Genomic DNA, 115,343 nt, shown 5'->3' on the forward strand with positions numbered 1-115,343 from the left:
CCTCCCCCCCCCCCCCCCCCCCCCCGCCCCCGCCCCCGCGCGCCGGCCCCCCCCCCCCCCAACTGCGGGGGCGCCGCCGGGGCCGCGGGCGCGCCCGGGGGGGGGGGGCCCCCGAGACTTTCGGCCAGCGTCTTGCCGGCGGCATGGGCGGCGGCTGCCGCTTCGGCCGCAGGCTGCCAGGCGTCGACCATCGTCTTTTCGCCGATCTCGGCCTTGCCGCGATCCCTGATGCCTTGCGCCATCGCCTGGACCATGGCGACCAAATCCGCATCCGCCAGCACGGCCTTGCTCTTGACGGCGGCAGCACCGCGCATGAACGCCGTGGCATAGAGGGGGCCGGACGATGCGCCAACGGCATTGAGGAAGGATTTCGCCGCCGTGTTGAGCAATGCCGTAGGCTCGATCGTCGAGAGGTCGAGCGCGGCCAGCGCATCGCGCACCGCGCCGAAGCCGAGCGCCATCGCGATGCCATGGTCGGCGTCGCCGATGACGCCGTCGAGCTGGCAGAGCCGGTCCTTGTCGGCCTCAATCGCCGCCGCGATTTCATCGAACATTGTCTTCAGGCCTGATGAATCGATGGATGTCACGGAGATACTCTCTCAGCCGGCGCGGAACATGGCGCAATCGCAGGGGTGGTCGAGCATGGTCTGCAATTCGCCGTCGAGATGCATCAGCGTCACCGAGGCGCCGGCCATCTCCAGCGAGGTGCAGTAATTGCCGACCCAGGTCGCGTGCACCGAGACACCGATGTCGTCGAGCCTCTGCTTGACCCTGCGGTTCATGATGTAGAGTTCCATCAGTGGTGTTGAACCGAGCGAATTGACGAGCACCGCGACCTTGTCGCCGCGTGCCGGCGCCATCTCGTCAAGGATCTTGTCCAGCATCTCGTCGGTGATCTCGTCGGCCGTTTTCAACTTGCCGCGCGCGATGCCGGGTTCGCCATGGATACCCATGCCGATCTCCATCTCATCCGGCCCGATCTCGAAATTCGGCCGCCGGGTCTGCGGCAGCGAGCAAGGCGACAGCGCCACGCCCATGGTGAAAGTGTGGTCGTTGGCCTTGCGGGCGATGCGCTCGCATTCATCGAAGGACAGCATCCGGTCGCAGGCCGCGCCCGCCGCCTTGAAGATGAAGAAATTGCCGGCGACGCCGCGCCGCTTCCGCCGCTGGTCGCGCGGTGCGGAAGCGACATCGTCTGTGCTCAGCACCGTGCGCACCTCGATGTCGTCCATCGCCGCCATCTCGGCCGCCATGTCGAAGTTCATCACGTCGCCGGCATAGTTGCCATACATGAACAGCACGCCGGCGCCGCCACTGACCGCCTTGGCGCATCCGAGGATCGGGTCCGGCGGCGGCGAGGCAAAGACGTTGCCTATTGCCGCCGCATCCGCCAGCCCCTTGCCGACAAAGCCGAGAAAGGTCGGCTCATGGCCCGAGCCGCCGCCGATGACGAGGCCAACCTTGCCGGGGCGCGGCCCGTCGCGGGCGATGATCGAGCGCGGGCTGCCGGCGGCGCTTTTGAGGTGGCGCGGATGCGCGGCGAGTATACCTTCCAGCATCTCGTCGACGGAGCGGTTACCGTCATTGATGATCTTCTTGGTCTGCACCGGCATCCTCCCCAACTCGGCATTTTCGCAAATACTACCGGGTGTTATCGCGATTTCCACCTGGCTGCGAACATTTCACGCCGCAAGTTTTTCACGCGCGGCCAGAATCTCGACGCAGGCCTTGGCCGCCTCTTTTCCCTTCACTTGGAAATGCTCGAAAAAGAAGCGGTGGTGCTCGGCGCTGTCATGATAATTGTGCGGTGTCAGCACGGCCGAAAGCACCGGGACGCCGGTCGCAAGCTGCACATTCATCATGCCGTCGATGACGGCGCTCGCCACGAATTCGTGCCGGTAGATGCCGCCATTGACGACGAAGGCCGTGCCGAGGATCGCGGCATAGCGCCCGGTTCCGGCCAAGGTCTTGGCATGCAGCGGGATCTCGTAGGCGCCCGGCACGTCGAAGACATCGACGGCAAAGCGGTTATCCCCGAGCACGGCGAGCTCCGCTTCGAAGGCTTGCACGCACTGGTCGACGATGTCGGCATGCCAGCGCGCGCGAATGACGCCAACGCGAACAGTTTCGTGGTCTTTTGGAAAATGCTGATTCATGGGTCCATCCTTCCGTTTCGAACCAGAATCAGGACGCACGATACGAAGTCGGACCCGCGAAAGTGGGCCTTTTTCCGTTCGTTCTCTTCCATCCGGACTGTGACCGTCGGCTCCGGAATCGCACCGGATCTGCTGACCTTCCCGTATCAGGGAAGCGCTCGCGGGCTTGGATCCGGCACATGACCCCGAAAACCGGAACGGTTTTCGCAAAGGAAGCATGCGCAACCAAGAACCCTTACCGCCGGTGGGGAGTTTCACCCCGCCCTGAGAACTTTGACGGCGTTTGTATGGAAGGGCAGGGCTCCGGTGTCAATCTCCCATCGAGCGCCCCCTCGAGGGGGTCACCCCCGTTCGGGAAACATCGCCTTCAGGCCCTCGCGCGATGCCTTGGCGACGCCGCGCTCTGTGATCAGGCCTGTGACCAGGCGCGCCGGCGTCACGTCAAAGGCCGGGTTGGCCGCCGGCGTCGCCTCCGGTGACACCCTGACCTGGGCGATCTCGCCGGACGCGGTCTTGCCCCAGACCAGCGAGACCTCGTCGGGCGAGCGTTGTTCGATCGGGATTTCGGTGAGCCCGTCGCCCACCGTCCAGTCGATGGTCGGCGAGGGGAGCGCGACATAGAACGGCACGTCATTGTCGGCGGCGGCCAGCGCCTTCAGATAGGTGCCGATCTTGTTGCAGACGTCGCCGTCGGCGGTGGTGCGGTCGGTGCCGACGATGACCATGTCGATCTCGCCACGCTGCATCAGATGGCCGCCGGCATTGTCGACGATCAGCGTATGCGGCACGCCGTGCCCGGCCATCTCCCATGCGGTCAGCTGGGCGCCCTGGTTGCGCGGCCGCGTCTCGTCGACATAGACGTGGACCGGAATGCCGGCTTCGGTGGCGAGATAAATCGGCGCGGTGGCGGTACCATAGTCGACGGTGGCCAGCCAGCCGGCATTGCAATGGGTCAGGATGTTGACGGTCTCGCCCGGCTTTTTGCGTGCCGCGATCTCCTTGATGATGACGAGGCCGTTGGCGCCGATGGCGCGGTTGAGGCCGACATCCTCATCGGCGATTTCGCCGGCGCGCCGGTAGGCGGCCTCGGCGCGCTGTTCAGGCGGCAGCGGCCTGAGAAAGCGCCGCATCTCATCCAGCGCCCAGCGCAGATTGATCGCGGTCGGCCGCGTTTCGTGCAATGTCTCCCAGACCGCGTCGAGCGCCGCGTCCGAGGGGTCGTCGGCCATCCGCATGGCGACGCCGTAAGCCGCAGTGACGCCGATCAGCGGCGCGCCACGCACCCACATATCACGGATCGCCGTGGCGATGCCGGCGACGGTGCCGATCTTTTCGATGCGGAAATCATGCGGCAGCCAGCGCTGGTCGATGATCTCGACCGAGCGCTTGTCGTCACTCAGCCAGATGGTGCGGTAGTGGCGGTCGCCGACGTTCAAACTCTGCTCTCCTGCTCGATCAGCGCGGCCAGATTGTTGACCTCGTCGATGCTGTGGATCTGGCGCCGGTTGACGGCGAGGTGACGGCCGAATTTCAGCGCCTTGGCCTCACATCTGGCGCGCAAATCCTCGTCGGCAATGGTCTCGAAATCGGCGTTGTGCGCCAAACCGAGAATGCGCCGGTGGATCTCGATACCGGCAAAACCCAGCAAATCATCCCAGATCTGATGCAGCACATGGTCGAGCGCCTGTTCGGCGCCAAGCTGGTCGCCCTGATCCTCGAACAGGCTCTTCTGGTAGAGCATGCCGGTGCGCTCGGTTCGCCACAGATGCGAGAACTCGGTGCGGAACACCACCCAAGTCTCGACGATGACATCGAGCAGATAGGCGCGCATGGCGTCGCGCTCTCCCGCCTGCTCGTGGCCACGCTGCGAGAAGAAGGCCATCCAGAAATTGGCGAGCAGCATGCCGACGTCGAGGGCCATCGGTCCGTAAAAGGCGAATTCCGGATCGATCATCCTGGTTTCGGTGTCGGTGACCATGATCGAACCGGAATGCAAATCGCCATGCAGCAGCGTTTCGGCGTTGGCGGCAAAGAGATGCTTTAGCCGCTGCGCTTCGACCTTGAGGTCGCGGTCGGCGCGCAATTCGGCGACCAGACTGTCGAGCTGAGGTGACGTATGCCGGTTCATCTTGGCGTCGAAATAGGGGTCGGAGAACACCAGGTTCTCCGTGATGTCGCAGAGCTCGACATTGTCGGCGAACAGCGCCAGATCCGCCTTGCGATCCTTGGTCACCATCGAGAGGTCGGAGCCGCGAAACAGCGTGCGGGCCATGAACAAGCCGATGTCTCGCGCGATGTTCGGAAGCTGCCGGCCTTCGATCAGCGCCCGCCGCAGGATGATGTGCGGCGACAGATACTCCATGATGATCAGCGCCTGGCCTTCGTCGAAGTGATGGATGGCCGGCACCGAGCCCGGCGCGCGCGCCTCTTGCCGTGTCAGCGCGTGATATTCGAAGAAGGAGCGCTTCAAAGGCAGCGGCCAGCTGTCGCCGACCAGACGGACGTAGGGCAGGGCCTGCTTGACGATGGCCGCGCCCGTCGTGCCCTCGACAATGAACACTAGGTTCAGATTGCCGTCACCGACTTCACGGACCTTCCAGCTCGCCGTGTCCTTGCCGATCCGCGCACACAGCGCATCGTTTGTGCCAAGGCGCGTCGAAAGCGTCTCGACCGATAGTGCTTCGAACGGCAATTTCCCAGTCATCGTCATCCTCCCGCATATGCGCTCCTGATATAACGGAGGCATGGCGACGGGGCCAAGCTAGGAAGCCCTCTGGCAATTGTCAATCGTGTTGACAATTGACGATGGAGCCCATAGCGTCACGGTCAGGGAGGAACGAATGGGCAATGATGCCGTGTTCCGCGTGGACGGCCTGAGGAAATCCTTCGGCCATATCGAGGTGCTTGGCGGCGTCTCGCTCGAATTGCATGCCGGCGAAGTCACCGTGCTGATGGGCGCCAACGGCGCCGGCAAATCCACCCTCGTCAAGATCATCAGCGGCGTCTATGAGCGCGGCGGCGGCGGCATGAGCCTGGCAGGTCACGAGTTTGCCCCGAATACGCCGGCGGAAGCGATCCGCGCCGGCGTCGTCACCGTTCACCAGAACATCAATGACGGCGTCGTCGCCGATCTCGACGTCGCCACCAATCTGACGCTGGACCGGCTGAGCGGCAGCAGTGCGCCGTTCCTGTTCAATCCGGGCCGGGTGCGCCGCGAGGCGAAGGCCGTTGCCGACCGCATGGGGCTGATCATCGACCTCAAGGCCCGCATCAGCGATCTCTCCCTGGCCGATCGTCAGATGGTGACGATTGCGCGCGCCATGGCGCATCAGCCGAAAGTGCTGATCCTCGACGAGCCGACCTCTTCCCTGTCCAGCGCCGAGGCCGACCGGCTGTTCGCGCTGCTCGACCGGCTGCGCGAGCAAGGCGTGGCGATCCTCTATATCTCGCACCGCATGTCGGACATCAGGCGGCTTGCCGACCGCATCGTCTCGATGCGCGACGGCGTCATCTCGGGCGTCTTCGACAGGAAGCCGCTCGACTATGAAGGCGCGGTCAACGCCATGCTCGGCCGCAAGATCCATCTCGACCGCATCGTCGCCAGGAATTCGGTCAAGCCTGTCCTGACCATCGATGGGCTGCGTATCGCACCGGGCGCCCGGCCGATCTCGCTGACGCTCGGCGACGGCGAGGTCGTTGCCATCACCGGCCTCGTCGGCGTCGGCAAGACCGCGCTCGCCGAGACGCTGTTTGGCGTGCGCAAGCCGCTCGCCGGCACCATGACGATGAACGGCAGGCCTTATGCGCCTGAAACGGCCGGTGAGGCGATTGCGGCCGGCGTGTTCCTGGTCGCCAAGGACCGCGCGACAAGCGGCATCGTCGGTGACTTCAACATCGAGCGGAATGTCAGCCTGCCGTTCCTCAAGCGGACGTCGCGCCTCGGTGTTCTCAGGCGCCGTATCGAACGCGCCACGGCCCGGCGGCAGATCCAGGAACTGGGCATCGTCTGCCGCTCGGAGAAGGATGAGATGTCCGCCCTTTCCGGCGGCAATCAGCAGAAGGTGATGGTGGCGCGCTGGATGTCGCAGGCCGCCAGACTGTTCATCCTCGACGAGCCGTTTCAGGGCGTCGACATCTCCGCCAGGCGCGACATCGCGGCCAAGCTCAGGGCAAGCGCCAACGGCCGGGCGACGCTGCTGTTCGTCACCGAACTCGACGAGGCGCTGGAAACGGCCGACCGCATCCTGGTGATGTCGGAGCAGACGATCGTCGGCGAACACCGCAACGGCGACGTCGACATGGATCGCCTGCTCGCGGAAGTCGCGGGCGGGCCGCTGCACAGCGCGGCATGAGATCGCAAGACGATGATGAGACGTGGAACGGATGAAGGCATGAGTTCAGTTTGGCTAGAAATGGCGGCACCGCGCGGGAGCGCTGAATGACGCTGCGCGACTACGCCATTCGTTACGGCTTCATCCTTTTGCTGTTTGGGCTGATCGCCTATTTCGCCATCGCCGCCGACGGCTTCGTCTCGCCGCAAAGTGCCGTCTTCATCTTCCAGTCGGTCGCCATCACCGGCGTGCTGGCGCTCGGCGTCACCGCCACTTTGGTTGTCGGCGGCTTCGACCTGTCGATCGGCTCCGTCGCTACCAGCGCCATGATGGCGGCGGCCTATGTGATGGTCGTGCTGGAGCAGAATGCCGTCGTCGCGGTCGTCGCCTGCCTGCTGATCGGAGCCGTCGTCGGCCTCATCAATGGCTGGCTGATCGTCTATATGCGCGTGCCCGATCTCCTGGCGACGCTCGGCATGATGTTTCTGCTTGTCGGCCTCCAGCGCATTCCGACCGAGGGCCGCTCGATCGCCACCGGCATGACGATGCCCGACGGTTCGGTCGCCAACGGCAAATTCTCCGACGCCTTCCTGGCGCTCGGGCGCCACCGCTTCGATTTCTTCATCCCGAACCTCATTCCGGTGTCGGTCGTCGTGCTGCTCGTTCTGGCGGCGCTGATCTGGTTCTTTCTCGAATACACGCGTTTCGGGCGCATGATGTATGCGGTCGGCAGCAATGAACGGGCCGCCGAACTCGCCGGCGCGCCTGTCAAGGCATACAAAATCTGGGCCTACATTATTTCAGGCGTTTTTGCCTCGATCGGCGGCATTCTGCTCGCCGCCCGGCTTGGACGCGGCGACATCGCCTCGGGTAATAATCTCTTGCTCGACGCTGTCGCTGCCGCGCTCATCGGCTATGCGGTGCTCGGGGCCGCCAAGCCGAACGCCTTCGGCACCGCCGTCGGCGCGCTGTTCGTCGGCATCTTGCTGCAAGGCCTGACCATGATGAACGCGCCTTACTACACGCAGGATTTCGTCAAGGGCGTGGTTCTGGTCGTCGCCCTTGTCTTCACCTTCGCCCTTTCCGGCAGGGGCAGGAGATAGCTTTCGGCCGGATCAGTTCTTGAGTTCAACAAGTGGAGGAAACAACGTGAAGATCACAAGAAGACTTTTGGGCAAGGCAGCTTTCGGGCTGGCCGGCGCAACAATGCTGATGCAGTTTCCGGCTTTTGCCGCGGACAAGCCGGCGCCGTTCGACAAGCCGGGCGTCAAGATCGCGCTCGTCCGCTATCTCTCGACCGGCGACTTCTTCCAGGCCTATCTCTCCGGCGTCGAGGCGCAGTCGAAGGCGCTCGGCGTCGATCTGCGCGTGCTCGACAGCCGCCAGGACGCGGCGCTCCAGGCCGACATGGTCGACCAGGCCATCGCGCTCGGCGTGCAAGGCATCATCATCCAGCACGGGCTGACGGAATCGATGAAGGAGGCCGCCCAGCGCGCGGTGGATGCCGGCATCAAGGTCGTCGCCTTCGACGTGAATGTCGAAAACCCGAAGATTCCGCAGATCGAGCAGTCCGACCGCGATCTCGCGCGGCTGGCACTCGAACAGGCGGTCAAGGACAATGGCGAGAGCTGGAAAGCCGGTTACGTCTATGTCGCCGGCATCGCTCCGCTCGACCGCCGCAACGAGACCTGGGTCGACGTTAAGAAGAAGCATGCCGGCATCGACGAAGTCGCCATGTTCGGCACGCTTGATAATCCGATCGCCAATTCCGTCGCCAACCAGGCGCGCTCGGTGCTGTCGGCCCATCCAGACATCAAGGTGATGTTCGCCCCCTATGACGAATTCGCCAAGGGTGTGAAGATCGCCGTCGACGAAGCCGGGATGAACAAGGACATCAAGATCTATTCGGCCGACATCTCGACGTCCGACATTGCCGCCATGCGCGAGCCGGACAGCGCCTGGGCGGCGACCGCCGCCACCAACCCGGCCGTCGTCGGCCAGGTCTCCGTGCGCGCTCTGGCGCAGATGCTTGCCGGAGAAGATCCCGGCCACAACGTCATCGTGCCGCCGACGCTGATCACCCAGAAGGACCTGATCGACAAGGACATCAAGAACATGGAGGACCTGTCGGCCAAGCTGCCGCAGTTCGCCCATGCCGATGTCGCCATGCCGGCCTGGATGCCGAACCCGAACGCCAAGTAACGTTCGACCTCGAACGAACAGAAAGGGCCCAGTGGCGGCCCTTTCTGTTTCCTCTGGGATGATCAGAAACCAAGGCCGCAGGCGCGGCGGATCGCGATCTGCACCGGGGATGGTGGCAGGGCCGGATCGAACTCGGCCTTCGGCAGCAATGGTGGCTGCGCGAGGAAACGCGGTTGTGTTCCGCGATGCGGCTGTGCGGTGTGCACGATGAAGGGGTGGCACAGGAAAACCGTTCCGGCATGGCCGGTTGCCAGGACTTCGTCGCAGGCCTCCGTTTCGGCAAAACCGTCCGTCGCCAATTCCTGCAGTGTCATGCCTTCCGGCCCATGAGGCAGCAGCCGACGCGCGATCACCTGGTGCGAGCCAACACGAATCTTCGTTGGCGCATCGTCAGGTCCCACGTCTGAAAACAAGAACAGCATCAGCAGCGCTCGTCCCCTGCTTGTGACATTGGTTCGCCACTGCATGAAGTCCGCATGGTCGGTTCCAAAGCTCATGTCGACATGCCAGCCGGCATCGCCGGGATCCTGCTTCGAAGGGAAGCGAAGGGGAAACGTTCCGAGTCCTGTCGGAGCTATCCACCGCCCCGTTCCAGCGAGAGCGTCATAGGCATTGTGAAGCCGCGGCGTGTTGGCGGCTTCAACGAAGGGGCGTTGCGTCATGAAGCCGAGGCGAACGACAGGCTGTTTCCATTCCTCCGGGCGATCCGGGGCAAGGCCCATCTCCGTCCACAACATGTCGCGGCACACTTGGGCAAGGGCGCCGCTGAATGCATCCTCCAGAGCGACACAGCCATGATCGATGAATTGACCGACCTGAGCCTCGCTCAGGCCGAATTGACGGGGTTTGGTCATTATCCATTATCTCCACTCGGCGACCGATGCTGCGGCGCCTTCAAACCTGCTCGGCGCATCAAGCGCCCCGAAACGTTGCTTCGGTCAGGCGAGGGGGAAGAATGTGGACATGAACATCATGCATCCGGGATAGGCCGTCGCAGCCTGCAATGCAAGCGCTGGACCAAGGTCGTTGGAAACACAGGCAGCTCTTGGCTGCCCGATTGCTATCTCAGCGCCGCGGCAATGTTACCGCCATCCACCGTCGTCACATCGGCGGTGGTCCGCTCGGCCAGCGCTTGATGCAGGAAGGCCAAGGCCACGTCCTCGGCCGTCACTTCCTGCCCGAGCAGATTGCCGGACATGTATTCCTTCTCCGACACGCCGCGCGCGCCTGAACGGCTGGCGATCATGGCGTCGGTCAACAGTCCGGACCGGATGCGGTCGGCGTTGACGGCATTCGAGCGGATGCCATGGGCGCCATAGTCGAGGGCATATTGCCTCGACAGGAACAGCGTCGCCGCCTTCGGTATGCCGTAGGCGCCGAACTTCGGACCCGGATTTATCGCCTGCTTGGAGGTGTTGAACAGAAGCACGCCGCCGGTGCCCTGTTCGAGCATGATGCGCACGGCGTTCTGTGCCGCCGATTGGTGGGCGAAGAAATTGAGCTCGAAGCTCTTGCGCAAAGTGGCGTTGTCGAGTTCGCCGATCCGGCCTTCCCAGGCAGCGCCCGCATTGGAAACCAGGATGTCGACACCGCCGAAGACGGCGACGGCCTTGTCGAACGCAGCGCGCATCTCAGCCGGATCGGTGATGTCGGTGCCGATGCCGATCGAGTTGTTGCCGGCCTTCCTTGCCGCCTCGGCAGCCTTCGTCGCGTCGAGATCGACAATGACGGCGTGCGCCCCATTGTCGGCGAACAGCTTTGCGGTGGCGGCGCCGATCGCGCCGGCGCCGCCGGTAACCAGCACCACCTGGCCGGTCAGCGGCTTCGGCTTGTTGGAGGCGAGCTTGGCCTGTTCCAGCGACCAGTATTCGAGCGGAAACAGGTCGGCTTTCGACAGCGGCCGGAAGTCGCCGACAGCCTCTGCTCCGCGCACCGCCTCGATCCACATCTCGCCGACGTCGGATGCGATCCTGGCATCCTTCAGCGTGCGGCCATGGCCGAACATGCCGAGGCCCGGCACCAGCGTCAGGCGCGGCATCGAGTCGAGCATGGTACGCTTCACATCGTCGAGCCCGTCATTGCTTTCGAAATAGGCGCGATAATCCTTGGCGAATGCCTCGACGTGGCTGCGGATGACGGATTTGTAGTCGCCGATTTTTGCCGCGTCGGGCGCCGGCAGCGCCATCGGTCCGGTCTTGATGCGGATCGAGAGATCAGGCGTCGACACGCCGCGCCCGGCATAGTCGGCAATCCTCGCCGAATTGATGAAGTCGACGATCGCGTCCGAGGTGCGGAAATCGCTGATCATGCGCTCGAAGCGGCCTTCGCCGCGCGCCACGGCCACAGCGCCGCGCAGCATCGGCGCAAGATCCGCCGCCGTCGCCAGTCTCGCCGGCAGGACGGCTTTTTCGGTGCGCGGCTTGCCATGCCTGGCGATGAAATCCTCGGCGACGTTCACGTAATGGATCATGCGGTCATAGGCCTGCCTGGCATCGTCGCCGAAAGTGAAGATGCCATGCTTGTCGAGGATCAGGCCTTCGACCGCCGGGTCGGCTTCGAAGACATCGGCAGCCGCTTTCGCCAGGTCGAAGCCCGGCATGATGTAGGGCACGTAACCCATCTTGCTGCCGAAGACCTTCTCGCTCAGCGCCTCGCTGTCGTCCTGGTCGACGATGGCCAGGATGGCGGTCGAATGCGTGTGGTCGACGAATTTATGCGGCAGGAAGGCATGCAGCAGCGTTTCGACCGAAGGGTTCGGCGAGGTTGGATCGATGAGGTTCGCCCGCTGCAGGGCGACCATGTCCTCGTCGGAGAGCCTTTTGAGCGACCGCGCCTTCAGCAGCGCACCGAGCTTGACCGCAGGCAGGCCCTGGGGCTCGATGACGCCCATGTCCCAGCCGCTGCCCTTGACGCAGAGCACGTCCCATTCGTCGCCAACGAGGTCGGTCGCCTTCGTTTTGCAGGAGGTGTTGCCACCGCCATGCAGGACAAGCCGCGGCTCGCCGCCCAGAAGCCGTGTCGTATAGACGCGCAGCGCGAGATCCCGGCTGACGCCCTTCTTCGCGTAGTCGGCAGCGAGTTTTTCCGCATCACCGTCATTCCACAGGTTCTTCATTTTTGGCTTGGCCCGATTGTTGTGTTTGTCGTTGTGAACAGGAATGCCGCGACGCTTTGATGACAACGCGTTTGCGGCAAGAAATGTGGTCGCTATGAAGCCTTCTCTGCCGCCGGCCCGGCATGGTCCAGCAGCCGCCGAGCCATTCGCGCACCGACCACGAGATGTGTGCAAAGCCCGCCGGTGATTGCCGCGATCAGCGGTTCGAACTTGCTGTCCTCCTGCACGACCATCAGCCGTTTTTCGATCTTGCGCAGCGATGACAGCTCCGCCGAAATGACCCGGCGGTTGTAGCTGCAGTCGAGCGCCTTGCCTTTGGCGTCGATGATCTGCCCGGCGATGACGCCGGCCGCCCCCGCCTTTCGCAATGCCCCCATCTCCGCGGCCGTCAGCGCGCCGCATTTGACGACGTGGCTGTCGGCATCGACGGTGCCGACCGAATAAAGCGCCAGGTCGCAATCGCCAATGCCCGACAATTGCTCGCGGATCACCGGCTCGGCGCGCAGGCCGCGCGCCAGTTCTTCCGTCGTCAGCACCAGCGGCGCATAGAAATTAAGCCCCTTGGCGTTGAGCCGGCGCGCGATCTCCATGGTGCATTGGTCGGGCCGGTACGAATAGGGAGCTCCCAGATTGCCGCAGAGCTGCACCACCGTGACGTCCTGCAGGTCGGCATAGGACATGATATCGGCGATCGTATAGACGGTGCGTCCCCAGGCGACGCCGATGCGGTCGCCCTTCTTGACCAGTTCGAGGAAGACGCTGGCCGCCAGCACCGCGATGTCGGTCGAGGGATCGGCGACATGGCCGTTTTCCGGCGCGATCCAGACCGCGTCGAGCTTCAGCGCGTCTTCCAGCTTGCGCGCCAGCACGTCGTCGGTGAAGAGCTGCGTTGAGGTCGAGATGTTGACGATGCCGGTCTCGCGCGCCTTGCGCAGATACATGGCGACCGAGGCGCGGGAGATCTTGAGCTGGCTGGCCACCTGGTCCTGGCGCAGGCCATGAGCATAATAGAGCCAGGCGGCCTTGTGGATAAGCTGTTCTGCCGGTCGGATCGCCATGCCATCTCCCTCTCTGACATTATTCACGGCTCTCGACAAAAGTCAACGAAGCTAAGGTGTGGTTGGCCTCCGTTATGTCAGCAATTGCGCACTTATTGTTATTGCCGTACCTTTGGGACAAACAGGAGGTACGAGAATGAACGTATCATTGGGAGACCGCTGGGAAACCTTTGTGTCCAACATTGTGAAGCATGGTCGCTATGGCTCTGCCAGCGAAGTCGTGCGCGAGGGCCTGCGTCTGGTCGAGGAACGCGAGGAAAAGCTGAAGGCGCTGCGCGCCATGCTGGACAAATCGTTTGCCGACGAGGGTGAAGCGACCGAACACGATATTGATGCGGCCATGGAAGCCAAGGCTGAGCAACTCGCAAAGGAAGGCTTCTAGGAGTGCCACGGCTGCGCATGTTGCCGTCGGTACAGACAGACCTGGTCGATATCTTTGAATACATAACTCGCGAAAGCGGCAGTCTGGTGATTGGCCGACGTTTTGTGGATGCTCTGCGCCAGAAATGCCGTGATCTGTCGAGTTTGCCGGCGACGATTGGCCGAGCTCGTCCCGATCTACGGCCGGATGTCCGAAGTTTCGCTTTCAGAGGATACGTGATTTTCTTCCGCTATGACGGCGATTGGTTCGAGGTGGCGAACATCGTCGAAGGGCATCGGGACATCGATGGTTTGTGGTCGGAAGGTGAGGGCGGGGAGCGGCGTCAGGAATAGCTGAGTCTCGTGGGTTCGATAAAATGGGGAGGGACGGGGATGGGCAATCGGTATGAACAGGATCTCGACAGGAACGCGGCCAACTACCAGCCGTTGACGCCACTGACCTATCTGGAGCGGGCGGCAAGCACCTACCCCGATCATGTCGCCATCATTCATGGCCGCCAGCAAACCACCTATCGCGATTTCTGGCGGCGGTCGTTGAAGCTCGCCTCGGCGCTTTCGAAACATGGCATCGGCAAGGGCGATACCGTCACCGTCATGCTCTCCAACACGCCGCCGATGCTGGAAGCGCATTTCGGCGTGCCGATGACCAAGGCAGTGCTGCATTCGCTCAACACCCGCCTCGACGCCGCGGTCATCGCCTTCCAGTTCGACCACGCCGAGACCAAAGTGCTGATCGTCGACCGCGAATTCGCCGGCGTCGTCAGGCAAGCGCTGGCCATGGCCAAGGTCAAGCCGCTGGTCATCGACTATGACGATCCGGAGTACGCCGCCGACGCGCCATATCCCAAGGGCGAGCGCATCGGCACGCTGGACTACGAGGAGTTTGTCGCCGGCGGCGACGAGGATTTCGCCTGGTTGATGCCTGACGACGAATGGGATGCGATATCGCTCAACTACACTTCCGGCACCACAGGCAATCCCAAGGGCGTCGTCTACCATCATCGCGGCGCGGCGCTGATGGCCTACACCAACACCATCCATGCTGGCATGGCCAAGCATGCTGTCTATCTCTGGACGCTGCCGATGTTCCATTGCAACGGCTGGTGTTTTCCCTGGACGCTGGCCATCCAGGCCGGCACCCATGTCTGCCTGCGCTGGGTGCGGCCAAAGCCGATCTACGACGCGATCGCCGACCATCGCGTGACCCATCTGTGCGGCGCGCCGATCGTCATGTCGGTGCTGATCAATGCCAGGGATGAGGACAAGCGGGAATTCCCGCAGACCGTCACCTTCAACACGGCCGCGGCGCCCCCGCCGGAAGCCGTTTTGTCGGGCATGGCCGATGCCGGTTTCGCCGTCACCCATCTTTACGGCCTGACCGAGACTTACGGCCCGGCCGTCGTCAACGAATGGCATGGCGAGTGGGATGGGCTGGACAAGGGTCCGAAGGCGGCGAAGAAGGCCAGGCAAGGCGTGCGCTACGCCGCACTCGAAGGCCTGACCGTGATGGATCCCGCGACGATGGAAAAAACCGCGGCCGATGGCGAGACGATCGGCGAGGTCATGTTCCGCGGCAACATCGTCATGAAGGGCTATCTGAAGAACCGCAAAGCCAGCGACGAGGCCTTTGCCGGCGGCTGGTTCCACTCCGGCGACCTCGGCGTCATGCATCCCGATGGCTATATCCAGCTCAAGGACCGCTCCAAGGACATCATCATTTCCGGCGGCGAGAACATCTCCTCGATCGAGGTCGAGGACGCGCTCTACAAGCATCCGGCCATCGCCTCCTGCGGCGTCGTCGCCAGATCCGACGACAAATGGGGCGAGGTGCCGGTCGCCTATGTCGAGCTGAAGCCGGGCAGGACGGCGACCGAGGCCGAGATCATCGAGCATTGCCGCTCGCTTCTTGCTCGCTTCAAGGTGCCGAAGGCGGTGATCTTCGCCGAGATCCCGAAGACCTCGACCGGCAAGATCCAGAAGTTCCGGCTGCGGGAAATGGCGAAGGGCGCCTAGTAGGCGGCTAGGAGCCCCGGACGTCCGCAGCATCAGCCGATTCTGTCACCATCTGTCACCAATTGTACGCGTACGTCGAATCCGCGTTGACAAGTGACGAATTTCGATTTACGAGTGACGAAAGTTGAAATTCGTCACTCGTAAAAGACAGAGAGCCATGTCTGAAGCCGCAGCCCACATCGTGGCCGACCCCACCCGACAGGAGAATGTTACGCGCATTCTCGACTGCGCCGAACGCCTGTTTCGCCACTATGGCTACGGCAAGACCAATGTCGCCGACATCGCGCGCGAACTCGGCATGTCGCCGGCCAACATCTATCGTTTCTTTGCCTCCAAGGTCGAAATCCACCAGGCCGTCTGTGGCCGGATGCTCGGCGCAAGCTACAAAATGGCCTACGAGATTTCCCGCCTGCCGATCAGCGCCGAGGAGCGGCTGCGGCGTTACGTGCACGCGCAATACAAGATGACGATGGAGGTCATGCTCGACGACCAGAAGGTCCATGAGATGGTCATCGTCGCCCTCGAACGTGACTGGGGCGTCATCGACAAGCATGTCGACAGCATCCACGACCTGTTCGCCGAGGTAATCCGCGACGGCATTGAAGCCGGCGAGTTTGCCGACCAGGATCCGGTGATCGCGTCGCGCTGCTTCGGCGCCGCCACAGTCATTTTGTGCCACCCGCAGATGGTGGCGCAGTGTCTTGCCAAGACCAATCGGGCAATGCCCGACGACCTCATCGACTATGCGATCAAAGCCTTGAAGAAATAGCCGCCGCCCACCGCGCCGGTGTCGACCATTCATCTCCAGCAGGAGTGCGAAAGTGTCCTTGTCCAGTTCCATCATCCGCAGGCTGCCAGTCGCTGGCCTGATCGTCGCCACGCTTGGGCTCGCCGCCTGCTCGCAGGAGAAAGCTGAGGTCAAGGAGATCATCCGCCCGGTCAAGGTGGTCGAGATCGCCAAGGCGAACGACACCCGTGAGCTCTCCTATTCCGGCTCGGTGCATGCCCGCACCGAGATGAATCTTGGCTTCCGCATCAACGGCAAGATCACCGAGCGCCTGGTCGACATCGGCGACAGGGTGAAGCCGGGCGATGTTCTTGCCCGCATCGATCCCGCCGATTACGAGCTCTCCGTCAGCAGCACCAAGGCAGCACTTGATGCCGCCGAAAGGGGGGTCGAGACAGCAGGTCTCGCGCGCCGTCGCGCCGAACAATTGTTTACCAGGAACGTCTCGTCGAAATCGCAGCTCGAGCAGGCAACCCTTAGCTACGATCAGGCGGTCGCCACCCGGGATTCCGCCCGGTCATCGCTGGACCAGGCGAAAAACCAGGTCCTCTACACCGACCTCAAGGCGGACAGGAACGGCATCGTCACATCGGTTGCCGCCGATGTCGGCCAGGTGGTTGGCTCCGGCAGTCCGGTCGTGACCGTTGCCGTCGATGGCGAAAAGGAAGTGCTGATCGCCGTTCCGGAAATGGATATCGCCCAGTTCAAGCCGGGCAAGGACGTCAAGGCAGGCTTCTGGTCCGACGACGCGCTGACGCTCGACGGCAAGGTCCGCGAGGTCGCCGGCAGCGCCGATCAGCAATCGCGCACCTTTGCCGTTCGTGTCAGCCTGCCAAACGATCCGCGCGTGCTTCTCGGCATGACCGCGACCATTGAAGCCTCGGTGTCCAACAGCCGGCAAAGTGTTGCGATCCCGTTGAGCGCGCTGGCGCAGAAGGATGGCCAGCAGATCGTCTGGACCGTGGACCGCAACGGCGACACAGTCCACGCACGGCCGGTAAAGGTCGCCGAATTCGCTCCTGACGGCGTGCGGGTCACCGACGGGTTGAAGCCCGGCGACGTGGTCGTCGCCGCCGGAACGCAGTTCATGACCGAGAATCTGAAAGTAAAGCTTTCCGGCGATGCAGCCCAGCAGTCCGCATCGGCCGAGAATGATGGCGACACCACCAGCAGCCTGCGCTGAAGCGCTGGCGAAATGAAAGCCCCCACTGTCTTCGCCGAGGCGCAAGCCACGGGTCGGGTGGGTCATGGTTTCCGGGCGGTGAGCGCCCGATTGTCGAGACGCGAGGTTGATGTACCCCCCACATCGATCCTCGTGCCCCACCACGACGAGTGTCTCTCCGCTCGGAAAGCCTCGCCGCCCGGAAGCCAGATCGAAATTCATGAGCAGCAAGCGCGAGCGCTGCCGATCAATTGGACAGGACTGGCGTCATGACCACCGACAGCACTGAAAAGCGGCCTTTCAATCTTTCGCGCTGGGCAATCGGCCACCCGAGCATTGCGCGGTTTCTGTTCGGCCTGATCATCATTGCCGGCGCACTCGGCTTGATGCGCATGGGCCAGAAGGAAGATCCGGATTTCACCTTCCGCGTCATGGTCGTCCAGGCCGTCTGGCCAGGCTCCTCGATCAAGGAGATGGAGGATCAGGTCGTCAACAAGATCGAGCGCAAGCTGCAGGAAACGCCGCATCTCGATTTCGTCCGCTCCTACACCCGCGCCGGCAGCGCCATCATCACCGTTCAGATCAAGGGCGACACCAATCCGGCGCAGGTGGCGGATGCCTTCTACCAGGTCCGCAAGAAGGTCGGCGATATATCGGGAGATCTGCCGCAAGGCTTGCTCGGTCCGTACTTCAACGACGAATTCGGCGACACTTTCATCACGCTGCATTCGATCAGCGGCGACGGCTACAGCTATCCCGAGCTGAAGAAATTCGCCATCCAGGCGCGCGACATGCTGTTGACGACGCCCGGTGTCGAAAAGGCCGTCATCATCGGCGACCAGCCCGAGAAGCTCTATATCGACGTTTCGTCGAAGACGCTTGCAGAGCGCGGCCTGACGCTCACCGATCTGCAGAATGCGATCAAGGGGCAGAACAATGTCGATCCGGCGGGCTCGGTCGATACCGGCACGAACTCGGTGCGCATTTCGGTCGAAGGCGACGTGACCAAGGCTGCCGACATCCGCGAGCTTCGCCTGCGCGCCGGCAACCAGGTGACGCGGCTGGGCGACATCGCCACCGTCACCTCCGGTCTCGAAGACCCCTATCAGCGCAAATACCGCTACAACGGCCACGACAGCGTCCAACTCGGCGTTGTCATGGCCAAGGGCTTCAACGTCAGGGACGTCGGCAAGGATGTCGAGGCGACCTACCAACGCTTCGAGGAAGGACTGCCCTATGGCGTTGCGGTCGACCAGATTTCGGACCAGCCTGAGGTCGTCAAGGACGCCGTCAACGAATTCATGGAAGCGCTCGGCGAAGCGCTGCTGATCGTGCTTGTCGTCTCGTTCCTGTCGATCGGCTGGCGTTCCGGCCTGGTGATCGCGATCGCCATTCCGCTGGTGCTGGCAGCCACCTTCGCCATCATGTACGAAATCGGCATCGATCTGCAGCGCATCTCGCTCGGCGCCCTGATCATCGCGCTCGGCCTCCTGGTCGACGACGCCATGATCGTCGTCGAGATGATGGAGCGAAAGCTCGAGGAAGGACTGGTCAAAATCGAGGCGGCGAGCTTCGCCTATTCCTCCACCGCCTTCCCGATGCTGACCGGCACGCTGATCACCACCGCCGGCTTCATCCCGGTCGGCTTCGCCGCCTCGACCGCCGGCGAATATGTGCGCACCCTGTTCTACGTCGTCGGCATCGCGCTGGTCGTGTCCTGGTTCGTGGCGGTTTATTTCACGCCATGGCTCGGTCACATGATCCTCAAGCAGCGCAAGCACGCCGGCAGTCATCACGATGCCTTCGACACAGGCTTCTACCGCCGGCTTCGCGCCACGGTCGGCTGGGCCGTACGCCATCGCATCATCGTGCTGGCCATGACGCTGATGACCTTCGCCACCAGTCTCTGGGCATTCCAGTTCATCCCGCAGAACTTCTTTCCGCAATCGTCGCGTCCGGAAATCCTTGTCGATCTCTGGTTGCCGGAAGGCACCAGCATCAAGGAGGTCGAGACGCAGGCCAAGGCGCTCGAATCAAGGATGATGGACGACCCGGACAAGCGCTTCATCGCCACCTATATCGGCGAAGGCGCGCCGCGCTTCTTCCTGCCGCTCGACCAGCAGCTCAGGAATCCGAACTTTGCCCAACTTCTGGTGATGGCCAAGGACGAGCCGGCCCGCGAACGGCTGATCGTCAAGATGCGCACCATCCTGGCTGAGGATTTCCCGTCGATCCGCGCCAAGGTCGACCGCCTGTTCCTCGGTCCGCCGACCGGCTGGCCGGTGCAAATGCGCGTCATGGGTCCGGACCGCCAGGAGGTGCGCCGCATCGCCGATGAGGTGAAGGCGAAATTCCAGGCAAATCCGCTGCTCGGCGCCGTGCACGACGACTGGCTGGAGCCGGTGCCGGCGATGAAGCTGGTCATCGACCAGGATCGCGCCCGTGCGCTCGGCGTCACCTCGCAGCGCATCCGCCAGATGTTGCAGGCGACGATGTCCGGCGCGCCGCTCGACGATTTCCGCGACGGCGAGGAGACGGTTTCCATCGTCGCCCGCGAGCCGGAGGCGAGCCGCAAGCTGCTGTCGTCGGTGGATTCGGTCTACATCCCGACCGATTTCGGCGGCTTCGTGCCGCTGTCGCAGGTGGCCAAGGTCGTGCCGGTGCTCGAGCAGGGCATCGAATGGCGGCGCGATCGCCTGCCGACCATCAGCGTGCGCGCCACGCTGCCGGACGGCGTGCAGTCGAACGACGTCGTCACCAAGATGTACAACGACATCAAGGGCCTGCGCGACGGTCTGGCGCCCGGCTACAAGATCGAGATCCAGGGTGGTGCCGAGGATTCGGCCGAAAGCCAGGCTTCGATTGCCGCGAAGGCGCCAATCATGCTGGCCATCATCGTCGTGCTGTTGATGATCCAGCTGCAGCATTTCGGCAAGGCGATGCTGGTGCTGGCGACCGGCCCGCTCGGCATCATCGGTGCCGCCGCCGCACTGCTGATCAGTGGCGCGCCATTCGGCTTCGTCGCCATCCTTGGCGTCATTGCACTGCTCGGCATCATCATGCGCAACTCGATCATCCTTGTCGACCAGATCGACCAGGACATCGCGAGAGGCATGGAGCGCTCGGAGGCCATCATCGGCTCGGCCGTCCGCCGTTTCCGGCCGATCGTGCTGACGGCGATGACGGCCGTGCTGGCGCTGATCCCGATCTCGCGCGCCGTCTTCTGGGGTCCGCTGGCCTATGCCATGATGGGCGGCATCCTGGTGGCCACCGTGCTCACCATCCTCGTCCTTCCGGCAGGCTATGCCCTGTTCTTCGGCAGGGAGCCCAAGAAGGCTGTCGAGCCGGCGCCCGGGACAGGGGAGGCGGAAGAAAGCGAAAGGCCGCAAATGCAACTGCCCCTGGCGGCCGAGTAATCCTTGCTGGCGCATAGGATGCGCCGGCCAAAAAATGCTAGAACGCCGTACGTCTGACGTGCGGCGTTGTGGCGGTCCTCCATTACAGGGCGGCTATATGCCCGCCTCACAAGGAGGAAGATATTGACCCTGGCTCAGACCTCGATAGACCTACGCCTGCCGATCGACGGACGCCATCGCCAGATGTTCATCGATGGCGCCTGGCTCGACGCCCGCTCGGGCCGCACCATGGAGATCCGCAATCCGGCGACCGGCGCTGTCATCGCCACGGTACCGCGCGGCGATCGCCAGGACATCGACTTGGCGGTAGCTGCGGCGCGCCAGGCCTTCGACGGACCGTGGAGCCGGTTCAAACCCTATGAACGGCAGGTGCTGCTCCTCAGGATCGCTGACCTTTTCGAAAAGCATTGGGAAGAGATCAGCCGGTCGGACACGACCGACATGGGCATGCCGATCATGCGCACCCGCGCCAACCGCAACCGCGTCATCGGTATGTTGCGCTATTATGCCGGCATGGCCACGGCGCTGCATGGCGAGACCATCGAAAACTCGCTGCCGGGTGAGGTCGTCTCTTTCACCCGCAAGGAGCCGGTCGGCGTCGTCGGCGCCATCATCCCCTGGAACGCGCCGACGGCTGCGTCGATCTGGAAGATCGGACCGGCGCTGGCGACAGGCTGCACCATCGTGCTGAAACCGTCTGAAGAAGCCCCGCTGACGCCGCTCTTGATCGCTGACATCATGAACGAGGCAGGCGTGCCAGCGGGTGTTGTCAACGTCGTCACCGGCACCGGCGCCGAGGCAGGCGCTACGCTTGCCGAACATATGGGCGTTGACAAGATCGTCTTCACCGGCTCGACGGCGACCGGGCAGTCGATCGTGCGCGCCTCGGCCGGCAATCTCAAGCGCGTTTCGCTGGAGCTCGGCGGCAAGTCGCCGGTTATCGTCTGCGCCGATGCCGATCTCGACAGGGCGGTGCCGGTGGCGGCGATGTCGGTATTTGCCAATTCCGGCCAGATCTGCATCGCCGGCTCGCGCCTGTTCGTCGAGCGCCCTGTTCATGACGAGTTCGTCGAGCGGCTGGCTGCCTATGCCAAGGGTCTTAGGGTCGGCGACGGCATCGACCCGGCAACCGAGATCGGCCCGTTGGTTTCACTGCGGCAGCTCGAACGGGTCACTGGTTTTCTCGAAGCCGGCACGGCCGAGGGCGCGACGCTCGTGACCGGCGGCGCACGGCTGACGGAAGGCACGCTCGCGGCCGGCAATTTCGTCGCGCCGACCGTCTTCGCCGGCGTCTCGGATGACATGAAGATCGCCCGCGAGGAAATCTTCGGGCCGGTTATTTCGGCGCTGCCCTTCGATACGCTGGACGAGGCGGTCGAGCGCGCCAACAATACGCCCTATGGCCTTGCCGCCGGCGTCTTTACCCAGAACGTCGCCAAGGCGCATCAGCTTTCACGGAAGATCCGCGCCGGCTCGGTCTGGGTCAACACCTATCACGCCATCGATCCGGCCGTACCGTTCGGCGGCTACAAGATGAGCGGCTACGGTCGCGAGGGCGGCGCCGAGCACCTCGACGAGTATCTCAGCACCAAGGGCGTGTTCATCAAAATCGACTGAGCAGGCCGCCTATACAGACCAAACATTCGAAAAATGCTCACGGGGAAGTTTTGTGGCGCCGGCCCGCTCCTGGACATCGGTCATCCGCGTGGGCAGGCGGCGGCTCTGTTTTTTCGACGCCGCCGCAAACAGAAAAATTATCCGCGGTTTTCCGTCGTGGCGAGCATCCATTCCTTTCTCTCAATCGCAATGTCTATAAAAAGTGGACATTGCAGTCGGGCTGCTTGGCAGCCGCGTGCGTGCAAGGGTTGCCGCCGAACAGGCAAGGCCGATGTCTCCGAGGACGCCTTCAACTGACCACGGCAAAGTTGGCGAGGCGATCTGGCGAAATAGCGGAACTAAGGCTAGAGCGATCTGCCGGGGGGCATGATGCATGTGAGATCGTCATGCTTGTCTACTATTCGCCTGTTTCGAGGATCGTGGGGCAACTGACCGGCGCCGGAAAACGCCTTGGCGCCGCAATCGGCGCGGCCTGGCCAGCGACGGTCCTCGTTGTGACGATAATACTCGTTTGGGAGTTCTATACCCGCTATTCCGGCATCAAGCCGACGACGCTGCCGGCGCCCTCGCGCGTCCTCCAGCAGATTGTCGAAAACCGTCAGGCGCTGATCGACAACGCGCTTCCCACGGTCGCCGCGACGTTGAGCGGCTTTGCGCTTTCGGTGGCGTCTGCGTTCATCTCTTCGGTTCTGGTCGATTTCGTGCGGCCGCTGCGCCGTGCGCTGTTCCCGGTGTTCATCATCAGCCAGACGCTGCCGCTGGTGGCGATCGCGCCGCTCGTCGTTCTCTGGTTCGGCTTCGGCCTGCTGCCCAAGATATTGCTGGTCGCGCTGGTCACCTTCTTTCCCATGATGGTGGCGCTGGTCCAGGGCTATGACTCGACCGACAAGGACATGGAGTGGCTGCTGCGTTCCATGGGCGCCACCCGCGCGCAGGTGTTCCTCAAGGCGCGACTGCCATCGGCCATTCCCTTCTTTTTCACCGGACTGCGCATTTCGATCACTTACGCGGTGGTCGGTGCGATCTTCGCCGAATATTCGGGCGCGGCGAAGGGCCTCGGCATCTACATGCTTGCGGCCAAGAACAATTTTCGCCCCGACCTTGTGCTCGCCGCCGTCTTTTGCAGCGCCCTCATCACGCTTGTTCTCTTTGGCTGCACGGTGCTGATCGAGCGCCTCTCCATGCCCTGGGAGCAAGTGCGCAAGGACGACCGCAAATGAGCGCGCCCAGGCTTTCGTTGCGCCATGTCGCCAAACGCTTCGATACGCTCGACGTGCTGGGCGGCATCAACCTCGATGTCGCGCCCGGCGAATTCGTCTCCATTCTCGGCCCGTCGGGAGCCGGCAAGTCGACCCTGTTCCAGATCCTGACCGGCGCCACCACGCCCGGCGCGGGAACCATAGCTTTCGACGGGGCTGACCTGACCGACCCTGCCGGCAAATTCGCCTTCATGCCGCAGCGCGACGCGCTGATGCCGTGGCGGCGCGTCATCGACAATGCCGTGCTCGGCCTCGAAGTGCAGGGCGTGCCGCGCCGTGAGGCGCACCGGCGTGTCGCCCCGCTGTTGGAGCAGTTCGGGCTTGCCGGCTTCGAGCAGCACTACCCCAGCCAATTGTCGGGCGGCATGCGCCAGCGCGTCGCGCTGTTGCGGACCGTCATCCAGGACCGGCAGATGCTGTTGCTCGACGAGCCGTTCGGCGCGCTCGACGCGCTGACGCGCACCTCCATGCAGCAATGGCTCGAACGGATGTGGGAACGCCATCGCTGGACCGCGTTGCTCATCACCCATGACGTGCGGGAGGCGGTCTTTCTGTCCGACAGGATCTATGTGCTTTCTGCACGTCCGGCCCGCGTGATCCACGAGATCGCCGTGCCGCTCGGCCGTCCGCGCACCGTGCGAGACCTTTCCGCTCCCGAAGCGACGCGGATCGAAGCCGAGCTTCTCGACGCGTTGCTTGGCAGCGCTTCGCCCGAACTCACCTGAATTCCAAACAAGGAGACTGAATTGATCGATCGCCGCAACGCAATCAAACTCGTCGCCACCGCACTGGCCGGGGCTATGGTCCTTGCAGCCCCCGTCCATGCGCGGGAGGCAAGGAAGGTGACCGTCGCGCTCGACTGGACACCGAACACCAATCATATCGGCCTCTACGTCGCGCGCGAGAAAGGCTTCTACAAGGAGGCCGGCCTCGACGTCGAGATCCTGCCTTATTCCGACACCGCCGCCGGCACGCTGGTCAGCAATCGCCTCGCCGATTTCGGTGTCGCCGGCGTCGGCTTCTACACCCAGCACGCGGCCGGCGCCGACCTCAGGGCGGTTTACGCGGTCGTCCAGCATGAGACCGGGCGTGTCGTCTTCAACGCCGACCGTGCCGACATCAAATCGCCGAGGGATCTCGACGGCAAGACCTATGGCGGGTTCGGCAGCGCCTGGGAGACCGCGCTGATCGGCAGCATCATCAGGCATGATGGCGGCAAGGGCGACATCAAGACCGTCACGCTGGGCACCTCCGCCTATGAGGCGCTGGCCAACGGCTCGGTGGACTTCACGCTCGAGGTCGTGACATGGGAAGGCGTCAAGGCTCAGCTGATCGGCGAGAAGCAGAAGGCGTTCAAATACGCCGACTATGGCGTGCCCGACCAGCACACGACGCTTCTGGTTTCCAGCGACGCCTATCTCAAGCAATCGCCTGATGCCGCCAGGGCGTTCCTCGTCGCGACGCAGAAAGGCTATGCCTACGCCGTGGATCATCCCGACGAGGCCGCCGATCTGCTGATTGCCGCCAACCCGGATGCGCTGACCGACAAGGATCTTGTCCATGCCTCGCTGGAGGCGCTTGTCGACGGACACTATCTTCGCGGCGAGGATGGTGCGATCGGCACGATCGACCCCGCCAAGAACGCCAGCATCGGCGAATATCTCTTCGCCAACGGAATCCTGAAAGACGGCAATGGTGCTGCGCTGGCCGCCAAGCCGGATTTCGCCAGCTACATCTCTAACGACTATCTGCCAGAGGACTGAACGGTCCGTGGCGGCAGGCAGCGCTTTGACGGCAGGACGTGGACAGGTTGACGGCAATCGATTAGCTGAGGTCCATGAGGGAAGCAGAAGCAGCAACTGCCAAACGCAAGCACGGCGGCGCGAAGAAAACGCCGCCGCGCTTCAGCCGCGAGCAGCCGGATGTGCGCCGCGCCATGCTGATCGAGGCGGCGACAAGATGCCTGTCGGTTGGCGGCATCGGCGCCTTCACCGTCGATCGCATCTGCAAGGAGGCTGGCGTCTCGCGCGGCCTGATCAACCACCATTTCGAAGGCCGCGACGGGCTCCTGGTCGAGGTCTACAAATCCTCGCTCTACGCCAGCGTCAACAACCAGATCGCCGAGGCCAAACGGCGGCGCGCCGAGAAATCCGACTGGCCGCCCGAGGCGTCGCTCGCCGCCCTGGTGCAGTCCAATTTCTCACCCGACTATTTCAGCCGGAATAACCTTTTGATCTGGCTGTCCCTATGGGGAGAGATCGCCGTCAACCCGCGTCTCAAGGCGGCGCATCGCGAACTCTATGACGTCTACCGCGCCGAACTCGCCGAGGACATCGCTGCGGTCGCCGTGCCGCGTGGCAGGGATGTCGATGCGCCGGCGTTGGCGCGCAATTTCATCGCCCTGGTCGACGGGCTCTGGCTCGAATGGTGTCTCGACGAAAGCGTGGTGACGCCGCAAGCCGCCGAAGCCGCCGGCTTCGAGATGATCGAGGCACAGGTCGGGCCTTTGCGGGGCGTGTAAGGTTCAATTCAGCGGCGAGCCGCCTTCGCGCTTGCGGCGCTCCATATAGTCGCGCAGCGCCTCGTCGATACCAGGATCGATCGGCGGCTGTTCGTATTCGGCGACCATACGCTTCCAGACGACATTGGCCCTTTCACGTGCCGTGACCTGACCGCGCTCGACCCAAGTGTCGTAATTGTCCCAGTTCGACACCAGCGGCGAATAGAACGCCCGCTCATAGCGCTGCATCGTGTGCGCCGCGCCGAAGAAATGGCCGGCCGGGCCGACCTCGCGCACCGCTTCCAGCGCCAGCGTGTCGATGTCGACCACCGGCGGATCGAAATACGCCGACATCATCTGCAGCATCTCGGCATCGATGACCAGTTTCTCAAACGACGCCGTCAGGCCACCGCCGAGCCAGCCTGCCGCGTGCAGCACCAGATTGGCGCCGCCCATCAGGCAGCCCCACAGCGACATCGAGCTTTCATAAGCCGCCTGCGCGTCGACGGAATTGGCAGCCGTGACGTTGCTTGAGCGGAACGGCACGCCGATCAGCCGGCAGAGCTGCCCGGTGATCTGCGCGGCCTGCGTATATTCGGGCGTGCCGAAGGCCGGCGCGCCGGTCTTCATGTCGACATTGGAGGTGAAGCCGCCATACATCACCGGCACGCCGGGCCGCACGATCTGGGTTAGCACAATGCCGGCCAGCGCCTCGGCATGCTGCTGCGACAGCGCCCCGGCCAGCGTCACCGGGCTCATCGCGCCGGCCAGCGTGAACGGCGTGATGACATTGACCTGGCCGTGCTCGGCCAGCGCGATCAGCCCTTCGGCCATCGGCTCGTCGAGCTGCAGCGGCGAATTGGTGTTGATGATGCCGGTGAAGACAGGCATCTCCTGCGTAAGGTTCTCGCGCGTCGTGCCGAGCGAAATCGCCACCATTTCCAGCGCGTCGATTGCGCGACCCCGACCAAGGGTTTGCGGCTGCCAATTCTTGTCGAGCAGCGTGATCTCGGCATAGTAGAGATCGAGGTGGCGCGTGTTCTGGTGCAGGTCGAGCGGCTCGAATGGTCCGCCGCCTTCCTGGTGCAGCACGTTGAACGACTGGATCAGCTTGAGGTAGTCGCACATCTCGGCATAGGTGCCGGGGCGGCGGCCGCGATCATTGTCCATGACATAGGCCGGCCCGCCGACCGACGACAGGATGCAGTGGCGTCCGCCCACCTTGACATTCTTCGCCGGATTGCGGGCGCGCAGTTCGAAGGATGACGGCGCCCTGGCGACGCGCTCCATGACCATGGCGCGGTCGAAGCGCACCCGCATCTCGCCTTCGTCGACATCGCAGCCGGCCGCGCGATAGAGCTGGCGCGCCTGCGGCTGCAGCACCCGCATGCCGATTTCCTCAAGGATGGTAAGGCCCATCTCGTGGATGGTCTGGACCTGGTCGGCCGACAGGATCTCGATCGGCGCGTAAGGCCGTGTCAGTTGCTTCCACGGACGCTGCTCGATGCCGCCGACCTCGCGCTGCGGGCGGCCGGGTCTGCGACGTGCCGTGATGCGTTCCACGACATCCTCCTATTCGGCTGCCGTGCGCATGTCGAAATCCGCCACCGCATCGACGATCGGCGTGTCGCGGCGGTAGGGCTGCCAGCGGATGTCTGCGCCGATCTCGCGAGCGAGCTTGTGGCCGCTGTGGACGGCATGGGCGATGGCCCCGGGGGCAAGCGCGTCGCCGATACGATCGACGCTGTGGATGCCAGCCGCAGCAAGCTCGTGCGCGCGTTCCGTTAGTGTCTCGAAGAGCTCGCCGCGCGGCAATCTCAACCCGACGATCACCACCGAGCGGCAGGCCACCCTTGTCTCCTCGCCGGTAAACAGATGCGCCAGCGTCGCCGTCTCGCCATCGAAGGATTTTAAGAGATGCAACGTCGTCACCGCCACCTTGCGCCGTGCCAGCGCCCGATGCACCAGCGGCAGCTCGTTGGTCATGATCGTCCAGGCCGACGCCTGGCCTGCCGGCGTCACGTAACTGACCGGGATGCCGTGTGCTGCCAGATGTTCGGTGAGGACGCCGCCCATGTAGTAGTTGTCGAAATCGAAGACCAGCGTCGGCCCCTCTGGAAGCCGGCCGCCGGCGATGTCGTCCGGAGTGAAAACATCTGGATGGTCGAGCCGCCCGACCGGAATCTCCAGCGAGGAATAGAGCATATTGGTCCAGCGCGCGCCGGTCGCCAGCACCACGCGATCCGGAGAAAGCTCGATGATCTCGTCCGCGCCCAGGGTACTCTCGGCATGGAGCGAGACGTTGCTCATCTCGTTGAGACGCCCGAGGCGGTAATCCACGACGCGGTTCCAGGCTGAGAGGCCAGGCAGCGTCTTCTCAAAGGTCAGCCGCCCGCCGAAGGTCCGGCTGCTGTCGGCGAGCGTCACCTCATGGCCGCGACGGCCCAGCGTCAGCGCGCATTCGAGCCCGGCCGGTCCGCCGCCGACAATGAGAATTCGCTCGGGCCTGTCGGCACGCTCGACGCGTTCGGGATGCCAGCCGCGCCGCCATTCCTCGCCGGCGGTCGGGTTCTGGGTGCAGCGCACCGGCACGCCGTCGTGCCAGCTTGAAATGCAGATGTTGCAGCCGATGCATTCGCGGATCTCGGCCTCGCGGCCCTCGCGGATCTTGTTTGGCAGGAATGGATCGGCGATCGAAGGCCGCGCGCCGCCGATGAAATCCAGCACGCCGCGCCTGATCTGCGAGACCATGGTGTCGGGCGAGGTGAAGCGCCCGACGCCGACCACCGGCTTTTTCGTCAGCGATTTGACGAAATCGACCACCGGCTCGTGGCTGCCTTCGCCGGTGAAGCGCGACGCCGAACAGTCGGTCGGACTGGAATCCATCTTGACGTCGAACAGGTCCGGCACGTCGGCCAGCAGCTCGACAAGCTCGTGCGCCTCCGAGGGCTGGTTGCGGCCGGGCCTGCCGCGCAGTTCCTCGAGGCTCACCCGCAAGGCGACGCCGCAATCCTTGCCGACGGCATCCTTGGTGACTTCGATCATCTCGCGCACGAAGCGCACCCGGTTCTCGATCGAGCCGCCATAACAGTCGGAGCGATGGTTATATTCGGGCAGCAGGAACTCGTAGCCGAGATAGCCCATGCCGGCATAGACATAGACGATGTCGAAGCCGGCCGTGCGCGCCTTGCGCGCCGCGTCCGCCTGGCATCGCAGCACGTTGCGTATATCCGCATTGTCCATCGTCTTCGGGCGCAGATTGCCCATGAAGCCGACATGGGTGGCCATCCACGGAATCCCGGACGGTGACAGCGGCGGCAGGCGGCTTGTCCTGTTCATGACTGATGCGCCGCCATGCCAAAGCTCCACGCCGGCCAGCGAGCCATGACGGTGCACCGCTTCCGTCATCAGCGCATGCGCGCGGATATCGTTGCCGTCCCACAGGGTCGCGAAAGGCAGCGGCGCATCGTCGGAGCTGGGGTCGATCGAACAGGCCCCGGTGCAGACCACGCCCCATCCACCCTCGGCCTTGGCCTCACGAAAGGCCGCGCGAACCCGCGGCAGCGCATTGGTCATGCCGCTGGCGTGCGGCACCTGATAGAAGCGGTTCGGCGCCGTGACCGGCCCGATGCGCACCGGTTCGAACAGGATCTCGTAGGGGGGATTGCACGGCATCTGGGTTTCGCGATAGGCTTGTTGAACAATCGTACAACAAGCCTATTCTCGCCCGTCGCGGAACGCAATGGCCCACGGAGCCTCGCGGCCCTGGATTCGCTGCCAAACGAGACGAAAAAGCCCACCCCGATACTGTCAAGGTGGGCTTCAGAGGGAGTTGGATCGGGCGCGTCGCTGTGCGCGCTATCCATCCAGTCCGCCGTCAGATGACGAAAAACCAGTTGGCCAGCAGCATCACCACCACGCCGGCGACCAGCGTCAGATAGGGCAGGATACCTGCCTTCTTGACCCTCAGATCCGACGACTTCATGCCGAGGTCGGCCAGCATATGATCGGGAAATTTGCCCTTGTCCTGGATGTAGTGGCGGAAGCAGAACACCGGGATGATCAGGGCGGCGGTGATCAGCCCGGCCCACAGCGCCATCGGGTTCCAGACCTTGGCGCCTGCGCCCATGAAGATCGCATTGACATAGGCGAAGATCGCTCCGACGCCGAGCAGCCAGCTCGGAGCGCGCCATGGCCGCTCGATATGGCCGTTGTCCATCCGATGAATCCAGCCGGCATTGAGGTTGAGGAAGTTGAAGATGATGTAGCCGCAATTCGACACGGCGAGGATGAAGAAGAAGCTCGTCGCGTCGGCCGACGCAATGGCCAGCACGATCAGATTGAAGATCAGGTCGGTCCACATCGCCCGTGTCGGCGCGCCATGTTCGTTGACATGGCTGAGGTAGCGCGGCAGCCAGCCGTCGACCGACCCCTGGTAGAGCGTGCGCGAGGACCCGGCCATCGCCGTCATGATGCACAGCACCAGCGCCAGGATCATCAGCATTACCAGCAGGCTGTGGATGAGCTGTCCGCCGCCGACCATGCCGGCCAGTGCGTCGGCAACGCCGGAGCCGTCGACGATCGGCGTCGCCAGCATACCGCTCAAGCCCAGCACGCCCTGGAAGGTGAAAGGCACTAGGATGAACAGCAGCATGCAGAGCAGGCCGGAATAGAAGATCGCCTTGAACGTGTCGGTGCCGGGATTCTTGAATTCCGAGGTGTAGCAGACGGCGGTTTCGAAACCGTAGGTCGACCACGCCGCGATAAACATGCCGCCAAGCACCAGCGTCCAGCCGGCGATGTTCCAGGCCCCGGGCTCGGGCGCATAGGCGGCCGCCAGCGGCACCAGCGGCGAAAAGTTCGCCCAGTTGATCTGGCCAGTGAAGATCGGCACCAGGCCGACGATCAGCATCGGGATGATGACAAGCAGGCCGATATATTTTTGCACATTGGCCGTGCCAAGGATGCCGCGATGCTGGATGGAGAAGATGATCAGCATCAGCAGCGCGCCGATGAAGAAGGTGGCGTTGAAGGTGAAGGAGACCGGCCCCAGCGTGTGACCGTAGAGTGTCCAGGTGCGGATCAAGGGCGTCGCGGCGGCGGTTACTGCGGTGATGGCGTCGGCGGAAGCCGTTCCTGCATGCGCCGCGATATAGGCAGCCACTTCCGGCGAAGTGTCGGTGAACAACGGCACCGGCGCCAGCGCGTTGAGGATATAGGCGGCGGCGATCGAGCAGCCGAGCGACAGCACGGGCGACCATGCGAACCAGTTGCACCATACCGACAGCGGCGCGATGAACTTGGAGTAGCGCAGCCAGGCGGTGGCGCCGTAGATCGAGGCGCCGCCGGACTTGTTCGGAAACAGGCCGGCGATTTCGGCATAGGTGAAGGATTGCAGGAAGCCCATGATCATGGACACCGTCCAGATCAGGAAGGCCAGCGTGCCGGTGGTGCCGGCGATGCCGCCGATCGAAAACAGGACAAGGGCGGGAACGCCGCTTGCCACCCAGAAGGCGCCGCGCCAGTCAATGTGCCTGAGCAGCCTGCCTTCGACAGGCTGCTCCAGGGCAGTCGCTATTGTGCTCATATGCTTGGCTTCCCCATTTTGCTATTCCCGTGGCGACGGCCCCGGCTGCACGAGGCTTCATCGTCATTTCAACGCCTGCGCATGTTTCCACACAGTCGTATTTTTTTCTTAACAGTGAAGATCGATCCGCCGCGCTTTCCCGTCAAGCGTTTTGTGAGCTTGTGCACATCACGGTTGTGGAACGCGAGTTTTTGCGGCGCTGCCGGGTAGTCTGAAACGAAAAAACCCGCCTGAGGCGGGTCGCGGCGCAAATCAGCACCATACGCAAATCAATAGCATAACTGCCGTCAATTGTCGATGACCATGGCCTGGCTGCGATGCCTCAGGAGCGCGGCCTGGTCTTTTGCGGGTCGTAGTGGGCAAACGCCACGACGCGCGCCGGCAGCCGCTTGGCATGGCCGTCGAGCTTGCCGATCTCGACCTCGGTGCCGATTGCAGCATGGGTCACATCGAGCCTTGCCAGCGCGATGTTTTTGTTCAGCACCGGCGAGCGCATGCCCGAGGTGACGACGCCGATCTGGGCGCGGCCGACATGCACGCAGTCGCCATGGCCGACGGCTGCATTGGCGTCGATGTCGAGGCCGACCAGCTTTGTCTGTGGATGTTCCTTGCGCCGGATCAGCGCCTCGCGGCCGATGAAATCGTCGGTCTTTGTCTTCAGCGGCACGGTGAAGCCGATGCCGGCCTCGAACGGATCGGTCTGGTCGGAAAACTCATAGCCGGCGAAGATCAGCCCGGCCTCGATGCGCACCATGTCGAGCGCCTGCAGGCCCATCGGCTTCAACCCGTGCGGCTGGCCGGCCTCCCAGATGGCGTCGAACACTTTTTCGGCGTCGCGCGGGTGGCACCAGACCTCGTAGCCGAGTTCGCCGGTGTAGCCGGTGCGCGAGACGACGACCGGAACGCCATTGCCGCCGCCGATGCGGGCGACGGCGAAGCGGAACCATTCGAGCTCGTCGATCGACGGCTGCAGCGGCGAGGTCCAGACGACCTCCCGCAGGATGTCGCGGCTCTTAGGGCCTTGCACGGCGACATTGTGCATCTGGTCGGTGGACGAGCGCACCAGCACGTTGAGCCCGAGCTTGGTTGCGGTTTCACGCAGCCATTCGCCGGAAAGATCGTCGCCGCCGACCCAGCGGAAATTGTCCTTGCCGAGCCGCAGCAGCGTGCCGTCGTCGATCATGCCGCCATGCTCGTAGCACATGGCGGAATAGACGACCTGGCCGACGCCGAGCTTCTTGACGTCGCGAGTCAGCGTGTATTGCAGCAGGGCTTCCGAATCCGGCCCGGTGACCTCGAACTTGCGCAGCGGCGACAGGTCCATGATCACGGCGTCGTGCCGGCAGGCCCAGTATTCGGCGATGGCGCCTTCTTTGGCGAAGGAATTGGCGAGCCAGTAGCCTCTGTACTCAACGAAGTTGCGGGTGTGCTTGGCGAAGCTTGAATGAAAGGCTGTCTCGCGGGTCATTTTCGGTTCCGAATCGGGCGTCATGCGTCTGGCGATCGCTCGCGAGAATTTGTGCTGGTCGGAATAGGTGCGCACATGGATGTCGGTCGGGTTCCAGCCATTGGCCGGCGTCGTGTCGTCAGGGCAGGCGGAGGAAACACAGACGATGTCGGTCAGGGCTCTAAGCAGCACATAGTCGCCCGGCCGCGACCACGGCTCGTCGGACACCATCACGCCATGCGCGTCGATCGCCGTGTTGAAGAAGAAGTTGATAGCCATCCAGCCGGCGCGAGGCGTGACGCCCTTGTCGGCCAGCGCGCCGTTGAAATTCTCGGAGCAGTTGGTGTGACCGGGATAGCCGATGTCGTCGTAATATTTGGCGGCGCAGGCGAGCGCGAAAGCGTCGTGCCGGCCGCATGTGTCCTGCACCACCTCGACCAGCGGCTCCATGTCCTGGTCATAGTATTTCGAATGCAGCCCGGGCATCGGATAGCTCGCGCCCATCAGCGTGCGGGTCGTCGTCACATCGAGCGGATGATCGCGGCCCTTGTCCAGCTTGCGCGCCGAAAAGCACTGGAAGTCGGTGCACTGGCGCCCGTCGACATCGATGATCTGCAGATAGTCGCCCGCCTTGACGAAGTAGGATTCGGCTGTAGCCGAATGCACCCTGAGATCGAGCACCGGATCGGCCAACGGATCGCCGAGTTGCGACTTTGCCGCCGGGCGGATCGTGGCTCGGCGCACGATGACGGTGAGCGGCGTCGCCGTGTCGTGGCCGTCGACAAGCATCGGCCCGCCGGGTGCGGCAACGACCATCGCGGCATCGCGCACGATGGCAAAACCCTGCTCGGCGCCGGCAGGGGTGACAGCGCTGAAGATGCGCACCGCCTTGGCCTGATCGAGCTGTACCTGCCGGCGCTCAAGCCCGCGGCGCAGGGAAGCGAGGCTGTCGTCGCCCTCCGCCAGCAGCGCCTTGATGCCGGCGGCATTGCTGTTCGATTTTTCACCGAAGATGCCGGGATCGGTCGCGCCGGTTTGGTCCCAGGCCAGCAGTTCGCAAGCCTGGCCGCCTTCGACATTGCGCACCGTGAAGGTGTCGCCGACCTCGACCTCGATGAGCACCGCGCCATTGCCCTGGAGCGTATAGCGCTCCATGCCGGGTGGCAGCGCGATCTGGCCGGGCCGCAGAATCAGGCTCGGCCGCGGTGGTCCGGCTGCAATTGCGGGGTAGGGCGACTGGCTCATCTCGACTCTGAATCTTGAGAAACAAGTTTGCCTGTACGTGAAATTATTTTAGCAGCAAGAATAGGCAGCAAGCCCGGATTTGGCAAGGCGAAGGTATCGGCCACTCATCGCCGGCGCGGGTGAAAAGCTACGCCAGTCCCTCGGAGTATCGGATATCGATACCGTACTCGGCGCCGGCGTCGAGCATCGTGTGCCAAAGACTTTCGGCGAAGGTCGCAAAGACCAGAAGGTTGAACACAGCCTGCCCATCCGGCTGATCGCCGCCGCGCCAGAGCGTGACGCTGGTATGGTCGATCGAGGTCGCGGCGGCTGCGCCAACCGGAAATACCGCCGGGTGCAGATCGAGCGACGACAGCTTGGCGAGCATGGTGCGCGCCTTGGCTCCGGAGATGCTGATCAGGGCGCGCGCGTGCGACTGGTCGGACAGCGAGGCGAGGCCGGAGAACGCTGGCGCCAGAGTGTTCATCGCGTGATTGCCGTCTTTCGACAGCACGAGGAACTGATCGGGACCGGACCAGATCAGTGTCGCGTCCTTCGCTTGGACCGCATTCGGCCCGTCCGGCGCCGCCACTTCGAAACGCGTTTTGGCGGCCTTTGCCAGTTCGGCCCAGTTGCCGCGCCGCGCCATGACCTGGATCAGGTCGAAATTGCGGATCTCGGTTAGCGAGACGCCAGCCTCGGTACCGCGTAGGCCGTGGACGCCGGAGGCAAGCGCGTGCTCCAGGGGACTGCGGCTAGACCAGGAAAATTCAGCCACGCTGGCGCCCTCCTTCCGGATCGTAGAAGACGGGATTGCAGAGCTCGACATCGTATTCCTCGCCGCGGAGCGGATCATGCGCATGGACGATCTCGCCGATGCGTTCGCGGCCGCGTTCGACCAGGCCGAGCCCGATCCATTGGTCGAGCATCGGCGAGAAACAGACCGAGGTGACATAGCCCTGGTCGTTGCCCGGGCCGGGGATCTCGCCCTTCGGAATGATATGCGCGCCGGAGCGCAGGCGGCTTGCCTTGTTCGTCGGCTTGATGCCGACGACGGCTTGCCGGTCCGGCGCGATGAGCGCCTCGCGTCCGGCCATGACGCGGCCGATGAAATCCTTCTTGGTCGACATCATCTTGCCCAGGCCCAGGTCGGCCGCGGTCGTCGTGCCGCTCAGCTCCGGCCCGGCGACATGGCCCTTCTCGATGCGCATGACGCCAAGCGCCTCGGTGCCGTAGGGCGTCACCCCGAATGGCGCGCCGACCTGCATCAGGTTGCGCACCAGCGCGTCGCCATGGCGGGCCGGCACGGAAATCTCGAACGCCATCTCACCGGAAAACGAGATGCGGAACAGCCGCGCCTTGATGCCGCCGCGCAGCGCCACTTCGCGCGCGCCCATGAACGGAAAGCCTTCGTTGGACAGATCCTCGGCCGGATCGACGAGTTCCCGGAGCAGATCACGTGTCCGTGGCCCTGCGATCGAGAACTGCGCCCACTGGTCGGAGACCGATGTGAGCTGCACGTCGAGTTCGGGGAACAACACCTGTCGGCAGAATTCGAGATGCTGCATCACCGGCCCGGCCTTGGCGGTGGTGGTGGTCAGGAAATAATGGTCCTCGGCCAGCCGCGACGTGGTGCCGTCGTCATAGACCATGCCGTCCTCGCGCAGCATCAGCCCGTAGCGCGCTTTGCCCACGGCAAGATTGGAAAAAGTGTTGATATAGACGCGGTCGAGGAAGGCGCCGGCGTCGGGGCCGTGCACGTCGATCTTGCCGAGCGTCGAGACATCGCAGAAGCCGACGCCGCCCCGCACCGCCTTGACCTCGCGCGTCACTGACTCCAGCCAGTCCTTCTCGCCGGCGCGCGGATACCATTGCGCACGCTTCCACAGGCCCGTGTCGACGAAGATCGCCCCCTGTTCGGCCGCCCAGTGATGCGATGGCGTCAGCCGCGTGGCATGGAAATTCTCGTCGCGGTGATGGCCGGCAAACGCGCCGATGGCAACCGGCACATAGGGCGGGCGGTAGATCGTCGTGCCGGTTTCGGGAATGGATTTGCCTGACACTGCAGCCATGATGGCGAGGCCGGCGACATTCGAGGTCTTGCCCTGGTCGGTCGCCATGCCGAGCGTCGTGTAACGCTTCAGATGCTCGACCGATTCAAAACCCTCGCGCTGCGCCAGCTCGATGTCCGAGGCAGTGACGTCGTGCTGCTGGTCGACAAAGGCTTTGCCTTTGCCGGCGACATGCCAAAGTGGGGTGAGCGAGAACGCCTCATCCTCGGCCACCGGTGCCGAGCCTGCCTTGCCGCTGCGCCCGGCATCCCGCGCCGCTTGCGCGCCTGCGGCAAAGCCCTGGCCCAGGCAGGCGCCGAGACCGAAAGCACCGTTGGCGGCGCCCACTGCCACCATGCTCGGCGGCGCGCCATCCGGCACGAAGGCGGCGGTATCGTCCTGCCATTTCGGCCGGCCGCGGTGGTAGGAGGTCAGAGCGACCGCCGGGTTCCAGCCGCCGGAGACGGCAAGCCCGTCGGCTTCGACTTCGGCGCGTGCGCCACCCGTCAGCGACACCGAGATCTTCCTGACGCCGTCCTTGCCGCCGTCGACTGCACTGACCGAACCGTTCAGCACGGGGAAGCCGCCTTTCGAGGCGAGCGAACGATGCGCAGCCGATACATCAGGCCGTGCGTCGACGACCGCCGCGATCCGCAATCCCGCGCCGAGCGCGGTTTCGACGGTGCGCCAGCCATCCTCATTGTTGGTGAACAGCGCGACGCGTTTCGCCGGCGTCGCCGCATAGCGCGCGACATAGGTCCGCATTGCCGACGCCATCATCACGCCGGGCGTGTCGTTGCCGGCAAAGACGATCGGCCGTTCGATTGCGCCGGCCGCGACCACGCAGCGCCTGGCCACGATCCGCCACAGCCGCTGCCGCACCTGGTGCTCGGGCGGCGAGGGCAGGTGGTCGTTGACCCGTTCGATCGCGCCATAAGTGCCGCCATCATAGACGCCGAACAATGTCGTCCGGGTCATGAGGCGGACGTCGGGCAGTGCCGCAAGTTCCGCCAGCGTGCGCGAAATCCATTCGGCCGCCGGCATACCATCGATGGTGCCGCCATCCGACAGCAGCCGGCCGCCAAGCGCAAAATCCTCCTCGCACAGGATGACGCGGGCGCCGGAACGGCCAGCGGCGAGAGCTGCCGCCAGCCCTGCTGGGCCGGAGCCGGCGATCAGCACGTCGCAATGCGCCCAGGCCTTGTCGTAATGGTCGGGGTCGGCAACACCAGCGGCGCGCCCGAGGCCGGCGGCGCGGCGGATCGCCGGCTCATAGATCGCTTCCCAGAATTTCGCCGGCCACATGAAGGTCTTGTAGTAGAAGCCGGCGACGAAGATCGGCGCGAACAGCTGGTTGACCGACATCAGGTCGTGGCGCAGCGACGGCCAGCGGTTCTGGCTGGCGGCTTCCAGTCCCTCATAGAGTTCGGCCGTGGTCGCCTTGGTGTTCGGCTCGCGCCGCGCGCCTGTGCGCAATTCGACCAGCGCGTTAGGCTCTTCCGAACCTGCGGTCAGGATGCCGCGCGGGCGATGGTATTTGAACGAGCGGCCGACCAGCTTGACGCCATTGGCGACGAGCGCCGAGGCGAGCGTGTCGCCCTGGAAGCCGGAAAAACTCTTGCCGTCGAAACGGAAATTCAGCGACACCGAGCGGTCGATGAGACCGCCATTGGCCAGCCGGTTTGCCTGCACGCCGGCCATCACACGCCAACCTTCGCGGCACCAACGCCCGCCGCCGGTTCGACCGAGGAAATCTCGTGCGTCAGCGTGTTGCGGGTGATCTTCAGCCAGCTCCGGCAGCCGCCGCCATGATACCAGTGCTCGCTCATCACGCCGGCGACATTGTCGCGCAGATAGACGTAGTCGAAGACCTCGTCTTCAGAGGCATTGGCTCCCGGACGCAGCGGCTTGGCATCGCCGAGATAGGTGAACTCGCCGAGTTCTCGTTCGCCGCAGAAAGGACAGACAATACGCATGATTTCCAGGCCGTCCTCAGTGCAGGTTCGGTTGGGCGCCGACGCCCTTTTCATCGATCATCGCGCCGCGCCGGAACCGGTCGAGGCGGAACCTTGCGGCCTCCTCGTGCGATTCATCGCGCGCCAGAAGATGGGCAAAGACAAAGCCTGAGCCCGGCGTCGCCTTGAAGCCGCCATAACACCAGCCGGCATTGAGGTAGAGCCCGTCCACCGGCGTCTTGTCGATGATCGGCGTGCCGTCCATCGACATGTCCATGACGCCGCCCCATTGGCGCAGCAGCCGCACGCGGCCGATCATCGGCATCAGCGCCATGCCGCCCTCGCAGACATCCTCCATCACAGGCATGTTGCCGCGCTGCGCGTAGGAATTGTAGCCGTCTATGTCGCCGCCGAAGACCAGCCCGCCCTTGTCGGACTGGCTGACATAGAAATGGCCGGCGCCGAAGGTCATGACATTGGGCAGCAGCGGCTTGATCGCCTCGGAGACAAAGGCCTGCAGCACATGGCTTTCGATCGGCAGGCGCAGTCCCGCCATCGAGGCGACGCGCGAGGAACTGCCGGCTACGGCCATGCCGACCTTGCCGGCGCCAATCCTGCCGCGTGAGGTCTCGACGCCGGTCACTTTGCCGTTGGCGTCTCTGACAAAGCCTGACACCTCGCAGTTCTGGATGATGTCGACGCCGAGCGCGCTCGCCGCATGCGCATAGCCCCAGACCACGGCGTCATGCCGCGCTGTGCCGCCGCGCCGCTGCAAGAGCCCGCCTTGCACGGGAAAGCGCGCATTGTCGAAGTTCAGGAACGGCATCATCTTCTTGACCGCGGCAAGGTCGAGCAGTTCGGCGTCGATGCCGTTGATGCGCATGGTGTTGCCGCGCCGCGCATAGGCGTCGCGCTGCGCGTCGGAGTGGTAGAGGTTGACGACACCGCGCTGGCTGACCATCGTGTTGTAGTTGAGGTCCTGCTCCATGCGCTCCCACAGCTTCATCGACAATTCGTAGAAGCCGGTATTGCCGGGCAGGCCGTAATTGGAGCGGATGATGGTGGTGTTGCGGCCGGCATTGCCGGAACCGATCCAGCCTTTTTCCAGCACGGCGACATTCCTGATGCCGTGTTCGCTGGCCAGGAACCATGCGGTCGCCAGCCCATGGCCGCCGCCGCCGATGATCACGACGTCGTAGCGGTCCTTCGGCGTGGCGTCGCGCCAGGTGCGCTGCCAGTTCTTGTGGCCGGAAAGGGCGGCACGGGCGAGCGAGAAGATCGAATATTTCATATGGTCATTCCAAGGCCGCTCGCCCCACTCCGGATCATTCTTGACGCATCGGATTCATCCGAAAACCGCTTCACACTTTTCGGTCCGATGCTCTAGATGTCCAGCGTGTGGTCGCGCTCCCACTGCGTGAAGTGCGAAGCATAGGAATTCCATTCCTGGTGCTTCAGCTTTAGATAAGCCGACGAGAATTCCTCACCCAGCGCCGTCTTGAGCGATTTGTCCTTATCGAACTCGCGTAGCGCGTCGAGCAAGTTGAGCGGCAGCTTGGGCGCGCCCTTCACCGTATGCCCGAACTGATACATGTCGATATCGTAGCGCTTGCCGGGATCGGCCTTGGAGCGGATGCCATCGAGACCAGCGGCGATGATGACGGCCTGCAAGAGATAGGGGTTGGCCGCGCCGTCGGGCAGACGCAGCTCGAAGCGGCCGGGTCCGGGCACACGCACCATATGGGTGCGGTTGTTGCCGGTCCAGGTCACCGTGTTCGGCGCCCAGGTCGCGCCCGAGATCGTGCGTGGCGCATTGATGCGCTTGTAGGAATTGACCGTCGGGTTGGTGATCGCGGCCAGGGCCGAGGCATGCTTCATGATGCCGCCGAGGAAGTTCCTGCCTTTTGCCGACAGGCCAAGCTCCATCGCATTGTCGGCGAAGACATTGGTCTTGCCGGCCTTGTCCCACACCGAGATATGGGCATGGCAGCCATTGCCGGTCAGGCCCTGGAAGGGTTTTGGCATGAAGGTCGCGCGCAGGCCGTGCTTCTCGGCGATCGACTTGACCATGAATTTGAAGAAGGAGTGCTTGTCGGCGGTGGCCAGCGCATCGTCGAAGGCCCAGTTCATCTCGAACTGGCCGTTGGCGTCCTCATGGTCGTTCTGGTAGGCGCCCCAGCCGAGCGCCAGCATGTGGTCGCAGATCTCGGCGATGACATCGTAGCGCCGCATCACCGCCTGCTGGTCGTAGCAGGGTTTTGATGCCGTATCGTATTCGTCGGAGATTGCTTTGCCGTCAGGCGAGATCAGGAAGAACTCGGCCTCGACACCGGTCTTGATATGCATGCCGTCGCTGGCAGCCTCTGCGATCAGCCGCCTCAAAGTGTTGCGTGGCGTCTGGTCGACCTCTTTGTCGTCCATGATGCAATTGGCGGCGACCCAGGCGACCTCGGGTTTCCACGGCAGCTGGATGACCGAATCCGGATCCGGCACCGCCAGCATGTCGGGATGCGCCGGCGTCAGGTCCAGCCAGGTGGCGAAGCCGGCAAAGCCGGCGCCGTCCTTCTGCATGTCGGCGATCGCCTGCGCCGGCACCAGCTTGGCGCGCTGCCCACCGAACAGATCGGTGTAGGAAATCATGAAATATTTGACGCCGTTCTTCTTGGCGAAAGCGGCGAGATCGTTCCCCATTATAGTTCCTCGCTTCGGTATTTTGGATGGTGTCTTAGAAGCCGTTCTTCCCCGGTATCCAGTTGGTGCCGGCGAGCGGCACGCCGGCCATGGCGGCGGCTTCGATGGTGAGCGCGACGAGATCCTCGGGCTCGAGATTGTGCAGGCTGTTCTTGCCGCAGGCTCGGGCAATCGTCTGCGCTTCCAGCGTCATCACCTTCAAATAGTTCGCCAGACGTCGCCCGGCCGCGATCGGGTCGACCCGCTTCATCAGTTCGGGGTCCTGCGTGGTGATGCCGGCCGGATCGCGCCCCTCGTGCCAGTCGTCATAGGCGCCGGCGGTGGTGCCGAGCTCGTTATACTCGGCCTCCCACCGCGGATCGTTGTCGCCAAGCGCGACGAGCGCGGCAGTGCCGATCGACACCGCGTCGACGCCGAGCGCCAGCGCCTTAGCGACATCGGCGCCGTTGCGGATGCCGCCGGAGACGATCAACTGCACCTTGCGGTGCATGCCGAGATCCTGCAGCGCCTGCACCGCCGGCCTGATGCAGGCAAGCGTCGGCTGGCCGACATTCTCGATGAAAACTTCCTGCGTCGCCGCCGTGCCGCCCTGCATACCGTCGATCACGACGACATCTGCGCCCGATTTCACCGCAAGGGCGGTGTCGTAATAGGGCCGCGCGCCGCCGACCTTGACGTAGATCGGCTTTTCCCAGTCGGTGATTTCGCGCAGCTCCAGGATCTTGATCTCGAGATCGTCGGGACCGGTCCAGTCGGGATGCCGCGAAGCCGAGCGTTGGTCGATGCCCTTGGGCAGCGTCCGCATCTCGGCGACGCGGTCGGAGATCTTCTGGCCGAGCAGCATGCCGCCGCCGCCGGGCTTGGCGCCCTGGCCAACCACCACCTCTATCGCATCGGCCCGGCGCAAATCGCGCGGGTTCATGCCATAGCGCGACGGCAGATATTGGTAGACCAGCATCTTGGAATGACCGCGCTCTTCCTCGGTCATGCCGCCGTCACCGGTGGTGGTCGAGGTGCCGGCCAGCGTCGCGCCGCGTCCCAGCGCTTCCTTGGCCGGGCCGGACAGCGAACCGAAGCTCATGCCGGCGATGGTGATCGGAATCTTCAACTCGATAGGCTTCTTGGCATGGCGCGAACCCAGCACGACGCTGGTGTCGCAGCGTTCGCGATAGCCTTCGAGCGGATAGCGCGAGATCGAGGCGCCAAGGACCAGCAGGTCGTCGAAATGCGGCAGCTTGCGCTTGGCGCCGCCGCCGCGGATGTCATAGATGCCGGTCGCCGCGGCGCGGCGGATCTCGGAAAGCGTGTAGTCGTCGAAGGTCGCGGATTTGCGCGGCGTCGTCGGCGGGTTGCGATAGGTCATTTTGCCTCAATATGCGTCGGCATTGTCGATATTGAAATTGTAGAGCGTGCGCGCCGAGCCGTAGCGCTTGAACTCGGCCGGCTTGACACCGGTCACGCCGGCGCGGTCGAGCAGGCCTTGCAGCAACTCCAGATGCTCGGGCCGCATCTCCTTGGCGATGCAGTCGGCGCCAAGGCTGTCGACCTTGCCGCGCACGAACAGCCGCGCCTCGTAGATGGAATCGCCCAGCGCATCGCCGGCATCGCCCAGCACCACCAGATTGCCAGATTGCGCCATGAAGGCCGACATATGGCCGATATTGCCATGCACGACGATGTCGATGCCTTTCATCGAGATGCCGCAGCGCGACGAGGCATTGCCTTCGATGACCAGCAATCCGCCCCGTCCGGTGGCGCCGGCATATTGGCTGGCGTCGCCCTTGATGGTGATGGAGCCCGACATCATGTTCTCGCCGACGCCCGGCCCGGCCGAACCGTGGACGGTGATCGCCGCGCCATCGTTCATGCCGCCGCAATAATAGCCGACGCTGCCGCGCACATCGATGGTGACCGGCTGGTCAACGCCGACCGCGACCGAGTGGCTGCCTTTCGGATGGAGCACCTCCCAGGCGGTTTCGTTCGAACCCGGCGTCAGATTGTGGAGCGCCTGGTTGAGCTCGCGCAGCGACATCGCGTCGAGGTCGAAGACACGTGATGCCTGACTCTGGGCATTGTCGTGAGCTGCCGTCTTTGAAAGCTTGGTTGCCGGCATCAGCTCAATGCTCCCAGAAATAGACGGTAGCAGGCTCCGGTTCCCAGACCCTCGCATTGTCTATGCCGGGCAGTTTGGTGAGCGCGCGATATTCCGAGCCGAAGGCGACATACTGGTCGGTCTCGGCCATCACGGCGGGCTTGCAGGCGATCGGATCGCGCACCACGCCGAAGCCGTTCTTGGTGCCGACGACGAAGGTGAAGAAACCGTCGAGATCGCTGAGCGTGCCTTCCAGCGCCTCGCCGAGATTCTTGCCATGCGCCATCTGCGAGGAGAGATAGGCGGCCGCCACTTCGGTGTCGTTCTCGGTCTCGAATGTCATTCCTTCGCGGATCAGCTCGCGCCGGACATTGTTGTGGTTGGATAGCGAACCATTATGCACCAGGCACTGGTCGGCGCCGGTCGAGAACGGATGCGCGCCCATCGTCGTCACAGCCGATTCCGTCGCCATTCGGGTATGGCCGATGCCATGCGTGCCGGTCATGTGGCGGACGTCGAAACGCTCGACCACGGCTTCCGGCAGGCCGACTTCCTTGTAGATTTCCACCACGTCGCCAGCGCCCATGGTGCGGATATCGGGCCTCAGCGCCTGGATCGCCTCACGCGCCTCGTCGATCTTGTCGGGCCTGGTCCTGACGACCGCATGCGTCGACTTTACCGCCACGCTCACCGGCACGCCGATGGCCTTGGCGAGTTCGGTATCGAGACCGCGGAAATCGCGTTCCGGCTTCGCCGACTGGATGGTGATCTTGGCCTCGTTGCCGGTCGGGGCGCCATAGATGGCGATACCGGCGCTGTCGGGACCGCGGTCGCTGAGCGAGATCAGCATCTCCGAAAGCATCGCGCCAAGCTTGGGCTCCAGCGCCTTGTCCTTCAAGAAAAGTCCGACGATTCCACACATGTCAGCCTCCGATGGTGAGTGTGATTTCGGTGCTACCAGCTTCACGGGACTTATTCAACTCACATGAAAGTTTTTTTCATAAGAAACAAATCGCCTGGCGCGACAAGGCGCCAGGCGACCGGGCACAACCCTAATAGCGGTCGATCGCCTCTCTTGTCTCGTCTCCGCTCCGGTCCGCGGCCATATCGGCCTCGATTTCAGCGTTCTCGTGGCGCGTCTGGAGGACGTGCCAGCCGATCCAGAAAACGAGGCCGATGATGACCATCAGCACTTCTGAACCCTGAAATGGGTAGATTGCGCCGACGTCCTTGAGGTCGACGGCCCAGCTTTCCATGCCATTGGTGGACATTGCGAGTTCTCCTGTCGGTTGGCTATTTGATCATGGCCTTTTCGGCAGATCCCACTTCGCGCACCGATGCCTCGAACGCATGGTTGAGGGCAAAGTCGACGCCCTCGAGTTCGACCTTGGCAGGCACACGCAGCAGGTTCATGCTGTTAAGGATCTTGCAGACAACAAAGGTGGGGATGAAGCCGAGCGCGAACATCAGCACCGCACCCGCGAAATTGCCAAGCGGATTGATGTGGGCGAAGCCCTCATAGGGTGAGGACGGCTGTCCCCACAGCATGAAACCCGCCACCACGACGCCGAGGAATCCGCCATAGCCGTGCACGGCAACGGCGCCCACCGCATCGTCGATCTTGAAGCGGCGCTCGACGAAGTAGTGCAGCTTGTAGCAGATGCTGGGGACGATCGCGCCGATCAGCATCGCCTGGATCGGGTGATAGAGATCGTTGCCGGCCGAAGCCGAGATGACGCCGCAAAGCCCCATGGAGAACGTCCAGAACGGGTCGCCCTTGGAGACGATATAGCCGGCCATCATCCCGCCCGACAACGACATCAGGAAGTTGAAGGTGATCGCCGAGAGCGTGGTCGGCGCAAGATAGATGTTGGTCGCCGTCCAGGTGTCGCCGGTGATCTGGCCGGCAATCGTGGCCGGGCTGATCAGTGGAATGTTGCACGCGGCATAGAAGCCCCAGAAGCCGGTGTAGATCAGGAACAGCCCGATCGTCACCAGCCAAACATTGTGAGGCGGGATGTCTCTGGCCGTGCCGTCAGGCCTGAACTTGCCAATACGTGGTCCCAGCACGATAAGGAAGGCGAGCGCCGCGCCGCCCGCGATCGCGTGCACGACGCCCGATGCATAGGCGTCGTGATAACCCCAGAGCTTCACCATCCAGCCTTGCGGATGCCAGCCCCAGGACGCGTCGAGAATCCACAGCACCGAGCCGATCAGCACCGCGACGATCCAGAACGCACCCGAACGCGCGCGTTCTATAATTGAACCGGAGATGATCGAAGCCGTCGTGATGGAAAACAGCAGGAAGGCGCCCCAGAACACGCCGTTGAGGCGATGCCAGAGCGCGGCCTCGGTTGGCGTTACCCCCGTCTCTCCCGGGCTGACGCCGGACAGGTGGGTGGCCATCAGCGGATTCCACGGTTCGGCGAAAGGTGCCGCAGCCAGCCCGCCCGGAACCATGCCCGGTCCGTTGGGAAACCCGAAATAGAGCCACCAACCGAAAAAATAGAATGTGACCGTGACGAGCGGGATCGCCATCGCGTTCTTCATGAGCGTTTTCAGGTGATTGCGCCGGCGTGATACCCCCACCTCGTAGGTGCAGAACCCGACGTGGATGAGGAACATCATGACGATGGTCACCCAATAATAGAATTCCGTGAAAATGGTCGTTAGAGCGTTGAGATTCCCTTCCACTTTATGTCCCCTCTCTTCAGCTGAGTTCCTTGCCTCCTAGTAAAACTTTTTGCATCTTAGTATTGCGCGCTTTTGGAGTTTTGAGTCAATATGGCGCGACCGTTACGAGGCCTCCACTGGCCTGAAACGGCGAAACGTCAGCAAATTGTGTGAGGGAGAAGCAAGTCCATGACGGCATCCTGGAGATTTTCGACCCTGGCGGATCGCCATCGCGCGCTCGGCTCGAAGCTCGAAGACTGGAGCGGCATGGGCACCGCCTGGACCTACGACAAGGACGCCGACGAGGAGTACATCGCCATCCGCACCAAGGCCGGGCTGATGGATGTCTCAGGCCTGAAAAAAGTCCACATCACCGGGCCGCACGCCTCGCATCTGATCGATCTCGCCACCACCCGTGACGTAGAAAAGATCTATCCCGGCAAGTCAGCCTATGCTTGCATGCTGAACGAGGCGGGAAAATTCACCGACGACTGCATCCTCTATCGCACCGGCCCGAACTCCTGGATGGTCGTGCACGGTTCGGGCACCGGACATGAGGAATTGCAGCGCGCTTCCGTCGGGCGCGATGTCTCGCTGCGCTTCGACGACAATCTGCACGACCTGTCGCTGCAGGGTCCGACCGCTGTCGACTATCTGTCGAAACATGTGCCGGGCATTCGCGATCTGCCCTATTTCCATCATATGCAGACGCAGCTGTTCGGCTTACCCGTGATGATCTCGCGCACTGGCTACACCGGCGAGCGCGGCTACGAGATCTTCTGCCGCGGCCAGGACGCCGGCACGATCTGGGACAGGATCCTTGACGAGGGCAAGGGGGCCGGCATCATTCCCTGCCGCTTCACCACCCTCGATATGCTGCGCGTCGAAAGTTATTTGCTGTTCTACCCCTACGACAATTCCCAAAAGTATCCGTTCGACAATGAAGGCCCCGGCGATACGCTTTGGGAACTCGGCCTCGACTTCACCGTAAGCCCCGGCAAGACAGGCTTTCGCGGCGCCGAGGAGCACTACCGTCTCAAGGGCAAGGAACGCTTCAAGATCTATGGCGTGCTGCTCGACGGCAAGGAGCCGGCCGATGAAGGCGCGCCGGTCTATCGCGATGGCAAAAAGGTCGGCGTGGTGACCTGCGCCATGTATTCGCCGCTGGTCAAGAAATCGATGGGCATCGCCAGGCTCGATGTCGACTGCGCCGTCAAGGACACCAAGCTCGAGATTCGCAACAAGGGCGGCGCCATCAAGGCCACCGCCCAGCCGCTTCCCTTCGATGATCCGAAGAAGGCCAAGCGCACGGCGAAAGGCTGAGGCATAGTCAAAGGCGAGCGGTTCGAGGCATAAACAGAGAATGGCAGCCAAAAGTATCATTAGCCGGCCCGTTTACGGAACCTTGTCTCCGCAGCCGGGCAAGCACCATCTTTTCATCGCGGATGCAGAGGGGGCGCTCGCAATAACGGACATGGCCGCCAAGGCGCCCGTCGGGTTTTTTGACGGCGCCCACATCATCTTCATCCCCGGTCCTGACGGCCAGCATGTCGCGGCGCTCGAGGCGCTGAAGCCGGCGCAGTTCTACCAGGGCTATTCCTTCGCCAGTGCCCTGCCACGGTTGAAACAAACGCTGGCCAATGCGCATATGGGACTGCGCCTCTATCTCGCAGGCACCGAAGGGTTGATCGGCCAGGCCATGCAGGTTGCGCTCGAAGCCGGCATCGACCACACCTCGATGCAAACCGAACATCGCGGCTCGCTGGCGCGGCGCATGCAATGCGTTCATTGCAAGGGTATCACCGAAAACGTGACGACGCAGCCGGCGACCTGTTCGCATTGTGGCCTGCTTCTTCTGGTACGCGATCATTACTCGCGGCGTCTTGCGGCCTTCCAGGGTGTCTGCATCAATGCCGAGGATCGTAGCGAAATTCCTCCCACGGAGGAGATATTTCGATGAGCACCGGCACCACCAAGCTTGATGTCGTCGTCTCCGATGTCGTCCCGGTCAACGATCTGGTGACGCGCTTCCATTTTCGCCGGCGTGACGGCGAGCTTTTGCCGACCTTTTCCGGCGGCGCCCATGTCGTGGTCGAGATGCGCGATGGCGAGCGGACCAGGCTCAATCCCTATTCGCTGATGGGCTCGCCGCTCAATACCAGCGAATACACGATCTCGGTGCGTCGCGACGATGTCGGCCGCGGCGGCTCGCTGTTCATGCATCGGAGCGTCAAGCCGGGCCTGGAAATGGTGATCAGCTACCCGGTCAATCTGTTCTCGCTCGATCTGCGCGCCAAAAAACACCTGATGCTGGCCGGCGGCATCGGCATCACCCCGTTTATGGCGCAGACCGCGCAGCTGGCGGCGGAAGGCGGCAATTTCGAGCTGCACTACACGTGCCGCACCGCCTCGCTCGGCACCTATGCCGATGTGCTGAGGGAGCGTTACGACCGCCGCGTCAGGCTCTATCACGACGATCGTGAGGAGCGCATCGATCTCGACCGGCTCCTATCCTCGCAGCCGCTCGGCACGCATCTCTATGTCTGCGGTCCATCCGGCATGATCGGCTGGGTTCGCGATCGCGCCGCGGCCTTGGGCTGGCCGTCGGAAACCGTGCATTTCGAGCATTTCGCGGCACCGCAGCCCGGCGCTCCCTTCGACGTGACGCTGGCCCTCACCGGCAAGACGATCCGCGTCGACGAGCAGCAGAGCCTGCTCGAAGCTATCGAGGCGGCCGGCGTCGATCCGCCCTATCTCTGCCGCGGCGGCGTCTGCGGCCAGTGCGAAACCAACGTCATCTCGCATGACGGCAAATTCATCCACAATGATCACTGGCTGAGCGAGGAAGACCATCGTTCCGGCTGCAAGATCATGCCGTGCGTGTCGCGCTTCGAGGGCCGGTCGCTGGTCTTGGAAAGATAGGAGGCGAGCTTGGGAATCACCTTTCGCAAGGAAACGTTCCGCGACGATTTCAGCTTCAGGAACAGCCCGGAGCACATCAGGCGGTTCCCGTTCCCGTTCCACGAAGACAGCTACATGTATGCGGTCAACATCGAGCCGCATGTTGTCGGGCCGAAGGGCAGCGTGCTGGAGAACCTGATCGACGTCGACGAGCACTATGTCGCCGAGATGCAGGACCGCGCTTTGGTGCTGGCCGAGGACCCGCTGCGCTGCCAGTCGCTACCGCACATGACGCTGGCCGGCTGGGACCTGCTCGAACTCCTGATGGAGCAGCAGGCGCTGGGTTATCCCGAGCATTTCACGCTGACTCGCGACGGCGACCGCTGGCGCTGGATCAACCGGCCGCTCGGCATCGACGACACCTTCACCTTCGGCGATGTCTCGACACTGCCTTACGGGCCGATGGAATACATCACCCGGCAGAGCCAGGGCGATTTCTGCATCCTCGACCAGCGCGACGGCAATCTGTGGATGGACGCCGGCATGGTCACCACCCAGGCCGACTGGTCGCTCGATTTCGACATCGGCATGAATTTCTTCGAATGGCACGCGCCGGTGCCGCTGGCCCATGAGAAGGGCATATTCGTCCGGGCGCTGAAATTCCTCACCAATATCCAGCAGGGCAAGCCGGCACGGCGGCTGAACTGGACCATGACCATCAATCCGCGTCTCGATACCAGCCCGGAAAATTACCACAAATGGGGACCGGACCGGACGACTGTGACGCCGGAGAATGTCGGCGACAAGGTGCATCTGCGCGTCGAACTGCAGAGCTTCTGGCGGCTGCCACGCTCCAACGGCATCGTCTTTCCGATCCGCTGCTACCTGATCAAGATGGACGAACTGGTGACGCAGCCGAAATGGGCGCGGCGCCTGCACCGCGTCATCCGCGACCTGCCCGAGGAACTCGCCACCTACAAGGGGCTGACCCGCTATCGCCCGACACTGGTCGAATGGCTGTCGAAGCTGGATGACGGCAGCCCGACGTCACCGGGGTTTGGGCCGGACTGAGTTTGATCTACAGTGTTTGCGCTGCCCATCACCGGGCAAGCGTTGCTCGCGCCGGTCATTGTGGGGCGATGGCAGATTTGAACCGGAGTTCTAATGATGCCAGTTGTTCAAGAAGAGCCTTCGCCCTCGCATCCTGAAGAAATCAAATCAGTTTTCGATCTGCGGGTAGGGAAGCACATTACCTTGCAGGGCAGTGCCAGGATAACACCGGCAGGCGTGATCTGCACCGGGATCGCGGTCGCCGCCATGACGCTTGCGCTCGGGTATCTTGCCTCGTCAACCAGGCGTCGCAGGCATTAAGTGCCCAATAAATAGCCCCTGTTGGGCCTCAACCCGCGCTGTTCTGCGGATAGCAGATGATCGAGAGGTAGCGCATCGGCAGCCGTGTGAGCTGTTCCGGCCCGTGCGGCGCGTCGGCGTCGAAGAACAGGCTGTCGCCGGGCTTCATCGGATAGAGATTGCTGCCGTGGCGGTAAACCACCTCGCCTTCGAGCATATAGAGGAACTCCATGCCCTCGTGCTGGAAGGTCGGGAATACATCCGAATCCTCGGTCAGCGTGATCAGATAGGGTTCGACGACGACACCGCTGGTGTTGGACCCGATATGGCCGAGCAGATTGTACTGGTGGCCGGCGCGCGTGCCGCGGCGCTCGACATCGAGCCCTTCGCCGGCCTTGACGAAGACAGCGCTGCGCTCCTCCTCGAAGCGGCGGAAGAAGGCGGTGACGGGAACGCCGAGCGCCCGCGACAGCGCCTGCAGCGTCGTCAGCGACGGCGAGGTGATGCCGTTCTCGATCTTCGACAGCATGCCGAGCGAAATATCGGTGGCGACCGCCAGGTCGGCGACGGTGATGCCGAGCTTCTTGCGGAACGCCCGCACCTCGCGGCCGATCGCGACTTCCAGCACCTTTTCACGGGTGTCGCGAATGGCGTGCGGGTTTTGGGTGAGTGGTGTGCGGATGGTTCGCCCGTCGGCGGCCTTAGGTAAGGGCTTGGCCTTGGCCGCGGCAATGCCAGGCTTGGACTCTGAAGACTTTTTCGTCATGTCGCCGCCCCGAACCCTGTGGATTTATTTCACTCGAGGTGAACATATTCGTTGCCGATACATGAGCGCAACCGCCGCAACAAGCCCCGCGTGGCGGATTGCGCGGTTTTCCCGATGTTTGGTCCGCGATCGCTTTTCCCCGAAAGTTGCGATCGCACAACGCTGTTTCGATGAAGACCTGTTGACAGCACGGGAGCGCCAATTACTGTCCCTGTCAGTGAAATTTGTTTCGTAAGAGCAATTCCAGGAAAAATGTGAAACGGTTTTTCCGGGAAAAGCTCGTGACGCTTTCCATTGGGAATTGCGTCGAGACAAAAGTCGAAATCAGAACGGGAGGTCCGCAATGAAAAGTCGTGTTGCCGTCATTGGTGCCGGACCGTCCGGTATGGCCCAGCTCAGGGCCTTCAAGTCAGCGGCCGACAAGGGCGCCGATATTCCCGAAGTGGTCTGCTTCGAAAAGCAGTCCGACTGGGGCGGCCTGTGGAACTACACCTGGCGCACCGGCCTCGACGAGCATGGCGATCCGGTCCACGGCTCGATGTACCGTTACCTCTGGTCGAACGGACCGAAGGAGTGCCTGGAGTTCGCCGACTACACCTTCGAGGAGCATTTCGGCCGCCCGATTGGCTCCTACCCGCCGCGCGCCGTGCTGTGGGACTACATCAAGGGCCGCGTCGAAAAATCCGGCGTGCGCAAATGGGTGCGCTTCAACAGCCCGGTGCGCATGGTCACGTTCTCGGACCAGACGAAGAAATTCACCGTCACCGCGCATGACCGCGCCAACGACGTCACCTATTCGGAAGAGTTCGATAATGTCGTCGTCGCCTCGGGGCATTTCTCGGTGCCCAATGTGCCTTATTTCGAGGGCTTTTCGACCTTCAACGGCCGCATCCTGCACAGCCACGATTTCCGCGATGCCATGGAATTCAAGGGCAAGGACATATTGATCATCGGCCGCTCCTATTCGGCCGAGGACATCGGCTCCCAATGCTACAAGTATGGCGCCAAATCCATCACCTCCAGCTACCGCTCCAAGCCGATGGGCTTCAAATGGCCGGAGAACTGGAAAGAAGTGCCGCTGCTGCAAAAGGTCGTCGGCAAGACCGCGCATTTCAAGGATGGCACCACCAGGGAGGTCGACGCCATCATCCTGTGCACCGGTTATCTCCATTCCTTCCCGTTTCTCACCGACGATTTGAAGCTCAAGACCGCAAACCGCATGTGGCCGGACGGGCTCTATGAAGGCGTCGTCTGGGAGAAGAACCCGCAACTGTCCTATATCGGCATGCAGGACCAGTTCTACACCTTCAACATGTTCGATGCGCAGGCCTGGTTCGCCCGCGACGTCATCATGGGCCGCATCAAGCTGCCTTCGGCAGAGGCGATGGCGGAGCACGGCGCGAAATGGCGCGCGCGCGAGGAGACGCTCGAAGACGCCGAGCAGATGATCTGGTTCCAGGGCGACTACACCAAGGAATTGATGGACCAGACCGATTATCCCGGCTTCGACGTCGAGGCAGTCAACCAGACCTTCATGGAATGGGAACACCACAAGGTCGAGAACATCATGACCTTCCGCGACAATGCCTATCGTTCGTTGATGACCGGTACGATGGCGCCGCTGCACCATACGCCCTGGCTGCAGGCGATGGACGATTCGATGGAGAGCTATCTCGAGGTGAAGGGGGTTGCGGCGGAGTAGCAGTTTTCGCGCTCTGAGCCACGGCGCCTGTCAGGCTGGCGCCACGAACCAACCATGGCGGCTTTCGACATGCACGGCCTGTGTGGGCTGCGGGAAGAATGGGTCTGCGAAACAGCCCACGGCTACGGCAAGGCAGAGATGAAAAACAAGCGGTCCAAACCCTGTTCCTCAATCGCTTGCTCGATGCCCGAGATGAACCGGGCCGAGCGAGCCTTGGATTCCAAGTTTCACCTCAGTCCCAATCCAGATAACAGACGCGGAAATTTTCCACCTTGACCGAAGCATTGCGATCCAAAATTTGCAGCAACGGTTTTCCGCCATAAAACGAGGCCCACTGCGGAAAGGTGCTCTTGGTGCCAATGATATAATCGCAGTGGGAAAGTGCGAAAAGGTCGCTCACCGGAGATTTGGTGCCGAGCCCGACCGTCAGGCCGGGAAATTCTCCGGCGTTGCGCCGTTCGTCGCTGCAGACCAGAAAAGATACCCGACGGTCGGGAAATTGCGTCACGAGGTCGCGCATCCATGCGGCGTAACATTCAACCGGGTAAAAATACTTGCCGCCCTTCCAGCCGCGATAATCGCCGTGACGAACGTGAACGCCAATGACGATGTCGGCATCGCGCCGTAACGGCTCCACGACTTCGCGGCTGGCTTTTTCAAACGTCCCCAACGGCCGGAAATAGGCGCGGATTTTATCGCCATGCTTCTGAACCAGATTCGGCGCACGAAATCGCCAATCATGCACGAAAACGATTTTAGCCGGGCGGATTTTCTCCTGAACTTCCGGGCTGTCCAGATACGTGATGAATTGCCCCTTGGTTCCACACAGCGTGACAACCCTCCGGCCCAAAACCGGAAAGCGATTAATCAGCACACTGACGTAGCGGGTGATGTGATAGAAAATGCGTGTCTTGCGGATGGTTGCGCCGACCCCGGGAATCCGGTCCGGCCAGCTTTTCCGCTGCGGCACCGGATACGCGCAGTGGACGTTCGCGCGCGTGGCTTCAAACAGATCGGCGTAGCTGTGAAAGGTGTAATTGACGACACGATCCCCTTGATCCTCCGCCAGCGCGATGACATTCGCGAAGAAGATCAGACGATTCGCCAAGCGTCCGCAACGGAGCCCGATGGAGAATAGCTTTTGTGTCTTTGGAGGTGGCATCGGGAAAGATTATCCCACGGTATACGGGTTCAACACAAACGTTCTTTGGCACCCGCCCAAACCGGTTCCAGACAATCCAGCTCTTTGTCGTAAGTGTCCTCCGAACCGCCCAGAGCGCAATCAGAATGCAGGCAAAAGAGCTGACCGCCACTGGCTGGAATGGCGGATCGGCCGCCTCATACCGGAGGACCGCTCCGACATCGCCATCGCCTCGCGGCTGCTCCCCTTAAGTGGCGCTGCTCATCTGTGGACTGGTGTTGATCTGGAGCTTCCTGCAACTGTCTCTGTGGCTGCCGATAAGCGCGGGATTTGGCCGGTAACCTTAAGTGGCGGGCGAGCCAGCTTTGAAGTAGGCGCGCAACGCCATCAAATTGGCGCTCTGTGGTCGTTCGCACCGAGCATTCCAACACCCGGCCATTGGCGGCAGCGAGCTGACTGAATTTTGACCCCAAGGGGGCGTCGTCTACTCCCGGTTAGCCCAATCTTGCCCTGGCCTTCGTCGTCCAGGCGTTGAACAGCCGGTCGGCGACGATGCCGATGAAGGCGATTGCCAAGCCGGCGACGATGCCGCGGCCGGAATCGGCCTTGGACAGCGCGATGAACACCTCCTGGCCGAGATCGCGGGTGCCGACCATGGCGCAGATGATGATCATCGCCAGCGCCATCAGGATCGTCTGGTTGACGCCGAGCATGATCTCCGGCAGCGCCAGCGGCAATTGCACGTGAAAGAAGGTCTGGCGCGGTGTGCAGCCCGAGACCTTGGCCGCCTCGATCAGCGCCGGCGGCACCTGCCGGATGCCGAGATTGGTGTAGCGGATGGCCGGCACCACGGCGAAGGCGACGGTGGCGATCATCGCGGTGACGTCGCCGACTCTGAATAGCATCACCACTGGAATGATGAAACAGAAGGACGGCAGCACCTGCAGCGTGTCGATGACGGGCGTCACGACTTTCTCGAAACGGTCGCTGCGCGCCGCCATCAGCCCGACGGGAATACCGATCAGGCAAGCGATGAAAGCCGAGATGCCGCAGAGATAGACCGTCGCCATTGTCTTTTCCCAGAGGCCGGTGACGGCGCAGAAGGCGGTCAGCGCCGCGACCAGGACTGCCAGGCGCAGACCGCCGAGTTGGTAGCCGGCAAGGCCGAGCAGGAACACCGCTCCCAGCCACGGAAAACCCTCGCAGAAGGCGCGCACCGGGTTCAGCACGTTGAGGATGAGCGCCACGCGGAAGGCCTCGATCGTGTCGAAGAAATTGAGCGTGATCCAGCTCACCGCTGCCTTCCACAGCGGCGCGGTGGTGAGGGTCATCGCCTTCGGCAGTGCCGCGAAGGCCGGCACGAACAGGCCGAGCAGCGTTGTGATGGCTAGGATGGCGATTGCCAACGTCAGATTGGGATAGCGCCGCCAGAAGTTCTGGCCGGCCTCCTGGTGGACACTGCCCTTTGCCTGCTTGCGCGCCATGGCCTGGCTAAGCCGGTCGAGCGCGATGGCCAGCGCGACGATGGCCAGGCCGGCTTCCATGGCCTCGCCGACCTTCAGCGCCCTGAGCGCCAAAAGCACGTCGTAGCCGAGACCGCCGGCGCCGATCATCGAGGCGATGATCACCATGTTCAGCGCCAGCATGATGACCTGATTGACGCCGACCATCAGCGTCGGCCGCGCCGACGGCAACAGCACCTTCCACAGTTTCTGCCGCGCCGTGCATCCGGCCATCTCGCTGAAATCGTCGATTTCGGATGGCACCCTGGACAGGCCGAGCATCGTCGCCCGCACCATCGGTGGCGTCGCGAAAATCGCGGTTGCGATCATCGCCGAGACCGGGCTGTTGCCGAACAGAAGCAGCATGGGGATGAGATACGCGAAGGTCGGGATCGTCTGCATCAGGTCGAGGGCAGGGGAGATGACGAGCCTCTCGGCCCAGGGTTTGCGCCAGGCCCAGATGCCGACGAACAGGCCGGTGACGATGCAGAACGGCACGGCGATGGAGATCAGCCCGAGCGTCAGCATGGCGCTGGTCCATTGCCCGAACAGCGCGATGTAGAGAAAACAGCCGCCGACCAGCGCGCCGAGTTTCCAGCCGCCGGCGGCGCGTCCGGCGAGATATGCGGCGGCGCAGACGCCGACCCAGGACAGGCGCGGCAGGACGACCATATCGGCGCCATGGCCGATCTTGAAATTCTTGGCCAGAAGATTGAGCGCGAAATCGAGCGGGACGCCGAGCACGGCGGTGATCGAGCGCGTCAGCCAGGAGAAGTTCGACTTGATCCAGCGCATCAGCGCGCTGACCCAGTCGGCGATCGGAACCACCGCCTCAGTCGGATAGTTGACGGCCCACGGCACGCTATCCCGCAGCAGGAACACGACCAGCACGGCGCCAAGCGCTGCGGCCCAGATCGCCAGCCAGCGTTGAACTGGCGGCCTGGATGCGCCGGCGCTTGCCATCACCGTCATGTGCCGGCTCTCGGGCGCTCTATGCCGGCCAGCAGATCGATCACCGCTTGCGGCGTCACTTCGCCGATCGGCTTGCCGGTGCCGTTGACCACCGCGAACGGCTTGCCGGCGGCAACGATATCAGCCGAGAAGCTCGATATTCTGGCATCCGGCGCCACCGTGCCGCCATGCTCGGAGCCATCGCAGGCGCGCATCAAGCTGCGCGCCGAGATCACCTTGGCGCGGTGGACGTCGCGGGTGAATTCGGCGACGTAGTCGGTCGCTGGATTGACCACCAACTCCTCCGGCGTGCCGATCTGGATGACCTCGCCGTCCTTCATGATGGCGATGCGGTCGGCCAGCCGGATCGCCTCGTCGAAATCATGGGTGATGAAGACGATGGTCTTGTGCAGCATGGTCTGCAGCCGCATCAGCTCATCCTGCATCTCGCGGCGGATGAGCGGGTCGAGCGCCGAGAACGGCTCGTCGAGGAACCAGACTTCCGGCTTGGTGGCGAGGCTGCGGGCGATGCCGACGCGCTGCTGCTGGCCACCGGAGAGTTCGCGCGGATAGAAATGCTCGCGGCCGCGCAAGCCGACAAGCTCGATCACTTCGCGCGCGCGCGCTTCGCGCGTCGGCCGGTCCTGCCCCTGAATGCCTAAGGGAAAGGCGATGTTTTCCAGCACGTTGAGATGCGGCAACAGCGCAAAATTCTGGAACACCATGCCCATGCGGTGGCGTCTGAGCTCGATCAGCGCGGCATCGGAAATCTTGAGCAGATCCTTGCCCTCGAATTCGACCTTGCCATGCGTCGGTTCGACCAGCCGCGACATGCAGCGCACCAGCGTCGACTTGCCCGACCCGGAAAGCCCCATGATGATGAAGATCTCGCCTTGGCGGATTTCGAGGTCGACGGCGCGCACCGCTCCCACCAGTCCGGCAGCCGTGACCTCCGCCATGCTGGCCTTGCCGTCGCGCTGGCGGATGAAATGCGCCGCGTTCGATCCGAACAGCTTCCAGACATTGCGGCAGGCAAGCTTTATCGGCCGGGCATCCTTGCCGGCTGTCTTCGGGTCCTGTTCAGTCGCTTCGTTCATGCAGTCGTCCTTCTGGAATAGCGAATGGGATCCAGCCGGATGGCTGGATCCCGCAACGTCCAGTCGGAACGATTACTCCGCCCAGGCTTTCCAATCGGCTTCGTGAGCCGCGATCCAGGCAGCGGCGACGTCTTCCGGCGTCTTGCCATCGAGATCGATCTCGCCGCTCATCTTGTTGAGCTCGTCGGTGTCGACCGTGTAGGCCTTCGCCACCTTGTAGGCGACCGGCCATTTGTCCTTCATGCCGGCCCAGGAATATTTCCAGATCTCGCCATGCGGCTTGCCGCAGTCATATTTGGCGTCGGGGTTGGTGCCCCATTTCGGATCGCTGTAGCACTCCGGCGTGTATTCGGGGAATTCGACCCATTCGCCCTTGTACTTGGCTGGCGCCCAGTGCGGCGAATAGACCCACAGCATGATGGGCGCCTTGCGCTGATAGGCTGAATCGAGTTCCGCGAACATCGCCGCGTCGGTGCCGGCATGGATGACGGTGAAGGGCAGTTTCAGCGCCTCGACGCGTTCGTCGTCAAAGCCTTCCCAGGTTACCGGGCCACCGAGATAACGACCCTTCGGCGCCGTTTCGGCCGTCGAGAAGGCCTCGGCGCATTTGGGGTCCTTCAGCGCTTCCCAGTTGGGCAGGCCGGGGCATTTCTCCTTCATGTATTCGGGAAACCACCATTCTTCCTTGGCCTTGGGTCCGAGCTTGCCGAGGCGTTCGGTCTGCCCGGTCGCATCGGAGGCCTTCATGGCTTCGCCGGCGGTCGTGTCCCAGAACTCCATGCCGACATCGAGGTCGCCATTGGTGAGGCCGGTGGTCAGGCTGGAGAGATAATCGGCGGTCGGGTACTCGACCGTGTAGCCGAGCTTTTCAAGGATGCCGCCGAGGATCTTGGCGTTCAGGTTGACGCTGGTCCAGTCGAACAGCGCGATCTTGATCGGGTCGTTGGATTCTGGCGCGGCCGCTTGCGCCACCGGCGTCAGTGCGCTTGCGGCGGCAAGTGCGAGGGCTCCCATTGATACCCTGGAAATAATGCTCCGAAGTGACATGCTTGTTCTCCTGTCAAGCTCTGGTGAAGATTCGTTCCCGTCTCGCGTCTTTTTCTGATTGTGTTGGAAAAACTGGTCGCTGCGCAAGGCCTTGGCGCCACAATGCTATCGCCACCGATGCCGGCGCGGAAGGGTGATGCCAAATCTGATGAGGATGTCGTGCGGGAACGGGCCGCGTCATGGCATCAGGTGGAGTACTGCGCAAGCAGTCGTCCGCGGATGGATCGTTGGTCGTGCGGTGCTCCGAAACCTGCGAGCCATCAAGATCCCATGATCTCAGGCCTGGCGAACCCCGAGATCCGCCGAAGCCGTTTCATGGGATGAAATTATATATACCAACATTCATATTGCGCAACGCATAAAGCTATTTCTGCGTGCAATTCGAACGGGATGGGATGTCCTCACTGGTGGCTCAGAAATAACCGTCCGACGCGGCCGTGGATTCCTTGGGAATTTCGACGCCGTCGACCAGGATCTTGTCGACCAGCTCGTGATGAAAGCACACCAGCCCCTTGATGCGCTCGGCCTCGTGCACCGGCTCGGGATAGTACCAGACGAGGTTCTCGTGGCGCTTCTTGGCCGTCGTCACGTGGTAATAGTTGGAGATGCCCTTGTAGGGGCAGCGCGAAATGTAGCGGCTGGGCGCGAACATATCGAGCCTGGTGTCAGAGATCGGCAAATAGTGACGCACCGGATGCCCGGTCTCGAACAGGAACACGCCGCGGCGGGAATCCGCCACCTGCTCGCCGTCGAGGATCACCTGCACGCGCCGTGACGAGGGCAGGCAGTCGACGCGGCGGAACGGGTCGCGGGCATGGACGAAGATTTCCTCGTCCTCCTCGAACCAGTGGCCCATCTTGCTCCAGTAGAAGGACATGTAGTCGGCTATCGGCGGGCAGCCCTTCACTGGGTCGAGATAGCGCCAGGCGCCGTCCTCGACCAGCGTGATGCCGGTGTTCAGCGAGTAGTGCGTGGCGACGCCCTTGAACGGGTCCTCCGTCGTCGTCCTGCTTGGCAGCAGGAACTCCTCGCGCACGTCGCCGACCGGAAAATAATAGACCGGCAGATGATCGGATTCGTAGAAGACTAGCGCCTTGGTCGTGTCGGCGATGGTCATCGAGCCGACCTGCACGCGCAGCCGCTTGGGGCAGGGCATGGTAAAGGCGACGTAGCCCGGTTCGAACTCATACTGCACGATGGTGTCGAGCAAGGGGAAATGCGGCCCGCGGCCGCGCAGATGGGACTTGCGAATGGTAGTCTCCCGTTTCTTTTCTTTTGCGATCGGGCGTTGGTGCGCGGTCATGATCAGCCTATGGACACGCGGTCGAGCAGCAGCCCGGCGGCGATCGGCGGCAGCCCGCTGACATTCTTGCGCACCGGCACCAGAAGGTCGGGGAAATAGCTGAAGATCACCGGCGTCTCGTCGAGCAGCAGTTTCTGGATGTCCGAGGCAGCGCTCTGTTGCGCACCGATATCGAGCGCCTTCAGATAGCTGGTGACCATGCCGTCATAGGTCGAATTCTTGAAGTGCGCCGCGTTCCACGGCCCGTCGCTGACCAGCGGGCTTTTCAGGAACACGTTCGGCACGCTGCGATGCGCGTAATCGGTGATGCCCAGTGGGCTGTCCAGCCAGTCCGATTGGCCGAACACCGCCTTCCCGTAATATTTGTCCTGGTCCTCGATGTTGAGCGAAATGCGGGCGCCGATCTCCTTGGCGAAGTTCTGGAACAATTGCGCATAGCCCGGGATGTCGGAATAGCGCAGCGTCGTCAGCGTCATGTCGAAGCCGCTGCCAAGTCCCGCCGCTTCGAGAAGCTGCTTTGCCTTGGCAATGTCCTGCGTGCGCTGCGGCACCGATTTGTCGGTCGCCGGGAAGGCCGGCGCGAACGGGCTGTCATTGCCGGTTGCCGCCATGCCGCGGCAGAGGCCATCGACCAGTTTGCTGCGGTCGATGCACAAGGCGAGCGCCTGGCGCACGCGCTTGTCGGTGAAGGGCGCCATGTCGCAACGCATGTGCAGTTGGCGATGCGCGGTCGAGGCGACGCGCAGGACGGTGATATCGGGGCTGTTCAGCACGACCTGGCTGACATCGAGCGGGACGGCATCGAGAAGGTCGACCTCGCCGGCCTGCAGTGCCAGGATGCGCGGCTGGACGTCGCCATAGAACTTGAATTCGAGGCGGTCTGGCAGCGCCTTCTCGCCCCAGTAATCGGGATTGCGGATAAAGGTCGCGCCGACCTTCGGCGTGTAGCTCTCCAGCCGGAACGGACCGGTGCCCTCGAAGGTCTTTTCGTAGTCGCCCTTGTAGCTCGCCGGCAAGATGACTGCGTTGTAATTGTCGATCGACACCGAATAGGGAAAGCTGCCGTTCGGCGCGTCGAGATGGAAGGCGACGGTATGGTCGTCGACCTTCCGGGTGCCGCCTTTCGACAGCAGTCCCTTGAACACCGAGAGCGCGTTGGACGAGCCGCTCGGGTCGGCCAGCCGGTCGAACGTCGCCACGACGTCGTCCGCCTTGAACTCCTCGCCATTGTGGAACTTGACGCCCTTGCGCAGCTTGAAGGTCCAGACACTGCCGTCCTCGTTCGGCGACCAGCTTTCGGCCAGCACCGGCTTCAATGTGAGGTCCGGCTGGGTGACGCAGAGAAACTCGGCGGTCTGGAAAACCAGCTGATAGCTGCCGCTGTCGTAATAGGTGACGGGATCGATGGCGCCGCCGGGCGTCGCGATCCCGGCGCGCACGGTGCCGCCCGGCTTGCCTTCAGCGTGCGCCTGCGGCGCGCCAAGGCCGACTGCCGAGGCGATGCCGCCGAGGAATGGCAGCGACAGGCCGAGCATGCTGCCGTGCCTGAGGAAATCGCGCCGACCGATCCTGCCGGCCAGCAACTCATCGATAGCGGAATTTTCGATTGCTGTGAGGTTTCGGCGGGCGGTATCGATCATTCTGAAATGCTTTGGCATGGCGGCATTCCTTGCTTATCGTGGGGCTCCGCCATCTAGTTCACTGTTGACCGCACCCGCAAAGCGATATTTTTTGATGGGGGTCATCGAAATTTTCGATGCAAGGGCTCGAACATGGACACCGAAAATCTGCGCAGCTTCCTCGAGGTTGCCGCCCATGGCAGCTTCACCGTCGCGGCCAACAGGCTCAACCTTGCCCAGTCCACGGTCAGCGCCCGGATCAGGGGTCTGGAAGAGCAATTGGGACGCCGGCTTTTCGTTCGCGACCGCGATGGCGTAGCACTTACCCCGGCAGGCCGGCAGTTCCTGCCGCACGCCTCCTCGATCACCCGAACCTGGGAGCAGTCGAGGCAGGACATCGCGGTTCCCGACGGCTATGAGACGCTGCTCAGGCTCACCGCTCCGGCCTATCTGTGGGACCACATCACGTCGCCCTGGATCGCCTGGATGCGCGAAAGGCGGCCGAACGTTGCGCTCAGGCTCGAGGGCAGTTTCCCCGACCTGGCGATCGACCAGATGGCCGAGGGCCTGCTCGACATCTGCATCCTCTATCTGCCGAGGCCGCATCCCGGCATTATCTACGAAACACTGGCGGTCGATCAGGTCGTCCTCGTCCAGCATGCCGAGCAGGTGGGGTCATGGACCGAGAATTACATTCTCATGGACTGGGGGCTGGAATTCCGCATCGAGCACGACCGGGCCTTTGCGGCGATGGTGACGCCGGCAATATCGGCCGGGCTGGTTTTCATCGGGCTTCAGCATGTGCTGTCGCAAAAGGCCGCCGCCTATCTGCCGCTCAGCGCGGTCAGCGGCCACATCGAGCGTGGCGAGTTGCGACGCATCGAGGCCGCGCCGGTCTTCCAGCGCCCGATCTATCTGGCCTATCCCTCGAACCCAACCTCGTCGGACATTCTCGATGTTGCCCTGGAAGGATTGCGGACGCTGGCAAAGGATTGGTCGGCAGGCGAGGGTTTTGCAGAAGGCGATCGTGCCTTCAGCATGGCGGACGCGCTGCCGGGCGCCTAGCCGTCATCAGGCTGGTTCCGGCTGGACGATCTTGTTCTGCAGTCTTTCCAGTTCGGCGTAGGGGATATGGCAGCGGATGGCATGTCCGGGTTCTGCCTCGCCGAGCGGCGGCTCCTGCGTCTCGCAGATCGGGCCGATCTTGCGCGGGCAGCGTGTGTGGAAGACGCAGCCGGATGGCGGATTGGAGGCGCTGGGGATTTCGCCGTCGAGGCGAATGCGTACGGTCTCGGTCTGGTCGAGCTTGGGCACGGCCGACAGCAGCGCTTCGGTATAGGGGTGATGCGGCCCGGCAAAGACATCTTCCGAGGGTCCGAGCTCCATGATGCGGCCGAGATAGAGCACGGCGATCTGGTCGGAGAGATAGCGCACCACGGCCAGATCGTGCGAGATGAAGATGTAGCTGACATCTTCCTTCGACTGCAGGTCGGCAAGCAGATTGAGGATAGCCGCCTGCACCGAGACATCGAGTGCCGAGGTCGGCTCGTCGCACACGACGATGCGCGGATCGCCGGCGAAGGCGCGGGCGATGGCGACGCGCTGCTTCAGCCCGCCCGAGAGCTGACGCGGCTTGAGAGCGAGGTGGCGCTCGGTCAGCCGCACCGAGCGGACGAGATCGTCGAGGCGTGCCTGCAGTGCGGCACCGCTCAAGCCCGCCAGCCGCTTCAGCGCGCGGCCAATGATATGCCGGATCGAATGCGAGCGGTTAAGTGCGGAGTCCGGGTTCTGGAAGACGATCTGCATGGCCTTGACCTGGTCGTCGCTGCGGCTTTCCAGCCGCGGCGCCAGTTGCTTGCCTTCGAGCTCGATCATGCCGCCTTCGTCCGGCGGGACCAGGCCAAGCAGCAGCCTGGCGAAGGTGGTCTTGCCGCTGCCGGATTCGCCGACCAGGCCAAGCGTCTCGCCGGGCCGCAGGCTGACCGAGACATCCTTGACCGCCCGCAGGGGGTGGCCATGGCTGGCATAGGTCTTGTTGAGGCCCTCGACGCGTAGCACCGCTGGCGCTACCACCTGTCGTGCCGGAGCGGCTATATTGCTCGGCGTGGCACGTGGCAGCGATTGCGCCTGTTCGTGATAGTGGCAGCGCGACAGCCGGCTCTCAAGGGCGCCGTCCAGCTCGTAGAGTGGCGGCGGCTCGGTGCGGCAGCGCTCGGTGGCGAGCGCGCAGCGGTCGGCGAAGGCGCAGCCTTTGATGTCGACGCCGATGCCGGGCAAAAAGCCCGGTATGGTGTCGAGCCGGCCCTGGTCCTTGCGCTGGCCGCCGCGCGGCAGGCAGCGCAGCAGCGCCACCGTGTAGGGATGGCGCGGATCGTTGAACACGTCTTGCGTCGAGCCTTCCTCGACCAGCATGCCGGCATAGAGCACGCCGACCCGGTCGCACATCTTCGAGACGACGGCGAGATTGTGGCTGATGAACAGGATCGAGGCCGACAATTCGTGGCGCAACTGCCCGATCAGGTCGAGCACTTCGGCCTCTACCGTGGCGTCGAGGCCGGTCGTCGGCTCGTCGAGGATCAGCATCGAGGGATCGTTGGCCAGCGCCATGGCGATCGCGACGCGCTGCTGCATGCCGCCGGAAAGCTGGTGCGGATAGCGCTGCATGACGCTCGCCGGATCGGAGATGCGCACGCGGTTGAGCATGGCGATCGCGCGATCCTCGGCTGCCTGTCCCGAGACGTTGGCAAGCTCAAAGATCTCGGTCAGCTGGCGGCCGATGCGGATCGACGGGTTCAACGCCTTGCCGGGATCCTGATAGACCATCGATACGCTTTCCGCACGCGCCCGCCGCAAGGCTTCGGCGTCGAGCTTCATCACATCCTGGCCGTCGAGTGCAATCGCGCCGCCGGTGATGGAGCCATTGCGCGGAAGATAGCGCACCACCGACAGCGCCACGGTGGATTTGCCGCAGCCGGATTCGCCGACCAGCCCATAGGCCTCGCCCTGGCCGATGGTGAGATTGAGATTGCGCAGCACCGCCCGGTTGCGGCCGCCGACACGGTAGGCGACCGAGAGATCGCGGAGTTCGAGCGCGTTGGCGGCCTTCCCAGTCATTGCCTTGGCGGGTTCAGTCATTGAACGCTCCATGGACGCCGTCCGCCGCCAGATTGACGCCGATCACCAGCGAGGCGATGGCCAGCGCATCGAACAGCACCGTCCACCAGAAGCCGCCACCGATCATGCCGTAATTGCTGGAGATCGAGAGCCCCCAGTCGGGTGACGGCGGCTGGATGCCAAAGCCCATGAAGGAGAGCGTGGCGACGGCGAAGATGGCATAGCCAAGCCGCACCGTCGTCTCGACGAGGATCGGCGGGATGACGTTGGGCAGGATCTCGACGAACATCGTATGCAGGGCGCTTTCGTGCCTGAGCTGGGCGGCAGCGACATAATCGAGCTCGCGTTCGGCAAGCACGGCCGAGCGCACCGTGCGCGCGATGATCGGCGCGAAGCTCAGGCCGATGACGACGATGACCGTCGTCTTGGAGGTGCCGAGCGCGACGATGGCGAGCAGCGCCACAATGACGACTGGTATCGCCATGAAGGCTTCGAGGATGCGGCTGATGACATCGTCAACGATGCCGCGGAAATAGCCGGTGAACAGGCCGAGCGCCGTGCCGGCTATGGTGGCGAGCAAGGTCGCCAGCGGTGCGACGGTGAGGATGTCGCGCGAGCCGACGATGACGCGCGAGAAGACATCGCGGCCGATCTGGTCGGTGCCGAACCAGTGTTCGGCCGAGGGCGGCGCCAGCGCGTTGATGATGTCGTCGGCCAGCGGATCGTAGGGTGCGAAATGTTCGCCAAACAGCGCGCAGGCAACCCAGAACACAACGATGGCGAGGCCGGTGAGGAAGGTGCCGGACCTCAGCAGCGAGAAAAAGACTTCCGCCAGCGGCCCGCGCCGGTTGGCATCGTTCGGCGCCGGAGCCGGAATGCCGGCGGAACTGTCGGTGGCGCTCATTGGTCTGTCCCCAGCCTTATGCGTGGATTGAGCACCGAGTAAAGAAAATCGGCGGCAAGGGTCGCCACCGCATAGACGATGCCGATGGTCAGGATGCCGGCCTCCAGCACCGGAAAATCCTTGCCGCGCGCGGCAGTGAAGATCAGCGAGCCGATGCCCTGGTAGCGAAACAGCGTCTCGATGACGACGAGGCCGCCGATGAGATAGCCGGTCTGGGTGGCGATGACGGTGATCGTCGGCAGCAGCGCATTGCGCAGCACATGGCGCCAGATCACCGTGCGCCATGGCAGGCCCTTGAGCACGGCGGTCCGGGTATAGTCGGAATCCAGCGCCTCGATCATGCCGGAGCGCGCCATGCGGGCGATGTAGCCGAACAGCACCAGAAACAGCGGCAGCGACGGCAGGATCAGGTAATAGAGCTGGGTGAAGAAGCCGGCATCTCTTGGCCATGCGGCCGAGATCGGCAGCCAGCGCAGCCAGACGCCGAAGATGAGGATCAGGATGATGCCGGTGACGAACTCCGGCAGCACCGTCACCGACAACCCACCAAGGCTGATGATGCGGTCGAGCGGCCGGTTGAGGTTGAGTGCGGCAATGACGCCGCCGAGGATGCCGATCGGCACCACCAGCACGAAGGCGACCGCCGCCAGCTTCATCGAATTGCCCAGCGCATCGATGACGAACGGCGCCACAGGCGAGCGGAAGATATAGGACGTGCCCATGTCGCCCTGGATGAAGTTGGAGATCCAACTCCAGTACTGGGTCAGCAGCGGGCGATCGACGCCAAGCGAGTGATTGAGCGCGTCGACCGCGCGCTGGTCGGCGAACGGACCCAATATCGCCCGCCCGACATTGCCCGGCAGCACCTGGCCGCCCAGAAACACCATGATGCTAAGCAGGAACAGCGTGACGAGCGATAGAGCCATACGCCGGACGAGGAAGGAGAGAATGGCGAATACTCCCGTTGGAGCCGGCTCTCCGTGGACAGCCGGCTATTAGAGGATTGTTCTTCTCTCCCGATCAGGCCTTCGCGGCCTTTTCCAGGAATAGCTGCGACATGGCGGTCGGCTGCACGCCGGTCAGGCCCTTCGTGGTCGCCGTCAGATAGTCGTAGAAATAGCCGAAAATAACAGGCGTTTCCTCGAGCAGCAGCTTCTGGATCTTGCCGGCGTCAGCCTTTTGCGCTTCGAGATCGAGGGCCGCGATGTAGCTGGTCGCCAGCGTGTCGTAGTCCTTGTTCTTGAAGTGCGCCGCATTCCAGGTGCCGTCACTCTTCAGCGGTGCGGCAAGGAAGACATTCGGCACGCCGCGATGACCGTAGTCGGTGATGCCCATCATTGAATCCAGCCAGTTCGACTTGCCGAACACCGCATCGCCGTAATAGGCGCTTTGATCGAGGATGTTGAGCTCCAGTTCGATACCGATCTCCTTGACCGCGTTCTGGATGAGCTGGGCATATTCGGGGATTTCCAGATAGCGCTCGGTGGTCAGCGTCACCTTGAAACCCTTGCCGGCGCCGGCGGCTTCCATCAACTGCTTGGCCTGCGCGATATCCTGCTGGCGTTGCGGTACCGTCGGATCGGTCGAGGGGTAGGCGGCGGCGAACGGGCTGTCATTGCCAGCCACGGCGCGGCCCTTCATCAGGCCGGCGACCAGCTTATTACGGTCGAGGCTGAGCGCAATGGCGCGGCGTACGCGCGCATCCTTGAACGGCTCGGCGTCGCACTGGAGATGCAACTGCTGGTGCGCGACCGATTTCAAGCTGATGATGTCGATGTTCGGATCGCTGAGCAACGCGACGCCGGCCAACACCGGAAGCTGGTTGATGATATCGACCTGGCCGCCCTGCAGCGCCAGGATCATTGGCTGCATGTCGGCGAAGAAGGTGAACTCGGTGCGCTCCGGCAGCGCCTTCTCGCCCCAGTAATCGTCGTTGCGGACAAACGACGCGCCGACCTTCGGCGTGTACTTTTCCAGCTTGAACGGCCCGGTGCCGTCGAAGCTCTTCTCGTAGTCGCCCTTGTAGCTCGCCGGGATGATGACGGCGTTGTAATTGTCCGACGACAGCATGTAAGGGAAATTGCCGTTCGGCGCGTCGAGGTGGAATTCGACGGTGTAGTCGTCGACCTTCTTGGTGGCGCCCTTCTGCAGGATGCCGTTGAACACCGACAGCGCGTTGGACGAATTGGCCGGATCGGCGAGCCGGTCAATGCTGGCCACCACGTCCTCCGCCTTCATCTCGCCGCCGCTGTGGAATTTGACGCCCTTGCGCAGCGTGAAGGTCCACACCGTGCCGGTGTCGTTCGGCTTCCAGCTTTCGGCCAGGGCAGGCTTGAGCACCAAATCCGGGCCGTCGATGCAGAGGAATTCGGCAACCTGCTGCAGGATCACTAGGCCGCCGGCGTCGGCGATGGTGACGGGATCGATGGCTGCGGCGGGCACGCTGCTCGCCACGCGTATGGTGGCGCCAGGCGCGCCCTGGGCGCGCGCGAGGGTCGGCATGGCGCCCAGGCCGGCGGCAGCACTGATGCCGCCCAGAAGCGGCAGCGACAGGCCGAGCAGGCTGCCATGGCGAATGAAGTCGCGGCGGCTGACCCTGCCGTCGACCAGGCCGTCGATGAGGTGGTTTTCAAGCGGCGAACGACTGCGCCGGATCAGATCGAGAATGCGATAGTTCTTGCTCATGGGTTCTACCCTTTCCCCTGTGTTCTCTGGATTGACGAATTCCTGGATGTTCTCCGTATCCCGGCCGTCAACGAGGTCTGTCGAGACTGTAGCATGCGGTCTTGGCTGGTCCATCCCGTCCTTGCGGCGGAGGAGCCGGTTTTTCTTAAGGCACTGTTTCCACCTGTTCATTCCCATTCGTGGCAGCGGCTTTTCCTGTTTTAGCTGTCTCCTGTCGGTTCGTGTGATCACTCCTAGTTCAACGGCCCTAGTTCAACGGCAGGCGCCGGTAGGTCCCAGGCTTTGCCGGGTCATGATATTTGTTGCACGGCCCGTTCTCGGTGAAGTCGCGATGGCAGGCGGCGAGGTTTTCACGCGACAGGGTGACGCCAAGGCCATGGCCTTCGGGCACCCGCACGACATTATTCCTCGGCGAAAACGGCCCTTCCTCGATGACATCCATCGGCAGCATACGAAACAGCGACTGGTTAGGCTCCCTGATCCAGCCAAGTGCGGCGCACAGATGCAGATAGGCGGCGCTGCCGACGCCGCTGTCGCCGCTGTAGCACCAGAAATCGATGCCTGCGTGCTCGCAGGCGCCGACGAAGCGCAGCATGCGGCCGATCCCGCCATGCACCGTCGGATTGCCGACGAAAGCATCCGGCACTTTGATCTCCATGGCGCGCGCAATGTCGATATTGTGGGTGGAGAACGGGATTGAACAGTGGCGGCGCAGTTCGCGCATCTCCTCGATGGTCGCCACCGGGTCTTCCCAGTTGCGCACGCCGAGCTCTTCCAATGGCCGCGCCAGCCGCCTGGCCGTCGCCAGCGAATAGGCCTGGTTGGAATCGATCCGTATCATCGCCTCGTCACCGAGTTTTTGGCGGATCAGTTCCACCATCTTCAGCGAGAGCTTCGTATCCCCGGTCGAAAACTTGCCTTCGAAGAAGGTCGTGCCATGCGTCTCATGCAGTTGGACGCAATAATCGGCGACTTGTTCCGGTGTCTTCTCGCCCTTCACCTCAGGTCCATCGCCGCGCAGCGAGAAATAGTCGGTAAAGGGAATGTCCTTGCGCACAGCGCCGCCGAGCAACTGGTAGAGCGGCTGCCGCCACGCCTTGCCGCGCAGGTCCCACAGCGCCATTTCGATGGCGCCGAAGGCCATGATCCGGCTGCGGTCGTTGATTGACTGTACGCCGGTCCAATAGGGCAGGCAGACCTCTTCGGCGCCGGCGATGTCGAAAGCGTCGCGGCCGATCAATCGAGCCGCAAGATTGTCATTGATGATCGCCGCGGCGGCCGGCGTCGGCGCTTCGCCAAGGCCGATCAGCCCGTCCTCGGTCTCGACTTCGACGATGGTTTGCGAAAACCCGTCGAGTTCGCCGAACACCCAGGCGTAGGGCGCCTCCAGACGGAGGTTTATCGGTGTGGCCTGGATACGGCGAATCTTCATCTCAACTGCCGACCGCGAAGAAGGGTCTGCCAAGCAGGTCGGGAACGACATCGATGCCGAGGCCCGGCCCATCCGGGATGCCCATGCGGCTGCCAGTGACCGGCGGCATGTTCGATGCGGTGCGCACCGTCACCCATTCGTGGAAGGCAATGGCATGCAGCCGGCGCTCCTGCGGCGTCGACAGCGACAGATGCGCCATGGCTGCTGTGTCGATCTCGGCGCCGCCGGTGTCCTCGACGGTGATCATGAAGCCGAGGTCGACGGCGATGTCGCGGATCTGGCGTGTCTTCGTCACGCCGCCCAGCCGCGAGATCTTCAGCGTCAGGCCGTCGGCCGCGCCCTTGCGGTGGATCTCGAGCATGTCGTCCAGCGAGGCGACGGATTCGTCGAGCACCATCGGTTTGTCCAGCGAGCGGCGCACCGACATGTTCTCGTCGATCGTCGTGCAAGGCTGCTCGAATGTGTAGTCGATGGCGCGTGTTGCATCCGCGAACTGGCGCGCCTGATAGGGCGTCCAGCCGGCATTGGCGTCGCAGAAGATGACGGTGCCCTTCGGCACCGAAGCCGCGACGGCGCTGACGCGCTCGATATCGTCATGGACATTGCCGCCGACCTTGACCTGCAGCCGGTGGAACCCGTCCTTGACGATACGCCTGGCGAGTGCCGCCATTTCATCGACCGTGCCATGGGTGACCACCTTGTAGAGTTCGGCCGTCTCGCTCTCTTGGCCCCCAAGCAGCGTGACCAGCGGCACATCGGCGGCACGCGCCGCCAGATCCCAGCAGGCCATGTCCAGCGCCGACTTGATGTAGGGATGGCCCTTGAACACCGTGTCCATCAGCCGGCCAATGCTGGCCAAGCCACGCGGCTCTTGACCCAGCAGGTGCGGCGCGATTTCGACGACCCCGGCGCGAACACCCGCCGCGAACGCTGGCGAGTAGAAATTGCCGAGCGGCGCCATCTCGCCCCAGCCGGTGAGTCCGCTGTCGGACGTGATGGCGACGATCACCGCGTCGAAAGCGTCGGCAACGCGCCCCTTTGACATGCGGTAGGGCCCGTCCACGAAGGGCTGCACGACATGATAGGCCTTGATGGTTTTGATCTGCACGTTGCGGTCCGTTGTCAGCAAGAGTTCGGGATGGTCAAACGCCTTTCGACGAACGCTTTTCGAGGCTGCGCGCGTAGGCGAGAAGCTCTTCGAAATCGAGGTCGATATGCTCGCGCGCATGGCGCTGGGCGGCGCGCATGTCGCTGCCCTTGAGCAGCCGTACATAGGTCTCGTGCACGTCTTCCGATGGCACCGGCTCGTTGCGTGCCCGCTGATGCAGGGCAAAATACATCTGCAGCCGGCTGGTCAGCCGCTGCCAGGTCTCCAGCAGCACCGAATTGTCGGCCCATTCGTAGATGAGGCCGTGCAATTGCAATGCGGTTTCGATCTGGCGGGTGGTGTCGAGGTCGCGTGTCGCCTGCTTCACCGCCTCGTGGCGCCGGTCGAGATCGTCAAAGAAGCGCTGGTCGCGGAGCTTCCAGGTCAGTTCGATGGCGAATTCGTCGAGCACCTTGTTGAGCGAATAGGCATCGTCGATATCCTTGGCGGTGACGTCGATGACGAAGGTTCCCGCATAGGGAATGCTGGTCAATATGCCTTCCTGCACCAGCTCGCGCATCGCCTCGCGCAGCGGCGCGCGGCTGACCCGCATCTGTTCGGCGATCCTGAGTTCGTTGAGCTTCTGCCCCGGTTCGAGCTGGCCGGTCAGGATCGCACGCCGCAGCAGCGCCACGATCTCGGCCCTGCGTGTCGTATCCGCGATCGGACTGAAATCCAGCTTGCCCATTCGGCCACTCCAGAGGAACCGAAGCCAGACAAGCAGATTGTCGACAATCTAACAAGAGGTTGTTTTCTGGATTGCACACTCATTCAGGCGTTTGACAGTCAGGCGCGCCTCAGGCTGCCCGACCATAGAAGCCGACGCGCTCTTCGTCGCTGAACATCACCCCCGGCTTCTCGTAGTAGGAAAACACCGCGATCATGCGTTCGCGCTTACCTTCGACGGTGGTGACGCGATGCGCGGTGTTCTTGCCGCGGAAGACGTTCAGCGTGCCGGCCTTCATGCGCAGGATCTTCGCCTCGGGATCGCGTCCTTCGAGCAGCCTGGCCACGCCGTCGTAATTCGGATTGTCGTCGGAGCGCAGATCGGTGCGGTATTCGAGGTCGCCGCCGCGCTCGGCGGCCTGCAGCAGAAGTGTCGTGGTGAACTCCGAGCGGTCGAAGTGCCAGTTCAGCGCTTCGCCGGCGCGATAGGCCATGACATTGGTGCGGGCGAGGGGATCCTGCATGACGTGCAGACGCGGCTTGCCCATTGCCGCCGCCAGGAAGCGCAGCAGCGGCTCGTACTCGTAAATGGCAAGCACGGTGCTGTCCGGGATCTGGTCGGCGCAGACCGTGTGGCTGATCGTCTCGACCTTGCGCAGCGCCGGATGGTCGGGCGCCAGCTCCGGAATCTCAGGCTTGAAGTAGATGTTGTGCATGCGCTTGTGCACATGCGATCGTGTATCCATCACCGGCCGGATTTCAGAGGCGGCCCGCTCGGCAATGCCCGGGCGCAGGAAGCCCTCGAGGTTGAACATGCCGTCGGTTGCCAGAGCGGCGGCGGAGGCCTCCACCAGCCGCTGCCATTCGGGGCTGCCCTCGCGGTCGAGCGGATAGCGGTCCAGGTCGAGAATGTCTTTCATCATCGCGTCCTCGTGAAATCCTGCGCCGACTAGACAGCAAGGAAATCTTTCTCTCAACGCGCAAAATTGTTAGGGTTGCATAAGGAAAACTATGGGACGAGGGGCGAGCATGGAAAAACTCCCGCCGCTGAATGCGGTGCGGGCCTTCGAGGTCGCGGCGCGCGCCGGCAGCTTCACGCTGGCCGCCACGGAGCTCGGCGTGTCGTCGGCGGCGGTCAGCCAGCAGATCCGCAATCTGGAGAACTGGTTCGGCAAGCAGCTGTTCGTGCGCACCGGCAACCGCATCGCGCTGACCGATGCCGGCCATGCGATCTACCCGCAGACCGCGCGCGCTTTGGGTGACATCGCGGCCATTGGCCGGCGCATGCTGGAAGGAGGCTTGAGGACGCGTCTTGTCGTCAGCGTGCCGTTTTCGCTGGCCGAACTGTGGCTGGCACCGCGGCTGGCCGTGCTGCTCGATGCCTTTCCGCAAATGGCGATCGACGTCCGCGTCGAGGACGATCCTGTCGATGTCGTGCGCCAGAACATCGACCTGCGCGTCAGTTATGGCGACTATCACTATCCGGCACTCAGGATGGTCCGCCTTGTCCATGATGATGTGCTGCCGATCGCGGCGCCTGATTTCTGGCAGCGTCACAACAGCGGCGCCTCCGGCCTGGCCGAAGTGCATGAAAGTCTTTTCATCCACACCAATTGGGGCCCGAACTATGCCTCGCACCCAAGCTGGGCGGACTGGTTCGCGGCGTCAGGAGGAAGCCGAGCGCCCGATCCCTCGCACGGGCGTCGCGTCGGCCTGTCAAGCCTGGCGATATCAGCGGCGAGGCTGGGTCTCGGCATTGCGCTTGGCCAGCGGGTCATGGCCCGTGCCGATCTGGAAGCCGGGCGGCTGGTCGCACTTTCGTCCGTTTCGGTCCGCCTCGGCCAGCCCTATTGCGCCTTCATGGCTCCCGCCAAGGCCGAGCGCGCCGACGTTGCCGGTCTGGTCGAACTGCTCAGCAAAACGGCGCCCACGACGTGGGGGTCGAGGGCGCCACAGGACCGGGTCTGATGGGGGTTATCAGGTGGCCGGTTTCTGTTGTGGCAGCGGCGAAACCGGCATTCCCGGTCCGATCTTCTGCAGATTGCCGGTGATTACCTGGTCGCCTTCGGCAACGCCGCTCAGGATGGCCACCTGATCGCCATTGACCGGTCCGAGCGAGACGATGCGCTGGTCGACAGTGTTGCCCTTGCCGAGCACGTAGAGGTATTTGCCGAGCTGGCTCGAGCCCAGCGCGACCTGCGGCACCATCAGCGCATCGGGCTGCTGCTTGATATGCAGCCTCACACGCACATATTGGCCAGGCAGCAGAGTGAACTTCGCATTGCCGATCGTCGCCCTTGCCGTGATGGTGCCGGTCGAATGATCGATCGTATTGTCGATGAAGGTGAGTTGGCCCTTCTGGCGCGGCTCCGTGTCGCCGGGAAGCAGGACATCGACATCGACCGGTCCGGCGGCCCGGGCTTCCTCGAGCTGCGCCAGATCGGTTTCGCTCGGATTGAAGGTGACGTAGATCGGATCGAGCTGCACCAGCGTGTTGAGCACGGTGCCGGCGACGCTGACCAGCGTGCCGACCGAGGCCTGGTTGCGGCCGATGCGCCCGGCGAATGGGGCACGGATTTCAGTATAGCCAAGATTGAGCTCGGCGGTCCGCACGGCGGCCTGGTTCACCGCCAGCGAGGCCTGGGCTTCGCGCAAGGTGCTGGTGCGCTGGTCGAAACTGTCCTTGGCGAGGTAACCGCTCTTGGCGAGTTCGGTGCCGCGGCCGAGATTGGAGCGTGCATAGTCCACCGTTGCCGTGTCGCGCTGGACCTGGGCCTTCGCCTGGTCAAGCGCCGCCTCGAAATCCTGCGGCGCGATCTTGTAGAGAAGATCGCCTTTGCTGACGTCGCTGCCGTCATCCGCGGCCTGCTCCTCGAGATAGCCCGGCACGCGTGCCTGCAGCGTGATGCTGCGGATGGACTCCACCCGGGCCGCATAGTCGAGATAGATCGGGATCGTCTTCTTGACCACGCTCACCACCGGCACCGGCATGACGAAGGCCGCCGGAGCAGGCGTCGCGGACGCTGTGCCGGCATTGAGGCTGAGATTGCCCATGTCGAGCAGGTGAACGCTCGCCATCGAGATCGCTCCCAGCGCGACAGCCGCTCCCAACGCGATTTTCCATTTACGCATGATTGATGTCTCCAATCCTATTCGGCCGCTTCCGCCAAGCGCACGGGCGTTGGTTCGGCAGTCGGTTCAACATTGTCTTGTTCATGTTCGGCGGCGGGTCCGCTCTGCCCACGGCGCTCGCGCAGTTGCTCGATCACCGCATAGAAGACCGGCACGAACACCAGCGACAGGATCGTCGCCGCGACCATGCCGCCAAAGACGGTGGTGCCGATCGACTGACGGCTCGCCGCACCAGCACCTGTCGAGAACATCAGCGGCAGCACGCCAAGGATGAACGCGAAGGCGGTCATCAGGATCGGCCGCAGCCTGAGCCGCGCCGCTTCCATTGCGGCGTCGACGATGCTCAGGCCTTCCTCACGTCGGCGACGCGCAAACTCGACGATCAGAATGGCGTTCTTCGCCGCCAGGCCGATCAGCATGACGAAGCCTATCTGCGAATAGACGTCGATCTGCATGCCACGCACCAACAAGGCGACAAATGCACCGAACAGGGCAAGCGGCACCGCGAGCAGGACCATGAAGGGCATGGCCCAGCTCTCATACTGGGCGGCCAGGATCAGGAAGACGAAGATCATGGCGAGACCGAAAACAATCGAGGCGATCGAGCCGGCCTTGAGCTCCTGATAGGTGATGCCAGTCCATTCGTAGCCGAAATCCCTCGGCAGGGCCGTGGCGGCGGCGCGTTCCATGGCTGCCACTGCCTGGCCGGACGAAAAGCCGGGTGCCGCACCGCCATTGATCAGGGCCGACGCATTGTTGTTGTAATGCGGCACGGTTTCCGGACCGACGATCGGCACCAGCTTGCCAAGCGTGCTCAACGGCACCATGCCGCCGGCGGCGTTGCGCACATAGAGCCGCGAAATATCGGCGGCACCGGCGCGCGCATCCTTGTCAGCCTGAATCGTCACGCGAAACGTGCGGCCGAACAGATTGAAATCGTTAACATAGAGCGAGCCGAGATAAATCTGCAGCGTGTTGAACACGTCAGGCAGGCTCAAGCCCAGCAGCTTCGCCTTGTTGCGGTCCAGGTCGTAGTTGAACTGCGGCGTCGAGGTCGAGAACGACGAGAACAATTGCTGCGGATTGAGCTCGGGCTGCTTGCGCGCCTCGGCGAGCACGGCTTGCGTAGCGTCGTTGAGGGCGGCGCTGCCGCGGCCGGTCAGATCCTCGACCTGGAATTCGAAACCGCCGGTCGTGCCGATGCCCGGGATCGAAGGCGGGTCGAAGCTCAGCGCGAAGGCTTCCGGAATCTGCATCAGCTTGCCGCGCACGTCGGCGACGAGCTTCGAAGCGCTCTGGTCAGGGCCGCGTTCTTCCCATGGCTTCAGGATGGCGAATTCCACCGCCGAGTTCGATTGGGCGGCACTGGTCAGGAAGTTCAAGCCGCTGATCGAGCCGACGATATCGACGCCGGGCGTGCTCTGCAGGATGTCGCGTGCCTTGCGGGCTACAGCGTCAGTGCGTTCCAGCGACGCTCCGTCGGGCAATTGGATGACGACGAAGAAATAGCCCTGATCCTCGACCGGAAGGAAGGTCGAGGGCAGCTTCTGCCAGACGAAATAGGTCGCGACAAGTCCGGCCGCAAACACCCCGAGCATGATCCAGCGCAGGCGGATGAGGATGCCCACGCCATGGGCATAGGCGTGCGACAGCCATTCGAACCCCGCATTGAACCAGCGGAACGGCGCGAATTGCGTTTCCCCGCGGTGACGCAGGAAGGCGGCGCTGAGCGCCGGGGTTAGCGTCAGCGAGACAAAGGCGGAGATGCCGAAGGAGATCGCCACCGTCAGGGCAAACTGGTTGTAGAGACGGCCGGAGACGCCGGGGATGAAGGCGACCGGCACGAACACCGCCATCAGCACGGCGGTCGTGGCAATGATCGGGCCTGTGACCTCGGCCATCGCCGCGCGCGTGGCGGCCAGCGGTTTGAGACCCGCCTCGAGCTGTCGTTCGACATTCTCGACCACGACGATGGCGTCGTCGACGACGAGGCCGATCGCCAGCACCATGCCGAGCAGGCTGAGCATGTTGAGCGAGAAGCCGAACATGTACATGACGACCAGCGTCGCCACCAGCGACACGGGAATGGCGATCGTCGGGATGATCGTGGTGCGCCAGCTCTGCAGGAAGATGAACACCACGGCGACAACCAGCACCAGCGCCTCGCCGAGCGTGACCAGCACGTCATGCATTGAAGCCGAGACGAAGCGGGTCGTGTCGTAATGCATGGCGTAGCTGACACCCTTCGGGAAACGGCCCGACAGTTCCTGCATCTTGTCCTTGACGCGCTGCTGCAAATCGAGCGCGTTCGAACCCGGCATCTGGTAGACCGCGAGCACCACGGTCGGATCCTTGCCGAAGAAGGCCGACGACGAATATTGCAGGGCGCCGAGTTCGATGCGCGCAACATCGCGCAGTCGCACGAGCGAGCCGCTTGCGGCGTCTGCACGCACGACGATGTCGCCGAATTCCTTGGGATCGCTCAATCTGCCGACTGCGTTGACCTGCATTTCGAAGGCCGTGCCGGCCGGCGCCGGCGACTGCCCGATCTTGCCGGCCGCCACCTGGACGTTCTGTTCGGCGATGGCGTTCTGCACATCGACGGCGGTGATGCCGAGATTGGCGAGCTTGTCGGGGTCGAGCCATACACGCATCGAATAGCGCCGCTCGCCGAAGATCTGCACGTCGCCGACGCCGGGCAGCCGCTTCAGCGGATCGACCACCTGCAGGTAGGCGAGGTTGCTGAGCGCCACCGGATCGACGGAGCTGTCGGGCGAGGTGAGGTTGACGATCAGCACGAAATTCGGGTTCTGCTTCTTGATCGTCACGCCACCCTGGTTGACGATCGCCGGCAGCGAGGATGCCGCCTGCGACACCCGGTTCTGGACATCGACGGCGGCGGTGCTGAGCGAATAGCCGACCTCGAAGGTGATGGTGATCGTCGAGGAGCCGTCATTGGAGCTCGACGACGACATGTAGGTCATGCCCTGCACGCCATTGATCTGCTGTTCGAGCGGCGTCGTGACGGTGTCGGCGACGACTTGCGCGCTGGCGCCGGGATATTGGGCGCTGACCACGACCTGAGGCGGGGTGATGTCGGGAAACTGCGAGACCGGCAGCAGGAAATAACAGATCGTCCCGGCGAGCACCATGATGATGGCGATCGCCGATGCAAAGATCGGACGGTGGATAAAATAGTTCACCATGAAACGCACGCCTCGTTAAATGCTTTTGCTTCACCAAATGCCTTGGCGATCCTGGACAACTGTCGGCCATGCCCGGATCCCGCATCTCCCGGAAAATGGGAGGGCGGCGCCTTGCGGCCCGGATGCTGCTCGTCCGCCAGCGACCGCAGCATCCTCTCGAATGCGCGCGGGTCGACGCGGTCCGCCTTCATCACCAGCCGGATCATCGGATCCCGGATGGCTTCGTCGATGGTCAAATCCTTGCGCTGCGACATCGAAGCGGCTCCTTGCTGGCGATTCGCATCGAATGATCGCGAATCGTTTTGTCGTTCTCACCGGCCGAAGCCGCATGACGGTCAGTTTCCTTGCCCCGGTTCCGTCCCGGCTGTGCCCAACGGCGATGCCAATTGTTGACGGGGTGCAAGATAGGTGTTACCAGTAAGTAACATTCATGACGTTACAGACCGGTAACACCCTAGTCAAGAGGTGTGCTGAATTTTTAGGGAGCCCCCACTCTTAGGGAGCCAAGGAGACTGAGATGGCAGACGGCATTTCGGAACGCGTTCGCCCCCGGGATCGAATCCTGGAGACGGCTCAGGACATGTTCCACAAGCATGGCATCAAGGGCGTCGGCGTCGACGCCATCACCGAAGCCGCCGGCACCAACAAGATGACGCTGTATCGTCACTTCGAATCCAAGGACGATCTGATCATCGAGTGCCTGCGTGCCACCGCATGCAAGGCCGGTGCGATGTGGGACGCATTCGAGGCTGAGTACCCTGGCGACAAGCTCGCGCAACTGCATGCCTGGGTTCGCAAGGCCGCCCAGATGCTCAGCTCCGACAGCCGCGGCTGCGACATGGCCAATGCCGCCATCGAGTTGAGTGAGACCGATCATCCGGCAAGGCGCGTAATCAAGGAACTCAAGGAAGCCCAGCGCGAACGCCTGGTGAATTTGTGCCGGGAGGCCGGCGTCGGCCAGGCCGAGCTGCTTGCCGACACGCTATCGCTACTGCTTGAGGGCGCCCGTGTCAGCCTGCAAAGCGTCGGCGCCGAAGGCCCCAGCGCGCAATTCGTGCGCATGGCCGAAGGCCTGATCGCGTCGTTCAAGGCGCGATAGGGTTCTGCGTTCGCCCCCTGGTTCTTGGCGCAGACTACATCTCCCGGGACGAAAATAAAAAAAGCCCGCTGCCGGGAGGAGGTGGCAGCGGGCTTGATTTCGAACGCGGTGCGGGAGGAGGTGCACCGAATTCTAGGCCGGCATCGCATCTGGGAGGAGTAGATGGCCGACAGCTATGAACTTACGGACTGCCTAACGATTCGGCAACTGCGAAAGATGCATAGCAGATGTGCATATTTGCGGTAGCGCCTGTGCTCCGAAGCCGAAAAGGCTTCATAGCACCGGGACGTTTTCCCTAAAGATCAGCCGCGGCTCGATGAATTTTCGGGTCAGATAAGGCGCCGAGGACGCAATCGAGCCGAGCAGGCCAATGACCGACTGCTCGGCGATCAGCCGCGCATTCTGGTCGATGACGACATCGAGCAAATCGTCGACGAGATAGCCGCGTGTTGCCCGCGTCAAATCATGGCAGATGAACACCGGCTTCTTCTGCGGCCTGGCTTCCAGCAAGGCCTTAGCCACGCCCGAGCGGCCGGCGCCGACGCAATAGATGCCGAGCAGCTCCGGCTCGTTGTGCAGTGCCTGCATCGTCGCGGTGTAGCTGATATCGGGCTCGTCATTGATCTCGACGGCGCTGGTGACGGTCAGGTTGGGGAATTCCTCGCTCAGCACCGAGCGAAAGCCCATTTCGCGCTCCTCGTGCCCGCGATAGGAGCGTGAGCCGACGACTATTGCCAGATGACCCGGGCGTCCAGCGAGGAAGCGTCCCATCAACAAGGCAGCAGTGCGGCCCGCAACGCGGTTGTCGATGCCGACATAGGCCGATCGGGGCGCGCCTGGCACGTCGGACACCAGCGTGACAAGGCGGATGCCGGCCTCGACGATCGCGCGCAGGATGTTGCGCGTTCGCGGGTGGTCGATGGCGATGACGCCGACGCCGTTCGCCCTGAGCGAGAGGTTTTCGATCGCCGCCTGCAATGCTCCGGGCGAGATGCCGGCGAGGTTGTGGATCCGGCATGAGGCGACCAGCGGCAGGCGCGCCGCATAGTCTTCGATGTGCCTCGCCAGATCCATCATGAAGGCGTTGGAGCCGATCGGCAGGAAGAATTCGAGATGCGCCGGCCGCGACGGCAGCGCCACCTGGTCGACGACCGGCAGGTAGCCGAGCTGCTTGGCCGCTTCCATCACGCGCTGCCGGTTGGCCGCACTTGCGCCCGGCCGGTTGTTCAGTACCCGGTCGACCGTCGCGGTCGACAGCCCGCAGCTCCTGGCGATATCCGAAACGGTGGCTTTCATGGTCCCAGTCATAGGAGCGGATGCGATCCCGTGCCAGACATGCGGCTAGCCGGCTCTCTCTAAGCTGATCAGGCTCCCGAATGCTTGCCTTCGGCGATGGCGTCGCGAATCTCCTTGTCGGACATGCCGGTGATGACCCGCTCGACTTCGGCAACGCTGGTCTTCTTCGGGTCGATGTCATCGGCAACCACCTTGCCCCGGCGCATGACGACGATGCGGTCGACCACCTGGAAGACGTGGTGGATGTTGTGGGCGATGAAGATGCAGGAATGGCCCGAATCGCGGGCGCTGCGCACGAAACTCAGCACGCCTTGCGTCTCGGCGACGCCGAGATTGTTGGTCGGCTCGTCGAGGATGATGAGGTCGCTGTCGAAATGCATGGCCCGCGCGATCGCCACCGCCTGCCGTTCGCCGCCGGAGAGCGAGCCGATCGGCGTCGTCGGCGGGATGTTCTTGGAGATGCCGACCTGTTTCAAGAGGTCGCGGGCGACCAGATTCATCGCCTCCTGATCCATCCGGTTGAGGAAGCGCGGTGGCTTGATCGGCTCGCGCCCGAGGAACAGATTGCGCGCGATCGACAATTGCGTGACCAGCGCCGAGTCCTGGTAGATCGTCTCGATGCCATGGGCGATGGCGTCGCTGGTGCTGCGGAAGTTGACCTTCTTGCCGCGGATGAAGATGTCGCCGCTGGTCAGCGGAACCGCACCCGACAGCACCTTGATCAGCGTCGACTTGCCGGCGCCATTGTCGCCGAGCAGCCCGACGATCTCCCTTTCATTGACCTGGAAATTGGCGTCCACCAGCGCTTGCACGCGCCCGTAGGACTTGCGGATGTTTTCCATGCGGACAAGCGGTTCGGCCATGGTTCACGTCCCTGCCTGATGCCGGCGTTCCAGCCATGAGTGGAGCGCCATCATGCCGAGGATGATGGCGCCGATGAAGATGTTGTAGGCAAGGCCGGGCACGCCGATCAGCACGATGCCGTTGCGCATGACGCGCAGGATCAGGATGCCGAGCACGGTTCCGATGATGGTGCCGCGCCCGCCGGTCAGCGCGGTGCCGCCGATCACCACCATGGCGATGACTTCGAGCTCGTAGCCGGTGCCGCTGTTGGGATTGGCCGCCGAGGTGCGCAGCGAGGAGATGACGCCGGCAAGCGAGGCCATCATCGACGACAGGATGAACAGGCCGATCTTGACACCGCTGACATTGACGCCGCGCGCCCTGGCCGCGCTGGGGTTGCCGCCCGCCGCCTGGATCCAGTTGCCGGTCCGGCTCTGCGTCAGCACATAGCCGAGCGCGATTGCCGCGGCGATGAACCAGAACAGCGACATGTAGATGCGGAACGGCCCGATGAAGAAATCGCCGACCAGCGCTTCCGCGAGCCAGCTGCCTTCGGCGCTCCAGGTCCGCTGCGGGAAGCCGTCGGTGACGAACAGGGCGGTGCCGCGCACGACAAGCAGCATGCCCAGCGTCACCAGGAAGGATGGGATCTTGAGCTGCGTGACGAACCAGCCATTGACCAGCCCGATGAAGGCCGCAGCCACCAGCGCGATGAGAAAGCCCATTTCCAGCGAGGTGACGCCGCTGTTGAACAGGGTCCACATCAACACCGGCGAGAAGCCGAATACCGATCCGACGGAGAGGTCGAATTCGCCAGACGTCATCAGCAGCGTCATCGCCAGCGCGATCAGGCCGAGCTCGACCGTGAAGGCCAGCGTGTTGGAGATGTTCTGCGGCGACAGGAAGCTCGGGTTGATGCTCCAGAAGACGGCGATCTCGACGACCAGCAGCACCAGAGGACCGAATTCGGGCCGCGCGATCAGGCGTTGGATGAGGGAATGATTTTCCACCTTGGACCCGCGAAATGAGTGGAATTGGCTGAGGGCTTGCGCCGCATCCGGCAGCCTCGGCGAAAGGAAAGGATAGTCGCGACCGCAGGTGCGATCGCGACTGTCCTATTGCGGATTACTTGCCGGCCAGGATCTTGTCGTAAACCTCGGCGGTGTCCTTCTCGTAGAGCGCGCCGGTGATCACGTCGAAGCCTGGCGGAATGCCGCTGGCGGCCATGTTGGCCAGCGAGAGCGCCACATAGCTGGTCGCCTGCGGATCCTGCCACTGCGCAGCATTGACATAGCCGTTCAGCACTTCCTGGGTGGTGTCGAGCGAGTTGCCCCAACCGACGACCGGGATTTCGCCCGGCTTGACGCCGACCTGGTCGAACACCCGCTTGATCGAGCCGGTGACCAGATCGCCGAGGCCGATGATCGCCTTGACCTTGGCTTTGTTGGCGGTGAGGTAGTCGACCATGCGGTTGATCACTTCGGCCTGGTCGAGCGTCGCTTCAGTGATTTCATAGGTGATGCCGAGCGGCTCGAAGACGCTCTTGATGCCTTCCTCTTCCTGAACGCCATAGGTGGCGCCGGGAATCTCGACCGGCATCCAGACGAAATCGCCCTTCTTCACCAGACCCTTGTCGACCAGATACTGCGCCCAATGCTTGCCGAAGGTGACGTTGTCGCCGCCGACATAGGCGTTGAAATCCGCCTTCGGGTCGGGCGTGTTGAAGTTGATGATCGGGATGTTCGCCGCGCGAGCTTCCTTGACGATCTCGACAAGGCTGCCCGGATCGGGGCTGGTGGTGACGATGCCGTCGGCCTTGGCCGATATCGCCGCGCGGACGGCCTCCTGTTGGGACGCCACGTCGCCATTGTGGAACGAGGTGTTGACGGTATTGCCAGTATCCGTCGCCCATTGCTTGGCGCCGGCGAGGAAATAGGTCCAGACCGGGTCGGCAGGACCGCCATGCGAGACCCAGTAGAAGGTCTTGGCCTGTGCCGCCGCCGGAATGGCCAGCGCCATGATCAAGCCGAATACAAGCAGTCGTAGTCTTGTCAGCATTTGATTTCCTCCCATTGAAAGTGACCTCCACATCGGCCGATCCGGGCAAAGCCCTGACCGTGCCTCCTGTCATCGCCGATCCGGACGTCGCAACAGCATTCCCTTTTCCGGTCGATGGCAAGCCTCCATCCACCAAAGGATGTTGGCGCAAGGCATGGCGCCATCAGCATTCCCATCAGATTGCATCAGTTCGGCTGATATTTCCGGGCGGGCGGTGCGCAGTGGATGCCTCAACAGCCTCGCACGCCCATCGCAAAGATTTGCCGCCTTGGCGGCGGAACTAGATGAGGTCGGCTTTGGCAAGGTCGCGCATCAAATGGCTGGCGCCGTAGGTCCAGTGCGGGCAGTCGGGCGACAGCCGCACGCGGTTGACCAGGGCGCCGAATTTCTCCGACGAGATGGTGACGATGTCGCCGACCTTGTGCGTAAAACCCTTGCCCTTTTCGCCGCGATCCTTCGACGGCACGAACATGGTGCCGAGATAGAGCGCCAGGCCGTCGGGATATTGGTGATGCGGCCCCATCGCGGCCGCGACCAGCTCTTCGGGCGAGCGGCTGATCTCCGCCATCGAGCTGGCGCCCTCCAGCGAAAACCCGTCCTCGCCCTCGACCTTCAGCCGCACGATGGCCTGCTTCACGTCATCGATGGAAAATGTCGCGTCGAACAGCCGGATGAATGGCCCAAGCGAGGCCGAGGCGTTGTTGTCCTTGGCCTTGCCGAGCAGCAGCGCCGAGCGCCCTTCGACATCGCGCAGATTGACGTCGTTGCCGATCGTGGCGCCGACGATCCTGCCGCTGCTGGCCGCGATCATCGCGATCTCGGGTTCGGGATTGTTCCATGTCGACACCGGATGCAGGCCGACATCGGCGCCAAAGCCAACTGACGCCATCGGCTGGCACTTGGTGAAGATCTCGGCATCCGGGCCGATGCCCACTTCCAGATATTGCGACCAGGCGCCGCGCGCGATCAGCTTGGCCTTGATCTCCATCGCCTCCGGCGAACCGGGCTTGAGCTTCGACAGATCATGGCCGATCAGCCCGGCAATGTCGGCGCGAATGGCGTCGGCCTTCTCCGCCGAGCCGCGCGCCTGCTCCTCGATGACGCGTTCGAGCAGGGATACGACGAAGGTGACGCCCGACGCCTTCACCGCTTGCAGGTCGACGGGGGAGAGCAGGTATGGCTGTGCCGGATCACGCACGGCCTGGAAACTGTTGGCGGCGATCGCGTCCAGCGAGCCGACCGCTCTGCCCTTGGCCGAGCGCACGTGTCCGGCGGGATCCGCCATCTCGCAGATGTCGCGTACGGTCGGCGCGGCGCTCGACGTGATGTCGAAGACCGTGCCGTCGCGAGCCGTGACCACCAGCGGATGCGACGCATCGCTCGTCCTGGCGCGGCCGATGAAGATGCCCTCGGCGGGCAGGTGCGTCGGGTTGGTCATGGTTCAAACTCCTCTATGTCTCGTCCTGCCACGGCAGTTGTCCTCGTCGCGCCGGGCTGGCTTGGCCGGGCGGCACTTTCAACAAATTCCTGCCAAAGGTCTATCCCGTCCTCAAGGCGAGCTTTGTTATCTGGCGGTCTCAGCGCCCCTGGACCTCAATCGATTATGGCGTGCGCCAATGACCAAGCCAGAACGCATATTTCAAAAGCATGAAATCGCTATCCTCGTCGACTGGACGCGTTCGACAGGCTCGCCACAGCGGCTGCCAGCGCGCTGCATGCCAAGCGCATCGCGCCGTCCGCTCCATGTGGACTTGTTAAGCTGTTGCTGAATCGGCTTGACAGTTTCATGAATATGAAAAAAGTTTAGTCGATTTCAAAACCCGATTGGCCGTCCGATGTCGACCTTCGTTGCAACTGAGCCACCGCGGACCTCGCCGGGTTTCCGGTTGGCTATGCTGCTGCCGGGCGGACTGGTCACCTTCTTGCTGATCCTGTTCGCCCTCGGCCTCGTGCTCTTCCTCGCCTTTCGCGGCAATGACGGTGCGCTGCTGGGCAGCGGTTTTACGCTTGCAAACTTTGCTACGGTTCTAACCGATCCCCTGTACTGGACGGTGACGCTGCGCTCGCTGACCATCGCCGCTCTGGTGACGCTAGCCACCGTCGTCACCGCCTATCCCGTCGCCTACTACCTGGCCTTCCACGCCGGGCGGCGGCGCGGCCTGCTGCTGTTCCTGGTGACGCTGCCGTTCTGGACCAGCTATCTCTTGCGCGTCTTCGCCTGGAAGATCGTGCTGGCCTATAATGGCGTGCTGAACTCGGCGCTGATCGAAAGCGGCATCTGGTCGGAGCCGACCTTGGCGTTCCTCAACACGCCGGCAGCCGTCGTCGTCACGCTCGCCCATGCCTATGCGCCTTTCGCCATCCTGCCGATCTATGTGGCGCTGGACACCATCCCGAAATCGCTGCTCGAAGCCGCGTCCGATCTCGGCGCCAGACCCTTCACCAGCTTTCGCCGGGTGGTTTTGCCGAATTCGATGCCGGGCGTGCTGGCGGCGGCCCTCGTCGTCTTCGTGCCGACGGTCGGCGACTATGTGACGCCGGCGCTGGTCGGCGGCCCGGCCAGCACCATGATCGGCACGCTGATCCAGGCCGAGTTCGGCAAGGCCAATGACTGGCCGTTTGGCGCGGCACTGTCGGTCGCCGTCATGCTGGTGATCCTCGCCGTGGTGCTGGTCGTGCGCTTCGCCGACCGCAGATTCGGCAGCCGGACATGAGCGCGGCGCGCACCAACGCAGAGGAAGGCGGCGGCTGGCTCGGCGTCTACGTTCTTGCCTATCTGGTATTTCTCTATTTGCCGGTTTTGCTGATCCCGCTGTTTTCCTTCAACGATTCGATCCAGGCAGCGTTTCCGCTGCAGGGCTTCACGCTTCAATGGTATGGAACGCTGGTCGGCAATTCGGCCCTGTCTGGCGCGCTTGCCAACAGTCTCGTCATCGGCGCCATTGCCGCCACCGGCGCGACGCTCTGCGGCATCACCGTGTCCTACATGGACCTCTATGGCCGCTCGCCGCTTGCTGCCACCATCAGCGCCATTGCCCGGCTGCCGATCCTGATCCCCGGCGTCATCGTCGGCATATCGCTGCTGATCCTGGTCAATCTCATTGGCTTTGGCCCATCACGCATTGCCATCGTACTCGGCCACATATTGGTGGCGCTGCCAACGACGGTGGTGATCATGAGGAGCCGCTTCGCCGCCATCCCCAAGACCATCCGCGAGGCAGCGCTCGATCTCGGCGCGTCGGACTGGACGACCTTCCGGCGGGTCATGCTGCCGCTCAGCCTGCCGGCGATAGGTTCGGCCTTCATGCTGGCCTTCCTGACCTCGTTCGACGAGTTCATCGTCGCCTTCTTCCTTGCCGGCACCGAGCCGACGCTGCCGCTCTACATCTGGAGTCAGTTGCGCTTCCCGAAATCGCTGCCGACCGTCATGGCGCTGGGTACGGCGATCCTGGTCGTGTCCGTCGTCATCGCAGCACTTGCCGAAATCCTGCGCCATCGCGGGCTCGCCGCTCAGCGGCCGGTGCCCGCCGACCTGCCCAAACCACAACAAACCGAGAGAGGAGAACTGCAATGGCATTCGACCTGAAATCGATAAGTGGAAAGAGAGCCCGCGCCGGATTGGCCGCGCTGGCGCTGGCGCTTTCGTCGACCGTGGCGTTCGCGGGCGACAAGCTGCAATATTTCACCTGGTCGGGCTATGAACTGCCCGACTTCAACAAGAGCTTCCTCGCAGCACACCCCGATGGCGTCGAGGCCTCGATGTTCGGCGACGATGACGACGCCTTCACCAAGGTCAAGGCCGGCTTCCGCCCCGATGTCGCTCATCCCTGTTACGACAAGGTGGCGCGCTGGAACAAGGAAGGCCTGCTACAGCCGATCGACACCAAGCGCATCAAGAACTGGGATTCGATCTTCCCCGTCTTCAAGAACCTGCCCGATTTGCAAGCCGGCGACGGCAAGGTCTGGATGGTGCCGTGGGACTGGGGCAACACCTCGATCCTCTACCGCACCGATCTGGTGAAGAACCCGGAAGCGAGCTGGAGCTTGCTCTGGGACAAGCAATATGCCGGTCGCATGGCAACCATCGACGCCGTGCACGACACGCCGGTGGTGGCGGCACTTCTGGCCGGCGTCAATCCGTTCGACATGACGCCTGAGCAGATGGACAAGGTGGCGGAAAAGCTGCGCGAGCAACGCCCGCTGCTTTCGAACTACACCACCGACATGACCTCGGTCGAACAGGCGCTGGCCAGCGGCCAGCTGGTAGCCGCCATGACCTGGAACGCGTCGGCCACTTCGCTGAAGAAGCAGGGCGTGCCGGTGGAGTTCATGAAGCCGAAGGAAGGCATGCTGACCTGGGCCTGCGGCTTCGTTATGCTCAAGGATGCCAAGAACGTCGACCTTGCCTATGACTTCATCAACAGCCGGCTGGAAACGGATTCGGGCAAATATTTGATCCAGGCCTATGGCTATGGCAGCTCGACCAGTTCGGCCTTCGCCGCTGTGCCTAAGGAGGAACTGGACAAGCTGCAATTGCCGTCCGATCCAGAAGTGATGCTGAAGACCACCGTCTTCACCGGGCCGATGAAACAGAATGACGAACTTGCCAAGATGTTCGAGAAGGTCAAGGCGGGCGGCTGAGTTCGCTCTTCCTTCTCCTCTTGTGGGAGAAGGTGTCGCCGAAGGCGACGGATGAGGGGTGTTCCAGCTTGGCACCGGCAGCGCTCAGGCCAGCACCCCTCAACCGTCTCGGCGCTTCGCGCCGATCCTCCTTCTCCCACAAGGGGAGAAGGGAAAACCTTACGAAACGAGGACCGATGGATGGACATGCTGGACGAGGCGGCCGAAAGTCTTAAGGACGATGCCGACGTCAAGGTCGGCCGGCGCGTGCGGGCGCTGAGACTCGAGCGCAATCTTTCATTGGCCGAGCTGGCCGCCAAGGCAGGCGTCTCTATCGGTGCGCTCAGCCAGATCGAACGCGGCATGTCGTCATTGCGGGTACGGGTGATCTGGCCGCTCGCCGCTGCCCTCGACATCGAGCCGTCGGCGCTGATCGCGGACGGCAACGATGCCGTCAACGATCTCTATTGCGTGCGTGCCGACAAGCGACGACAGATCCCGGTCAAATCGGAAGGCATCGCCAAGGCGCTGCTCTCGCCGCCGGCTGCCACGCTCACCGGCATGCTGGTGACGGTGGACGCAGGCGGTGGTACCGCCGAAGCCTATGCGCACGCCGGCCATGAATTCGGGTTCGTCATAACGGGCGAGGTCGAGCTGGTGGTGGATTCCACCACTTATGCGCTGAAAACCGGTGATAGCTTCGCCTTCAAGAGCACGCTTTTGCACGCCTTCCGCAATCCCGGCAGCGAGTCTTGCCAGATCCTCTGGGTCAACACGACAAAACCATCCGAGGTTCGCGATGGCTTCTGATCCACTCGTGCGGCTGCAGGCAGTCTCGAAGATCTTTCCCGGCGGCATTGTCGGCCTCGATGCCGTCGATCTCGACATTGCCCGCGGCGAGTTCCTGACCTTGCTCGGTCCATCCGGCTGCGGCAAGACCACCAGCCTGCGGGTGATCGCCGGCTTCGAAAGTCCGTCGAGCGGCGAGGTATTGCTCGAAGGCCGAGACATCACCGCCCTCAGGCCCTTCGACCGGCCCGTCAACACGGTCTTCCAGAACTATGCGTTGTTTCCGCACATGAATGTTGCCGAAAATGTCGGCTTCGGCCTGTCGCTGCGCAGGCTCACCCGTGCCGAACAGACCAAGCGCGCCGGCGAGGCGCTCGACATGGTCGGCCTCGCCGACAAGATTGGCGCCCGCGTGTCCGAACTCTCTGGCGGCCAGCGCCAGCGCGTCGCGCTCGCCCGCGCCATTGTCTGCGAGCCTCGCGTGCTGTTGCTCGACGAGCCGCTCTCGGCGCTCGACGCGCATCTGCGCGAGCAGATGCAGGTCGAATTGAAGCGCTTGCAGTCGCGGCTCGGCACCACCTTCGTAATGGTCACCCACGACCAGACCGAGGCGCTGTCGATCTCCGACCGCATCGTCGTCATGAACAAGGGCCGCATCGAGCAGATCGCGCCGCCGGCAACGCTGTACGACCGGCCCGCCACCAAATTCGTCGCCAGCTTCATCGGCACGATGAACCTTTTGCAGTCGCGGTTTCTCGGTCGCGATGGCGATCGCTTGCGTTTCGCTGCTGGCGCCTTGCCGTTGGAAGCCGTCTCGGAAACTGGCGAGCTGCCTGGCGAAGGCGCGGTGCGAACCATTGGCGTGCGTCCGGAGGATTTACTGGCGACAACCGAAGCCGCGGCCGGCACCGCACCGGCGCGGGTCAACAGCATCGTCTTCCACGGCCGCACCCTGCGCCTGCATGCCGAACTGGGGCAGGGGGCACCGGTGGTGATCGACGCGCCACGCCGCGCGGAGGGTTTTCAATTCAGCGTCGGCGACGTGGCGCATATCAGCCTGCGCCGTGGCGCTAACTGCCCTATGCTCTCAAACTGATCTCGTTTCATCAAGGGCATCATCGGCTGTAAGCGCTACAGCATCCATCGCGCGTCCAAATGAACGTGCGGCGCCGTGGTGTGGCTGAGCTATTCGGCGGCTTCGCGAACAGGTATCAGGCGCCGCTCGACCTGCTGGAGATGCAGGCGCATGGCTGCCGCCGCGCCGCCGAGGTCGCGCTCGGCGATCGCTTCGACGATCCGTTCATGGTCGGCGAAACTGTGATGGTCCGCCGGCGGACGGGCGCCCTCTGCACGAAGACGTCCCCAGACCACGGTCCGGCGCACGGCGTTCAGCACATCGAACAGGCCGAGCAGCACATTGTTGCGGCTTGCCTGCGCGATCTGCCGGTGCAGCAGATTGTCGATGTTTTCATATTGCCGCCAAGTAACCGCCTCCCGCGTCTGCGCCAGCGATTGCCGCATCGCCGCGATGTCGGACAGCGTGGCGTGCAGTGCCGCTTCGCGCGCGATCTCCGGTTCGATGATCAGGCGCGCGCGCATCACATCGGCCGGATTTGTGCGGCCGGCGATTTCGGAAATTCCGATCGTCTCCTCGACCGGCCCGCTGCCGACGAAGGTGCCCCTGCCGACGTGCCGCCAGATGCGGCCGTCCTTCTCGAGCACCGCCAGCGCCTTGCGCAGGTCGCCGCGCGACACGCCAAGGCTCTCGCACAGTTCCCGCTCCGCGGGCAGCCGGGTTTCACCGGAATGGTCCATCTGGGCCAGATAGGCCTGAAGCTGAACCAAGGCGGCCTGGCCGCCACTTCCGGCATCGTCCATCAATTTAACCAATTCGCCTATTGCTTCCCTTTTCTGGTGTTAAAACGATTGGCCCGAACCGTCAACTGGCAAGTTTTCTAGGCTATCGGACATCAAGCAGGTATGTTTTCTCCTTGACCAATCAGCTTCCTTTGCTTAACCAATTAGAAAAATGGTTATAAGAAACGGGAGGAATGACAATGGCCAGACTATCCAGACGTACCATCCTAACCGCCGCTTTCGCCGCGGTCCTTTTGAGTGCGCCGCTGCCGGCGGCAAGCGCGGGCGACATGCGCATCGCATTCGGCGACCTTCCCGGCATCGAATCCATCCAGACGCTCGCCGCGATAGAGCGCGCCAAGGAGCGCGGCGTAAATGTCGAACTCATCGTGCTCAATGACGAGGACCTGGCTGCCCAGGCGATTGTCGGCGGCCAGGCCGATGTCGGCATCGGCGCGCCCTATACGCTGATCCAGAAGGCGGGCGTGCCGATCCGCGTCTTTGCGCAGATATCGACGCTGCGCTTCTTTCCCGTCGTCAACAGCGAATTCTACAAGGAATGGAAGGATCTGGACGGGCAGGACGTCGCCGTTCAGGCGCGCGGTTCCGGCACCGAGGCGGTCATGCTGCTGATGGCGAAGAACCACGGCATCAAGCTCGGCAACGTCAGCTATGTCCCGGGCTCCGAAGTCCGCCGCAACGCGCTGCTCCAGGGGACGCTGAAGGCGTCGATCGTCGACGCCGCCAACCGGCGCGCGCTAGAGGCCGAAGCGCCCGGCAAGTTCATCGTCTTGCCGGTGGAGAATCTCAAAGCCTCCGACGAAGCGTTGTTCGCCACGGCGGACTATCTGAAAAACAACGCCGCCGACGTCGATATCCTGGTCGAGGAATTGATGAAGACCGCGCGCGAAATTACCGAGAACCCGACTGTGGCGGTCGAATTCCGCAACAAGTATAAACTGCTGCCGGATCTCGGCGCGGAAGCCGATGGCGAGATCACCGAATACTACAAGGAAACCGCGGCAGCCGGCAGTCTTGCGCTGAACGGCGGCGGCGCGGATGCGGCCGCCGACGACTTCGCCTTCTTCAGCCTTGCCGGCCAGATCGAGGGCGATCCCGCCAGCCTCAAGGTGGCGGACTTCTGGGATGTCGCCGCACTCGACCGTGCCGTCGCCAAGCTCGGCAAGAAATAGGCGGTCTGGCGAATGGCTTTGAGCATCAGAACCGACGGCGAGACTGCTGGCCTCGCTGCTCCCTCCCGCCGCGGCACGACGGGCGCCTGGTGGGAAGAGCCGGTCGTGCTCAGGCTGGTCTCTATCGCTGCTTTCGCGGCGATATGGGAAGTGGCCGGACGCATTCCCGTCAGCTTCGCCTTTCCGACCTTTTCCGACACGATGGTCGCGTTTTTCGGACTGCTCGCCGACGGGAGCCTGGCCAGCGCCTATCTCTCGACGCTGCAGCCACTGGTGCTCGGCGTCGTCCTGTCGGCGTTCCTGGGTGTCGGCCTCGGCACCATCTGTGGCCTGTGGCGCACCGGCGAATGGCTGCTGATCCCGGTGTTCATCGTGCTCCAGGCGGCCCCCGTCGCCGCCTTCATTCCGATGGTCACCTTCGTCTACGGCATAGGCATGACCGCCAAGACGCTTGCCGTCATGATCCTTGCACTGCCGGTCATCGTGCTCAACACCTACAAGGCCGTGCGCAACGTCAACCAGTCGCTGCTCGTCATGTGCCGGTCGTTCCTCGGCACGCCGTGGCAGACCGTTGCCAAGATCATTCTTCCGGACGCCAGCCCGGTCATCTTCGCCGGTCTGCGCCTCGGCGTCGCCGCCGGGTTCGTCGGCGTGGTGCTGGCCGAACTGCTGATCACCCCGACCGGCATCGGCGACCTCATCACCTTCCACCGCTCGCGCGCCGACTACGCCGAGATGTATGCAACAATTGGCTCGATCATTGCCCTTTCCACCCTGACGCTGGTCTTTCTGCAATGGGTGGAAGCTCGTGTGTTCAGGCCCGAGAAGAGAGGTGCCTGAGATGCGCGCTGCCGCATTGCGAAATGGACCGTCGCCGGTGTCGGCACCGATCGATACTATTGTGGAGGTGAGGGGGATTTCCAAGACCTATGGCAATGTCGAGGCGCTGCGCGGCATCGACCTCGACTTTCCCCGGGGCAAGCTGACCAGCCTTCTCGGGCCCAGCGGTTGCGGAAAGACGACGCTGCTGAAGATCATCGCCGGCTTGATAAGGGCCGATGGTGGAACCGTCGCCATCAACGGCAAGACTGTCAGCGCACCAGGCCCCGAAAGCGCTTTCGTGTTCCAGGACTTTGCGCTGATGCCCTGGGCGACCGTGTTGCGCAATGTGGCCTTCGGCCTCGAATTGCGCGGCACCAGCAGGGCCGAACGCGAGGAGACCGCCCGCCGCTACATCGCCGAAGTCGGCCTCGCCGGCTTCGAGGACAAATATCCCCATGAACTGTCGGGCGGCATGCGTCAGCGCGTCGGCCTGGCGCGCGCTCTGTCGGTCGATGCCGATGTCCTGCTTCTCGATGAACCGTTCTCGGCGGTCGACGAGCAGAACCGGCGCAAGTTCCAGGAGGACCTGATCCGGCTGCGCACCAACCAGAACAAGACCTTCATCTTCGTCACGCATTCGATCGAGGAGGCGGTCTACATCTCCGACCGCATCGTCTTGCTGTCGCCGCGGCCCGGCCGGGTCTCGCAGATCATCGAACCGGAAATCGACCGCTCCGGCGATCCCGAGCGCATTCATCGCGACAGGCACTATCTCGATACCGTCGATGAGATCTGGCAGGGGCTGAAGCAATATGTGGAATGACCGGCAATGACCCTGTTTGGCTATCGCATACCCATGATGGCGTCGCTGCTTGTCTGGTGCGTCGCGTGGGAGGTCGTCGGCCGGCTGAACCTTGTCTTCCTGCTGCCGCCCTTCAGCGAGGTGCTGGCGGCGGCGGTCGATCTCGTGCAGACCCCGTCCTGGCAGAAGGCGACGGTCACCACCCTTCGCGCCTTCGCCATGGGCATGGCGCTGTCGATCGTCATCGGCGTGCCGCTGGGCATCCTGATGGGACGCGTCAAGATCGCCGACGATCTGCTCGGCATGTGGGTCAACATCTTTTCCAGCGCGCCGCTCTCGGCGATCGTTCCGGTGCTGATGATCCTGTTCGGCTTCGGCGAGAAGACGATCGTTGCTGCGGTTTTCCTGTTTGCGATCTGGATCATCGTTCTCGACACACGCGCCGGCGTCCGCCATATCTCGCCGTCGCTGATAGAGATGGCGCGGTCCTATGGCGCCTCTCGGCCGGCGCTCTACTCCAAGATCATCCTTTGGGCCGCCCTTCCGGAAATCCTTGCCGGCATCCGCCTCGGCCTCATTCGCGGCGTCAAGGGCGTCGTCATCGGCCAGCTGCTCGTCGCCATCGTCGGCTACGGTGCGCTGTTCGAGACTTTCTCGCGCAATTTCCGCATGGCCGAATTCTGGGCCTTGACCGTCATCCTTTTCGCCTTCGCCCTGGTGATCGCCGAGCTGATCGAACGGGCCGAAGCCAAAGTCGAATATTATGCAGGAGCAAGACAGTGAACATGCACGGCACGACCTATGTCATCGAACCGAACGCAATCCCGAGCATCCCGGTGGCGGGAACCGACAAGTTGTTTCCGGTGCACCGGGTCTATTGCGTCGGGCGCAATTACGCCGCCCATGCGGTCGAGATGGGGCACGACCCCAACAAGGAGCCGCCATTCTTCTTCCAGAAGAACCCCGACAACCTTGATACGTCGGGAGAATTTCCCTACCCTCCGGCCTCCAATGATGTTCATCACGAAATCGAAATGGTCGTGGCGCTGAAAAGCGGCGGCAGGGATATCCCGGTCGACAAGGCCCTCGACTGTGTATTCGGCTATGGCGTGGCTCTCGATATGACCCGGCGCGACCTGCAAGGCAAGGCGAAGGACATGGGCCGCCCATGGGAGGTCGGCAAGGCTTTCGAGGCCTCGGGGCCATGCACGCCGCTGGTTCCGGCAAGCTCGATAGGACATCCCGACAAGGGATCGATCTGGCTGGACGTCAATGGCGAGAGAAAGCAGACTGGCGACCTCAACCAGATGATCTGGAAAGTTCCCGAAATGATCAGCTATCTCTCAGGCCTTTTCACGCTGATGCCGGGGGACATCATTCTTTCCGGCACGCCGGCGGGCGTGGGCGCGGTCGTTCGCGGCGACGTTCTGCGCGGCCATGTCGAGGGCGTCGGCGACCTAGAGGTTCGCGTTGTCTGAAGCATCGATTGTTGAACGGCTGGCTGCCGGAGCCGACGAGGCGCCGGCGATTGCAGCCCCGGACAGGACCACGCTCAGCCATGGCGGGCTGCGCCGCCTGATCACCGAAACGGCGGCGCGGCTCAACGCGCTTGGCCTCGGCCGTGGCGACCGCGTGGCGATCGTATTGCCGAACGGCCCGGAGATGGCGACGGCCTTTGTCGCCGTGGCCGCCGCCGCCTCGACGGCGCCGCTCAATCCGGCCTACCGGGCCGACGAACTCGATTTTTATCTCAGCGACATCGGCGCCAAGGCAATCCTGGTCGCCGAGGACGAGAGTGGCCCGGCGGTCGCGGTTGCCGAGCGCCTGGGCATAGCTGTGCTGAGACTGGTCGCGCGGGGTGACGCGCCGGCAGGCAGTTTCGAGATCGCAGGCAAACCGGTCGGTACGTCTGTTTCGTCAGGCCTGGCCGAGGATGGTGACATCGCGCTCTTGCTGCACACCTCCGGCACCACCTCGCGCCCCAAGCTGGTGCCGCTCAGCCATGCCAATCTCGCCGCTTCGGCCGCCCATATCGGCGCGACGCTCGGTCTGACATCGGATGATCGCTGCCTCAATATCATGCCGCTGTTCCACATCCATGGACTGATTGCGGCGGTGCTGTCCTCGCTTGCCGCCGGCGGCAGCGTCTTCTGCACGCCGGGCTTCAATGCGCTGCGCTTCTTTCACTGGCTGGGCGAGGCGCGGCCGAGCTGGTACACGGCGGTGCCGACCATGCACCAGGCGATCCTGCCGCGCGCCGCGCGCAATGCCGATCAACTGGCGGCCGCGCCCCTGCGCTTCATCCGCTCGTCCTCGGCCTCGCTGCCGGCGCAGGTGATGGCCGAGCTCGAAGCGACCTTCGGCTGCCCGGTGATCGAATCCTACGGCATGACGGAAGCCGCGCACCAGATGGCCTCGAACCGGCTGCCGCCGGGCCAGCGCAAACCGGGCAGCGTCGGCGCCGCCGCCGGGCCTGAACTGGCCGTGATGGCGCCGGACGGGCGGCTGCTGAAAGCCGGCGAGACGGGCGAGATCGTCATTCGCGGTCCCAATGTCACCGCCGGCTACGAGAAGAACCCGGACGCCAATGCCAGCGCCTTCGCCCATGGCTGGTTCCACACCGGCGACCAGGGCGTGCTCGACGAGGACGGGTATCTGCGCGTCACTGGGCGGCTCAAGGAGATCATCAACCGTGGCGGCGAGAAGATTTCACCGCTCGAGGTCGACGAGGTGTTGATGGATCATCCGGCGGTGGCGCAGGTCGTCACCTTCGCCATGCCGCATGACAAGCTCGGCGAGGAGGTTGCGGCCGCGATCGTGTTACGCGAGGGCATGGCCACGACCGAAACCGATATTCGCGGATTTGCCGCGACGCGGCTCGCCGATTTCAAGGTGCCGCGCAAGGTGCTGATCCTGGAGGAAATCCCCAAGGGAGCGACGGGCAAGCTGCAGCGCATCGGCCTCGCCGCCAAACTTGGTCTTGCCAAACCTGGTCCGGGCTGACGATGCGGATCACCGTCTTTGGCGCCGGCGCGATCGGGGGCTATCTCGCGGCCAAGCTTGCCATGGCCGGCAAGGTCGATCTGTCGATCGTGGCGCGCGGCACGCATCTCGACGCGATCCGGGCGGACGGACTTCGCCTGATCGAGGACGGTCGCGAATCCGTCGCTCCTGTCAGGGCGGCTGCTCGGGCCGAGGAGCTTGGCGTGCAGGACTATGTCGTGCTGGCGCTCAAAGCCCATTCCGTTGCCCCGGCGCTCGACCAGATCGCGCCGCTGCTTGGGCAAGACACAGCCGTCGTCACCATGCAGAACGGCGTGCCCTGGTGGTATTTCCATGACGTTGGCGGGCCGCTGGAAGGCACGCGGCTGCAGGCGGTCGATCCGGGCGGCACGATCTGGGATCGTATCGGCCCTGGACGCGTCATCGGCTCCGTCGTCTACCCCGCGGCCGAAGTGGATGCGCCCGGCCTGATCCGTCATGTCGAGGGCACGCGCTTCTCGCTTGGCGAGCCTTCGGGCGAGAAGAGCGAACGCGTCACGCGGCTTGCCGGGGAGATGGTCGCGGCGGGTTTGCAGGTGCCCGTCCGCGACGACATCCGCAGCGAAATCTGGATAAAACTCTGGGGCAATCTCTCCTTCAACCCGATTTCAGCGCTGACCGGCAGCACGCTTGCCGCAATCGCCGGAGATGAGGCGACCCGCGCGCTTGCCCGCGCCATGATGCTCGAGGCGCAGGCGATCGGCGAAAGCCTTGGCGTGCGTTTCCCGATATCGGTCGACCGGCGCATCAAGGGTGCCGGCGATGTCGGCGAGCACAAGACCTCGATGCTGCAGGACCTGGAACGCGGCCGTCCCATGGAGATCGACGCGCTGGTGACGGCTGTGCAGGAGCTCGGTCGGCTGACCGGCCAGCCGACACCCACAATCGACAATGTGTTGGCGCTGGTGCGCCGCCTGGCCATCGAGCGCGGGTGCTATCTGACGTAAGACACGGGTCGTCAGGCGCTCGCCTTTAGGAGGCGGGCGGAATGCCCTTGTGAAGAAAGAAGCTTCACGGCCTTTTTGTCAAACGAAACGAAGACTTCCCCGCCTAGCCAGCTACCATCATAGGCAATCACACCATCAGCAAAATCACCACCAGCATCAAGGATCGATAGACCAGCTTCAACTGCGGGCCGATTGACCACGACATTTTCTGTATTCAGCAAGGCACGGATCGCGGCTGAAATATCCTCACCAGCAGTCTTATATTGGCGGGCCAAGACCCACGTGAATTCACAGAGGGATTGTAAGCTTACAGCCACGATATCCGCGGTTGCCAGCAACTCGACAGCGGCACTCGCCTGCTTGGCATCGTCCGCCACATAGGCGCGGAGCAGAACATTCGTATCAGCCGTGATCTTCATTCCTTGCCGGCCCCGGCGGCCGCACCAGCCTCGGCAATTGCCTCATTGATTTCCTCAATAGTGAGAACCTGGCCATTCGTCTTCCCTTTCAGGAAGCCATGAAGGTCCCGAAACGATCCCCTCGGCCGCGATGCTTTTAGCTCTGCCCGACCATCCGGTAGCAAATCCAATTCAATTTTTTCCCCCGGCTTGATGCCCAGGTGTTGGAGCACATCTTTCCGAAAGGTGACCTGCCCCCGTGCAGTTACGGTCAGTATCGGCATCGTAGAATCTCCCGATTGGCTAACCTGAACGTAATGCAAAAGTGCATTACTTTCAAGTGTCAGCCTTCCCGGTCATCCGCGCGTGGCCGGCCCATCGAACCAATTTGCAGGCGCCTTCGCATTTTTTCCGTTTAATTTGTTCCCTTTTTGTTCTAAAAGTCTCAGTCGGCCACAAATTGCCGGACGAGATAGCTATGAACGAGCTGCCTTTATTCGGAGTCGGGAAAAACGGTCAAACCTTCTTCCGCTGGGACGAGCCGGGTCGGAATCAGAGCGATCGGCTGTTTTTCGCCATTCTTTTGGAAAGCACGATCGCCACGCCGCTGGCGCTGAGGGCGGCGGGCTGGCAGCGCGAGTTGGGCCTGCGCGGCCAGCTCGTTGCGGCCGATCAGTTGCACATCTCGCTGGTTGGGCTCGGCGATCATGACGGATTGCCGATGTCGCTGGTGGAGGCCGCCTGCCGCGCCGGAGGCCTCGTCCAGGCGGCATCGTTCGATGTTTCCTTCGATCGCCTTTCGGCCTTCGGCGGCGGCGCACTGGTGCTGCGCGGCAGCGACGGCATCCCACCCTTGCAGACCTTTTGGCGCAGCCTCGGCGCCACGCTCGCCGACAGCCCGCTGAAGCCCTTCGTGGGGAATTCCTTCGAACCCCACGTCACCTTGCTGCGCGACAGGACGCGCGTCGCGAAGCTTGGCGAACGAACCATCCAACCGATCGGCTGGGCGGTCCGCGACTTCGTGCTCATCCACAGTTTCCTGGGGCAGGGCCGGTATCAACTCTACGGACGCTGGCGGCTGGCCGGCAAGGACGATGCGGTAGCTGTTATGTGAGTAGGCAGCGTCGGATTGTCCTGACGTGTAGCGCAAACTGGTCGAGCACGGCGCTTCAGCGTGGCTTCATCGCGGCGGATGGCGGCCGCCGCCCGAAAATTCTGGAGATATGGGCGAGGGCGCTGGCAAAGCGGGAGGCGTGGTTTTAGGGTGCGGCCGGATTCGACCAGCCATCAGTCCGAGGGACCATAGTTTGACAATCACGATGTACGGCATCACCACTTGCGACACGATCAGGAAGGCGCGCCTCTGGCTGGAAGGCCACGGCACTGCCTATCGCTTTCACGACTACCGGGTCGAAGGGCTAGACGCCAAGCGGCTGGATGGCTGGGTCGGCAAGGTCGGCTGGGAGATACTCCTCAACAAGGCGAGCACGACGTTCCGCGAGCTGTCCGACAAGGACAAGCAGGCCCTCGACGAGAAGAAGGCCAAGGCGCTGATGCTGGCCAAGCCGACGATGATAAAGCGCCCGGTGCTGGAGGTTGGCGAGCGTATCCTGGTCGGCTTCAAGCCGGATGTTTATGAGGACGTGGTGGAATAGCCTGCGAGGCGGCGAAGCTGCTAATCTCCCCCCTTGCGGGGGAGATGGCCGGCAGGCCAGAGGGGGGTGTGAAGGAACGCGACGTTGGTAGATTTGTCCAAGCGCGAACCTATTTCCAGTGCGCGGCGGTGAAATGATTGAAGAGTCGGAGGGACAGCACGTCTCAACCCGTCCCCCGCAAATATTCCGCCAGCGCCACCGCATTGTTATGCGCCTCGTCATGGGCGCCGTAGAGAAGCGTCACCTTGCCGTCGCGAAGCAAGGCGCGCAGTTCCGCGACCGCCTCGCCATTCCCATCGAGTTCGGCGCCATACCGCCTTCGAAACTCCGCCCATCGCGCCGGTTCATGCCCGAACCATTTGCGCAGTTCGTCGCTCGGCGCGATGTCTTTCAGCCACAGCGTCAGCGCGGCGTGCTCCTTGCTGAGCCCGCGCGGCCATATGCGATCAACCAGCATCCGCTGACCGTCAGAGGACGAGGGCGGCTCATAGATGCGCTTCACCGCGATGTCGTGTCCCATCGCCAACCTCGCATGGGCCGATCAGCACCGGGTTTCCTGCCGGCTCTTCAGGCCCATTCGCCCTTGCGCATGACCGGCACCCGCTCGCCGTCCTTGCCGAGCCCGTCTATGTCGATCTTGTCCGAGCCGATCATCCAGTCGATATGGATGAAGCTCTTGTTGCCGCCGCGCGCCGCAATCTCCTCCTGGCTGAGCGAGGCGCCGTCGACGAAGCACTTCGAATAGCACTGGCCGAGCGCGATGTGGCAGGCGGCGTTCTCGTCGAACAGCGTGTTGAAGAACAGCAAACCGCTCGCCGAGATCGGCGAGGAATGCGGCACCAGCGCCACTTCGCCGAGCCGGCGCGCGCCTTCGTCGGTGTCGAGCACCTTCTTCAGCACGTCCTCGCCCTTCGAAGCCTTGGCCTCGACGATCCTGCCGTCCTCGAAGCGCACCGAGATGTCGTCGATCAGCGTGCCCTGGTAGGACAGCGGCTTGGTGCTCGAGACACGGCCCGAGACGCGCCTTGCATGCGGGGTGGTGAAGACCTCTTCGGTCGGGATGTTGGGGTTGCAGGTGATGCCGTTCTTGGCGGTCGAGGCGCCGCCCATCCATTCATGGCCATCGGCGAGACCTACCGTCAGGTCGGTGCCCGGCCCGGTAAAATACAGCGCATGGAAATTATGGCCGTTCAGCCATTCGGTCCGGCTCTTCAATGCCGCATTGTGCGCCGTCCAGTTGCCGATCGGGTCCTCCACATCCACCCGCGACGCCGCGAAGATGGCGTCGGCGAGCTTAACCACCGCGACGTCGTCGGCATCGCCGGGAAATACTTGTTTGGCCCAGGCGAGGTCGGGATAGGCGACGATGTTCCAGTTGATGTCGAAGCCGGTGATCTTCTCCAGCGCCGGCTGATAGGCCATCGAATTCGCCTTGTTGGCGCGCGCCACCTTTGCGGGATCCTGCGCCGACAACAGCGACGGATCCTCGCCGCGCACGGCAAGCCGCGCCGCATTGCCGGCGAAGGCCTTCGCGATGCCTTCATAGAGCCACCCGGCGGCGCGATCGAAGCCAGCGTCCGCCCCGTAGCGGTAGCGCGCCAGCGTGATCTCGTCGTCGTTGAAGATCGGCGTCACCAGCCCGGCTCCGGCCTTGTAGGCATGCTCGACGATCCGCCTGGTCAAGGGCAGGGCCGCGATGGACGACGTCAGCACCAGATCCTGCCCCGGCTGCAATTGCAGCCCGACCTTGATGGCGACCTCCGCCAGCCTGTCGAGCTTCACCGGGTCGATGGTTGCGGAAACGCCGCGCGAATGTGTGGTCATGGTCCTGCCTGCCGTGATGTGGGGTTCTCGTTCTTACATAGACCGGCCGGATGGCGCTTTCCACCGCCCTTGCGGTAGGCCACAGCGCCGTGCGTCCATTCGGGCGCGCAAAGGACGCCCGCGGCATTGGAATGCGCCAGCCTCAGGCGGCGCTGTCAAGCGCGCTGAACTGCGCCATCGTCGCCGCGATCTCTTCGCGGATCCAGGCCTTGAAATCACGGACCTTGCGGCTCTCGTCCTTGGTTGCCGAAGTCACCATCCAGTACCCCAGTCCACTCTCAGCGCGCACGCCGAAAGGCGCGATAAGCCGCCCGTCGGCCAACGCATCGGCGGTCAGCAGCTGCCAGGCGAGCATCACCCCATGGCCGGCGATCGCCGATTCCAGGCACAGCATCGGGTCGGTGAAGCGTGCGCCCTTGAGGAAGGTGACTGGCTCGACGCCGGCTGCCTCGAACCAGCCGTCCCAACTGATCATCGACCGCTCGTCGGTGATGGCGCAGGTCTGCGCCAGGTCCTCGATCGATTTTAGCTTGGCTGCGATCGATGGCGCGCAGACCGGGAATACCTCCTGCGCCAGCAGAAGTTCCGCTCGCCCGCCCGGCCATTTGCCGTCGCCCAGCCGGATGGCGATGTCGATGTCGGAATGGTCGAGATCGGCGATCCTGACCGAAGCATCGATGCGCAACAGCACGTTCGGGTGGCGGGCGAAATGCCTGGACAGCCGTGGCAGTAGCCATTTCGAGGCAAATGCCGGCGCCACCGAAACCACCAGCGTGCATTGGCTCGCCTCGTCGGCCAGCGCCACCGCCTGCGCAAGCTCGCGGAAACCGACGCTGAGCCGCGCCGTGAAGACGACACCGAATTCCGTCAAAACCAGTCCGCCTGGCGTGCGCTCGAACAGCGCCTGGCCAAGCTGCGTTTCGGTGCGCTTGATCTGCTGGCTGACGGCGCTGACGGAAACGTTGAGCTCTCCGGCGGCGGCCGCGAGCGAGCCCAGCCGGGCGACGGTTTCGACGGCGCGCAGGCCGTTCAGGTGGACGCGGTTCAGCATGGCCATTTGAGTTTTTCTAAACTGGTATGGCCGAAATCTCAATTGAAATAGCAGGCGAAATGGCGGATTTTAACGGGCAGCCCGATCCTTGGAGGAAAGCTGATGAAGATTTTATCATGGCTCAGGGTCTTCTCCGCAACCGCCACCGGACAAAGCCCGTCGCACGAAAGCGAGACCACACGATGGGTCATCGACCCGCTGTCGCACCCCGTTCTGGACACCATGTCGGAGCGCGAGCTTGGCGATGTGCCGTTCCGGTTGACAGCGCGGCGCACTGCCTATGAGACAGGCGCCGCGCGGGTCGGCTGCGGCTGAAACTCTTCGCACAAAGGATCGTCGACGCTCGTTCTGTACCGCGGCGTTCGAAAGCGGTTCTTGGGAGCCCTTCTGGCCCAACATAACTGGATTGTTTGACAGGCCGGCGCACTTATTGTGCGCCGCAATGAAAGCCGCTTCTCCATCCCCTTTGCGTCTTGCCTTCGCTGGCATGGTCGCGCTTGCCGTCGCCATGGGCATCGGCCGCTTTGTCTATACGCCGATCCTGCCCGGCATGATGGAAGAGCTTGGCCTGTCGCCGGCCGACGCCGGCTGGATCGCGTCGGCCAATTATCTTGGCTACCTCGTCGGCGCGCTTGCCGCCGCCGGCGGCTGGGCGCATGGACGCGAGCGCCTGCTGATGTTCTCCGGCCTTGCCGCCAGCGCGGTTCTAGCCGCGCTGATGGGGCTGACCGAGAGCATGGCGGCCTTTCTCGTCATCCGTTTTCTGGGCGGCGTCGCCAGCGCCCTCGTCATGGTCTTCATGTCCAGCATCGTCTTTGGCCATCTCACCGCGGCCGACCGCAACGACCTGCAGGCGCTGCATTTCGGCGGCGTTGGTCTCGGAATCGCGGCCTCGTCAGCCTTGATGGCTGTTCTCGTCACCGAACATGCCGGCTGGGCGGCTGGCTGGCTGTGGTCGGCGGCGATTTGCGCCTGCGGCTTCGCTATCGTGGCGCTGCTGGTCGGGCCTGCCTCGACCACCAACGGCATTGCCAGCCGCGAGCCGGCGCAGCCGAAGGACCGGTCGCTGGTGAAGATGATTATCGCCTACGGCCTGTTCGGCTTCGGCTATGTGGTGACGGCGACGTTTCTCGTCGCCATCGTGCGCCAGGGCGGCGGTGGCCGCGTCTTCGAGGCGGTCGTCTGGATGATCACCGGTCTTGCCGGAATTCCCTCGGTCTGGCTGTGGCAGAAGATCGCGGCAAGGATTGGCCTTTACGCGGCCTGCCTGGCGGGTTGCCTCATCGAGGCGGTCGGCGTCACCGCGAGCGTCGCCATGGGCGGACGCACCGGGCCGCTGCTCGGCGGGTTTCTGCTTGGCGCGACATTCATGGCCATGACCGCACTCGGCCTGCAGGCCGTAAAGCAGCTTGCGCCGCAAGCGCCGCGCCGGACTTTCGCGGTGATGACGGCGTCCTTCGGCCTCGGCCAGATCATCGGCCCGCTCGTCGCCGGTCTGCTGGCGCAAGCATCGGGTGGCTTCTTCCTGGCCTCGCTCGTGGCCGCCGCCGTCCTGGTCGTCTCCGGCGTCGTCGCCTGGTCGGCTGCGCCAAAATCGCCATGATTGTGGTCTTGCTCGGGGGCGGGCATCGAGCGCGGGCATTTTCTTTCCCACTAATGTGTGACCTTATGCCCGCTGAACAACGCCGCTGATTTGCGCACCGACCGAGGATTTCGCCACAGTGTTCGTATCGTTTTTTCCGAAGCCGAAGCTTTTCTTCGCCTCGGTAGCTATCTGGAGCCTTGCCGGGGTTCTGTTCTGGTTCTTCGGAGGCGAGCAGCTTGGCTCCGTGTTCGGTCTTCCCCCATCGGTATCAGGTGCTCCGCCGGCGCTTGGCATGTCCACCTTTTTGACCGCGCCGTTTATCTGGTTCTATATCTATTTCGGTGTCATGGTTGGCGCCTTCTATGCTTTCTGGCGTTTCTATTCTCCCCATCCTTGGCAGAATTGGTCGATCCTCGGCTCGGCGTTGATCTTGTTCTCGACCTATCTTTCGGTGCAGGTTTACGTTGCCCTCAACAACTGGCGCGGACCTTTCTTCGATCTTTTCCAAAAGGCGCTTACCACCCCAGGCTCGGTGAGCGCCGGGGAACTCTATTCGATGTTTTCGATCTATGCCTGGATCGGTGCAGCGGGCATGGCGATTTTCGTCATCACCCGCTTCTTCGTCAGCCATTACATCTTCCGTTGGCGCACGGCCATGAACGACTACTACATGGCCTATTGGCAAAGGTTGCGGCACATTGAAGGCGCTTCCCAGCGCGTGCAGGAAGATACGATGCGGTTCTCCACAACCATGGAAGGCCTTGGCGTATCCTTGATCGATTCAGCGATGACGTTAATTGCGTTCCTACCGCTTCTCGCTCAGCTCTCGACGCATGTGAAGGTCTTGCCGATCGTTGGCGAAATCCCCTATTCGCTGGTCGTTGCCGCAGTGGTCTGGTCGGTTTTCGGAACAGTGTTGCTTATGGTCGCGGGTATCAGATTACCGGGACTGGAGTTCAAGAACCAGCGCGTCGAGGCGGCCTATCGTAAGGAACTCGTTTATGGCGAGGATGATGCAGCACGCGCGCAGCCGCCGACGGTCGCCGAACTCTTTTCGCATGTCCGACGCAACTATTTCACGCTCTACTTCCACTATGCCTACTTCAACGTCGTGCGGTCCGGCTATCTACAGGCCGATGCCATCTTCTCCAGTGTGATCCTCATCCCCACCATTGCCGCAGGAACAATCACGCTTGGCATATGGCAACAGGTTTCCACCGCCTTTAGTCAGGTCAGTTCGTCATTTCAATATCTGGTCAACGCATGGCCGACGATTGTCGAGCTAATCTCCATCCAGAAGCGTCTGCGCGCCTTCGAGGCGACGCTGGAGGGCGAGCCGCTGCCCGAAATCGACCAGCGCTATCTCGAACGTCAGGAAGCCGAGGATCCGGCCTGATATCTCAGGAAAAGCGTGGGCGGCTCAGCCGCCCACAGCCACCTGCTTCTCGCCGGCGCGCTGGCGCGAGATATAATCGCGAAAACTGATGCACTCGACGTCGGTTTTGACGCAGACCTCGCCGGCAAAGCGCTCCAGCGCGTTCCAGTAGGCGCCGTCATTCATCAGCGTAAAGTGGAAGCCGAGCTCCAGCGGCAGGCGTTTGCCCTGATATTGCTTGTCGAAGGCGGCGCGGAAGGCGTCATAGGTCCGCTCCGCGAACTCGCCCGCCTTGCTTGGCCGTTCGAAACCGCCGGAATGCCTGACATAGAGATTGTAATCCATGGCGATCACCGGCCTTGAGCTGGGACCTTCCGGGATTTGCGGCAGCGAAAAATGCGTGACGCCGTTGCTGGTCGGCGCCCTAACAGGACCTTTCGAAACGCCGCTCGCGTCGAACAGGAAGCCGGCCCTGGGCAAGGTCTGGTACAGCGCCTTGTTCGTCGACAGATAGGGTGCGCGAAAGCCGACCACCGCATGCCGGGCGAAATCGCGCCAACCCTGCGGTTCGGGCGCAATGCCGTTGATCGAATAGGCGTTTTCGAGAATATGTTCGAACGCGCCGAACTCGGCGAGCCAGTCGGCCTTGCTCCAGTCCTTGCCGTCGAAATGGCCGCAGCCATGGCTGCCGATGTCGTGGCCCTCCGCGGCAGCCAGCCGGATCTGTTCAAGCCGATCGGCTATATCCTGTTTCGAGGCGGCAAAGCCGATATTCGATTTGCCGGCGCTCTTGCCGGGCGCGGCGTATTCCGAGCGTGTCTGCGGCGACAGCAGGAAGACGCAGGACAGAAAATAGGTGAAATGCGCGCCGGTGCGCTGCGCCAGCGCGCGGCTGCGCTTCCACTGCGAAATGTCGCGGGCGCTGTCGAACGAGATGATGACGACCTGCTTTTGCTTTGCCGGCGCAGGTGCTGCCGGCGGATCGGCGAAAGCCGTGCCGGCTGCGGCAAGGGAAAGCGAGGCAATAGAAAACGCAACAACGCGGAACAAACGAGGCATCGGCATCCGGTCTGGCACAGAAACGGTTAAGATCGGCTACCGGCGAAATGTGGCACGGGTGCGGTCGCCATTGCGGGGGCCTCCATAGGGCGCTTGCCCGGCAATCCTCCGATTTTCCTGGCGAACCCCTTCCATGCCGGCGAAATTTCGCTAAAACGCGGGCTCAAGAAGCGCCCCGCTCCGGGCAGCGATGGTTTTGATTGATGTCCGACGACAGTTTTATCCGCGAAGTCAACGAAGAGATTCGTCGCGAACAGGCGCATGCGCTATGGGACCGTTTTGGCCCTGCCTTGATTGTGCTCGCGGTGCTGGTGGTGCTCGGCACCGCCGCCGTCGTCGGCTACCGCTATTGGGACGAGACCCGCGCCAACCGCTCGGGCGACGCCTTCTCGCAGGCGCTGAAGCTTGCCAATGACGGCAAGGGCGATGAAGCGCTGGCCGCGCTCGATTCCCTGGAAAAGGACGGTTACGGCGCCTATCCGCTGCTTGCCCGCATGCGCGCTGCAACCGTCAAGGCCGACAAGGGCGACGTCGCCGCCGCCGTCAAGGATTTCGACGAGGTTGCCGCCGACACCGCCATTCCCCAGGGCATTCGCGACATGGCGCGGCTCAGGGCAGCGCTGCTGCTGGTCGATCATGGCACCTTCGCCGACGTGTCGAGCCGCGTCGAGGCGCTCACGGCCGACACCAACACACTGCGCCACACCGCGCGCGAGGCGCTCGGCCTTGCCGCCTGGAAGGAAGGCAAGGCACAGGATGCTCTGAAATTGTTCGACCAGATCGCCGCGGATGACGGCGCCCCGCGCAATGCGCGCCAGCGGGCGACCTTGATGTCCGAGCTGATCCGCGGGTCGGGCAGCGCGTCGTAGTGCAATGTCGCCCAAAAGTGCGAAGCGGTTTTGGGATCAACGACATGCACAATAGGCGGTAGAGTCGCATGGGTTTCAAAGTCGCCATCATCGGCCGTCCTAACGTCGGCAAATCGACCCTTTTCAATCGGCTGGTGGGAAGGAAGCTGGCGCTTGTCGACGACACGCCGGGCGTCACCCGCGATCGCCGCGTCCATGCCGCCAAGCTCTACGATCTCGCTTTCGACGTCATCGACACCGCAGGCTTCGAGGATGCGGGCGCGGCGACGCTGCCCGGCCGCATGCGCGCCCAGACCGAGATCGCCATCCGTGAAGCCGACCTGATCTTCTTCACCATCGATGCCAAGTCCGGCCTGCTGCCCGACGACAGGACCTTTGCCGAGATCGTCCGCAAATCCGGCAAGCCCGTCGTGCTGGTCGCCAACAAGGCCGAGGCAAAGGGCGCCCAGGGCGGCATGCTGGAAGCCTGGGAGCTCGGCCTCGGCGAGCCGATCCCGGTCTCGGCCGAACATGGCCAGGGCCTGCCCGACCTGCGCGACGCGGTGGTGGCGGCGCTCGGCGAGGAACATGCCTTCGGCGAGGAAGAGGACGAAGACGAGGAGATCGCCGCCAGCGAGGTGCTGATCGGCGAGGACATCACCGATCCCGATGCCGAGCCGACCTATGACGACACCAAGCCGATGCGCATCGCCGTCGTCGGCCGGCCCAACGCCGGCAAGTCGACCTTGATCAACGCACTGATCGGCGAGGAGCGGCTATTGACCGGGCCGGAGGCCGGCATCACCCGCGATTCCATCTCGGTCGACTGGGACTGGCGCGGCCGCCGGGTGAAACTGTTCGACACCGCCGGCATGCGCCGCAAGGCCAGGATCCACGAAAAGCTGGAAGTGATGTCGGTGCAGGACGGCCTGCGCGCCATCCGCTTTGCCGAGATCGTCATCATCGTGCTCGACGCCACCATCCCCTTCGAGAAGCAGGATCTGCAGATCGCCGACCTGATCATCCGCGAGGGCCGCGCGCCGGTGATCGCCTTCAACAAATGGGACCTGATCGACCGCCCCCAGGAACTCCTGGCGGAACTGCGCGAGAAGACCGAGCGGCTGCTGCCGCAGGCGCGCGGCATCCAGGCGGTGCCGGTCTCGGCCGAGACCGGGCGTGGCCTCGACAAATTGATGGATGCCGTCATCCGGACGCACAAGGTCTGGAACAGCCGCGTCTCGACCGGCAAGCTCAACCGCTGGCTGGAAGGCATATTGGCGCATCATCCGCCGCCCGCCGTCGCCGGCCGCCGGCTGAAGGTCAAATACGTCACCCAGGCCAAGACGCGGCCGCCGGGCTTCGTCGTCCAATGCTCACGGCCCGACGCGATGCCGCAATCCTATGTCCGCTATCTCTCGAACAGCTTGCGCGAGGCCTTCGACATGCCAGGCGTGCCGATCCGCATCGCTCTGCGCACCTCGGACAATCCGTTTGCCGGCAGGGCCAAGAAGCGCTGAGCGGCAGCACCTCGGCGATTGTCTGAGACGCCCATCGCTTCCTGCTGCCAGCAGCCGTTCCGGGTCTGGTAATTCTCTGCTCGTGGTCGGACGTATGGCTGGCGGCGGCCGTCTGCGCTGATCGCCTGACCGGTTTTTCCGGCCCGGCTGAGCGGCATAAAAACGTCTCGCTTCGCATCAACATTAAAAAAACACGATCGACCTTGTTAACGCCCCATCAAGGTTAATGCATCATTGTTCCTCTCCAGTGGGGTCCGTTGCGTTTCTGGAGAGTTCCGTGCATCGACGTGTTGTGAAGCGGCTGCTCGCCGCCGCCGGTGAGAAGAAGCGTTCCTTCCTGTCTCCTCTGGCTATTGATCTCGGCATCTTGGTCGGCTTCCCCAAGAGTTCCGTGCATCGAAACGTCTTGACGCGGCTTGTCGCTGCCGCTGGCGAGAAAAAACGTTCCTTCCTGTCTCCTCTGGTCATTGGGCTTGGCATCTGGGTCGGTTTTCCCAATGTCATTGCTTACCAGGACATGACGAGCCTGATCTCCGGCCTCGAAGCGCCGAATGCCCGCTGGAACGCCTTTGTCGAGAAATCCGTCGCCGGTTCGGTCCATGCCGCCGAGATGCCTTTTCTCGATTCCGACACCACCGGTTCGATCTCGGGTTCAGGCGTTCGGTTGCCCGGCATCGGCACTGTATCGTTTCGCGGCAAAGGCGCCGTGGCCGGCACGACGCCCGACGAGGACCGCGTCATGCGCGCCGACAAGGGGGACCGGATCATCCAGGTCTCGCCGGTGGCGCCGCCGAAGAACTTCAATGCCGGCTCGATCTTCGAGCGCACCTCCTCGCTGCTGCGCCCGAGCATGGACAGCGGCCTGAAGATGGCCTTCGCCAAGCCCGAGATCAAAGGCAAGGAGATCGAGATCGCCGCCGCATTCCACACGCGTGTCGACAAGAAGCCCGATCCCGACATGCCGCCGATGCTTGCGGCATTGGTCAACAACGATCATCCCGATGTGCTGGCGACCGCCTATGCATCGGCCGCGCCCGACTATGCGCAGGCCTCACCCTTCGAGGCCTTGCTGCAGGACGATCAGCCGAACAATGGCCGCTTCATTCCGCCAATGACCAAGGGCGACCACTCCTGGATGCAGAACCCGCTGCCGGCGAGCGTCTTCTCCAAGCCGGAACAGGCCTGTCTTGCCAACGGCATCTATTTCGAGGCGCGCGGCGAGAGCGTGCGCGGCCAGGCCGCTGTCGCCCAGGTCATCCTCAACCGCGTCCGCAATCCGGCCTATCCGAATTCGATCTGCGGCGTCGTCTACCAGAACGACAAATGGTTCAACCGCTGCCAGTTCTCCTTCGCCTGCGACGGCAGGAAGAAGCGCATCGAAAGCCCCGCCAACTATAGAATTGCCCAGGACGTCGCCATGGCGGTCACCGCCGGCAAGATCTTCATCCCGGAAGTGGGATCGTCGACCCACTATTACGCCAACTATGTCAATCCGGGCTGGGCGCGGGCGATGAAAAGAATGACCAAGATCGGCCTCCATATCTTCTACCGCACCTATGGCGGCGGCTGGAGCTGAGCACCCCCGGCGCGGTCAATCGAACAGCCATCGCCGCAGGGATTCGGCCGCGGCGCGCCAGAGACAGTGTCGGGCACGATGTCGCACCTTGGCAAGCCGTTGATTTAAATAAGGAAAATACTTGAGGCTGAAGTTCTGCCCGTGGCTTGACGGAGGCAGACCCTCTAACTATGTTGCCGGCGACTTTAGAAGCGGACGGACGGCGACGGTCTGACCGGGCAGGGGGGTTCGATGGCCGACAAGAATGGGCCACACGGAACCGGAGGAACCGGCCGCGGCAAGCAGCATGAAGCCGACATCCGCGACGACGATCTTGAGCGCCGCCGGCGCGACCTTGAAGCATCGCTGGCGTCAAGGCGGCCGGACCGGCTCGAGGGGAAAGACGACGCGAAAGCGGGCAGTGCGGCCGGGTACGGCCAGGCACTCAAACTGTCCAGCGAGTTCATCGCCGGGGTAGTGGTGGGTGCCGGCATCGGCTGGATCATCGACCGTCTGGCGGGGACATCGCCATGGGGTCTGATCGTGTTCCTGCTGCTGGGCTTTGGCGCCGGTGTGCTCAATGTCATGCGCTCCGCGGGGCTTGTGGCGCAATTCGGACAGGGCGAGAAACCGCGCGATCCGAAAGAATGAACCGAGGCGCCGCTGGTCGGCGCGATGAACAGGACAATAGAGTCGCGCGCGGCTTTGATGGGGATTATTAAGTGGCTGCTGACAAGGTCGATCCGATCCACCAGTTCCATATCGTCAAGCTGATTCCGATCAACATCGGCGGCTACGATCTGTCCTTTACCAATTCGGCGCTGTTCATGGTCGCCACCGTTGCCGTCGCATCGGCGTTCCTCTACCTCACGACGTCGAGCCGCAGCCTTATTCCCACCCGTCTTCAGTCGGTCTCCGAAATGGCCTACGAGTTCGTCGGCAACATGCTGAGGGACGCGGCCGGAACGCAAGGCATGAAGTTCTTCCCCTTCGTGTTTTCGCTGTTCATGTTCGTGCTCGTCGCCAATCTGCTTGGCCTTTTCCCGTATTTCTTCACCGTCACCAGCCACATTATCGTCACCTTCGGTCTCGCCGCGCTGGTGATCGGAACCGTCGTCGTCTACGGCTTCATGAAACACGGCCTCGGTTTCCTGAAGCTGTTCGTGCCGCATGGCGTTCCCGTCTACCTTTTGCCGCTGGTCGTGCTGATCGAGGTGATTTCCTTCGTTTCGCGCCCGGTCAGCCTCTCGGTTCGTCTGTTCGCCAACATGCTGGCCGGCCACATCACGCTGAAGGTGTTCTCCGGCTTTGTCGTCAGCCTGAGCGCGCTGGGAGCGGTCGGCGTCGCCGGCTCGATCCTGCCCCTGGCGATGGCGGTGGCGCTGACGGCGCTGGAATTGCTGGTCGCCTTCCTGCAGGCCTACGTCTTTGCCGTGCTGACCTGCATGTATCTGAACGACGCCCTGCATCCCGGGCACTGATCAAGAGTTTCCGGCCCAAGCGTTTCGACATTGCCGCCGGATGGAATTGCAACGGAATTTTAGATCCAAAGGAGTTGAACACATGGAAGCAGAAGCAGCAAAGTACATCGGCGCTGGCATCGCGTGCCTCGGCATGGGTGGCGCAGGCATTGGCCTCGGCAACATCTTCGGCAGCTATCTGTCGGGCGCGCTGCGCAACCCGTCGGCCGCCGATGGCCAGTTCGGCCGCCTGATCTTCGGCTTCGCCGTGACCGAAGCGCTGGGCATCTTCTCCCTTCTCATCGCGCTTCTGGCCCTGTTCGGCTGAGCCCCTGTTCGGCTGACATTGGGAATTGGACAGGCCGGCCGCAAACCTGCGGCGGGCCTGATATCAGGGGATAGTCCATGTTCGTGACATCTGCCTTTGCAGAAGAGGCCGCGCCTGCCGTCGAAGGTGGCCCCACCGGGACGGAAGGCGATACGCATTCCAGCACCGGCGTGCCCGACGAGGCGCACGGCGTGTTCCCGCCATTCGATCCGGCGACTTTCCCGTCGCAGCTTCTCTGGCTGGCGATCACTTTCGGGCTGTTCTACCTGTTCCTGAAGAAGGTGGTGATGCCGCGCGTCGGTGGCATCATCGACGTGCGCAATGACCGGATCACTCACGATCTGGACCATGCCGCCAGGTTGAAGGGCGAGGCAGACGCCGCCGTTGCCGCCTATGAGCAGGAACTGGCGGAAGCCAAGACCAGGGCCAACACGATCGGCCAGCAGGCCAACGATGCCGCCAAGGCGGAAGCCGAGACCGCCCGCAAGAAGATCGAGGCGGCGCTCGACCAGAAACTTGGCGAAGCCGAGGCCCGCATTTCCTCCATCAAGGCAAACGCCATGAAGGAAGTCGGCACGATAGCCGAGGACACTGCTTCGGCAATCGTCGAGGCGCTGGTCGGCGGCAAGGCCAGCAAGGCCGAGATCGCGGCTGCGGTCAAATCCGTGGCCCGGTGAGGAGCGCATCATGGACGCCACATCTCTCGCAACGCTTTGGGCCACGGTTGCCCTGGTCATTTTCCTGGCCATTGCCATCTACATCAAGGTGCCGGGCCTGATCGCCAAGTCGCTCGATGCCCGAGCCGCCAAGATCAGCGCCGAGCTTGAGGATGCGCGCCGGCTGCGCGAGGAAGCCCAGCAACTGCTTGGCCAATACCAGAAGAAACGCAAGGAAGCCGAGCAGGAGGCCGCCGACATTGTCGCCGCCGCCAAGCGCGAGGCCGACATGCTTGCCGCCGAGGCGCACAAGAAGACCGAGGACTATGTCGCCAGGCGCACCGCGCTTGCCGAGCAGAAAATCGGTCAGGCCGAACGCGAGGCGATCGGCGAAGTGCGCGCCAGCGCCGTCGACATCGCCGTCGAGGCTGCCCGCGCGCTGCTCGCCGCCAAGACCGACGCAAAGGCTGGTGCGGATTTGTTCAAGGCCTCACTTCAGGATTTGAAGTCTAAGCTGAACTAGGCGAAAGCCGTCATCGCATCATCGAAGCCGCTGGGGGCAATCCGGCGGCTTTTTTGTTGTGGCGGGGATAATCTCCCCCCTCGAGGGGGAGATGTCGCCGAAGGCGACAGAGGGGGTCGGCACGTCCTGGCGCGACGCCAAATGGACGAAAGAGCAGGTTGGCGCTTCACGCGCGGCGACCCCCTCTGGCCTGCCGGCCATCTCCCCCTCGAGGGGGGAGATTACGCGCCCAGGCCTCTCGCCAATCTTCAAGCAATACCGCCGCTTCACTCAATCCAACCCGGCAAGGCTCTCTTCCTCCACCACTTCCGCCCCGCCCAAACGGAACGGCGCGAACGACACGCGGTGCAGCCGCGCCACCGGCCCGTGCGCCTCGATGGCCGTGCGGTGACGGACCGTCGCATAGCCCATATGGACTTCGAAGCCGTAATGCGCGTGATGGCTGCCGCAGCCGCACATCATGCGGTCACGCATCACCTTGGCGACGATCGAGGCGGCCGCGATCGACTGCGAGCGCTGGTCGCCCTTGATCAGCGCGCGTCCGGCGCAGGGCAGGCCCGGCGGCACGTCGCGGCCGTCGGCGAGCGCCAGTTTCGGCTGCACCGGCAGGCCGACCAAAGCGCGGCGCATCGCCTCGAGGCTGGCCTTGAGGATATTGCTGTCATCGATGCCTTCGGCGCTGACCGAGGCCATCGACACGCCAAGAGCGGATCCGAGGATTTTCAGGAACAGCGCCTCGCGCTGTAAATGGCTAAGGCGCTTGGAATCGTCGAGACCATCGGGAATGTTGGCGGGATCGAGCACCACCGCCGCCGCCACGACCGGTCCGGCAAGCGGCCCTCTGCCGGCCTCGTCCATGCCCGCCACCGGCCAAAGGCCCTCTGACATCGCCTTCGTCTCGAAGGAGAAGTCGGGTCTCTCGACGATTTCAAAGAGAAGCGGAGAATCGGAACGCTGGCGAGCCATGGTGCGGCGAGGTTCGCATCAGCTCCGATTCTCCGCAAGCCCCTCCGGGCCGAATGGGGCACCGGACCCGGAGGGCACCGTCTGCAAGCCCGGGGACAAGACAGGCCGGACGGAATTTTCCAATGCATGTCGCGCAAAAGTGTGCAGCGGTTTTGCGGTAACGACATGCATAAAAACAAGAACCTAAAAGCGCGTTGCATGAGGCCGGTCGACGCGACGCGCTTTTTTAGGCGCCGCCGGCAATGGCTGCACATGATGTCTTCAAAGCAGCATCAACTGCTCCGTTGCCTTGGCCGCGGCGACGAACCGGTCGGTCCTGAGCGACCGGCGCTCGGCATTGAGGCCCAACCGCTTGGCGGCGATCTCGAAGCGCCGGCCGATCTGCCAGGCGTAGGGACCGGAGCCTTTCATGCGTTTGCCCCATTCCGAATCGTAATCCTTGCCGTCGCGCATCGAGCGGATCAGCGACATGACGTGGCGATAGCGGTCGGGATAGTGGCGCAGCAGCCAGTCCTTGAAGATCGGCGCCACCTCCAGCGGCAGGCGCAGCAGGACATAGCCGGCCTCACGCGCACCCGCCGCATAGGCCGAATCGAGGATGCGCTCCATCTCCGGATCGGTCAGGCCAGGGACGATCGGCGCGACCATGACCGAGGCCGGAATGCCGGCATCCGAAAGCTGCCTGATCGCCTCCAGCCGCTTGGTCGGCGTCGACGCGCGCGGCTCCATCGTCCGCGCCAGCATGCGGTCGAGCGTCGTCACCGACAGCGCCACCTTGGCCAGTCCGCGTTCGGCCATGCGCGACAATATGTCGATGTCGCGCGTCACCAGCGCCGATTTGGTGACGATGCCGACCGGGTGGCCGCGCGCCTCCAGCACTTCGAGGATCTCGCGCATGATCCGGTACTGCTTTTCGATCGGCTGGTAGGGATCGGTGTTGGTGCCGATGGCGATGGTGCGCGGCTGGTAGCCATCCTTGGACAGTTCCTTGTCGAGCATCCTCGCCGCATCCGGCTTGGCGAACAGCTTCGATTCGAAATCCAGCCCCGGTGACAGGCCCATGAAGGCGTGCGTCGGCCTGGCGAAACAGTAGACGCAGCCATGCTCGCAGCCGCGATAGGGATTGATGGACCGGTCAAAGGAAATATCGGGCGACTCGTTGCGGGTAATGATCGTGCGCGGCTTCTCGACCTGCACCTCGGTCTTGAACGGCGGCAGTTCCTCCAGCGAATTCCAGCCGTCGTCGAAGACATGCCGGCTGACCGGCTCGAAGCGGCCGGACGGATTGATGCCGGCGGAACGGCCGCGATTGCGTTCCGGACGCACGCGCATGCCGCTCTGTTCGATCATCGCATTGGCCATCTCGGCTCTTCCTGCTCCGAAGGCTGCAATGTCGGCGCGCACGATCTGTTCCATTTTCGCCCTCTCCCAGGGACTGTCGGCAGGCTGTCGAATCGCTCTGTTCATGAAATTATTCCTATTTCATTGGTGAGAACAAAGCAAGAACTTTGTATGGTGCAATGCAAAAACTGGCGCTTCGTCCGGCTTTCCGCTATTCGGCTAAACATGCTCAGCGTTCTCATCGAAACCCTGAACGACGAAGAGGGCCTTGCCCGCACGCTCGCCTCGCTGATTGGCGGCGCGGTCGAGGGCGTGGTGCGCGATGTCATCGTCTGCGACACCGGTTCGACCGACCAGACGCATCGGGTAGCCGACCATGCCGGCTGCCATTATGTGACGGGCGGTGTTGCCGCCGGCATCAGGCAGGCCAAGGGCGAATGGCTGCTCATGCT

At 63.2% G+C, this 115,343-nt stretch carries 102 protein-coding genes and 1 riboswitch (1 of these 103 running past the window's edge); of the genes, 48 read left to right on the forward strand and 54 right to left on the reverse strand.

Features of this window, described 5'->3' with window-relative positions; genetic code table 11:
* The 5 genes from AC0L2H_RS13775 to mtnK all read right to left on the reverse strand — a co-directional run.
* The coding region (locus AC0L2H_RS13775; RefSeq protein ID WP_473590730.1) for a DAK2 domain-containing protein at positions 1-587 on the reverse strand (587 nt) is incomplete at its 3' end.
* 12 nt (positions 588-599) lie between these two features.
* A complete protein-coding gene (locus tag AC0L2H_RS13780; RefSeq protein WP_473590731.1) occupies positions 600-1,613 on the reverse strand; it encodes a dihydroxyacetone kinase subunit DhaK in 1,014 nt (337 codons plus the stop codon).
* 69 nt (positions 1,614-1,682) lie between these two features.
* Entirely contained in the window at positions 1,683-2,156 is a 474-nt protein-coding gene (locus AC0L2H_RS13785; RefSeq protein WP_473590732.1) for a 6,7-dimethyl-8-ribityllumazine synthase, read from the reverse strand.
* A 76-nt stretch (positions 2,157-2,232) separates the two neighbouring features.
* Positions 2,233-2,432, reverse strand: a riboswitch (FMN riboswitch).
* A gap of 65 nt (positions 2,433-2,497) precedes the next feature.
* Positions 2,498-3,592 carry an S-methyl-5-thioribose-1-phosphate isomerase gene (gene mtnA, locus AC0L2H_RS13790; protein ID WP_473590733.1) on the reverse strand — a complete coding sequence of 365 codons (1,095 nt, stop codon included), beginning with the start codon at positions 3,590-3,592 and terminating at the stop codon, positions 2,498-2,500.
* Entirely contained in the window at positions 3,589-4,860 is a 1,272-nt protein-coding gene (mtnK, locus tag AC0L2H_RS13795; RefSeq protein ID WP_473590734.1) for an S-methyl-5-thioribose kinase, read from the reverse strand. Before mtnK ends, mtnA begins: the two co-directional genes overlap by 4 nt.
* A gap of 136 nt (positions 4,861-4,996) precedes the next feature.
* Here mtnK and AC0L2H_RS13800 point away from each other — a divergent pair, with 136 nt between their 5' ends.
* The 3 genes from AC0L2H_RS13800 (at position 4,997) to AC0L2H_RS13810 (ending at position 8,689) form a co-directional block, all read left to right on the forward strand.
* Entirely contained in the window at positions 4,997-6,508 is a 1,512-nt protein-coding gene (locus tag AC0L2H_RS13800; protein WP_473590735.1) for a sugar ABC transporter ATP-binding protein, read from the forward strand.
* 86 nt (positions 6,509-6,594) lie between these two features.
* Positions 6,595-7,590 (forward strand): ABC transporter permease, encoded by a 996-nt coding sequence (locus tag AC0L2H_RS13805; RefSeq protein ID WP_473590736.1) that lies wholly within the window; start codon positions 6,595-6,597, stop codon positions 7,588-7,590.
* Between the two features lie 46 nt (positions 7,591-7,636).
* On the forward strand, positions 7,637-8,689 hold the full coding sequence (locus tag AC0L2H_RS13810; protein WP_473590737.1) for a substrate-binding domain-containing protein: 1,053 nt from the start codon (positions 7,637-7,639) through the stop codon (positions 8,687-8,689).
* Between the two features lie 62 nt (positions 8,690-8,751).
* Here AC0L2H_RS13810 and AC0L2H_RS13815 read toward each other — a convergent pair whose 3' ends face one another.
* The 3 genes from AC0L2H_RS13815 to AC0L2H_RS13825 form a co-directional block, all read right to left on the reverse strand.
* Positions 8,752-9,543 (reverse strand): phytanoyl-CoA dioxygenase family protein, encoded by a 792-nt coding sequence (locus AC0L2H_RS13815; RefSeq protein WP_473590738.1) that lies wholly within the window; start codon positions 9,541-9,543, stop codon positions 8,752-8,754.
* 206 nt (positions 9,544-9,749) lie between these two features.
* Positions 9,750-11,804, reverse strand: coding sequence for a bifunctional aldolase/short-chain dehydrogenase (locus AC0L2H_RS13820; RefSeq protein ID WP_473590739.1), 2,055 nt, complete (start codon positions 11,802-11,804; stop codon positions 9,750-9,752).
* A 92-nt stretch (positions 11,805-11,896) separates the two neighbouring features.
* On the reverse strand, positions 11,897-12,862 hold the full coding sequence (locus AC0L2H_RS13825; protein WP_473590740.1) for a sugar-binding transcriptional regulator: 966 nt from the start codon (positions 12,860-12,862) through the stop codon (positions 11,897-11,899).
* A 136-nt stretch (positions 12,863-12,998) separates the two neighbouring features.
* On the opposite strand from AC0L2H_RS13825, the gene AC0L2H_RS13830 reads away from it, so the two are divergent.
* The 11 genes from AC0L2H_RS13830 to AC0L2H_RS13880 all read left to right on the forward strand — a co-directional run bounded on the left by AC0L2H_RS13830 (position 12,999) and on the right by AC0L2H_RS13880 (position 26,018).
* A complete protein-coding gene (locus tag AC0L2H_RS13830; protein WP_473590741.1) occupies positions 12,999-13,244 on the forward strand; it encodes a type II toxin-antitoxin system ParD family antitoxin in 246 nt (81 codons plus the stop codon).
* Between the two features lie 17 nt (positions 13,245-13,261).
* Positions 13,262-13,576: a type II toxin-antitoxin system RelE/ParE family toxin gene (locus tag AC0L2H_RS13835; RefSeq protein ID WP_473590742.1), complete on the forward strand. Its 315-nt coding sequence runs from the start codon at positions 13,262-13,264 to the stop codon at positions 13,574-13,576.
* Between the two features lie 39 nt (positions 13,577-13,615).
* Complete coding sequence (locus tag AC0L2H_RS13840; protein ID WP_473590743.1) at positions 13,616-15,256, forward strand: acyl-CoA synthetase; 1,641 nt, start codon at positions 13,616-13,618, stop codon at positions 15,254-15,256.
* Positions 15,257-15,413: 157 nt separating this feature from the next.
* Positions 15,414-16,025: a TetR/AcrR family transcriptional regulator gene (locus AC0L2H_RS13845; RefSeq protein ID WP_473590744.1), complete on the forward strand. Its 612-nt coding sequence runs from the start codon at positions 15,414-15,416 to the stop codon at positions 16,023-16,025.
* Positions 16,026-16,077: 52 nt separating this feature from the next.
* A complete protein-coding gene (locus AC0L2H_RS13850) occupies positions 16,078-17,226 on the forward strand; it encodes an efflux RND transporter periplasmic adaptor subunit (RefSeq protein WP_473590745.1) in 1,149 nt (382 codons plus the stop codon).
* 248 nt (positions 17,227-17,474) lie between these two features.
* Positions 17,475-20,621, forward strand: coding sequence for an efflux RND transporter permease subunit (locus tag AC0L2H_RS13855; RefSeq protein WP_473590746.1), 3,147 nt, complete (start codon positions 17,475-17,477; stop codon positions 20,619-20,621).
* 183 nt (positions 20,622-20,804) lie between these two features.
* Positions 20,805-22,238, forward strand: coding sequence for an aldehyde dehydrogenase family protein (locus tag AC0L2H_RS13860; RefSeq protein WP_473591047.1), 1,434 nt, complete (start codon positions 20,805-20,807; stop codon positions 22,236-22,238).
* A gap of 386 nt (positions 22,239-22,624) precedes the next feature.
* Positions 22,625-23,458: an ABC transporter permease gene (locus AC0L2H_RS13865; protein ID WP_473590747.1), complete on the forward strand. Its 834-nt coding sequence runs from the start codon at positions 22,625-22,627 to the stop codon at positions 23,456-23,458.
* Entirely contained in the window at positions 23,455-24,222 is a 768-nt protein-coding gene (locus tag AC0L2H_RS13870; RefSeq protein ID WP_473590748.1) for an ABC transporter ATP-binding protein, read from the forward strand. The genes AC0L2H_RS13865 and AC0L2H_RS13870 overlap by 4 nt, the downstream gene beginning before the upstream one ends.
* Before the next feature lie 75 nt (positions 24,223-24,297).
* Entirely contained in the window at positions 24,298-25,260 is a 963-nt protein-coding gene (locus AC0L2H_RS13875; RefSeq protein WP_473591048.1) for an ABC transporter substrate-binding protein, read from the forward strand.
* Positions 25,261-25,334: 74 nt separating this feature from the next.
* Positions 25,335-26,018, forward strand: a complete 684-nt coding sequence (locus AC0L2H_RS13880) for a TetR/AcrR family transcriptional regulator (RefSeq protein ID WP_473590749.1) — start codon at positions 25,335-25,337, stop codon at positions 26,016-26,018.
* A gap of 3 nt (positions 26,019-26,021) precedes the next feature.
* On the opposite strand, the gene AC0L2H_RS13885 is transcribed toward AC0L2H_RS13880, so the two are convergent.
* The 14 genes from AC0L2H_RS13885 to AC0L2H_RS13950 all read right to left on the reverse strand — a co-directional run bounded on the left by AC0L2H_RS13885 (position 26,022) and on the right by AC0L2H_RS13950 (position 45,738).
* Positions 26,022-27,560, reverse strand: a complete 1,539-nt coding sequence (locus AC0L2H_RS13885; protein ID WP_473590750.1) for a trimethylamine methyltransferase family protein — start codon at positions 27,558-27,560, stop codon at positions 26,022-26,024.
* Positions 27,561-27,569: 9 nt separating this feature from the next.
* Complete coding sequence (locus AC0L2H_RS13890) at positions 27,570-29,672, reverse strand: oxidoreductase (protein ID WP_473590751.1); 2,103 nt, start codon at positions 29,670-29,672, stop codon at positions 27,570-27,572.
* Positions 29,673-29,874: 202 nt separating this feature from the next.
* On the reverse strand, positions 29,875-31,584 hold the full coding sequence (locus AC0L2H_RS13895) for an APC family permease (RefSeq protein ID WP_473590752.1): 1,710 nt from the start codon (positions 31,582-31,584) through the stop codon (positions 29,875-29,877).
* A 322-nt stretch (positions 31,585-31,906) separates the two neighbouring features.
* A complete protein-coding gene (locus tag AC0L2H_RS13900) occupies positions 31,907-34,276 on the reverse strand; it encodes a DUF1989 domain-containing protein (protein WP_473590753.1) in 2,370 nt (789 codons plus the stop codon).
* 127 nt (positions 34,277-34,403) lie between these two features.
* Positions 34,404-35,033 carry a sarcosine oxidase subunit gamma gene (locus AC0L2H_RS13905; protein ID WP_473590754.1) on the reverse strand — a complete coding sequence of 210 codons (630 nt, stop codon included), beginning with the start codon at positions 35,031-35,033 and terminating at the stop codon, positions 34,404-34,406.
* Complete coding sequence (locus AC0L2H_RS13910; RefSeq protein ID WP_473590755.1) at positions 35,026-38,007, reverse strand: sarcosine oxidase subunit alpha; 2,982 nt, start codon at positions 38,005-38,007, stop codon at positions 35,026-35,028. The genes AC0L2H_RS13905 and AC0L2H_RS13910 overlap by 8 nt, the downstream gene beginning before the upstream one ends.
* Entirely contained in the window at positions 38,007-38,282 is a 276-nt protein-coding gene (locus AC0L2H_RS13915) for a sarcosine oxidase subunit delta (RefSeq protein WP_473590756.1), read from the reverse strand. Before AC0L2H_RS13915 ends, AC0L2H_RS13910 begins: the two co-directional genes overlap by 1 nt.
* 16 nt (positions 38,283-38,298) lie before the next feature.
* The gene (locus AC0L2H_RS13920; RefSeq protein ID WP_473590757.1) at positions 38,299-39,552 is read right to left on the reverse strand and encodes a sarcosine oxidase subunit beta family protein; all 1,254 of its coding nucleotides are present in this window, start codon (positions 39,550-39,552) and stop codon (positions 38,299-38,301) included.
* A 92-nt stretch (positions 39,553-39,644) separates the two neighbouring features.
* Positions 39,645-40,952: a type III glutamate--ammonia ligase gene (gene glnT / locus AC0L2H_RS13925; RefSeq protein WP_473590758.1), complete on the reverse strand. Its 1,308-nt coding sequence runs from the start codon at positions 40,950-40,952 to the stop codon at positions 39,645-39,647.
* Positions 40,953-40,986: 34 nt separating this feature from the next.
* Positions 40,987-42,315, reverse strand: a complete 1,329-nt coding sequence (locus AC0L2H_RS13930) for an FMN-binding glutamate synthase family protein (RefSeq protein WP_473590759.1) — start codon at positions 42,313-42,315, stop codon at positions 40,987-40,989.
* Positions 42,316-42,321: 6 nt separating this feature from the next.
* Positions 42,322-43,065 carry a GltB/FmdC/FwdC-like GXGXG domain-containing protein gene (locus AC0L2H_RS13935; protein ID WP_473590760.1) on the reverse strand — a complete coding sequence of 248 codons (744 nt, stop codon included), beginning with the start codon at positions 43,063-43,065 and terminating at the stop codon, positions 42,322-42,324.
* Between the two features lie 4 nt (positions 43,066-43,069).
* Positions 43,070-43,966: a class II glutamine amidotransferase gene (locus AC0L2H_RS13940; RefSeq protein WP_473590761.1), complete on the reverse strand. Its 897-nt coding sequence runs from the start codon at positions 43,964-43,966 to the stop codon at positions 43,070-43,072.
* Positions 43,967-44,096: 130 nt separating this feature from the next.
* Positions 44,097-44,315, reverse strand: a complete 219-nt coding sequence (locus AC0L2H_RS13945) for a hypothetical protein (protein WP_006330135.1) — start codon at positions 44,313-44,315, stop codon at positions 44,097-44,099.
* Positions 44,316-44,337: 22 nt separating this feature from the next.
* Complete coding sequence (locus AC0L2H_RS13950; RefSeq protein WP_473590762.1) at positions 44,338-45,738, reverse strand: ammonium transporter; 1,401 nt, start codon at positions 45,736-45,738, stop codon at positions 44,338-44,340.
* Positions 45,739-45,906: 168 nt separating this feature from the next.
* On the opposite strand from AC0L2H_RS13950, the gene AC0L2H_RS13955 reads away from it, so the two are divergent.
* The 4 genes from AC0L2H_RS13955 to AC0L2H_RS13970 are packed head-to-tail and all read left to right on the forward strand — an operon-like array spanning position 45,907 to position 49,689.
* Complete coding sequence (locus tag AC0L2H_RS13955) at positions 45,907-47,040, forward strand: aminomethyl transferase family protein (RefSeq protein WP_473590763.1); 1,134 nt, start codon at positions 45,907-45,909, stop codon at positions 47,038-47,040.
* Between the two features lie 40 nt (positions 47,041-47,080).
* Positions 47,081-47,677 carry a dimethylamine monooxygenase subunit DmmA family protein gene (locus tag AC0L2H_RS13960; protein WP_473590764.1) on the forward strand — a complete coding sequence of 199 codons (597 nt, stop codon included), beginning with the start codon at positions 47,081-47,083 and terminating at the stop codon, positions 47,675-47,677.
* A complete protein-coding gene (locus AC0L2H_RS13965) occupies positions 47,674-48,639 on the forward strand; it encodes a PDR/VanB family oxidoreductase (protein WP_473590765.1) in 966 nt (321 codons plus the stop codon). The genes AC0L2H_RS13960 and AC0L2H_RS13965 overlap by 4 nt, the downstream gene beginning before the upstream one ends.
* A gap of 9 nt (positions 48,640-48,648) precedes the next feature.
* Positions 48,649-49,689, forward strand: coding sequence for a heme-dependent oxidative N-demethylase family protein (locus AC0L2H_RS13970; RefSeq protein ID WP_473590766.1), 1,041 nt, complete (start codon positions 48,649-48,651; stop codon positions 49,687-49,689).
* Positions 49,690-50,017: 328 nt separating this feature from the next.
* On the opposite strand, the gene AC0L2H_RS13975 is transcribed toward AC0L2H_RS13970, so the two are convergent.
* The gene (locus AC0L2H_RS13975; RefSeq protein WP_473590767.1) at positions 50,018-50,734 is read right to left on the reverse strand and encodes a helix-turn-helix domain-containing protein; all 717 of its coding nucleotides are present in this window, start codon (positions 50,732-50,734) and stop codon (positions 50,018-50,020) included.
* A 343-nt stretch (positions 50,735-51,077) separates the two neighbouring features.
* Here AC0L2H_RS13975 and AC0L2H_RS13980 point away from each other — a divergent pair, with 343 nt between their 5' ends.
* Positions 51,078-52,436 carry an NAD(P)-binding domain-containing protein gene (locus AC0L2H_RS13980; protein ID WP_473590768.1) on the forward strand — a complete coding sequence of 453 codons (1,359 nt, stop codon included), beginning with the start codon at positions 51,078-51,080 and terminating at the stop codon, positions 52,434-52,436.
* Between the two features lie 232 nt (positions 52,437-52,668).
* Here the strand turns inward: AC0L2H_RS13980 and AC0L2H_RS13985 are convergent, their stop codons facing one another.
* From AC0L2H_RS13985 to AC0L2H_RS14010, 6 genes are all read right to left on the reverse strand, one after another.
* Complete coding sequence (locus AC0L2H_RS13985) at positions 52,669-53,544, reverse strand: alpha-1,2-fucosyltransferase (protein ID WP_473590769.1); 876 nt, start codon at positions 53,542-53,544, stop codon at positions 52,669-52,671.
* A gap of 527 nt (positions 53,545-54,071) precedes the next feature.
* Entirely contained in the window at positions 54,072-56,051 is a 1,980-nt protein-coding gene (locus tag AC0L2H_RS13990; protein ID WP_473590770.1) for an ABC transporter permease, read from the reverse strand.
* Positions 56,048-57,127 (reverse strand): quaternary amine ABC transporter ATP-binding protein, encoded by a 1,080-nt coding sequence (locus AC0L2H_RS13995; protein WP_473590771.1) that lies wholly within the window; start codon positions 57,125-57,127, stop codon positions 56,048-56,050. Before AC0L2H_RS13995 ends, AC0L2H_RS13990 begins: the two co-directional genes overlap by 4 nt.
* Before the next feature lie 72 nt (positions 57,128-57,199).
* A complete protein-coding gene (locus AC0L2H_RS14000) occupies positions 57,200-58,174 on the reverse strand; it encodes an ABC transporter substrate-binding protein (protein ID WP_473590772.1) in 975 nt (324 codons plus the stop codon).
* A 412-nt stretch (positions 58,175-58,586) separates the two neighbouring features.
* Positions 58,587-59,477 carry a DUF427 domain-containing protein gene (locus AC0L2H_RS14005; RefSeq protein ID WP_473590773.1) on the reverse strand — a complete coding sequence of 297 codons (891 nt, stop codon included), beginning with the start codon at positions 59,475-59,477 and terminating at the stop codon, positions 58,587-58,589.
* 2 nt (positions 59,478-59,479) lie between these two features.
* Positions 59,480-61,135 carry an ABC transporter substrate-binding protein gene (locus AC0L2H_RS14010; RefSeq protein ID WP_473590774.1) on the reverse strand — a complete coding sequence of 552 codons (1,656 nt, stop codon included), beginning with the start codon at positions 61,133-61,135 and terminating at the stop codon, positions 59,480-59,482.
* Between the two features lie 114 nt (positions 61,136-61,249).
* Here AC0L2H_RS14010 and AC0L2H_RS14015 point away from each other — a divergent pair, with 114 nt between their 5' ends.
* Complete coding sequence (locus tag AC0L2H_RS14015) at positions 61,250-62,161, forward strand: LysR family transcriptional regulator (RefSeq protein WP_473590775.1); 912 nt, start codon at positions 61,250-61,252, stop codon at positions 62,159-62,161.
* 6 nt (positions 62,162-62,167) lie between these two features.
* On the opposite strand, the gene AC0L2H_RS14020 is transcribed toward AC0L2H_RS14015, so the two are convergent.
* The 8 genes from AC0L2H_RS14020 to AC0L2H_RS14055 form a co-directional block, all read right to left on the reverse strand.
* Positions 62,168-64,231, reverse strand: coding sequence for a dipeptide ABC transporter ATP-binding protein (locus tag AC0L2H_RS14020; protein WP_473590776.1), 2,064 nt, complete (start codon positions 64,229-64,231; stop codon positions 62,168-62,170).
* Positions 64,224-65,114, reverse strand: a complete 891-nt coding sequence (locus AC0L2H_RS14025) for an ABC transporter permease (protein ID WP_473590777.1) — start codon at positions 65,112-65,114, stop codon at positions 64,224-64,226. The genes AC0L2H_RS14020 and AC0L2H_RS14025 overlap by 8 nt, the downstream gene beginning before the upstream one ends.
* Positions 65,111-66,064, reverse strand: a complete 954-nt coding sequence (locus AC0L2H_RS14030; protein ID WP_097571604.1) for an ABC transporter permease — start codon at positions 66,062-66,064, stop codon at positions 65,111-65,113. The genes AC0L2H_RS14025 and AC0L2H_RS14030 overlap by 4 nt, the downstream gene beginning before the upstream one ends.
* 70 nt (positions 66,065-66,134) lie before the next feature.
* Positions 66,135-67,799: an ABC transporter substrate-binding protein gene (locus AC0L2H_RS14035; RefSeq protein ID WP_473590778.1), complete on the reverse strand. Its 1,665-nt coding sequence runs from the start codon at positions 67,797-67,799 to the stop codon at positions 66,135-66,137.
* Positions 67,800-68,046: 247 nt separating this feature from the next.
* The gene (locus AC0L2H_RS14040; protein ID WP_473590779.1) at positions 68,047-69,231 is read right to left on the reverse strand and encodes a mandelate racemase/muconate lactonizing enzyme family protein; all 1,185 of its coding nucleotides are present in this window, start codon (positions 69,229-69,231) and stop codon (positions 68,047-68,049) included.
* Position 69,232: 1 nt separating this feature from the next.
* Positions 69,233-70,339, reverse strand: a complete 1,107-nt coding sequence (locus AC0L2H_RS14045) for a mandelate racemase/muconate lactonizing enzyme family protein (RefSeq protein WP_473590780.1) — start codon at positions 70,337-70,339, stop codon at positions 69,233-69,235.
* Positions 70,340-70,373: 34 nt separating this feature from the next.
* Positions 70,374-71,066, reverse strand: coding sequence for a GntR family transcriptional regulator (locus tag AC0L2H_RS14050; protein ID WP_473590781.1), 693 nt, complete (start codon positions 71,064-71,066; stop codon positions 70,374-70,376).
* Positions 71,067-71,175: 109 nt separating this feature from the next.
* Complete coding sequence (locus AC0L2H_RS14055; protein ID WP_473590782.1) at positions 71,176-71,967, reverse strand: HalD/BesD family halogenase; 792 nt, start codon at positions 71,965-71,967, stop codon at positions 71,176-71,178.
* 106 nt (positions 71,968-72,073) lie between these two features.
* On the opposite strand from AC0L2H_RS14055, the gene AC0L2H_RS14060 reads away from it, so the two are divergent.
* Positions 72,074-73,012: a LysR substrate-binding domain-containing protein gene (locus AC0L2H_RS14060; protein ID WP_473590783.1), complete on the forward strand. Its 939-nt coding sequence runs from the start codon at positions 72,074-72,076 to the stop codon at positions 73,010-73,012.
* A 9-nt stretch (positions 73,013-73,021) separates the two neighbouring features.
* Here AC0L2H_RS14060 and AC0L2H_RS14065 read toward each other — a convergent pair whose 3' ends face one another.
* From AC0L2H_RS14065 to AC0L2H_RS14075, 3 genes are read right to left on the reverse strand one after another with little or no spacing between them, the layout of a single operon-like run.
* Entirely contained in the window at positions 73,022-74,176 is a 1,155-nt protein-coding gene (locus AC0L2H_RS14065; RefSeq protein WP_473590784.1) for an efflux RND transporter periplasmic adaptor subunit, read from the reverse strand.
* A gap of 17 nt (positions 74,177-74,193) precedes the next feature.
* Complete coding sequence (locus AC0L2H_RS14070; protein WP_473590785.1) at positions 74,194-77,382, reverse strand: efflux RND transporter permease subunit; 3,189 nt, start codon at positions 77,380-77,382, stop codon at positions 74,194-74,196.
* Complete coding sequence (locus tag AC0L2H_RS14075) at positions 77,376-77,636, reverse strand: hypothetical protein (protein WP_473590786.1); 261 nt, start codon at positions 77,634-77,636, stop codon at positions 77,376-77,378. The genes AC0L2H_RS14070 and AC0L2H_RS14075 overlap by 7 nt, the downstream gene beginning before the upstream one ends.
* Before the next feature lie 263 nt (positions 77,637-77,899).
* Between AC0L2H_RS14075 and AC0L2H_RS14080 the strand changes: the two genes are divergently transcribed.
* Positions 77,900-78,481: a TetR/AcrR family transcriptional regulator gene (locus AC0L2H_RS14080; protein ID WP_473590787.1), complete on the forward strand. Its 582-nt coding sequence runs from the start codon at positions 77,900-77,902 to the stop codon at positions 78,479-78,481.
* Positions 78,482-78,754: 273 nt separating this feature from the next.
* Here AC0L2H_RS14080 and AC0L2H_RS14085 read toward each other — a convergent pair whose 3' ends face one another.
* From AC0L2H_RS14085 to AC0L2H_RS14105, 5 genes are all read right to left on the reverse strand, one after another.
* The gene (locus AC0L2H_RS14085) at positions 78,755-79,777 is read right to left on the reverse strand and encodes a LacI family DNA-binding transcriptional regulator (protein WP_473590788.1); all 1,023 of its coding nucleotides are present in this window, start codon (positions 79,775-79,777) and stop codon (positions 78,755-78,757) included.
* A gap of 68 nt (positions 79,778-79,845) precedes the next feature.
* Positions 79,846-80,640 carry an ATP-binding cassette domain-containing protein gene (locus tag AC0L2H_RS14090; protein ID WP_473590789.1) on the reverse strand — a complete coding sequence of 265 codons (795 nt, stop codon included), beginning with the start codon at positions 80,638-80,640 and terminating at the stop codon, positions 79,846-79,848.
* Between the two features lie 3 nt (positions 80,641-80,643).
* Positions 80,644-81,630: an ABC transporter permease gene (locus tag AC0L2H_RS14095; RefSeq protein WP_473590790.1), complete on the reverse strand. Its 987-nt coding sequence runs from the start codon at positions 81,628-81,630 to the stop codon at positions 80,644-80,646.
* Positions 81,631-81,745: 115 nt separating this feature from the next.
* Positions 81,746-82,678 carry a sugar ABC transporter substrate-binding protein gene (locus AC0L2H_RS14100; protein ID WP_473590791.1) on the reverse strand — a complete coding sequence of 311 codons (933 nt, stop codon included), beginning with the start codon at positions 82,676-82,678 and terminating at the stop codon, positions 81,746-81,748.
* 280 nt (positions 82,679-82,958) lie between these two features.
* A complete protein-coding gene (locus AC0L2H_RS14105) occupies positions 82,959-84,116 on the reverse strand; it encodes a fumarylacetoacetate hydrolase family protein (protein WP_473590792.1) in 1,158 nt (385 codons plus the stop codon).
* A gap of 397 nt (positions 84,117-84,513) precedes the next feature.
* On the opposite strand from AC0L2H_RS14105, the gene AC0L2H_RS14110 reads away from it, so the two are divergent.
* The 5 genes from AC0L2H_RS14110 (at position 84,514) to AC0L2H_RS14130 (ending at position 89,183) form a co-directional block, all read left to right on the forward strand.
* Positions 84,514-85,392, forward strand: coding sequence for an ABC transporter permease (locus tag AC0L2H_RS14110; RefSeq protein ID WP_473590793.1), 879 nt, complete (start codon positions 84,514-84,516; stop codon positions 85,390-85,392).
* Positions 85,389-86,264, forward strand: a complete 876-nt coding sequence (locus AC0L2H_RS14115; RefSeq protein WP_473590794.1) for an ABC transporter permease — start codon at positions 85,389-85,391, stop codon at positions 86,262-86,264. The genes AC0L2H_RS14110 and AC0L2H_RS14115 overlap by 4 nt, the downstream gene beginning before the upstream one ends.
* Positions 86,249-87,319, forward strand: a complete 1,071-nt coding sequence (locus tag AC0L2H_RS14120) for an ABC transporter substrate-binding protein (RefSeq protein WP_473590795.1) — start codon at positions 86,249-86,251, stop codon at positions 87,317-87,319. Before AC0L2H_RS14115 ends, AC0L2H_RS14120 begins: the two co-directional genes overlap by 16 nt.
* Positions 87,320-87,499: 180 nt before the next feature.
* Entirely contained in the window at positions 87,500-88,108 is a 609-nt protein-coding gene (locus AC0L2H_RS14125) for a cupin domain-containing protein (protein ID WP_473590796.1), read from the forward strand.
* The gene (locus AC0L2H_RS14130; protein ID WP_473590797.1) at positions 88,098-89,183 is read left to right on the forward strand and encodes an ABC transporter ATP-binding protein; all 1,086 of its coding nucleotides are present in this window, start codon (positions 88,098-88,100) and stop codon (positions 89,181-89,183) included. Before AC0L2H_RS14125 ends, AC0L2H_RS14130 begins: the two co-directional genes overlap by 11 nt.
* A gap of 89 nt (positions 89,184-89,272) precedes the next feature.
* On the opposite strand, the gene AC0L2H_RS14135 is transcribed toward AC0L2H_RS14130, so the two are convergent.
* The gene (locus AC0L2H_RS14135) at positions 89,273-89,965 is read right to left on the reverse strand and encodes a FadR/GntR family transcriptional regulator (protein WP_473590798.1); all 693 of its coding nucleotides are present in this window, start codon (positions 89,963-89,965) and stop codon (positions 89,273-89,275) included.
* Between the two features lie 179 nt (positions 89,966-90,144).
* On the opposite strand from AC0L2H_RS14135, the gene AC0L2H_RS14140 reads away from it, so the two are divergent.
* Genes AC0L2H_RS14140 through AC0L2H_RS14170 form a run of 7 tightly spaced genes read left to right on the forward strand, consistent with a single transcriptional unit; the run spans position 90,145 to position 96,750 of the window.
* Positions 90,145-91,137, forward strand: coding sequence for an ABC transporter substrate-binding protein (locus tag AC0L2H_RS14140; RefSeq protein WP_473590799.1), 993 nt, complete (start codon positions 90,145-90,147; stop codon positions 91,135-91,137).
* A gap of 12 nt (positions 91,138-91,149) precedes the next feature.
* Positions 91,150-91,977, forward strand: a complete 828-nt coding sequence (locus AC0L2H_RS14145; protein WP_473590800.1) for an ABC transporter permease — start codon at positions 91,150-91,152, stop codon at positions 91,975-91,977.
* A gap of 1 nt (position 91,978) precedes the next feature.
* Positions 91,979-92,782, forward strand: coding sequence for an ABC transporter ATP-binding protein (locus AC0L2H_RS14150; RefSeq protein WP_473590801.1), 804 nt, complete (start codon positions 91,979-91,981; stop codon positions 92,780-92,782).
* 6 nt (positions 92,783-92,788) lie between these two features.
* A complete protein-coding gene (locus AC0L2H_RS14155) occupies positions 92,789-93,544 on the forward strand; it encodes an ABC transporter permease (protein WP_473590802.1) in 756 nt (251 codons plus the stop codon).
* Positions 93,545-93,546: 2 nt separating this feature from the next.
* On the forward strand, positions 93,547-94,239 hold the full coding sequence (locus AC0L2H_RS14160; protein WP_473591049.1) for a fumarylacetoacetate hydrolase family protein: 693 nt from the start codon (positions 93,547-93,549) through the stop codon (positions 94,237-94,239).
* Positions 94,232-95,764 (forward strand): acyl--CoA ligase, encoded by a 1,533-nt coding sequence (locus tag AC0L2H_RS14165; protein ID WP_473590803.1) that lies wholly within the window; start codon positions 94,232-94,234, stop codon positions 95,762-95,764. Before AC0L2H_RS14160 ends, AC0L2H_RS14165 begins: the two co-directional genes overlap by 8 nt.
* A gap of 2 nt (positions 95,765-95,766) precedes the next feature.
* A complete protein-coding gene (locus AC0L2H_RS14170; protein ID WP_473590804.1) occupies positions 95,767-96,750 on the forward strand; it encodes a 2-dehydropantoate 2-reductase in 984 nt (327 codons plus the stop codon).
* Positions 96,751-96,761: 11 nt separating this feature from the next.
* Here AC0L2H_RS14170 and AC0L2H_RS14175 read toward each other — a convergent pair whose 3' ends face one another.
* Together AC0L2H_RS14175 and AC0L2H_RS14180 are read right to left on the reverse strand one after the other, a co-directional pair.
* Positions 96,762-97,169: a type II toxin-antitoxin system VapC family toxin gene (locus AC0L2H_RS14175; protein ID WP_473590805.1), complete on the reverse strand. Its 408-nt coding sequence runs from the start codon at positions 97,167-97,169 to the stop codon at positions 96,762-96,764.
* Complete coding sequence (locus AC0L2H_RS14180; RefSeq protein ID WP_473590806.1) at positions 97,166-97,432, reverse strand: AbrB/MazE/SpoVT family DNA-binding domain-containing protein; 267 nt, start codon at positions 97,430-97,432, stop codon at positions 97,166-97,168. The genes AC0L2H_RS14175 and AC0L2H_RS14180 overlap by 4 nt, the downstream gene beginning before the upstream one ends.
* Before the next feature lie 56 nt (positions 97,433-97,488).
* Here AC0L2H_RS14180 and AC0L2H_RS14185 point away from each other — a divergent pair, with 56 nt between their 5' ends.
* Both AC0L2H_RS14185 and AC0L2H_RS14190 read left to right on the forward strand, forming a co-directional pair.
* Positions 97,489-98,262 (forward strand): 2'-5' RNA ligase family protein, encoded by a 774-nt coding sequence (locus AC0L2H_RS14185; RefSeq protein ID WP_473590807.1) that lies wholly within the window; start codon positions 97,489-97,491, stop codon positions 98,260-98,262.
* Positions 98,263-98,455: 193 nt separating this feature from the next.
* Complete coding sequence (locus tag AC0L2H_RS14190; protein ID WP_473590809.1) at positions 98,456-98,803, forward strand: ArsC family reductase; 348 nt, start codon at positions 98,456-98,458, stop codon at positions 98,801-98,803.
* A 163-nt stretch (positions 98,804-98,966) separates the two neighbouring features.
* Here the strand turns inward: AC0L2H_RS14190 and AC0L2H_RS14195 are convergent, their stop codons facing one another.
* From AC0L2H_RS14195 to AC0L2H_RS14205, 3 genes are all read right to left on the reverse strand, one after another.
* Positions 98,967-99,323 carry a DUF488 domain-containing protein gene (locus tag AC0L2H_RS14195; RefSeq protein ID WP_473590811.1) on the reverse strand — a complete coding sequence of 119 codons (357 nt, stop codon included), beginning with the start codon at positions 99,321-99,323 and terminating at the stop codon, positions 98,967-98,969.
* A 47-nt stretch (positions 99,324-99,370) separates the two neighbouring features.
* Complete coding sequence (locus AC0L2H_RS14200; protein WP_473590812.1) at positions 99,371-100,627, reverse strand: aminopeptidase; 1,257 nt, start codon at positions 100,625-100,627, stop codon at positions 99,371-99,373.
* Positions 100,628-100,769: 142 nt separating this feature from the next.
* Complete coding sequence (locus tag AC0L2H_RS14205) at positions 100,770-101,684, reverse strand: LysR substrate-binding domain-containing protein (protein ID WP_473590814.1); 915 nt, start codon at positions 101,682-101,684, stop codon at positions 100,770-100,772.
* A 96-nt stretch (positions 101,685-101,780) separates the two neighbouring features.
* Between AC0L2H_RS14205 and AC0L2H_RS14210 the strand changes: the two genes are divergently transcribed.
* From AC0L2H_RS14210 to sbmA, 3 genes are all read left to right on the forward strand, one after another.
* Complete coding sequence (locus tag AC0L2H_RS14210; RefSeq protein WP_473590815.1) at positions 101,781-101,993, forward strand: hypothetical protein; 213 nt, start codon at positions 101,781-101,783, stop codon at positions 101,991-101,993.
* Between the two features lie 127 nt (positions 101,994-102,120).
* Positions 102,121-103,281 carry a YbfB/YjiJ family MFS transporter gene (locus AC0L2H_RS14215; RefSeq protein ID WP_473590816.1) on the forward strand — a complete coding sequence of 387 codons (1,161 nt, stop codon included), beginning with the start codon at positions 102,121-102,123 and terminating at the stop codon, positions 103,279-103,281.
* A 118-nt stretch (positions 103,282-103,399) separates the two neighbouring features.
* Positions 103,400-104,659: a peptide antibiotic transporter SbmA gene (gene sbmA / locus AC0L2H_RS14220; RefSeq protein ID WP_473590818.1), complete on the forward strand. Its 1,260-nt coding sequence runs from the start codon at positions 103,400-103,402 to the stop codon at positions 104,657-104,659.
* A gap of 24 nt (positions 104,660-104,683) precedes the next feature.
* Here the strand turns inward: sbmA and AC0L2H_RS14225 are convergent, their stop codons facing one another.
* Positions 104,684-105,697, reverse strand: a complete 1,014-nt coding sequence (locus AC0L2H_RS14225; protein WP_473590819.1) for a polysaccharide deacetylase family protein — start codon at positions 105,695-105,697, stop codon at positions 104,684-104,686.
* A gap of 203 nt (positions 105,698-105,900) precedes the next feature.
* Between AC0L2H_RS14225 and AC0L2H_RS14230 the strand changes: the two genes are divergently transcribed.
* The 8 genes from AC0L2H_RS14230 (at position 105,901) to AC0L2H_RS14265 (ending at position 112,584) form a co-directional block, all read left to right on the forward strand.
* A complete protein-coding gene (locus AC0L2H_RS14230; RefSeq protein WP_473590820.1) occupies positions 105,901-106,566 on the forward strand; it encodes a tetratricopeptide repeat protein in 666 nt (221 codons plus the stop codon).
* Positions 106,567-106,634: 68 nt separating this feature from the next.
* On the forward strand, positions 106,635-108,062 hold the full coding sequence (gene der, locus AC0L2H_RS14235) for a ribosome biogenesis GTPase Der (RefSeq protein WP_473590821.1): 1,428 nt from the start codon (positions 106,635-106,637) through the stop codon (positions 108,060-108,062).
* Between the two features lie 391 nt (positions 108,063-108,453).
* Positions 108,454-109,638, forward strand: coding sequence for a cell wall hydrolase (locus AC0L2H_RS14240; protein ID WP_473591050.1), 1,185 nt, complete (start codon positions 108,454-108,456; stop codon positions 109,636-109,638).
* Between the two features lie 231 nt (positions 109,639-109,869).
* Positions 109,870-110,268, forward strand: a complete 399-nt coding sequence (locus AC0L2H_RS14245) for an AtpZ/AtpI family protein (RefSeq protein ID WP_473590822.1) — start codon at positions 109,870-109,872, stop codon at positions 110,266-110,268.
* A gap of 71 nt (positions 110,269-110,339) precedes the next feature.
* Positions 110,340-111,098, forward strand: coding sequence for a F0F1 ATP synthase subunit A (locus AC0L2H_RS14250; protein ID WP_107650084.1), 759 nt, complete (start codon positions 110,340-110,342; stop codon positions 111,096-111,098).
* A gap of 82 nt (positions 111,099-111,180) precedes the next feature.
* Positions 111,181-111,405 carry a F0F1 ATP synthase subunit C gene (locus AC0L2H_RS14255; RefSeq protein ID WP_006330271.1) on the forward strand — a complete coding sequence of 75 codons (225 nt, stop codon included), beginning with the start codon at positions 111,181-111,183 and terminating at the stop codon, positions 111,403-111,405.
* Between the two features lie 77 nt (positions 111,406-111,482).
* Positions 111,483-112,082, forward strand: a complete 600-nt coding sequence (locus AC0L2H_RS14260; RefSeq protein WP_473590823.1) for a F0F1 ATP synthase subunit B — start codon at positions 111,483-111,485, stop codon at positions 112,080-112,082.
* Between the two features lie 10 nt (positions 112,083-112,092).
* Positions 112,093-112,584 (forward strand): F0F1 ATP synthase subunit B, encoded by a 492-nt coding sequence (locus AC0L2H_RS14265; RefSeq protein ID WP_107650082.1) that lies wholly within the window; start codon positions 112,093-112,095, stop codon positions 112,582-112,584.
* A 270-nt stretch (positions 112,585-112,854) separates the two neighbouring features.
* Here AC0L2H_RS14265 and AC0L2H_RS14270 read toward each other — a convergent pair whose 3' ends face one another.
* On the reverse strand, positions 112,855-113,550 hold the full coding sequence (locus AC0L2H_RS14270) for a ribonuclease HII (RefSeq protein WP_473590824.1): 696 nt from the start codon (positions 113,548-113,550) through the stop codon (positions 112,855-112,857).
* A gap of 261 nt (positions 113,551-113,811) precedes the next feature.
* Positions 113,812-114,966: a PA0069 family radical SAM protein gene (locus tag AC0L2H_RS14275; protein WP_146172552.1), complete on the reverse strand. Its 1,155-nt coding sequence runs from the start codon at positions 114,964-114,966 to the stop codon at positions 113,812-113,814.
* A gap of 150 nt (positions 114,967-115,116) precedes the next feature.
* On the opposite strand from AC0L2H_RS14275, the gene AC0L2H_RS14280 reads away from it, so the two are divergent.
* Positions 115,117-115,343, forward strand: partial view of a glycosyltransferase gene (locus AC0L2H_RS14280; RefSeq protein WP_107650079.1) — the beginning only. The gene runs 277 nt beyond the window's last position; only the first 227 of its 504 coding nucleotides appear in the window; its start codon is at positions 115,117-115,119; its stop codon lies off the right edge, out of view.

Source organism: Mesorhizobium sp. WSM4871 (assembly GCF_055811295.1).

Coding starts and splice junctions, on each gene's coding strand:
- AC0L2H_RS13780 (WP_473590731.1), bottom strand. CDS start 1,613: ATGCCGGTGCAGACCAAGAAGATCATCAATGACGGTAACCGCTCCGTC.
- AC0L2H_RS13785 (WP_473590732.1), bottom strand. CDS start 2,156: ATGAATCAGCATTTTCCAAAAGACCACGAAACTGTTCGCGTTGGCGTC.
- mtnK (WP_473590734.1), bottom strand. CDS start 4,860: ATGACTGGGAAATTGCCGTTCGAAGCACTATCGGTCGAGACGCTTTCG.
- AC0L2H_RS13800 (WP_473590735.1), top strand. CDS start 4,997: ATGGGCAATGATGCCGTGTTCCGCGTGGACGGCCTGAGGAAATCCTTC.
- AC0L2H_RS13805 (WP_473590736.1), top strand. CDS start 6,595: ATGACGCTGCGCGACTACGCCATTCGTTACGGCTTCATCCTTTTGCTG.
- AC0L2H_RS13815 (WP_473590738.1), bottom strand. CDS start 9,543: ATGACCAAACCCCGTCAATTCGGCCTGAGCGAGGCTCAGGTCGGTCAA.
- AC0L2H_RS13820 (WP_473590739.1), bottom strand. CDS start 11,804: ATGAAGAACCTGTGGAATGACGGTGATGCGGAAAAACTCGCTGCCGAC.
- AC0L2H_RS13825 (WP_473590740.1), bottom strand. CDS start 12,862: ATGGCGATCCGACCGGCAGAACAGCTTATCCACAAGGCCGCCTGGCTC.
- AC0L2H_RS13830 (WP_473590741.1), top strand. CDS start 12,999: ATGAACGTATCATTGGGAGACCGCTGGGAAACCTTTGTGTCCAACATT.
- AC0L2H_RS13835 (WP_473590742.1), top strand. CDS start 13,262: ATGTTGCCGTCGGTACAGACAGACCTGGTCGATATCTTTGAATACATA.
- AC0L2H_RS13840 (WP_473590743.1), top strand. CDS start 13,616: ATGGGCAATCGGTATGAACAGGATCTCGACAGGAACGCGGCCAACTAC.
- AC0L2H_RS13845 (WP_473590744.1), top strand. CDS start 15,414: ATGTCTGAAGCCGCAGCCCACATCGTGGCCGACCCCACCCGACAGGAG.
- AC0L2H_RS13855 (WP_473590746.1), top strand. CDS start 17,475: ATGACCACCGACAGCACTGAAAAGCGGCCTTTCAATCTTTCGCGCTGG.
- AC0L2H_RS13860 (WP_473591047.1), top strand. CDS start 20,805: ATGTTCATCGATGGCGCCTGGCTCGACGCCCGCTCGGGCCGCACCATG.
- AC0L2H_RS13865 (WP_473590747.1), top strand. CDS start 22,625: ATGCTTGTCTACTATTCGCCTGTTTCGAGGATCGTGGGGCAACTGACC.
- AC0L2H_RS13870 (WP_473590748.1), top strand. CDS start 23,455: ATGAGCGCGCCCAGGCTTTCGTTGCGCCATGTCGCCAAACGCTTCGAT.
- AC0L2H_RS13875 (WP_473591048.1), top strand. CDS start 24,298: ATGGTCCTTGCAGCCCCCGTCCATGCGCGGGAGGCAAGGAAGGTGACC.
- AC0L2H_RS13880 (WP_473590749.1), top strand. CDS start 25,335: ATGAGGGAAGCAGAAGCAGCAACTGCCAAACGCAAGCACGGCGGCGCG.
- AC0L2H_RS13890 (WP_473590751.1), bottom strand. CDS start 29,672: ATGCCGTGCAATCCCCCCTACGAGATCCTGTTCGAACCGGTGCGCATC.
- AC0L2H_RS13895 (WP_473590752.1), bottom strand. CDS start 31,584: ATGAGCACAATAGCGACTGCCCTGGAGCAGCCTGTCGAAGGCAGGCTG.
- AC0L2H_RS13900 (WP_473590753.1), bottom strand. CDS start 34,276: ATGAGCCAGTCGCCCTACCCCGCAATTGCAGCCGGACCACCGCGGCCG.
- AC0L2H_RS13910 (WP_473590755.1), bottom strand. CDS start 38,007: ATGGCCGGCGTGCAGGCAAACCGGCTGGCCAATGGCGGTCTCATCGAC.
- AC0L2H_RS13915 (WP_473590756.1), bottom strand. CDS start 38,282: ATGCGTATTGTCTGTCCTTTCTGCGGCGAACGAGAACTCGGCGAGTTC.
- AC0L2H_RS13920 (WP_473590757.1), bottom strand. CDS start 39,552: ATGAAATATTCGATCTTCTCGCTCGCCCGTGCCGCCCTTTCCGGCCAC.
- glnT (WP_473590758.1), bottom strand. CDS start 40,952: ATGGGGAACGATCTCGCCGCTTTCGCCAAGAAGAACGGCGTCAAATAT.
- AC0L2H_RS13930 (WP_473590759.1), bottom strand. CDS start 42,315: ATGACCTATCGCAACCCGCCGACGACGCCGCGCAAATCCGCGACCTTC.
- AC0L2H_RS13935 (WP_473590760.1), bottom strand. CDS start 43,065: ATGCCGGCAACCAAGCTTTCAAAGACGGCAGCTCACGACAATGCCCAG.
- AC0L2H_RS13940 (WP_473590761.1), bottom strand. CDS start 43,966: ATGTGTGGAATCGTCGGACTTTTCTTGAAGGACAAGGCGCTGGAGCCC.
- AC0L2H_RS13945 (WP_006330135.1), bottom strand. CDS start 44,315: ATGTCCACCAATGGCATGGAAAGCTGGGCCGTCGACCTCAAGGACGTC.
- AC0L2H_RS13955 (WP_473590763.1), top strand. CDS start 45,907: ATGACGGCATCCTGGAGATTTTCGACCCTGGCGGATCGCCATCGCGCG.
- AC0L2H_RS13960 (WP_473590764.1), top strand. CDS start 47,081: ATGGCAGCCAAAAGTATCATTAGCCGGCCCGTTTACGGAACCTTGTCT.
- AC0L2H_RS13965 (WP_473590765.1), top strand. CDS start 47,674: ATGAGCACCGGCACCACCAAGCTTGATGTCGTCGTCTCCGATGTCGTC.
- AC0L2H_RS13975 (WP_473590767.1), bottom strand. CDS start 50,734: ATGACGAAAAAGTCTTCAGAGTCCAAGCCTGGCATTGCCGCGGCCAAG.
- AC0L2H_RS13980 (WP_473590768.1), top strand. CDS start 51,078: ATGAAAAGTCGTGTTGCCGTCATTGGTGCCGGACCGTCCGGTATGGCC.
- AC0L2H_RS13990 (WP_473590770.1), bottom strand. CDS start 56,051: ATGACGGTGATGGCAAGCGCCGGCGCATCCAGGCCGCCAGTTCAACGC.
- AC0L2H_RS13995 (WP_473590771.1), bottom strand. CDS start 57,127: ATGAACGAAGCGACTGAACAGGACCCGAAGACAGCCGGCAAGGATGCC.
- AC0L2H_RS14000 (WP_473590772.1), bottom strand. CDS start 58,174: ATGTCACTTCGGAGCATTATTTCCAGGGTATCAATGGGAGCCCTCGCA.
- AC0L2H_RS14005 (WP_473590773.1), bottom strand. CDS start 59,477: ATGACCGCGCACCAACGCCCGATCGCAAAAGAAAAGAAACGGGAGACT.
- AC0L2H_RS14010 (WP_473590774.1), bottom strand. CDS start 61,135: ATGCCAAAGCATTTCAGAATGATCGATACCGCCCGCCGAAACCTCACA.
- AC0L2H_RS14015 (WP_473590775.1), top strand. CDS start 61,250: ATGGACACCGAAAATCTGCGCAGCTTCCTCGAGGTTGCCGCCCATGGC.
- AC0L2H_RS14020 (WP_473590776.1), bottom strand. CDS start 64,231: ATGACTGAACCCGCCAAGGCAATGACTGGGAAGGCCGCCAACGCGCTC.
- AC0L2H_RS14025 (WP_473590777.1), bottom strand. CDS start 65,114: ATGAGCGCCACCGACAGTTCCGCCGGCATTCCGGCTCCGGCGCCGAAC.
- AC0L2H_RS14035 (WP_473590778.1), bottom strand. CDS start 67,799: ATGAGCAAGAACTATCGCATTCTCGATCTGATCCGGCGCAGTCGTTCG.
- AC0L2H_RS14040 (WP_473590779.1), bottom strand. CDS start 69,231: ATGAAGATTCGCCGTATCCAGGCCACACCGATAAACCTCCGTCTGGAG.
- AC0L2H_RS14050 (WP_473590781.1), bottom strand. CDS start 71,066: ATGGGCAAGCTGGATTTCAGTCCGATCGCGGATACGACACGCAGGGCC.
- AC0L2H_RS14055 (WP_473590782.1), bottom strand. CDS start 71,967: ATGATGAAAGACATTCTCGACCTGGACCGCTATCCGCTCGACCGCGAG.
- AC0L2H_RS14060 (WP_473590783.1), top strand. CDS start 72,074: ATGGAAAAACTCCCGCCGCTGAATGCGGTGCGGGCCTTCGAGGTCGCG.
- AC0L2H_RS14065 (WP_473590784.1), bottom strand. CDS start 74,176: ATGCGTAAATGGAAAATCGCGTTGGGAGCGGCTGTCGCGCTGGGAGCG.
- AC0L2H_RS14070 (WP_473590785.1), bottom strand. CDS start 77,382: ATGGTGAACTATTTTATCCACCGTCCGATCTTTGCATCGGCGATCGCC.
- AC0L2H_RS14075 (WP_473590786.1), bottom strand. CDS start 77,636: ATGTCGCAGCGCAAGGATTTGACCATCGACGAAGCCATCCGGGATCCG.
- AC0L2H_RS14080 (WP_473590787.1), top strand. CDS start 77,900: ATGGCAGACGGCATTTCGGAACGCGTTCGCCCCCGGGATCGAATCCTG.
- AC0L2H_RS14085 (WP_473590788.1), bottom strand. CDS start 79,777: ATGAAAGCCACCGTTTCGGATATCGCCAGGAGCTGCGGGCTGTCGACC.
- AC0L2H_RS14090 (WP_473590789.1), bottom strand. CDS start 80,640: ATGGCCGAACCGCTTGTCCGCATGGAAAACATCCGCAAGTCCTACGGG.
- AC0L2H_RS14100 (WP_473590791.1), bottom strand. CDS start 82,678: ATGCTGACAAGACTACGACTGCTTGTATTCGGCTTGATCATGGCGCTG.
- AC0L2H_RS14105 (WP_473590792.1), bottom strand. CDS start 84,116: ATGACCAACCCGACGCACCTGCCCGCCGAGGGCATCTTCATCGGCCGC.
- AC0L2H_RS14110 (WP_473590793.1), top strand. CDS start 84,514: ATGTCGACCTTCGTTGCAACTGAGCCACCGCGGACCTCGCCGGGTTTC.
- AC0L2H_RS14115 (WP_473590794.1), top strand. CDS start 85,389: ATGAGCGCGGCGCGCACCAACGCAGAGGAAGGCGGCGGCTGGCTCGGC.
- AC0L2H_RS14120 (WP_473590795.1), top strand. CDS start 86,249: ATGGCATTCGACCTGAAATCGATAAGTGGAAAGAGAGCCCGCGCCGGA.
- AC0L2H_RS14125 (WP_473590796.1), top strand. CDS start 87,500: ATGGACATGCTGGACGAGGCGGCCGAAAGTCTTAAGGACGATGCCGAC.
- AC0L2H_RS14130 (WP_473590797.1), top strand. CDS start 88,098: ATGGCTTCTGATCCACTCGTGCGGCTGCAGGCAGTCTCGAAGATCTTT.
- AC0L2H_RS14135 (WP_473590798.1), bottom strand. CDS start 89,965: ATGGACGATGCCGGAAGTGGCGGCCAGGCCGCCTTGGTTCAGCTTCAG.
- AC0L2H_RS14140 (WP_473590799.1), top strand. CDS start 90,145: ATGGCCAGACTATCCAGACGTACCATCCTAACCGCCGCTTTCGCCGCG.
- AC0L2H_RS14145 (WP_473590800.1), top strand. CDS start 91,150: ATGGCTTTGAGCATCAGAACCGACGGCGAGACTGCTGGCCTCGCTGCT.
- AC0L2H_RS14150 (WP_473590801.1), top strand. CDS start 91,979: ATGCGCGCTGCCGCATTGCGAAATGGACCGTCGCCGGTGTCGGCACCG.
- AC0L2H_RS14155 (WP_473590802.1), top strand. CDS start 92,789: ATGACCCTGTTTGGCTATCGCATACCCATGATGGCGTCGCTGCTTGTC.
- AC0L2H_RS14160 (WP_473591049.1), top strand. CDS start 93,547: ATGCACGGCACGACCTATGTCATCGAACCGAACGCAATCCCGAGCATC.
- AC0L2H_RS14170 (WP_473590804.1), top strand. CDS start 95,767: ATGCGGATCACCGTCTTTGGCGCCGGCGCGATCGGGGGCTATCTCGCG.
- AC0L2H_RS14175 (WP_473590805.1), bottom strand. CDS start 97,169: ATGAAGATCACGGCTGATACGAATGTTCTGCTCCGCGCCTATGTGGCG.
- AC0L2H_RS14180 (WP_473590806.1), bottom strand. CDS start 97,432: ATGCCGATACTGACCGTAACTGCACGGGGGCAGGTCACCTTTCGGAAA.
- AC0L2H_RS14195 (WP_473590811.1), bottom strand. CDS start 99,323: ATGGGACACGACATCGCGGTGAAGCGCATCTATGAGCCGCCCTCGTCC.
- AC0L2H_RS14200 (WP_473590812.1), bottom strand. CDS start 100,627: ATGACCACACATTCGCGCGGCGTTTCCGCAACCATCGACCCGGTGAAG.
- AC0L2H_RS14205 (WP_473590814.1), bottom strand. CDS start 101,684: ATGGCCATGCTGAACCGCGTCCACCTGAACGGCCTGCGCGCCGTCGAA.
- AC0L2H_RS14210 (WP_473590815.1), top strand. CDS start 101,781: ATGAAGATTTTATCATGGCTCAGGGTCTTCTCCGCAACCGCCACCGGA.
- AC0L2H_RS14215 (WP_473590816.1), top strand. CDS start 102,121: ATGAAAGCCGCTTCTCCATCCCCTTTGCGTCTTGCCTTCGCTGGCATG.
- AC0L2H_RS14225 (WP_473590819.1), bottom strand. CDS start 105,697: ATGCCTCGTTTGTTCCGCGTTGTTGCGTTTTCTATTGCCTCGCTTTCC.
- AC0L2H_RS14230 (WP_473590820.1), top strand. CDS start 105,901: ATGTCCGACGACAGTTTTATCCGCGAAGTCAACGAAGAGATTCGTCGC.
- der (WP_473590821.1), top strand. CDS start 106,635: ATGGGTTTCAAAGTCGCCATCATCGGCCGTCCTAACGTCGGCAAATCG.
- AC0L2H_RS14245 (WP_473590822.1), top strand. CDS start 109,870: ATGGCCGACAAGAATGGGCCACACGGAACCGGAGGAACCGGCCGCGGC.
- AC0L2H_RS14255 (WP_006330271.1), top strand. CDS start 111,181: ATGGAAGCAGAAGCAGCAAAGTACATCGGCGCTGGCATCGCGTGCCTC.
- AC0L2H_RS14260 (WP_473590823.1), top strand. CDS start 111,483: ATGTTCGTGACATCTGCCTTTGCAGAAGAGGCCGCGCCTGCCGTCGAA.
- AC0L2H_RS14265 (WP_107650082.1), top strand. CDS start 112,093: ATGGACGCCACATCTCTCGCAACGCTTTGGGCCACGGTTGCCCTGGTC.
- AC0L2H_RS14270 (WP_473590824.1), bottom strand. CDS start 113,550: ATGGCTCGCCAGCGTTCCGATTCTCCGCTTCTCTTTGAAATCGTCGAG.
- AC0L2H_RS14275 (WP_146172552.1), bottom strand. CDS start 114,966: ATGGAACAGATCGTGCGCGCCGACATTGCAGCCTTCGGAGCAGGAAGA.